Annotated in this window: 105 protein-coding genes and 1 tRNA gene (2 of these 106 running past the window's edge); 39 read left to right on the forward strand and 67 right to left on the reverse strand. The window is 69.5% G+C overall.

All coding sequences use genetic code 11. The features are described from left to right. Positions 1-272, forward strand: the end of a protein-coding gene (locus AC25Y0_RS05905) for a Mur ligase family protein (RefSeq protein WP_488122165.1). Its footprint begins 1387 nt before the window's first position; the window shows 272 of its 1659 coding nt (coding positions 1388-1659); its start codon lies off the left edge, out of view; its stop codon occupies positions 270-272. 13 nt (positions 273-285) lie between these two features. Here the strand turns inward: AC25Y0_RS05905 and dxr are convergent, their stop codons facing one another. Then, positions 286-1368, reverse strand: coding sequence for a 1-deoxy-D-xylulose-5-phosphate reductoisomerase (gene dxr, locus AC25Y0_RS05910; protein ID WP_488134368.1), 1083 nt, complete (start codon positions 1366-1368; stop codon positions 286-288). A 53-nt stretch (positions 1369-1421) separates the two neighbouring features. Further along, positions 1422-2369 (reverse strand): FKBP-type peptidyl-prolyl cis-trans isomerase, encoded by a 948-nt coding sequence (locus AC25Y0_RS05915; protein ID WP_488122163.1) that lies wholly within the window; start codon positions 2367-2369, stop codon positions 1422-1424. 110 nt (positions 2370-2479) lie between these two features. Between AC25Y0_RS05915 and AC25Y0_RS05920 the strand changes: the two genes are divergently transcribed. Beyond that, entirely contained in the window at positions 2480-3256 is a 777-nt protein-coding gene (locus AC25Y0_RS05920; protein WP_488122162.1) for a lysophospholipid acyltransferase family protein, read from the forward strand. Here the strand turns inward: AC25Y0_RS05920 and AC25Y0_RS05925 are convergent. Next, a complete protein-coding gene (locus tag AC25Y0_RS05925) occupies positions 3225-3722 on the reverse strand; it encodes an OsmC family protein (RefSeq protein ID WP_488122161.1) in 498 nt (165 codons plus the stop codon). The genes AC25Y0_RS05920 and AC25Y0_RS05925 overlap by 32 nt on opposite strands. A 51-nt stretch (positions 3723-3773) precedes the next feature. Here AC25Y0_RS05925 and AC25Y0_RS05930 point away from each other — a divergent pair, with 51 nt between their 5' ends. Then, positions 3774-4763 (forward strand): asparaginase, encoded by a 990-nt coding sequence (locus AC25Y0_RS05930; RefSeq protein WP_488122160.1) that lies wholly within the window; start codon positions 3774-3776, stop codon positions 4761-4763. Between the two features lie 55 nt (positions 4764-4818). Continuing rightward, positions 4819-5934, forward strand: coding sequence for an alanine dehydrogenase (ald, locus tag AC25Y0_RS05935; protein ID WP_488122159.1), 1116 nt, complete (start codon positions 4819-4821; stop codon positions 5932-5934). Positions 5935-5966: 32 nt separating this feature from the next. Here ald and AC25Y0_RS05940 read toward each other — a convergent pair whose 3' ends face one another. The 22 genes from AC25Y0_RS05940 to prmC form a co-directional block, all read right to left on the reverse strand. Then, positions 5967-6410, reverse strand: a complete 444-nt coding sequence (locus AC25Y0_RS05940) for an N-acetyltransferase family protein (protein WP_488122158.1) — start codon at positions 6408-6410, stop codon at positions 5967-5969. Between the two features lie 74 nt (positions 6411-6484). After that, a complete protein-coding gene (locus tag AC25Y0_RS05945) occupies positions 6485-7714 on the reverse strand; it encodes a saccharopine dehydrogenase family protein (protein WP_488122157.1) in 1230 nt (409 codons plus the stop codon). Positions 7715-7737: 23 nt separating this feature from the next. Continuing rightward, on the reverse strand, positions 7738-9303 hold the full coding sequence (locus tag AC25Y0_RS05950; protein ID WP_488122156.1) for an APC family permease: 1566 nt from the start codon (positions 9301-9303) through the stop codon (positions 7738-7740). A 32-nt stretch (positions 9304-9335) separates the two neighbouring features. Further along, the gene (locus tag AC25Y0_RS05955; protein WP_488122155.1) at positions 9336-12182 is read right to left on the reverse strand and encodes an FtsK/SpoIIIE domain-containing protein; all 2847 of its coding nucleotides are present in this window, start codon (positions 12180-12182) and stop codon (positions 9336-9338) included. A gap of 93 nt (positions 12183-12275) precedes the next feature. Next, positions 12276-13046, reverse strand: coding sequence for a PP2C family protein-serine/threonine phosphatase (locus tag AC25Y0_RS05960; protein ID WP_488122154.1), 771 nt, complete (start codon positions 13044-13046; stop codon positions 12276-12278). A gap of 58 nt (positions 13047-13104) precedes the next feature. Next, complete coding sequence (locus AC25Y0_RS05965) at positions 13105-15180, reverse strand: ABC transporter ATP-binding protein (protein ID WP_488134369.1); 2076 nt, start codon at positions 15178-15180, stop codon at positions 13105-13107. Further along, on the reverse strand, positions 15177-16910 hold the full coding sequence (locus AC25Y0_RS05970; protein ID WP_488122152.1) for an ABC transporter ATP-binding protein: 1734 nt from the start codon (positions 16908-16910) through the stop codon (positions 15177-15179). The genes AC25Y0_RS05965 and AC25Y0_RS05970 overlap by 4 nt, the downstream gene beginning before the upstream one ends. A 126-nt stretch (positions 16911-17036) precedes the next feature. Next, positions 17037-18029 (reverse strand): aldo/keto reductase, encoded by a 993-nt coding sequence (locus tag AC25Y0_RS05975; RefSeq protein ID WP_488122151.1) that lies wholly within the window; start codon positions 18027-18029, stop codon positions 17037-17039. A 129-nt stretch (positions 18030-18158) separates the two neighbouring features. Next, positions 18159-18992 (reverse strand): large exoprotein, encoded by an 834-nt coding sequence (locus tag AC25Y0_RS05980; RefSeq protein WP_488122150.1) that lies wholly within the window; start codon positions 18990-18992, stop codon positions 18159-18161. A gap of 151 nt (positions 18993-19143) precedes the next feature. Further along, a complete protein-coding gene (locus AC25Y0_RS05985; RefSeq protein ID WP_488134444.1) occupies positions 19144-19893 on the reverse strand; it encodes a YaaA family protein in 750 nt (249 codons plus the stop codon). A gap of 67 nt (positions 19894-19960) precedes the next feature. Further along, positions 19961-20221: a F0F1 ATP synthase subunit epsilon gene (locus AC25Y0_RS05990; RefSeq protein ID WP_488122149.1), complete on the reverse strand. Its 261-nt coding sequence runs from the start codon at positions 20219-20221 to the stop codon at positions 19961-19963. Positions 20222-20223: 2 nt separating this feature from the next. Next, a complete protein-coding gene (atpD, locus tag AC25Y0_RS05995) occupies positions 20224-21672 on the reverse strand; it encodes a F0F1 ATP synthase subunit beta (RefSeq protein WP_488122148.1) in 1449 nt (482 codons plus the stop codon). 22 nt (positions 21673-21694) lie between these two features. Beyond that, positions 21695-22591, reverse strand: a complete 897-nt coding sequence (locus AC25Y0_RS06000; RefSeq protein ID WP_488122147.1) for a F0F1 ATP synthase subunit gamma — start codon at positions 22589-22591, stop codon at positions 21695-21697. A 20-nt stretch (positions 22592-22611) separates the two neighbouring features. Further along, positions 22612-24252 (reverse strand): F0F1 ATP synthase subunit alpha, encoded by a 1641-nt coding sequence (gene atpA / locus AC25Y0_RS06005; RefSeq protein WP_488122146.1) that lies wholly within the window; start codon positions 24250-24252, stop codon positions 22612-22614. Positions 24253-24334: 82 nt separating this feature from the next. Next, the gene (locus tag AC25Y0_RS06010) at positions 24335-25126 is read right to left on the reverse strand and encodes a F0F1 ATP synthase subunit delta (RefSeq protein WP_488122145.1); all 792 of its coding nucleotides are present in this window, start codon (positions 25124-25126) and stop codon (positions 24335-24337) included. Further along, positions 25126-25677: a F0F1 ATP synthase subunit B gene (locus AC25Y0_RS06015; protein ID WP_488122144.1), complete on the reverse strand. Its 552-nt coding sequence runs from the start codon at positions 25675-25677 to the stop codon at positions 25126-25128. Before AC25Y0_RS06015 ends, AC25Y0_RS06010 begins: the two co-directional genes overlap by 1 nt. Before the next feature lie 29 nt (positions 25678-25706). Next, entirely contained in the window at positions 25707-25943 is a 237-nt protein-coding gene (gene atpE / locus AC25Y0_RS06020) for an ATP synthase F0 subunit C (protein ID WP_141882353.1), read from the reverse strand. A 46-nt stretch (positions 25944-25989) separates the two neighbouring features. Continuing rightward, entirely contained in the window at positions 25990-26781 is a 792-nt protein-coding gene (gene atpB / locus AC25Y0_RS06025) for a F0F1 ATP synthase subunit A (RefSeq protein WP_488122300.1), read from the reverse strand. A gap of 130 nt (positions 26782-26911) precedes the next feature. Continuing rightward, positions 26912-27439 (reverse strand): Cg1360 family ATP-synthase-associated protein, encoded by a 528-nt coding sequence (locus AC25Y0_RS06030; protein ID WP_488122143.1) that lies wholly within the window; start codon positions 27437-27439, stop codon positions 26912-26914. After that, entirely contained in the window at positions 27436-28596 is a 1161-nt protein-coding gene (locus AC25Y0_RS06035; protein ID WP_488122142.1) for an MraY family glycosyltransferase, read from the reverse strand. Before AC25Y0_RS06035 ends, AC25Y0_RS06030 begins: the two co-directional genes overlap by 4 nt. Further along, the gene (locus AC25Y0_RS06040) at positions 28593-29288 is read right to left on the reverse strand and encodes an L-threonylcarbamoyladenylate synthase (protein ID WP_488122141.1); all 696 of its coding nucleotides are present in this window, start codon (positions 29286-29288) and stop codon (positions 28593-28595) included. Before AC25Y0_RS06040 ends, AC25Y0_RS06035 begins: the two co-directional genes overlap by 4 nt. A 44-nt stretch (positions 29289-29332) precedes the next feature. After that, the gene (gene prmC / locus AC25Y0_RS06045) at positions 29333-30202 is read right to left on the reverse strand and encodes a peptide chain release factor N(5)-glutamine methyltransferase (protein WP_488134370.1); all 870 of its coding nucleotides are present in this window, start codon (positions 30200-30202) and stop codon (positions 29333-29335) included. Positions 30203-30303: 101 nt separating this feature from the next. Between prmC and cysK the strand changes: the two genes are divergently transcribed. Together cysK and epsC are read left to right on the forward strand one after the other, a co-directional pair. Then, positions 30304-31242, forward strand: coding sequence for a cysteine synthase A (gene cysK, locus AC25Y0_RS06050; RefSeq protein WP_488122299.1), 939 nt, complete (start codon positions 30304-30306; stop codon positions 31240-31242). Between the two features lies 1 nt (position 31243). After that, the gene (gene epsC / locus AC25Y0_RS06055; protein ID WP_488122139.1) at positions 31244-31813 is read left to right on the forward strand and encodes a serine O-acetyltransferase EpsC; all 570 of its coding nucleotides are present in this window, start codon (positions 31244-31246) and stop codon (positions 31811-31813) included. A 73-nt stretch (positions 31814-31886) separates the two neighbouring features. Here the strand turns inward: epsC and prfA are convergent, their stop codons facing one another. From prfA to AC25Y0_RS06100, 9 genes are all read right to left on the reverse strand, one after another. Beyond that, a complete protein-coding gene (gene prfA, locus AC25Y0_RS06060; protein ID WP_488122138.1) occupies positions 31887-32969 on the reverse strand; it encodes a peptide chain release factor 1 in 1083 nt (360 codons plus the stop codon). A 78-nt stretch (positions 32970-33047) separates the two neighbouring features. Continuing rightward, positions 33048-35120 carry a transcription termination factor Rho gene (gene rho / locus AC25Y0_RS06065; protein WP_488122137.1) on the reverse strand — a complete coding sequence of 691 codons (2073 nt, stop codon included), beginning with the start codon at positions 35118-35120 and terminating at the stop codon, positions 33048-33050. Positions 35121-35304: 184 nt separating this feature from the next. Next, entirely contained in the window at positions 35305-36243 is a 939-nt protein-coding gene (gene thrB, locus AC25Y0_RS06070; RefSeq protein WP_488122136.1) for a homoserine kinase, read from the reverse strand. Then, entirely contained in the window at positions 36240-37328 is a 1089-nt protein-coding gene (gene thrC / locus AC25Y0_RS06075) for a threonine synthase (RefSeq protein ID WP_488122135.1), read from the reverse strand. The genes thrB and thrC overlap by 4 nt, the downstream gene beginning before the upstream one ends. Position 37329: 1 nt before the next feature. Beyond that, a complete protein-coding gene (locus AC25Y0_RS06080; protein ID WP_488122134.1) occupies positions 37330-38670 on the reverse strand; it encodes a homoserine dehydrogenase in 1341 nt (446 codons plus the stop codon). Further along, positions 38667-40037, reverse strand: a complete 1371-nt coding sequence (gene lysA, locus AC25Y0_RS06085; protein WP_488122298.1) for a diaminopimelate decarboxylase — start codon at positions 40035-40037, stop codon at positions 38667-38669. Before lysA ends, AC25Y0_RS06080 begins: the two co-directional genes overlap by 4 nt. Before the next feature lie 182 nt (positions 40038-40219). Next, positions 40220-40996, reverse strand: coding sequence for an LmeA family phospholipid-binding protein (locus tag AC25Y0_RS06090; RefSeq protein WP_488134371.1), 777 nt, complete (start codon positions 40994-40996; stop codon positions 40220-40222). A gap of 4 nt (positions 40997-41000) precedes the next feature. Further along, a complete protein-coding gene (locus AC25Y0_RS06095) occupies positions 41001-42662 on the reverse strand; it encodes an arginine--tRNA ligase (RefSeq protein WP_488122132.1) in 1662 nt (553 codons plus the stop codon). 24 nt (positions 42663-42686) lie between these two features. After that, on the reverse strand, positions 42687-45209 hold the full coding sequence (locus AC25Y0_RS06100; RefSeq protein ID WP_488134372.1) for a LuxR C-terminal-related transcriptional regulator: 2523 nt from the start codon (positions 45207-45209) through the stop codon (positions 42687-42689). Between the two features lie 178 nt (positions 45210-45387). On the opposite strand from AC25Y0_RS06100, the gene AC25Y0_RS06105 reads away from it, so the two are divergent. After that, a tRNA-Arg gene (locus AC25Y0_RS06105) sits at positions 45388-45463 on the forward strand. 223 nt (positions 45464-45686) lie between these two features. Here AC25Y0_RS06105 and AC25Y0_RS06110 read toward each other — a convergent pair. The 4 genes from AC25Y0_RS06110 to AC25Y0_RS06125 form a co-directional block, all read right to left on the reverse strand. Next, positions 45687-46874, reverse strand: a complete 1188-nt coding sequence (locus tag AC25Y0_RS06110) for a metal-dependent hydrolase family protein (RefSeq protein ID WP_488122130.1) — start codon at positions 46872-46874, stop codon at positions 45687-45689. Positions 46875-46960: 86 nt separating this feature from the next. Further along, complete coding sequence (locus tag AC25Y0_RS06115) at positions 46961-47827, reverse strand: CPBP family intramembrane glutamic endopeptidase (RefSeq protein WP_488122129.1); 867 nt, start codon at positions 47825-47827, stop codon at positions 46961-46963. 5 nt (positions 47828-47832) lie between these two features. Further along, entirely contained in the window at positions 47833-48510 is a 678-nt protein-coding gene (gene trmB / locus AC25Y0_RS06120; protein WP_488122297.1) for a tRNA (guanosine(46)-N7)-methyltransferase TrmB, read from the reverse strand. A gap of 107 nt (positions 48511-48617) precedes the next feature. Beyond that, entirely contained in the window at positions 48618-49475 is an 858-nt protein-coding gene (locus tag AC25Y0_RS06125) for a DUF3097 domain-containing protein (RefSeq protein ID WP_488134445.1), read from the reverse strand. 190 nt (positions 49476-49665) lie between these two features. On the opposite strand from AC25Y0_RS06125, the gene AC25Y0_RS06130 reads away from it, so the two are divergent. The 4 genes from AC25Y0_RS06130 (at position 49666) to AC25Y0_RS06145 (ending at position 53895) form a co-directional block, all read left to right on the forward strand. Continuing rightward, entirely contained in the window at positions 49666-51657 is a 1992-nt protein-coding gene (locus AC25Y0_RS06130; RefSeq protein WP_488134373.1) for a TPM domain-containing protein, read from the forward strand. Positions 51658-51727: 70 nt separating this feature from the next. Further along, complete coding sequence (locus AC25Y0_RS06135) at positions 51728-52465, forward strand: PspA/IM30 family protein (protein ID WP_488122127.1); 738 nt, start codon at positions 51728-51730, stop codon at positions 52463-52465. A 144-nt stretch (positions 52466-52609) separates the two neighbouring features. After that, a complete protein-coding gene (locus tag AC25Y0_RS06140) occupies positions 52610-53431 on the forward strand; it encodes an arginase family protein (protein ID WP_488134374.1) in 822 nt (273 codons plus the stop codon). Beyond that, positions 53428-53895, forward strand: a complete 468-nt coding sequence (locus tag AC25Y0_RS06145; RefSeq protein ID WP_488122125.1) for a Fe-S oxidoreductase — start codon at positions 53428-53430, stop codon at positions 53893-53895. The genes AC25Y0_RS06140 and AC25Y0_RS06145 overlap by 4 nt, the downstream gene beginning before the upstream one ends. Before the next feature lie 24 nt (positions 53896-53919). Here the strand turns inward: AC25Y0_RS06145 and AC25Y0_RS06150 are convergent, their stop codons facing one another. Genes AC25Y0_RS06150 through AC25Y0_RS06160 form a run of 3 tightly spaced genes read right to left on the reverse strand, consistent with a single transcriptional unit; the run spans position 53920 to position 55670 of the window. Next, positions 53920-54402 carry an SIP domain-containing protein gene (locus tag AC25Y0_RS06150; RefSeq protein WP_488134375.1) on the reverse strand — a complete coding sequence of 161 codons (483 nt, stop codon included), beginning with the start codon at positions 54400-54402 and terminating at the stop codon, positions 53920-53922. A 54-nt stretch (positions 54403-54456) separates the two neighbouring features. Beyond that, positions 54457-55197: a tyrosine-protein phosphatase gene (locus AC25Y0_RS06155; protein ID WP_488134376.1), complete on the reverse strand. Its 741-nt coding sequence runs from the start codon at positions 55195-55197 to the stop codon at positions 54457-54459. Continuing rightward, complete coding sequence (locus AC25Y0_RS06160) at positions 55194-55670, reverse strand: carboxymuconolactone decarboxylase family protein (RefSeq protein ID WP_488122122.1); 477 nt, start codon at positions 55668-55670, stop codon at positions 55194-55196. Before AC25Y0_RS06160 ends, AC25Y0_RS06155 begins: the two co-directional genes overlap by 4 nt. A gap of 154 nt (positions 55671-55824) precedes the next feature. On the opposite strand from AC25Y0_RS06160, the gene AC25Y0_RS06165 reads away from it, so the two are divergent. From AC25Y0_RS06165 to AC25Y0_RS06195, 7 genes are read left to right on the forward strand one after another with little or no spacing between them, the layout of a single operon-like run. Continuing rightward, entirely contained in the window at positions 55825-57327 is a 1503-nt protein-coding gene (locus AC25Y0_RS06165) for an ABC transporter substrate-binding protein (RefSeq protein ID WP_488134377.1), read from the forward strand. Continuing rightward, positions 57324-58274, forward strand: coding sequence for an ABC transporter permease (locus AC25Y0_RS06170; protein WP_488122120.1), 951 nt, complete (start codon positions 57324-57326; stop codon positions 58272-58274). Before AC25Y0_RS06165 ends, AC25Y0_RS06170 begins: the two co-directional genes overlap by 4 nt. Beyond that, the gene (locus tag AC25Y0_RS06175; RefSeq protein WP_488122119.1) at positions 58271-59176 is read left to right on the forward strand and encodes an ABC transporter permease; all 906 of its coding nucleotides are present in this window, start codon (positions 58271-58273) and stop codon (positions 59174-59176) included. Before AC25Y0_RS06170 ends, AC25Y0_RS06175 begins: the two co-directional genes overlap by 4 nt. Next, positions 59173-59961: an ATP-binding cassette domain-containing protein gene (locus AC25Y0_RS06180; RefSeq protein WP_488122118.1), complete on the forward strand. Its 789-nt coding sequence runs from the start codon at positions 59173-59175 to the stop codon at positions 59959-59961. Before AC25Y0_RS06175 ends, AC25Y0_RS06180 begins: the two co-directional genes overlap by 4 nt. Before the next feature lie 26 nt (positions 59962-59987). After that, positions 59988-60773 (forward strand): ABC transporter ATP-binding protein, encoded by a 786-nt coding sequence (locus AC25Y0_RS06185; RefSeq protein WP_488134446.1) that lies wholly within the window; start codon positions 59988-59990, stop codon positions 60771-60773. 38 nt (positions 60774-60811) lie between these two features. Beyond that, entirely contained in the window at positions 60812-61876 is a 1065-nt protein-coding gene (locus AC25Y0_RS06190; protein WP_488134378.1) for a M4 family metallopeptidase, read from the forward strand. Then, the gene (locus AC25Y0_RS06195) at positions 61857-62183 is read left to right on the forward strand and encodes a protealysin inhibitor emfourin (protein ID WP_488134379.1); all 327 of its coding nucleotides are present in this window, start codon (positions 61857-61859) and stop codon (positions 62181-62183) included. Before AC25Y0_RS06190 ends, AC25Y0_RS06195 begins: the two co-directional genes overlap by 20 nt. On the opposite strand, the gene AC25Y0_RS06200 is transcribed toward AC25Y0_RS06195, so the two are convergent. Together AC25Y0_RS06200 and AC25Y0_RS06205 are read right to left on the reverse strand one after the other, a co-directional pair. After that, positions 62180-62887 carry a uracil-DNA glycosylase gene (locus AC25Y0_RS06200; RefSeq protein ID WP_488134380.1) on the reverse strand — a complete coding sequence of 236 codons (708 nt, stop codon included), beginning with the start codon at positions 62885-62887 and terminating at the stop codon, positions 62180-62182. The genes AC25Y0_RS06195 and AC25Y0_RS06200 overlap by 4 nt on opposite strands. A gap of 8 nt (positions 62888-62895) precedes the next feature. Beyond that, positions 62896-63684 (reverse strand): SDR family oxidoreductase, encoded by a 789-nt coding sequence (locus AC25Y0_RS06205; protein WP_488134381.1) that lies wholly within the window; start codon positions 63682-63684, stop codon positions 62896-62898. A 133-nt stretch (positions 63685-63817) separates the two neighbouring features. Here AC25Y0_RS06205 and AC25Y0_RS06210 point away from each other — a divergent pair, with 133 nt between their 5' ends. Together AC25Y0_RS06210 and metX are read left to right on the forward strand one after the other, a co-directional pair. Further along, entirely contained in the window at positions 63818-65140 is a 1323-nt protein-coding gene (locus tag AC25Y0_RS06210; protein ID WP_488122113.1) for a bifunctional o-acetylhomoserine/o-acetylserine sulfhydrylase, read from the forward strand. A 62-nt stretch (positions 65141-65202) separates the two neighbouring features. Then, positions 65203-66405: a homoserine O-acetyltransferase MetX gene (gene metX / locus AC25Y0_RS06215; protein ID WP_488134382.1), complete on the forward strand. Its 1203-nt coding sequence runs from the start codon at positions 65203-65205 to the stop codon at positions 66403-66405. On the opposite strand, the gene AC25Y0_RS06220 is transcribed toward metX, so the two are convergent. The 5 genes from AC25Y0_RS06220 to AC25Y0_RS06240 are packed head-to-tail and all read right to left on the reverse strand — an operon-like array spanning position 66406 to position 70842. Next, the gene (locus tag AC25Y0_RS06220) at positions 66406-67146 is read right to left on the reverse strand and encodes an NUDIX hydrolase (protein WP_488122111.1); all 741 of its coding nucleotides are present in this window, start codon (positions 67144-67146) and stop codon (positions 66406-66408) included. Between the two features lie 33 nt (positions 67147-67179). Beyond that, entirely contained in the window at positions 67180-68394 is a 1215-nt protein-coding gene (locus AC25Y0_RS06225) for an MFS transporter (RefSeq protein WP_488122110.1), read from the reverse strand. Positions 68395-68441: 47 nt separating this feature from the next. Beyond that, positions 68442-68756 carry a thiamine-binding protein gene (locus AC25Y0_RS06230; protein ID WP_488122109.1) on the reverse strand — a complete coding sequence of 105 codons (315 nt, stop codon included), beginning with the start codon at positions 68754-68756 and terminating at the stop codon, positions 68442-68444. After that, positions 68753-69985, reverse strand: a complete 1233-nt coding sequence (locus tag AC25Y0_RS06235) for a glycosyltransferase 87 family protein (protein WP_488134383.1) — start codon at positions 69983-69985, stop codon at positions 68753-68755. Before AC25Y0_RS06235 ends, AC25Y0_RS06230 begins: the two co-directional genes overlap by 4 nt. Positions 69986-70017: 32 nt before the next feature. Continuing rightward, positions 70018-70842: an ADP-dependent NAD(P)H-hydrate dehydratase gene (locus tag AC25Y0_RS06240; RefSeq protein ID WP_488134384.1), complete on the reverse strand. Its 825-nt coding sequence runs from the start codon at positions 70840-70842 to the stop codon at positions 70018-70020. A 29-nt stretch (positions 70843-70871) separates the two neighbouring features. On the opposite strand from AC25Y0_RS06240, the gene AC25Y0_RS06245 reads away from it, so the two are divergent. After that, on the forward strand, positions 70872-71945 hold the full coding sequence (locus AC25Y0_RS06245; RefSeq protein ID WP_488122106.1) for an NADH:flavin oxidoreductase/NADH oxidase: 1074 nt from the start codon (positions 70872-70874) through the stop codon (positions 71943-71945). A 27-nt stretch (positions 71946-71972) separates the two neighbouring features. Here the strand turns inward: AC25Y0_RS06245 and AC25Y0_RS06250 are convergent, their stop codons facing one another. The 3 genes from AC25Y0_RS06250 to guaB1 form a co-directional block, all read right to left on the reverse strand. After that, complete coding sequence (locus AC25Y0_RS06250; protein ID WP_488134385.1) at positions 71973-73031, reverse strand: hemolysin family protein; 1059 nt, start codon at positions 73029-73031, stop codon at positions 71973-71975. Further along, positions 73028-74359, reverse strand: a complete 1332-nt coding sequence (locus tag AC25Y0_RS06255; protein WP_488134447.1) for a hemolysin family protein — start codon at positions 74357-74359, stop codon at positions 73028-73030. Before AC25Y0_RS06255 ends, AC25Y0_RS06250 begins: the two co-directional genes overlap by 4 nt. Before the next feature lie 168 nt (positions 74360-74527). Continuing rightward, a complete protein-coding gene (gene guaB1, locus AC25Y0_RS06260; protein WP_488134386.1) occupies positions 74528-75982 on the reverse strand; it encodes a GMP reductase in 1455 nt (484 codons plus the stop codon). Between the two features lie 173 nt (positions 75983-76155). On the opposite strand from guaB1, the gene AC25Y0_RS06265 reads away from it, so the two are divergent. Further along, complete coding sequence (locus AC25Y0_RS06265; RefSeq protein WP_488134387.1) at positions 76156-79857, forward strand: multifunctional oxoglutarate decarboxylase/oxoglutarate dehydrogenase thiamine pyrophosphate-binding subunit/dihydrolipoyllysine-residue succinyltransferase subunit; 3702 nt, start codon at positions 76156-76158, stop codon at positions 79855-79857. A gap of 59 nt (positions 79858-79916) precedes the next feature. On the opposite strand, the gene AC25Y0_RS06270 is transcribed toward AC25Y0_RS06265, so the two are convergent. After that, a complete protein-coding gene (locus AC25Y0_RS06270; protein ID WP_488134388.1) occupies positions 79917-80579 on the reverse strand; it encodes a response regulator in 663 nt (220 codons plus the stop codon). Positions 80580-80826: 247 nt separating this feature from the next. On the opposite strand from AC25Y0_RS06270, the gene AC25Y0_RS06275 reads away from it, so the two are divergent. Together AC25Y0_RS06275 and AC25Y0_RS06280 are read left to right on the forward strand one after the other, a co-directional pair. Further along, positions 80827-81996 (forward strand): sensor histidine kinase, encoded by a 1170-nt coding sequence (locus tag AC25Y0_RS06275; RefSeq protein WP_488122101.1) that lies wholly within the window; start codon positions 80827-80829, stop codon positions 81994-81996. Between the two features lie 54 nt (positions 81997-82050). Next, complete coding sequence (locus AC25Y0_RS06280) at positions 82051-82722, forward strand: GOLPH3/VPS74 family protein (RefSeq protein ID WP_488134389.1); 672 nt, start codon at positions 82051-82053, stop codon at positions 82720-82722. A 16-nt stretch (positions 82723-82738) separates the two neighbouring features. Here the strand turns inward: AC25Y0_RS06280 and AC25Y0_RS06285 are convergent, their stop codons facing one another. Further along, a complete protein-coding gene (locus AC25Y0_RS06285; RefSeq protein ID WP_488122099.1) occupies positions 82739-82981 on the reverse strand; it encodes a zf-HC2 domain-containing protein in 243 nt (80 codons plus the stop codon). Next, positions 82978-83580 carry a sigma-70 family RNA polymerase sigma factor gene (locus tag AC25Y0_RS06290; RefSeq protein WP_488122293.1) on the reverse strand — a complete coding sequence of 201 codons (603 nt, stop codon included), beginning with the start codon at positions 83578-83580 and terminating at the stop codon, positions 82978-82980. The genes AC25Y0_RS06285 and AC25Y0_RS06290 overlap by 4 nt, the downstream gene beginning before the upstream one ends. 154 nt (positions 83581-83734) lie before the next feature. Here AC25Y0_RS06290 and aroA point away from each other — a divergent pair, with 154 nt between their 5' ends. The 3 genes from aroA to bcp are packed head-to-tail and all read left to right on the forward strand — an operon-like array spanning position 83735 to position 86628. Beyond that, complete coding sequence (aroA, locus tag AC25Y0_RS06295; RefSeq protein ID WP_488122098.1) at positions 83735-85105, forward strand: 3-phosphoshikimate 1-carboxyvinyltransferase; 1371 nt, start codon at positions 83735-83737, stop codon at positions 85103-85105. After that, positions 85102-86142 carry a ribosome small subunit-dependent GTPase A gene (gene rsgA, locus AC25Y0_RS06300; protein WP_488122097.1) on the forward strand — a complete coding sequence of 347 codons (1041 nt, stop codon included), beginning with the start codon at positions 85102-85104 and terminating at the stop codon, positions 86140-86142. Before aroA ends, rsgA begins: the two co-directional genes overlap by 4 nt. A 21-nt stretch (positions 86143-86163) precedes the next feature. Continuing rightward, positions 86164-86628 (forward strand): thioredoxin-dependent thiol peroxidase, encoded by a 465-nt coding sequence (gene bcp / locus AC25Y0_RS06305; protein WP_488122096.1) that lies wholly within the window; start codon positions 86164-86166, stop codon positions 86626-86628. 3 nt (positions 86629-86631) lie between these two features. On the opposite strand, the gene AC25Y0_RS06310 is transcribed toward bcp, so the two are convergent. Next, positions 86632-87042, reverse strand: a complete 411-nt coding sequence (locus tag AC25Y0_RS06310; protein ID WP_488134390.1) for a histidine kinase — start codon at positions 87040-87042, stop codon at positions 86632-86634. A 206-nt stretch (positions 87043-87248) separates the two neighbouring features. Between AC25Y0_RS06310 and AC25Y0_RS06315 the strand changes: the two genes are divergently transcribed. Beyond that, entirely contained in the window at positions 87249-87497 is a 249-nt protein-coding gene (locus AC25Y0_RS06315) for a WhiB family transcriptional regulator (RefSeq protein ID WP_194425087.1), read from the forward strand. Between the two features lie 59 nt (positions 87498-87556). Here the strand turns inward: AC25Y0_RS06315 and AC25Y0_RS06320 are convergent, their stop codons facing one another. The 3 genes from AC25Y0_RS06320 to AC25Y0_RS06330 all read right to left on the reverse strand — a co-directional run bounded on the left by AC25Y0_RS06320 (position 87557) and on the right by AC25Y0_RS06330 (position 90899). After that, on the reverse strand, positions 87557-89044 hold the full coding sequence (locus tag AC25Y0_RS06320) for a sensor histidine kinase (protein ID WP_488122094.1): 1488 nt from the start codon (positions 89042-89044) through the stop codon (positions 87557-87559). A gap of 110 nt (positions 89045-89154) precedes the next feature. Beyond that, positions 89155-90273, reverse strand: coding sequence for a CpaE/TadZ family protein (locus tag AC25Y0_RS06325; RefSeq protein WP_488134391.1), 1119 nt, complete (start codon positions 90271-90273; stop codon positions 89155-89157). Further along, positions 90270-90899, reverse strand: a complete 630-nt coding sequence (locus AC25Y0_RS06330) for a CpaB family protein (RefSeq protein WP_488122092.1) — start codon at positions 90897-90899, stop codon at positions 90270-90272. The genes AC25Y0_RS06325 and AC25Y0_RS06330 overlap by 4 nt, the downstream gene beginning before the upstream one ends. Before the next feature lie 98 nt (positions 90900-90997). Here AC25Y0_RS06330 and AC25Y0_RS06335 point away from each other — a divergent pair, with 98 nt between their 5' ends. Next, on the forward strand, positions 90998-91279 hold the full coding sequence (locus AC25Y0_RS06335; protein WP_488122091.1) for a helix-turn-helix domain-containing protein: 282 nt from the start codon (positions 90998-91000) through the stop codon (positions 91277-91279). A gap of 8 nt (positions 91280-91287) precedes the next feature. Here the strand turns inward: AC25Y0_RS06335 and AC25Y0_RS06340 are convergent, their stop codons facing one another. Continuing rightward, positions 91288-91872: a hypothetical protein gene (locus AC25Y0_RS06340; RefSeq protein ID WP_488134392.1), complete on the reverse strand. Its 585-nt coding sequence runs from the start codon at positions 91870-91872 to the stop codon at positions 91288-91290. 131 nt (positions 91873-92003) lie between these two features. On the opposite strand from AC25Y0_RS06340, the gene AC25Y0_RS06345 reads away from it, so the two are divergent. Next, the gene (locus tag AC25Y0_RS06345) at positions 92004-92444 is read left to right on the forward strand and encodes an Rv3235 family protein (RefSeq protein WP_488122089.1); all 441 of its coding nucleotides are present in this window, start codon (positions 92004-92006) and stop codon (positions 92442-92444) included. Positions 92445-92512: 68 nt separating this feature from the next. Here the strand turns inward: AC25Y0_RS06345 and AC25Y0_RS06350 are convergent, their stop codons facing one another. Both AC25Y0_RS06350 and secA read right to left on the reverse strand, forming a co-directional pair. Then, positions 92513-93736 (reverse strand): pyridoxal phosphate-dependent aminotransferase, encoded by a 1224-nt coding sequence (locus AC25Y0_RS06350; protein WP_488122088.1) that lies wholly within the window; start codon positions 93734-93736, stop codon positions 92513-92515. 76 nt (positions 93737-93812) lie between these two features. Then, entirely contained in the window at positions 93813-96623 is a 2811-nt protein-coding gene (secA, locus tag AC25Y0_RS06355; RefSeq protein ID WP_488122087.1) for a preprotein translocase subunit SecA, read from the reverse strand. A gap of 266 nt (positions 96624-96889) precedes the next feature. Here secA and AC25Y0_RS06360 point away from each other — a divergent pair, with 266 nt between their 5' ends. The 3 genes from AC25Y0_RS06360 (at position 96890) to AC25Y0_RS06370 (ending at position 100865) form a co-directional block, all read left to right on the forward strand. Beyond that, entirely contained in the window at positions 96890-97504 is a 615-nt protein-coding gene (locus AC25Y0_RS06360) for a PadR family transcriptional regulator (RefSeq protein WP_488122086.1), read from the forward strand. A 128-nt stretch (positions 97505-97632) separates the two neighbouring features. After that, positions 97633-99417, forward strand: coding sequence for a DEAD/DEAH box helicase (locus AC25Y0_RS06365; protein WP_488122085.1), 1785 nt, complete (start codon positions 97633-97635; stop codon positions 99415-99417). Positions 99418-99518: 101 nt separating this feature from the next. Continuing rightward, positions 99519-100865 (forward strand): hypothetical protein, encoded by a 1347-nt coding sequence (locus AC25Y0_RS06370; protein ID WP_488134393.1) that lies wholly within the window; start codon positions 99519-99521, stop codon positions 100863-100865. Positions 100866-100952: 87 nt separating this feature from the next. On the opposite strand, the gene hpf is transcribed toward AC25Y0_RS06370, so the two are convergent. From hpf to mtrA, 5 genes are all read right to left on the reverse strand, one after another. Further along, positions 100953-101609: a ribosome hibernation-promoting factor, HPF/YfiA family gene (gene hpf, locus AC25Y0_RS06375; RefSeq protein ID WP_488122083.1), complete on the reverse strand. Its 657-nt coding sequence runs from the start codon at positions 101607-101609 to the stop codon at positions 100953-100955. A gap of 66 nt (positions 101610-101675) precedes the next feature. Next, positions 101676-102458 (reverse strand): ComF family protein, encoded by a 783-nt coding sequence (locus AC25Y0_RS06380; protein WP_488134394.1) that lies wholly within the window; start codon positions 102456-102458, stop codon positions 101676-101678. Positions 102459-102472: 14 nt separating this feature from the next. Beyond that, the gene (locus AC25Y0_RS06385; RefSeq protein ID WP_488122081.1) at positions 102473-104149 is read right to left on the reverse strand and encodes an LpqB family beta-propeller domain-containing protein; all 1677 of its coding nucleotides are present in this window, start codon (positions 104147-104149) and stop codon (positions 102473-102475) included. Continuing rightward, on the reverse strand, positions 104146-105858 hold the full coding sequence (gene mtrB / locus AC25Y0_RS06390; RefSeq protein ID WP_488122080.1) for an MtrAB system histidine kinase MtrB: 1713 nt from the start codon (positions 105856-105858) through the stop codon (positions 104146-104148). The genes AC25Y0_RS06385 and mtrB overlap by 4 nt, the downstream gene beginning before the upstream one ends. Positions 105859-105865: 7 nt before the next feature. Next, the gene (gene mtrA / locus AC25Y0_RS06395) at positions 105866-106546 is read right to left on the reverse strand and encodes an MtrAB system response regulator MtrA (RefSeq protein WP_488122079.1); all 681 of its coding nucleotides are present in this window, start codon (positions 106544-106546) and stop codon (positions 105866-105868) included. Positions 106547-106702: 156 nt separating this feature from the next. Here mtrA and AC25Y0_RS06400 point away from each other — a divergent pair, with 156 nt between their 5' ends. The 6 genes from AC25Y0_RS06400 (at position 106703) to AC25Y0_RS06425 (ending at position 113197) form a co-directional block, all read left to right on the forward strand. Further along, positions 106703-107989, forward strand: a complete 1287-nt coding sequence (locus tag AC25Y0_RS06400; protein WP_488122078.1) for a glycerophosphoryl diester phosphodiesterase membrane domain-containing protein — start codon at positions 106703-106705, stop codon at positions 107987-107989. Beyond that, positions 107986-108660, forward strand: a complete 675-nt coding sequence (locus tag AC25Y0_RS06405) for a DUF4129 domain-containing protein (protein ID WP_488122077.1) — start codon at positions 107986-107988, stop codon at positions 108658-108660. The genes AC25Y0_RS06400 and AC25Y0_RS06405 overlap by 4 nt, the downstream gene beginning before the upstream one ends. Continuing rightward, the gene (locus AC25Y0_RS06410) at positions 108657-109826 is read left to right on the forward strand and encodes a DUF4350 domain-containing protein (protein ID WP_488122076.1); all 1170 of its coding nucleotides are present in this window, start codon (positions 108657-108659) and stop codon (positions 109824-109826) included. Before AC25Y0_RS06405 ends, AC25Y0_RS06410 begins: the two co-directional genes overlap by 4 nt. After that, positions 109823-110809, forward strand: coding sequence for an AAA family ATPase (locus AC25Y0_RS06415; RefSeq protein ID WP_488122075.1), 987 nt, complete (start codon positions 109823-109825; stop codon positions 110807-110809). The genes AC25Y0_RS06410 and AC25Y0_RS06415 overlap by 4 nt, the downstream gene beginning before the upstream one ends. Positions 110810-110811: 2 nt before the next feature. After that, positions 110812-112113 carry a DUF58 domain-containing protein gene (locus AC25Y0_RS06420; protein WP_488134395.1) on the forward strand — a complete coding sequence of 434 codons (1302 nt, stop codon included), beginning with the start codon at positions 110812-110814 and terminating at the stop codon, positions 112111-112113. Between the two features lie 265 nt (positions 112114-112378). Continuing rightward, complete coding sequence (locus AC25Y0_RS06425) at positions 112379-113197, forward strand: aquaporin (protein ID WP_488122073.1); 819 nt, start codon at positions 112379-112381, stop codon at positions 113195-113197. Positions 113198-113260: 63 nt separating this feature from the next. Here AC25Y0_RS06425 and katG read toward each other — a convergent pair whose 3' ends face one another. Beyond that, positions 113261-115343: the 3' portion of a catalase/peroxidase HPI gene (katG, locus tag AC25Y0_RS06430; RefSeq protein ID WP_488134396.1), read on the reverse strand. The gene runs 236 nt beyond the window's last position; only the last 2083 of its 2319 coding nucleotides appear in the window; its start codon lies beyond the right edge, outside the window; it ends in the stop codon at positions 113261-113263.

Genomic DNA, 115343 nt, shown 5'->3' on the forward strand with positions numbered 1-115343 from the left:
GGCCCGACGCCGAGATCCACGAGTACACGCCGCCCGAGCGGGCGATCATCGAGGCGATCTCGCTCGTGGGTGAGGGCGACGCGATCCTGTGGGCTGGGCCGGGTCATCAGGATTACCGGGACATCCGCGGCAACCGCGCACCCTACTCGGCGCGTGAGCTGGCCCGTCGCGCGCTGCGCGCCGCCGGCTGGCCGGTGCCCGACTCGCGCTGGCCTGTGCCGTACGCCGGCGACGAGACGCCGCCGTCCGACCCGCTGCGCCCAGCGTTCTGACGCGGCGACGCGGCTATGCGCTCGCCATGATGCGGTCGGCGGTGGCGCGCGCCCACGTCTCGGCCTCGGCGAGGCTTTCGCGCGTCAACTCGGTCGGCGCTTCGTGCATGTCGACGACACGCTCGATGGTCTCGACGATTCCGGGGAACGAGAGTCGTTTCTCGTGGAAGGCGTCGACGGCCTGCTCGTTGGCGGCGTTGAAGACGGCGGGGTAAGTTCCTCCGGCGCGTCCGACGCGCTTCGCGAGCGAAACAGCGGGGAACGCCTCGGCGTCGAGCGGCTCGAAGGCCCAGGATGTCGCGGCCGTCCAGTCCAGCGGCGCACCCACGCCCGCGATCCGGTGCGGCCAGTCCAGACCCAGCGAGATCGGCAGCCGCATGTCCGGCGGGGAGGCCTGCAGGATCGTAGACCCGTCGGTGAACTCCACCATCGAGTGCACGATCGACTGCGGATGCACGACCACCTCGATGTCGCCGTACGGCACCCCGAAGAGCAGGTGCGCCTCGATCACTTCGAGACCCTTGTTCACGAGTGTCGCGGAGTTCGTCGTGACGACGCGCCCCATGTCCCATGTGGGGTGGGCGAGCGCTTCGGCCGGCGTCACGGCGTCGAGCTCGTCGCGCGAGCGGCCTCGGAACGGGCCCCCGGATGCCGTGAGCACGAGGCGGCGCACTTCGTGACGCTCGCCGGCGCGCAGGGCCTGAGCGATGGCGGAGTGCTCCGAGTCGACCGGCACGATCTGACCGGGTGCGGCGATCGAGGTGACGAGCGCACCGCCGACGATGAGCGATTCCTTGTTGGCCAGGGCGAGCGTGCGTCCGGCCTCCAGCGCAGCGAGCGTCGGCCCGAGGCCCACTGAGCCCGTGATCCCGTTCAGCACGACGTCGGCGTCGATGTCGCGCACGAGCTGCTCTGCCTCGACGGCACCGAGGGCCGTGTGCTCGACGCCGAACTCGTCGGCCTGCGCCGCGAGCATGGTGCGGTTGGATCCGGCGGACAGCCCCACGACCTCGAAACGACGGGGGTTGCCGCGGATGACGTCGAGCGCCTGCGTTCCGATCGAACCGGTGGAGCCGAGGATCAGGACGCGACGCATCCCGTCAGCTTAGACGCGGGCCGGCATGGTCACCCAGCCGACCCGCGCTTGTGTCACTGAGCGGCAGGAGAGGCGGCCGCGAGGATGTCGACGACGAAGACCAGGGTCTGACCGACGAGGTCTTCCTCGTTGATCTCGCCTTCTCCGTACGCGGCCGAGGGCGGGAGAACCGCGATGACCTGCGAACCGACGGTCTCGCCGATGACGGCGTCGGCGAAGCCCTGCACGACACCACCGCTGGTCGAGAAGCTGAACGGCTGGCTGCCCCAGCTCTGGTCGAAGACCTCGCCGTCGTTCCACGAGACGCCGTGGTACTGAACGAGCACAGCGTCGCCTTCCTTGACCTCGGCGCCGTCGCCCTTCTTGAGCGTGGCCTTCTCGAACTCGGTCGGAATGTCGCCCTCGGGCAGCGTCACGGTCGGGGCACCCGACTCGTCGAGCTCGACCGTGGGGAAGCCGTCGACGGGGTCCTGCTCTTCGCCCCAGGCGACCGACTCGCTCGTGCCGAGCACGTCGAGAACCCAGATGGCGGCGGGCGAGCCCTCGGACTCGGGAAGAGCCATCGCGATGCGCGAGCCCACGGTGGCGCAGCCGAAGAACTGGTCGGGGCCGGTGCCGACCGAAACCTGCACGGGCAGCAGATCTTCGCCGTAGCCCTCGGTGCCGGTCTCCTCGCCGCTGGTCGCGTCGAAGACGGTCAGAGCGTACGTGACGAGGTCGCCGTCCGAGAGCGGGTCGCCATCGCCCTCTTCGATCACGAGGCGCTCGGCGGTCTCGACGGTCAGCGGGCCGTCGAACTCGATCGTCGCGGACTCGCCGACCTCACCGCCCACCTCGAGCGACTCGACGATCGGGCCGGAAGGCTGGGCGACCGCGCACAGGTCGCCGCCCGCGTCCGCGGTCGACGTCGGCGTCGCTGCGGGGTCGGGAGACGAGCAGCCCGCGAGAGCGAGCAGCGCGACGGCGGAGACGGATACAGCGGCGAGGGAGCGGATGCGCACGGAGGAACCTCGTGTTCGATAGGCGGAGGTTCCATCCTTCACCATTCTCCTTTGCTCCGGCTGTGAAGGACATGCCCAGCCCGGTATGCGGTCGGGAGTAATCTCGTTCGGTGACTTCTGCCGACGTACCTGAGCCCGCCGACAGCGCTGCCGGTGAGCCGGCGCGCCGCATGGGGGCGACGTACGCGCTCGGGCGCATGGTGCTCACCCCCCTCGCACGAATCATGTACCGCCCCCGTGTCATCGGCAAAGAGAACGTGCCGCGCACCGGTCCGGTCATCTTCGCGAGCAATCACCTGTCTTTCATCGACTCGATCGCGATCCCCGTGGCAGCCCCCCGCCCCGTGCACTTCCTCGCGAAGTCCAGCTACTTCGACGGCACAGGCGCCAAAGGATGGGTCTCGCGCACCTTCTTCACGGCGATCGGCGCGATTCCCGTGCAGCGCGGCGCCGGACAGGCCGCCCTCGATGCCCTCGATCAGCAGCGTCAGCTGCTCGAAGACGACCGCGCCGTCGCGCTCTATCCCGAAGGCACGCGGTCACTCGACGGGCGCCTGTACAAGGGCCGCACGGGCGTGGCCTTCCTCGCCCTGCAGACCGGCGCACCGGTCGTTCCCGTCGGCCTCATCGGCACCGACAAGGTCATGCCGGTCGGCGCCTCGGCCCCGTCGCTCAAGCACCGCATCACCGTGAAGTTCGGCGAGCCCCTCGATCTGTCGCATGCGGGGCCCGCGACGTCGGGTCGCGCCCGGCGCATCGCGACGGACGAGATCATGGCGGCGATCCACGCACTGTCGGGCCAAGAGCTCGCCAACGCCTACAACGAGCTGCCCGCGCAGAGCCCGATCGAGCGGATCAAGCAGGTCCTCCCCCACGAGCGCCTCTGACGACCTCGACCGAGGGCTCGTGGCGCACGGGGAAGTTCACCGAGTTGCCGATGAAGCACCACTGCGCCGCCTGCGTGTGGGCTGCCGTCGCGGCATCCGTCATCGACGCGTCGGCGACCGTGACCCGCGGGCGCAGCACGACCTCACGGAAGGCTCCCCCGCCGCGACCGTCGAGCTCCAAGACGCCCGTCGCCTCGTCTTCGTACGCGACGACCACGACGCCCGCCTGTACGCACGCGTGCAGGTACGCCAGCAGGTGGCACTCGCTCAGCGCGGACAGCAGCATGTCTTCAGGGTTCCAGCGCGTCGGATCCCCGCGGAAGGGCTTGTCGGCCGAGGCGAGCAGCGTGGGCTTGCCGTCGACCTCGAGCGTGACACTGCGGTCGTAGTCGCGATAGCCCGACGTGCCCGTTCCGCGGTCGCCCGTCCACGTGCTTCGTACGGAGTACCGATGCTCGCCCCACATGCGACACAGTCTGGCACGCGCATACCCCCCGCACGGCGATAGGATTTCCGGATGCCGCAGACCTTTCCACTGACGGGAGCCGTCGAGCTCGCCGTCGTCGAACGCAGCGGTTTCGTCGAATCCCGGCACGCCGGAGTCGCCATCACCCTGGCCCCCGACGGCACCGTCGTCGAAAAGCTCGGCGACGCCTCGGCACTGTTCCTCCCCCGCTCCAGCCTCAAGCCTCTGCAGGCCCTCGCATGCCTCACCGCGGGGGCGACGCTCGAGGGCGAGCAGCTCGGTCTCGCCACGGCGAGCCACTCCGGCACGGACCGACACGTCGACGTCGTGCGCGCCATGCTCTCGGCCGTCGGACTCGGCGAAGACGACCTCGGCTGCCCTGCCGCGTGGCCGATCGACCCCGCGACGCGCAATGAGCTCGTGCGCGACCTCGGGCAGCCGACATCCGTTCGCATGAGCTGCTCGGGCAAGCACGCCGCAATGCTCGCCGCGTGCGTCGCGAACGGCTGGGACACCGCCTCGTACCTCGACCTGAATCACCCGGTCCAGATGCACATCCGCGAAGTCATCGAGCGCCTGACCGGTGAGAAGATCACGGCGAGCGCGGTCGACGGCTGCGGTGCCCCGATCTATGCTCTGACCGTCTTCGGATTCGCTCGTGCCGTGCACCGCATCGGCACGGCCTCGACGACATCGCCGTTCGCCCTGCACCGCAGCGCCGGCGCGCTCGTGCAGGCGGTGCGCGCACACCCGTGGACGATCGATGGTCCCGGCCGCCCCGACACGGTCGCGATCGAGCGGCTCGGGGTCTTCGCCAAGAGCGGCGCCGAGGGTGTCATGACGATGGTCGCTCCCGATGGCACGACCACGGTCGTCAAGGTGCTCGACGGCTCGGGCCGCGCCGGCACGGCCGTCGCGCTGCGGCTGCTCGAGCGTGCCGGCGCGCTGTCGTCTCAAGACGTCGCCGACACCATGTCCAAGCTCCCGCTCGCCGTCCACGGCGGCGGCACCACCGTCGGGGCCATCCGCCCCTCGGTCTGACCGCTCTCACCCAGAGCACAAAGCGCTCCAACGGCGGAGCGGAGAGGAACACATAATGCGCATCAGCATCCCCACCGAGATCAAGAACAACGAATACCGCGTCGCCATGACGCCGGCGGGCGTCCACGACCTGGTCGCCGTGGGCCACGAGGTCTTCGTGCAGCGCGGAGCCGGCCTCGGCTCGTCGATGCCCGACGCCGAGTACGAAGCCGCCGGTGCGACGATGCTCGAAGATGCCGCCGAGGTCTGGGCACGCGCCGAACTGCTCCTCAAGGTCAAAGAGCCGATTGCGAGCGAGTACGACTACTTCCGCGATGACCTCGTGCTCTTCACCTACCTGCACCTCGCGGCGGATCGGCCCCTCACGGAGCGTCTGATCTCTGACGGTGTCACCGCGATCGCGTACGAGACGGTGCAGCTGGTCGGCGGAGGCCTGCCCCTTCTTGCGCCGATGAGCGAGGTCGCGGGCCGACTCGCGCCGACCGTCGGCGCGGCGACGCTGATGCGTTCGGCGGGCGGACTCGGGCTGCTCATGTCGGGCGTGCCGGGCACGCGCCCCGCCACCGTCACCGTGATCGGCGGTGGCGTCGCGGGAGCGAACGCCGCCGTGATCGCCGTGGGCCTCGGTGCCGACGTCACGATCTTCGACACGAATGTGCAGCGCCTGCGCTACCTCGACGATCACTTTCAGGGGCGCGTCAAGACCGCGGCATCCAACCCCTTCGACCTCGATCGCGCCGTCGTCGCGTCGGATCTGGTCATCGGATCGGTGCTCATTCCCGGTGCGAAGGCGCCCAAGCTCGTGACGAACGACATGGTCGCGCGGATGCGTCCGGGATCGGTGCTCGTGGACATCGCGGTCGACCAGGGCGGATGCTTCGCCGACACGCGTCCGACGACGCACGCCGACCCCACGTTCCCCGTGCACGGCAGCGTGTTCTACTGCGTCGCCAACATGCCCGGCGCCGTGCCGAACACCTCGACCTCGGCCCTCACGAATGCGACGCTGCCCTACATCCGGCAGATCGCACGGCACGGCTGGCGCGATGCGCTGCGTTCGGATACCGCGCTGGCGGCCGGTCTCAACACCGTCGGCGGCGCCGTCGTCAACGCGGGCGTCGCGAACGCCCACTCCCTCGACCTCGTTCCCCTGGCGGACGCGCTGGCCTGACCCGGATCCAGCCGCCTCGCTCGGCGCAGGGATCAGTCGAGCGTTATCTCGTAGTGGATCATGCCCGTCCGGGTCGCGACGCGGTCGTAGAGGGCACGGGCCGTCGCGTTCGATTCCGCGGTGAGCCAGTAGACCTTCGCCGACCCGTTGCGCTCCGCCCACGCGCGCACATGCTCGATGAGGGCTGTGCCGACGCCGCCGCCGCGCACATCGGGCGCGACGAACAGATCCTCGAGGTAGCAGTAGTCCGTCGTCGTCCATGTGGCGGCGTGTGTCAGCCAGTGCACGATCCCGACTGCCACGCCATCCTGGCGGGCGATCGCCCCGTGCATCCCGGAGCTGTCGTCGATGAGGCGGTCGAACGTCGCTGCTGTCGTGGCGTCGTCGAGAGTCGCGCCGTAGAACGAGAGGTAGCCGTTCCACAGCGTGAGCCACTCGGCGTGATCGGCGCGCTCAAGGGGTGCAGTCGAGGTCATCGGACCAGCGTAACGAGTCGTGCCTCGCTGCACCCGCCCCTCCCAGGGCCCCGGCGCCTGACGACGCGCGACGCTCAGCCGACGGGCTTTTCCTGGATGCCCCACGGGGACCCGTAGCCCTCGGGTGCGGGCGCGGCGAGCAGGTCGAGGAACGGCTTGGCATCGAACGCCTCAGGACCGAGCACACCCACCCCCGACCAGGCACCCGTCGCGAGCAGCTCGAGCGCGATGACGGGGTTGATCGCGGTCTGCCACACGACGGCCTGCGAGTTGTCCTCGCGCATCGTGACCTCGTTGTCGGCGACGTGGTACAGGTAGGTCGATCGCGCAGCGCCGTCCTTGCCTGCGCCTCTCACCCACACCCCCGCGCACGTCTTGCCCGTCATCCTGTCGCCGAGCGTGGCGGGGTCGGGCAGGCACGCCGCGACGACGTCGCGCGGCGAGACGCTGGTCCCTTTCACGTCGACCTTGTCTGTGCGGTCCAGTCCGAGCTTGTTCAGCACCTTGAGGACTTCGATGAACTCGTCGCCGAGGCCGTATTTGAACGTGACCCGCTTCGCGCCGGTCCACCGCGGCATGAGCAGCGCTTCCTCGTGCTCGACGTTGACGCACTCGACGGGGCCGATGCCCTCGGGAAAGTCGAAGACCTCCGGCTCGGAGAACGGCTCGGTCGTGTACCAGCCGCGGTCCTTCTCATAGATGACCGGCGGGTTGAGGCATTCCTCGATCGTCGTCCAGATCGAGAACGACGGAGCGAAGTCGTACCCCTCGACGACGAGGTTCGCACCGTCGCGCACGCCCAGTTCGTCGATCTCGCTGAAGAGGTGGTCTTCGGCGTAGCGCGCGAAGACGTCCGAGAGCCCCGGTTCGACGCCGATGCCGACGAGGGCGAGCCGTCCGGCATCCGCCCATTGCTGTGCTTTCGCGAACTGCTCATCGCCGAGCTTGACGCCGGTCAGATCGAACGGCCGTTCCGGATGCCGCTGCGACAGGCTCATCGCCATGTCGAGGTACGTCGCACCGGCCGCGAACGCGCCGTCGAAGATCGGCATGACGAAGCGCGGATCAACGGCGTTGAGCACGTGGGTCACGTCGTGCGCGCGGAGGAGCGCTGCGACCGAGTCCGCGTCGGACCCATCGACCTGGGCCGCGACGATCCGGTCATCGGCGAGTTCCGCCGCGAGCGCCTGCGGACGAGCGGGGTCGTAGTCGGCGATCACGAGCGTGTCGAAGAAGCTCCGCCGGATGGCGATGCGGGCTGCCGCGGAACCGACGCCGCCCGCGCCGATGATGAGGATGCGCATGCTGTCTCCTGTCACGGTCGCGGTCACGCGATTCCGCCGTCGACGGAGCGGGTGACCTCGCCCGGCGCGTCGGGCACGAGCACCGGGGTGTCGCGGTTGAGGCTCTCACGGCGGAAGAACCGCTTCGACCGCGGAAAGAGAAACCACACGAGCATGAGGATGACGCCGACGGCCAGGGCGCCCACTCCGATCACGAACGTTCCGCCGATGCCGAACAGCACCGTGTAGCCGTAGTCGACGTCCCACATGTCGATCGCCGACTGCACGAACGCATACGTGAGCATGAGTGCACCCAGCAGGGGCAGCACGAGCCGGTAGACGACGTTGCGGGCCGACGTGAACAGCTCGCGCCGGAAATACCACACGCATGCGTAGCCGGTCACGGCGTAGTAGAACGCGATCGCGAGGCCGAGCGAGAGGATCGAGTCCTGCAGGATATTGTCGCTGATGAGAGTCATGCCGATGTAGTACAGCGACGCCACGATCCCCATCACGAGCGTCGAGAACGACGGCGTCTTGTACACGGGATGCACCGCCTTGAAGCGCGCCGGCAGAGCCCGGTAGACCGCCATCGACAGCGTGCCGCGCGCCGTCGGCAGGATCGTGGTCTGCGTCGACGACACCGCCGAGATGAGCACGGCGACCACGAGCAACCAGCCGACGGGGCCGAGCAGTCCGTCTTTGACCGCGAGGAAGAAGTCGTCGGCATTGGCTTCGTTGCCGAGCCCGGTCCCCGACTCACCGAGACCGGCGTACATCATGGCCGCGATCGTGACCAGCACGTAGGTGACGAGCAGAAGGACGCACGTGAGCAGGGCGGCCAGCCCGGGGATGCGCTGGGGGTCTTTCGTCTCTTCGTTGAGGGCGAGGCACGTGTCCCAGCCCCAGTAGATGAACAGGGCGAGCAACACGGCTTCGGTGAAACCGCTCCATTCCGAGAAGGCGAACGGGTTGAACCACTGCCAGTCGAATGGCGTCGGGTTGGGCGCCGTGCCGGCGAAGAACTGCCAGAGCGCCGCGACGACGAAGATCCCGAGCGCGAGGTACTGGATGGCCAGCAGCACATTCTGGATCCGCTCGCCGATCTCGACTCCGCGCCAGCTGATCCAGGTCATGAGGGCGATGAAGATGACACCTGTCGCCGTCACGAGGGGCACGTTGTCAGAGAGGAGGGCGTTCTCGCTCGTGCCGACGATGCCGTCGACGAGTGCCCAGAAGTAGATGCCGCCGATCTGCGCGAGGTTGGCGAGCACCACCATTCCTGCCACGGCGACGCCCCAGCCTCCCATCCAGCCCACCCACGGGCCGAACGCCTTCGTCGCCCAGGTGAAGGTGGTGCCGCAGTCGGGCACCGCATTGTTCAGCTCGCGGTAGGCGAAGGCGATGAACAGCATCGGGATGAACGCGATCACGAAGGCGATCGGCGCCTGTGCACCCACCGCCAGCACGACGAAGCCGAGTGTCGCGACGAGCGAATAAGCGGGCGCGGTCGAGGCCAGTCCGATGACGGTGGATCCCCACAGGCCGAGTGTGCCGGCGGCGAGCCCTTTCCCCTCGGGTCGTTCCAGATGGATCGGGGTTGTGACCACACCCCGAACGTACGACCGCGCTCTGTGGGCGGTCAAGGAGTCGGCCCGGGACGTTCTGACCGGATGCCGCGCCCTTCAAGGACGATCCGCACGGCGTCACCGCCCTGCGAGATCAGCCAGGCGCGTCCCGCGCCGGGGACCGCGTACGGCGGCAGATCGCGGCATCCGCTCAGTACGCGGTATTCGGCGGCGCACGAGGTGTCGATGACCAGCTCGTGATCGGCCCGCACGCGGGCGAGCAGCCGCCACTCGCGCTGCCAGTCATCGGGGTCGCCGACGAGCACGACGGGGCCGTAGGCCGTCACAGAGGGGTCGGCAGCGTATTCGTCGAGCGAGAGCGAGCGCACGCCGGTGTCGGCCCACGCCTCGAGCGCCGCTCGCGCCGCCGCGCGGCGCCGTGTCACGAGTCCTGTGAGCGACGCGCGTGGGACCCAGGGGGCATCTGGAGCCCCCGACGCACGGGTACGGATGCCGTCGGGCAGCGCCACCTGCACGGCGAGGGCTCCGAGCCGGCCCCGTCCAGGCGGAGCGTCGACCGCGTAGCACGAGGGATCACCGCCGGCTGCGAGGTGCTCGGCGCGCGATGTCGTGGCGAGGACGAGGCGCCTCGGCAGCATCTCGCCGAGGCGGGCGGTGGCACCCACGAGGCGCTGCGTCGCCGCGACGACGAGGATGCCTGCCGCACCCGCACCGCGGAAGAGCATCTCGAGCCGTTCGGTCACGAGCTGTGCATGCTCTGGCGACAAGCGGGCCGGTACGGCATCGAGGTCGTCGACAATGACGACGGTGCCGGGCGGCGGTGGGTCGTCGACGAGGGCCGCGACGGCATCCCACATGGACTCGCCATCGCCCGAGATGCGGCGCACGGCGCGCGCCTGCTCGGCGATCGTGTCGAGCACCGTCGTCTTGCCCGAGCCCGGGCCGCCGACCACGAGCAGGCCGCGATCAGCAAGCCCGAGTCCGACCGCGCGCTGCCGCTGCCGCTCCGGCTCGTCCGCGACGCCGATGAGCAGATCGGCGGCGTCCGGATCTGTCACCAGGGCCTTCGTCCGCGCGAGCGAGATCATGGTCGGCAAGTCGGGCAGCCACGGCCGCCGGGGGGCCGGGCCCACCGCCCGCCGCGCGACGGCGGTGATGTCATCGCCGCCCGTCAGCGCGACGCGGACACGTTGCGGGTGCGCGTCGGCAGCCCGCCGGATCAGCGCGACGCCGCGCGACGCGACACCACCGGGGAGAACCGCGGCATCGTCGGTGCCGATGAGCGCGCGACTGTCGGCGGCATCGGTCACCCGCAGGCTGAGGCGCAGCGGGCAGTTCGTCAGCAGGCTGTCGCGGATGACGCCCGCGGCACGCTGCGTCCCGAGGATGAGATGCAGCCCGAGCGCTCGTCCGCGCGCGGCGATGTCGCCGAAGACGGCGTGCAGTTCAGGATGCTCGGCGAGCAGAGCCGCGAACTCATCGACGACCACAACGAGACGGGGTAGGTCCACACGCTCGTCGAGGATGTCGCGCGCACCGATCCGCGCGAGCTCGGCCTCCCGCCACCGGATCTCGGCCCGCAGGCTCTCGATCGCCCGCCGAGCACCGGACCCGTCGAGGTCGGTGATGACGCCGGTGACGTGCGGCAGTGCTCGCAGCGCGTCGAACGCCGTGCCGCCCTTGAAGTCCGCCAGCAGAAAGCTCACATCGCGCGTCGAACGACCCGCTGCGAGCGCGAGCACCCAGGTGATGAGCAGCTCGCTCTTGCCTGAGCCGGTGACCCCGGCCACGACCGCGTGCGGGCCGTCCGCGACGAGATCGACCGCGAACGGATGCCCGCCCGCGAGGCCGACGACGGCGTCGAGCGTGCCCCTGCCCGGGGCGGAAGGGCTACCCGCGAGGTCGGCGAAGCGCACCGGCTCGTCGCCGTGCGGCGTGAAGCCGAGCGTGCGCGCGGCACGGCCGGCCAGCTCCCCCGCGATCGCGGTCGCCTGCTCGATACCGACGGCTTCGACCGCGACCTCGCGGGTTCCCGTTCCGTCGTCGAGCATCGCGCGGTGGGGTGACGATACCGATAAGCGGCCGCGACAACCCGGTGGCGGGTCGGCTCCGGGCGTGACGACGGCGATCGTGATGTCGGCCGGCGGCGACATCGGCTCGGCCGTCACGGCGAGTGTTCGTCCGGTCGGAGCGTGGCAGTGCGGCAGCTCGCGCATCCAGGCGAGGTCGGCCGGGATCGCCCCCACGAGCCGCAGAGCGCCGGGTGCCGTCGCGAGGCACAGCTGCAGCACCAGCGCGCGGTGCACGGCCGAAGCGAGCGCCGGACCGCCCGTGATGGCGAGCCCGTCATCGGCCGCCATGAGCACGGGCGCCCCCGGCAGGCGCGTGGCTCGGGCCCGCAGCGAGGAGGCGTCTGCGTCGCCGGCGCCTCCGCTCACGCTCAGGCCACTCGGCACCTCTCCTGTGCCCACGACGAGCGCGGCCGACCGATCCGAGAGTTCGCGCCACACGTCGCCGTCGCGCGCCGCGAACCTCGCGACATCGGGATGCCGCGCCCACCGGCGTCGACGCTCGGCGTCATGCCGACGCTCGACCGACCTCGCGACACGGCCTCGCGCGAGCGCCGCCGTTTCGGCGGCCCGCTTCTTCTCACGCCGCGCGGCCCGCCGCCCGTCGACGACGCTCGCGAGTGCGATGAGTGGCCCGAGCCCCGCCAGCAGGAGCGCGAAGAGCGACCCCGTCACGAGCCACAGCACGACGGCGCCGATGACCGGCACGGCCGAGGCGATGAGCGGTAGCGGCGGACGCGCGGGTGGTGTCCACGCGTCGGGAAGAATGAGCGGCTCGGCGTCGTCGAGTTCGTCGGCCAGGGCTCGGCGGGGTGCGGTGGCGATCGTCACCGGCCCATTCCACGCCTGTCGCCGACACTCGACGGGACGCACAGAGCGAATGTGCACGACGGCGTGCGCTGCCCCGGCTGGGGAGGAACCGTCTCAGTCGGTGCTCGTCCGCACGACGTCGAGCACGATGATCGTGATGTTGTCCCGTCCGCCGTTCTCGAGCGCCGCATCGAGCATGGCTCGCGCAGCATCCGCAGGGTCGGCGTTCTCGGCGAGGAAGTGCTGGATCCCGTAGTCGGTCAGCTCTTTCGTGAGGCCGTCCGAGCAGATGACGAAGCGGTCCCCGTCCGCCACTTCGAGTCTCACGTAGTCGGGCGTCACACCGTCGCTCGGCCCCACGGCGCGGGTGATGACGTTGCCGTACGGGTGGTTCTCGGCTTCTTCAGGACTCAGCCGGCCCGCCGCGATGAGCTCCTGCACGACCGAGTGGTCGGTCGTGATCTGCGCGATCGTGCCGTCTCGCAGAAGGTAGACGCGCGAATCGCCGATGTTGAGCGTGACCCAGTGCGGCGCGACACCGGACACGTCGAGGTACAGGCCGGTCACGGTCGTGCCGGTGCCCTCGTCGGTCGCCTCGGGGTGCGCGGAGATGTCCTTCACGGCACGGGCCAGGGCCTTCTCGATCGCCTTGGGCGTGACCGACTCACCGAGCGCGCCGAGCCGGTCGACGGCACTCGCGCTCGCTATCTCGCCCCCGATGTGCCCGCCCATCCCATCGGCCACGATGAAGAGCGGGAAGTGGGTGAGGACGGCGTCCTGGTTGATCTCGCGACGGCGTCCACGATGCGTGAGCGCGGCCCACGACAGATCGATTCGACCACCGGGGACCGTGACGGCGCAGGACTGCGTCGTTGTGTCGGGCACTGGCCGTCCTCCCCGTGAACCGGTCGCCTGGTCCGCCGGAGCGGCGGGACCGGCGTGCTCATATCCTAGTGGGTTCCCCCGCGGCACCATCGGTTTCGACCTCGGTGATGATCTGCCCGGTGGACAGCGGCCCGGTCGTCGGCGAGGGCGCCGTGATCGGGGCGGTGTCTTCCGGGTCATCGATCGGAGCCTCGAATTGGGCGTTGTACAGGCGCCAGTACGCGCCTCTGGCCGCGAGCAGCTCGTCGTGCGTCCCCTGCTCGACGATCGCACCGTCCTCCATCACGAGGATGAGGTCGGCGTCGCGGATCGTCGACAGGCGGTGCGCGATGACGAAGGCCGTGCGGTCTGCGCGCAGCTTCGACATCGCCCGCTGGATCAGCAGCTCCGTGCGGGTGTCGACCGACGACGTCGCCTCGTCGAGGATGAGGACTCTCGGATCGGCGATGAACGCTCGCGCGATCGTGACGAGCTGACGCTCCCCCGCGCTGAGGTTCGTCGCCTCGTCATCGAGCACCGTGTCGTAGCCGTCGGGCATCGCGTGCACGAAGCGATCGACATAGGCGGCCTTGGCCGCCGCGATGATCTCGTCTTCGGTGGCATCCGGATACCCATACGCGATGTTCTCGCGGATGGTGCCGGCGAACAGCCATGTGTCCTGCAGCACCATGCCGGTGCGCGAGCGCAGATCGTCACGCGTCATCAGCCGGATGTCGACCGGAGTGTCACCCGACTCGGGATCCGACAGCGTGATGCGGCCCGAATCGGCGTCGTAGAACCGCATGATGAGATTGACGAGGGTCGTCTTTCCGGCGCCGGTCGGCCCGACGATCGCCACGGTCGATCCTGGTCGCGCTTCGAGCGACAGGCCTTCGATGAGCGGCTTGTCCGCCACGTAGCGGAACGACACATCCTCGAACGCGAGCCGGCTCGCCGACTCGGGCGCTGTCTCGGCGGGATCGGGATCGGGCTCCTGCTCGCTCTCGTCGAGCAGTTCGAACACGCGCTCGGCGCTCGCGACGCCCGACTGCAGGAGGTTCGCCATCGAGCCGAGTTGACTCAGCGGCTGGGTGAACTGCCGGGAGTACTGGATGAACGCCTGCACATCGCCGATCGAGAGCAGACCGGATGCCACCTGCAGGCCACCGACGACGGCGATCGCGACGTACACGAGGTTTCCGATGAACATCATCGCCGGCATGATGACGCCCGAGACGAACTGCGCACCGAAGCTCGCCCGGTACAGTTCCTCGTTCTCTGCGCGGAAGAGCTCTTCGGCTTCGCGCTGGTGACCGAACACCTTGACGATGGCGTGCCCCGAGAAGGTCTCCTCGACGCGGGCGTTGAGGATTCCGGTGTTCTTCCACTGCGCGACGAACAGCTTCTGCGAGCGCCTCGCGACGAGCACCGTGATGACGATCGTCAGCGGGATCGTGACGAGCGCGATGAGCGCGAGCAGGGGCGAGATGATGAACATCATCACGAGCACGCCGATGACGGTGAGCAGGGACACGACGACCTGCGAGAGGGTCTGCTGCATCGTCTGGCCGATGTTGTCGACGTCGTTCGTGACGCGGCTGAGAAGCTCGCCGCGTTGTACGCGGTCGAAGTACGACAGCGGCAGCCGATGGATCTTGTCCTCGACCTGCAGCCGCAGGCGGTGCATCGCGTGCTGCACGACGACGTTGAGGATGCGCGCCTGCAGCCAGCCGAAGATGGCGGCGAAGAGGTAGACCGCGAGCACGGCGGCGAGGATCCAGGCGAGGCGGCTGAAGTCGATGCCGGCGCCGGGCACGAAGTCCATCGCCCCGAGCATCTCGGCCTGCTGGGTGTCTCCCTCGGCGACGAGCCGGTCGATCACCTGCTGCTTCGTGAGGCCCTCGGGCGTCTGCATCGAGATGAAACCGGCGAAGACGACGTTCGTGCCCTCGCCGAGTATCTTCGGCCCGACGACCGAGAGCGCTACCGAGAGGACGCCGAGCACGAGCACGACGATGAGCTGCGGCAGATCGGTGCGCAGCGTCGCAAGCAGGCGCTTCGCGCTGGGACCGAAGTTCTGCGCCTTCTCACCCACACTCTGGGCGGCGCCGTGACCCATGGGTCCGCGACGCGGGCCGCCACCGGGGCCGCTCATGCCGCCTCCTCGACCGACATCTGGGATTCGACGATCTCGCGGTACGTGTCGCTGGTGCGCAGGAGTTCATCGTGCGTGCCGACCCCGACCATGCGCCCGTGATCGAGCACCACGATCTGGTCGGCGCGCTGGATCGTCGAGACGCGCTGCGCGACGATGAGCTTCGTGGTCCCGGGCAGATCCGTCAGGAGCGCCTTGCGCAGCGCAGCATCCGTTCTCAGGTCGAGGGCCGAGAACGAGTCGTCGAACACGGCGATCTCGGGACGACGGACGAGGGCCCGCGCAATCGCGAGGCGCTGACGCTGCCCGCCCGACACGTTCGTGCCGCCCTGCGCGATGGGGGCGTCGAGCCCTTCGGGAAGGGCCTCGACGAAGTCGCGGGCCTGCGCCGTCTCGAGCGCCTGCCACAGCTGCTCGTCGGTCGCGTGCTCGTCGCCGTAGCGCAGGTTGGATGCGACGGTTCCCGAGAAGAGGAAGGCTCGCTGCGGGACGAGTCCGATCCGCGCCCAGAGGTCGTCGGGGTCGTAGTCGCGGACGTCGGTTCCGTCGATCCGGACGCTGCCCGCGGTCGCGTCGAACAGGCGCGGCACCAGGCCGATCAGGGTGGACTTCCCCGACCCGGTCGAGCCGACGATCGCCGTCATCGTGCCGGGCTCGACCGTGAACGAGATGTCGCGCAGCACCGCGTCGTCGGCACCGGGGTACGCGAAGTCGACGCCATCGAACTCGATGCGGCCGGCGGCGACGGGCGGGGTGATCGCACGAGTGGGAGCGGCGACGGACGGAGTCGTGTCGAGCACGGCTCCGATGCGATCGGCGCAGACGGCTGCGCGCGGGATCATCACGAACATGAAGGTCGCCATCATGACGCCCATCAGGATCTGCATGAGATAGGTGAGGAAGGCGAAGAGGGTGCCGATCTGCACGCCGTCGTTCTGCACCTGGAACGCGCCGAACCAGATGACGGCGACGCTGGAGAGGTTCATCACGAGCATGACGGCGGGGAACATCAGCGCCATGAGGTTGCCCGCGCGCAGCGCCGTCTCCATGACGTCGGCGCTGCCCTTGGTGAACCGCGCGGCCTCTTCGCGCTCGCGGACGAACGCCCTGACGACCCGGATGCCCGTGAGCTGCTCGCGCATGATCTGGTTGATGCGGTCGATCCGGGCCTGCATGCGGGTGAAGGCGGGCACCATGCGCCAGACGATGAGCCCGACGATGATCAGGAGGACGGGGATGGCGACCGCCATGAGCCACGACAGGCCCGCGTCCTGGCTGACGGCCATGATGACGCCGCCGATCGCGAGCATGGGCGCCGACACCATGAGCGTCGCCGACACCTGCACGAGCATCTGCACCTGCTGCACGTCGTTCGTGTTGCGGGTGATGAGGGATGCCGCGCCGAAGCGCCCGATCTCGCGCTGCGAGAAGGCGACGACGCGGTGGAAGAAGTCGGCGCGCAGGTCGCGGCCGACTCCCATCGCGAGCTGTGAACCGAAGTACACCGCGATGATCGCGCACACGATCTGCACGAGGCTGACGCCGAGCATGACGGCGCCGGTCGACCAGATGAAGGGGATGTCCCCGACGACGACGCCCTTGTCGATGATGTCGGCGTTGAGCGTCGGCAGCAGGAGCGAGGCGATCGACTGCGCGAGCTGGAAGAACACGACGGCGACGATGAGCGGCCAGGCGGGGCGCAGATAGCGCGCCAGGAGCTTACCGAGCACGAAGGTCCTTTCCTACTCCCTGAGGGAGAGAGCGCAGCTCGACATACGCTACGCCTCTCCGGGGGCAAGACCAAGCCGTCCGCGCCGCCGGCTCGACACCGACGCGCTTCGTCCTGCGGGGCCGAGTCAGACGCGAGCGCCGGGATCCTCGGGCAGCGGGAACAGGGCATCGATCGCCGCGATGTCGTCGGCGGTCGGGGTCCAGGCGGTCACGGCCGCAGCATTCGCCTCGACCTGCTCGGGGCTCGTCGCGCCGGCGATGACGCTCGCAAGGCCGGGCCGCGCGAGCAGCCACCCGAACGTCGCCTGCAACATCGTGATGCCGCGCTCGTCACAGAATGCCCGATAGGCCTCGAGCGCATCCCACGGGGCATCCCGCCACACGTGCTCCCGCTGGCGCATGATCCGTGAATCGGCGGGGGCGTGTCCGCGCGAGAACTTGCCGGTGAGCAGCCCGTTGTGCAGCGGGAAGTAGGGCAGGAACCCCAGCCCGAAACGCTCGGCGGCCGGCAGGACTTCGCGCTCAGCCGCCCGTGCCAGCAGGCTGTAGTGATTTTGTGCGGACACGAACGGGATGCCGGCACGCTCCGCGGCGACGTAGTGCGCCTCTGCGATCTGCCAGCCCGCGAAGTTCGAGTGGCCGATATAGCGGACCTTTCCTTCGCGCACGAGGTCGCCGAGAGCGTCGAGGGTCTCTTCGATCGGCGTCTGGGGATCGGGTGTGTGCAGCTGGTACAGGTCGATCCAGTCCGTCTTGAGCCGTGCCAGCGACCCTTCGACGGCGCGGCGGACGTACGCCCGTGACGCCTTCGCCCCCGAGACCGGGTAGCCCATGTCGCGCGCGTGATGACCGAACTTCGTCGCCAGCACGACATGGTCGCGTCGACCCTGGAGCGCCTCGCCCATGAGACTCTCGGACAGCCCCGGGTCACGCCCGTACATGTCCGCCGTGTCGAGGAAGGTCACGCCTGCGGCGATCGCCGCGTCGAGCACGGCGCGGGTGCCCTCGAGAGTCTCGGTCCGGGTGCCTTCGCGCCCGAAGTTGTTGCAGCCGAGGCCCACCGAAGAGACGAGCAGACCAGAGGCGCCGACGCGGCGCGCAGGGATGTCGGATGTCATGCACCCGAGGCTAGCGGCGTGCGCGCCGCAGCGCCGAGAGGCGGAGCCAGCCAGTGGCCCAGCCACCTCGGGACACCGACGCCGTCGGGTCCAAAGACGATGACCCCCGCAGAGCGGGGGTCATCGATGTCAGGGGCGAGGCGAGTCAGGAGCGTCCGGCGTGACCGGGGGTTCCGGCGATGCGGGGGGCTCGGGCGAGGCGGGGGCCTCGGGCGCCGCGGGCGAGTCGGCCGAGACCGGGGCCGCGGGCGGTGCGGGCGGTGCCGGCGGTGCGGGCGGCGGCGTGTACCCCGAGGGCGGTGCGGGGGGTGAGGTGTATCCGGCAGGCGGTGCGGGCGGAGGCGCATAACCGGCGGGCGGCTGGTAGCCCGGAGGGGGCTGGTAACCGGCGTGCGGGGCCTGGTAGCCGGCGCCCGGCTGACCGTAGGCACCGCCACCGACGGGCGCACCGGGCTGAATCGGAATGCCCTGCCACACCACGTTGTCCTTGAGGAACGAGTTCACCCACGGCGCGGGACGGATGCCCGGGTTCCACGGCGACGACGTGAAGGCGAGGACCCCGAGCCAGATGAGCGGGCCGACACCCGGGATGAGCCACAGCAGCAGGAAGGGCCAGTCCTTGTCGAGCTTGAGCCCGACGCGCCACCCGACCATGATGCCGGCTGCAAGGGCGACGAGTCCGAAGACCCATCCGATGACCGGAATCTGTCCGAGCACCGACGAGGCGACGACCGCACCGAGCATGACCCACGGAGAAAAGTCACCGAGCTTGGCGAGGACCATGAGGTTGTAGACGGGCACCCAGGCGCGCCACTTGCCCTGCACGCCGGCCTTGTCGAAGATCCGCATGAGGAACCACGACGAGAGAAGGTATCCCGCGAGCGCGAAGATCAGGAGAAAGGGAAGGATCAGCAGGAGCCACGCGAAAGCCCAGGCCCCGTCGTAATCGTAGTAGTCAGACAAAGGACGGCCTCCTAGACCGCTGGTGTCGACACGCGTGTTCCCACGGCACCGGCGAGCAGAGCGCCCGCGGCGTACATGCTAGCGATACTCCGCACCGCCGGGCACGTACGACCGGCGTTTCGGGGGGATCACCCCCGTGGGCGGGCGTGGTTCAGGCGAAGAGGTGGAGCTCGCCGGCGGCGCCTTCGCTCACGCGCAGACCCGCCGTTTCGCTCCAGCGCACGAACCCGCGACGGGACTGGATCCGCGGCCGCACCGTCGCGAGGCGGCGTACGAGCAGACCCTTCGCGCGCTTGTTGAAGTGGTTCAAGGCGCGTGTGGCGCCATCGTCGCCCTCCGTGACGACCCGCACATAGGCCGACTCGACCCCCATCGGCACGGGTCCGAGCGCGACATATGCCTCGGAGCGCATGTCGAGCACGAACGACGGGGAGGTCTGCACGAACGCCGACATGACGGCATCCGCCCACTCGCGTCGCAGCGGCGCGAGCCCGGGCAGTGAGGCCCCCGCCGCGAGGCGGTAGGGCGGAATCGGATCGAGCGCTCCGACGGGTCCGAAAGGCGCCGAGTGGAGCAGCACGTGATGCCCGAGCCAGCGCCGGGCGGCGCCGTCGAGCGACTCCGCATCCAGGGCGTCGTAGAGCACGCCGGTGTAGCGGTCGACGGCCGGCATCGTCGGGGCGCGGCGCAGGGCAGCGTTCACCTCGACCTCACCCCGCTGACGGGCACTCAGCTTGAGCACGCGCGCCGCTTCGTCGGGGTTGTCCGAGAGGCGGACGAGGGCGTCCGTGACGCGCTCGCGCTGCGGCAGCAGGTCGGGCATCGCGAGCCGCGACAGGTCGAGCGGGGCGCCGGTCCCGCCCGGGCGCTTGGTTTCAGACGGCGGCAGCAGTATCAGCACGGTCACTTGGCCCCAGGAAAAGGCGAACGCCGCCCGGCGGACCGGGCGGCGTTCGAGGTATCTGTGTTCAGGAGATGAGCGCCGCGTTGCCCGCGACGATCGTCAGCTCGTCACCCGACATCGAGAGGAAGCCGGATTCGGCGTTCGCGACGATCTTCGTCCCAGCGGTCTCCGTGATGCGCACCTGGCCTTCGGCGAGGATCGCGAGCACGGGTTCGTGACCGGGCATGAACCCGATCTCGCCCAGCACGGTCTTGGCGACGACGAGCGACGCCTCTCCCGACCAGACCTCCGCGTCGGCGGAGACGAGACTCACGTTGAGCGGCATGATCAGCCGTTCTCCTTCTGGATCCGCGCCCACTGCTCTTCGACGTCGGAGATGCCGCCGACGTTGAAGAACGCCTGCTCGGCGACGTGGTCGAAGTCACCCTTGACGATGGCGTCGAACGACTCGATGGTCTCCTTGATCGGAACCGTCGAACCCTCGACACCCGTGAACTTCTTGGCCATGTAGGTGTTCTGCGAGAGGAACTGCTGGATGCGACGTGCACGCGACACGACGATCTTGTCCTCTTCGGAGAGCTCGTCGACACCGAGGATCGCGATGATCTCCTGCAGTTCCTTGTTCTTCTGGAGGATCTGCTTCACGGCGGTCGCCACACGGTAGTGGTCCTCACCGATGTAGCGGGGGTCGAGGATACGGCTCGTCGAGGACAGCGGGTCGACGGCCGGGTAAAGACCCTTCGACGCGATCTCACGCGAGAGCTCGGTCGTGGCGTCCAGGTGGGCGAACGTCGTCGCCGGTGCCGGGTCGGTGTAGTCGTCGGCGGGGACGTAGATCGCCTGGAGCGACGTGATCGAGTGACCGCGGGTCGAGGTGATGCGCTCCTGGAGCACACCCATCTCGTCGGCGAGGTTCGGCTGGTAACCGACGGCGGACGGCATGCGGCCGAGCAGCGTCGAGACCTCGGAACCGGCCTGCGTGAAGCGGAAGATGTTGTCGATGAACAACAGCACATCCTGCTTCTGAACGTCGCGGAAGTACTCCGCCATCGTCAGTGCCGACAGGGCGACGCGCAGACGCGTTCCCGGCGGCTCGTCCATCTGGCCGAAGACGAGGGCCGTCTTGTCGAAGACACCCGCCTCGTCCATCTCGGCGATGAGGTCGTTGCCCTCACGCGTGCGCTCACCGACACCGGCGAACACAGACACACCACCGTGATCCTGCGCGACGCGCTGGATCATCTCCTGGATGAGGACGGTCTTGCCGACGCCGGCACCGCCGAAGAGGCCGATCTTTCCACCCTGGACGTACGGGGTGAGCAGGTCGATGACCTTGATGCCGGTCTCGAACATCTGCGTCTTCGACTCGAGCTGGTCGAAGTTCGGCGCCTTGCGGTGGATGGGCCAGCGCTCGGTGATCTCGATCTTCTCGCCGGGCTCGGCGTTGAGGATGTCACCCGTGACGTTGAAGACCCTCCCCTTGGTGACATCGCCGACCGGAACAGTGATCTGCTCGCCCGTGTTGCGCACCTCCTGGCCGCGGACGATGCCGTCCGTGGGCTTGAGGGCGATCGCCCGGACGAGGTCGTCGCCGAGGTGCTGAGCGACCTCGAGCGTGATCTCGTTGGACTCGCCGTCGATGACGATCGTCGTCTTCAGCGCGTTGTAGATGTCGGGGATCGAATCGTGCGGGAACTCGATGTCGACGACCGGGCCGGTGACGCGCGCGACGCGGCCGACGACGGAGGTGTCCGTCTTTTCAGCGGTGAGGCTCATGGCTTCTTCTCTTTCGTGGGATCTATTTGCCGGACGAGAGCGCGTCGGCGCCGCCGACGATCTCGGCGATCTGCTGCGTGATCTCGGCCTGGCGAGCGTTGTTGCGCAGGCGCGTGTAGTCGGTGATGAGCTTGTCGGCGTTGTCGCTCGCGGACTTCATCGCCTTCTGCGTCGCAGCGTGCTTCGCCGCCGACGACTGCAGAAGAGCGTTGAAGACGCGGCTCTGGATGTACACCGGCAGCAGAGCATCGAGCACGACGGATGCGTCCGGCTCGAACTCGTAGAGCGGGTACACCTGCGCCGCGGTCGGCTCTTCGGCTTCGACGACCTCGAGCGGGAGCAGGCGGACCTGCTCGGGCGACTGGGTCATCATGCTGACGAAGCGGTTGTACACGAGGTGGATCTCGTCGACCCCGCCATCCTGCCCGCCACGGTCGTAAGAGTCCAGCAGCACGGCTGCGATCTCTTCCGCCGTCGAGAAGTGCGGCGTGTCCGTGTCGCCCGTCCACTCAGCGGCGGCATCCATCCGACGGAACTGGAAGTATCCGACGGCCTTGCGGCCCACCAGGTAGAACACCGGCTCCTTGCCCTGCTGACGCAGGAGCTCGGCCAGTTCGAGACCCTCGCGGAGGATCTGCGAGTTGAACGCGCCCGCCAGGCCCCGGTCCGACGTGAAGATCACGACGGCGGAGCGGCGGATCGTCTCGCGTTCGACGGTCAGCGGGTGATCGATGTTGGAGTGTGTCGCCACGGCGGAGACGGCCCGTGTCACGGCCCTCGCGAAGGGCGTCGACGCGCGAACACGCGCCATCGCCTTCTGGATACGCGAAGCCGCGATGAGTTCCATCGCCTTCGTGATCTTCTTGGTCGTCTGAGCAGAACTGATCTTCTGCTTGTAGACCCGCAGTTGTGCGCCCATGGTTCCTGTCCAGCCCGCGGTTAGCGGCGGCCCTTGACGATCTTCTCCTGGTTCACGTCGTCAGCCGCAGCAGCAGCGACCTCTTCGTGTCCCGGCTTCCCGATCGCCTGACCCTTGCCCGCACGGAATTCGAGGATGAACTCGTCGGTCTTCTTCTCGAGCTCGGCGGCGGTCGCGTCATCGAGCACGTTCGTCTCGCGGAGCGTGTCGAGGATCGAGGTGTTCCGGCGCAGGTAATCGAGCAGTTCGCGCTCGAAGGGCAGCACGTCTTCGACCTCGAGGGAGTCGAGCTTGCCGTTGGTTCCGGCCCAGATCGAGACGACCTGCTCCTCGACGGGGTACGGCGAGTACTGCGGCTGCTTGAGCAGCTCGGTCAGTCGCGCACCGCGCGCCAGCTGGCGACGCGATGCCGCATCCAGGTCGCTCGCGAACATCGCGAACGCCTCGAGCGAGCGGTACTGGGCCAGCTCGAGCTTGAGCGTGCCCGAGACCTTCTTGATCGACTTGACCTGAGCGTCACCGCCGACTCGCGAGACCGAGATGCCGACGTCGACAGCGGGACGCTGGTTGGCGTTGAACAGATCGGACTGCAGGAAGATCTGGCCGTCGGTGATCGAGATGACGTTGGTCGGGATGTACGCCGAGACGTCGTTGGCCTTCGTCTCGATGATCGGCAGACCCGTCATCGAACCCGCGCCGAGCTCGTCGGAGAGCTTCGCGCAACGTTCGAGCAGACGGGAGTGCAGGTAGAAGACGTCACCGGGGTAGGCCTCACGGCCCGGCGGGCGACGCAGCAGCAGCGACACGGCACGGTAGGCCTCGGCCTGCTTCGACAGGTCATCGAAGATGATCAGGACGTGCTTGCCGTCGTACATCCAGTGCTGGCCGATGGCCGAACCGGTGTACGGCGCGAGGTACTTGAAGCCTGCGGGGTCGGATGCCGGAGCCGCGACGATCGTCGTGTACTCCATGGCGCCGGCGTCTTCGAGCGCTCCCTTGACGGAGGCGATCGTCGAGCCCTTCTGACCGATCGCGACGTAGATGCAGCGCACCTGCTTCGACGGGTCGCCCGAAGCCCAGTTGGCCTTCTGGTTGATGATCGTGTCGATCGCCAGGGCGGTCTTGCCGGTCTGGCGGTCACCGATGATGAGCTGGCGCTGGCCACGGCCGACCGGGATCATGGCGTCAATCGCCTTGATGCCCGTCTGCAGGGGCTCGTGCACGCTCTTGCGCTGCATGACGCCGGGCGCCTGCAGTTCGAGCGCGCGGCGGCCGTCGATCGGCGAGATCTCGCCGAGACCGTCGATCGGGTTGCCGAGCGGGTCGACGACACGGCCGAGGAAGCCGTCGCCGACGGCGACAGACAGAACCTCGCCGGAGCGCGTGACCTGCTGACCGGCTTCGATGCCGGAGAACTCGCCGAGTACGACGACACCGATCTCGTGCTCGTCGAGGTTCTGAGCGAGGCCCAGCGTGCCGTTCGCGAACGTCACGAGCTCGTTCGCCATGACGCCGGGCAGGCCCTCGACGTGGGCGATGCCGTCGGCGGCGTCGATGACGGTGCCGACCTCGGTCGCCGCGGCCCCGGTGGGCTCGTACGCGGCGACGAAATCCTTCAGCGCGTCACGGATGACGTCCGGGCTGATTGACAGTTCTGCCATTGTCTTCCCTTTGTTTCACTACGGTGTGGGGCGTCGGCCCCGAAGTCTCCGCCGGCTCGGCTGAACCGGCGGGAAGTCTGTACTACCCCGCGAGCCGCTGCCGCAGGTCTGCCAGTCGTGACGAGACGCTCGCGTCGATCACATCGTCGGCGATCTGCACGCGCAGGCCGCCGACCACGGAGGGATCGACGACGGTGTTCAGCGCCACGGCCGCGTCATAGCGCTGCGCGAGCAGCGCGGCGAGACGAGTGGACTGCGCCTCGCTCAGCGGCACCGCCGAGAAGACCGTTGCGACTTTGCGGCCACGCTGGTCGGCGACGAGTCGCTCGGCCCACGTGAGCATCCGGCGCACGCGTCGCTCGCGCGGCTGCTGCACGAGCGAGGAGACGATGAGCGTCGTCGCCGGGTTCGCGCGTGAGCCGAGGAGCTTCTCGACGAGGGCCCCCTTCGCCGACCGATCGCCGAGACGGCTCCCGAGGGCGAGTTCGAGCTCGGGGTTCGCGGCGACCGTGCGGGAGAACCGGAACAGCTCCCCCTCGATGTCGACTCCGACGGTCGCGTTCGCTGCGACGCGCACGGCAAGCTCTTCGATGCCGTCGACGAGATCCGACGCCGACGACCAGCGCTGATCAACCGCGCTGGTCAGCAACGACACCGTCGTGGCCGACACCATCGCGCCGAAGACGTCCTCGACGACCTTGCGCCGTGCAGCGGGCGGTGCGGCGGAGTCGGCCAGCGCGCCGCTCAGCTGCGACGAGTCGCCGACAGCACGCGCCGCGGCGAACAGCTCGCGGGCGACGTCGAGATCGACTCCCGACGCGGCGTCGAGCGCCGCCATCGTCGCCGCGAGGGCCTGAGTGGTCGCGCTGCCCATTACGCCTTTGCTCCTTCGGACGCCTCGAGGTCGGCGAGGAAGCGGTCAACGACCGCCTGAGCCTTCGCGTCATCCGAGAGCGCTTCGCCGATGACTCCGCCGGCGAGGTCGAGGGCGAGTGTGCCCACCTCGCTGCGCAGCGACACCAGGGTGCTCTGACGCTCGGCTTCGATCTGTGCGTGCGCGGCTGCGGTCACGCGGGCCGCCTCGGCGGTCGCGCTCTCCTTCGCCTCGCTGACGATCTTCTTGCCATCCTCACGCGCGGCGTCACGGATCTCTCCGGCTTCCTTGCGGGCGTCGGCGAGCTGAGCCGTGTACTCGGCCAGCGCGGCCTCGGCCTTGCGCTGTGCCTCGTCGGCCTTGGCGATGTTGCCTTCGATCGCAACGGCACGCTGGTCGAGCATCGCCTTCATCTTGGGAAGGGCGACCTTCCAGAAGACGAAGAGGATGACGACGAAGCAAACCGCTGACCAGATGATGTCGTACCACGCGGGGATGAGCGGGTTGTACTCGCCCTCTTCCGCGGCGTACGTGACAAGAGCGTTCAGCATCCTGTCTCCTTAAGACTGGTGGGGGCGGATCAGTAGCCGAAGATGAAGGCGGTGGCGATGCCGATGAAGGCGAGCGCCTCGGTGAAGGCGATACCGATCCACATGAGGACCTGCAGGCGGCCGGCCAGCTCGGGCTGACGGGCGACGCCCTCGATCGTCTTGCCGACGACGATGCCCACGCCGATGGCGGGACCGATGGCGGCGAGGCCGTAGCCGACGGTCGCGATGGAACCGGAGACCTGGGCGAGAACCGTAGTTGCGTCCACGGGGGTGTTTCCTTTCGGTTGGGTGGGTAGGCGCGAGCCTGCCCGCTCAGTGCTCTTCAGCCACCGCGAGCTGGATGTAGACCGCGGTGAGGATGGCGAAGACGTATGCCTGGAGGAAGGCGACCAGCAGCTCGAAGGCTGTGAAGGCGAAGCCGAAGGCGAGGGAGCCTGCAGCCAGAGCCGACCACCACCCGCCGAGGTCCAGGAGGAAGAACTGGGTCGCTGCGAAGAACAGGACCAGCATGAGGTGACCGACCATGAGGTTCATGAGCAGTCGGAGGGTCAGCGTCACGGGCCGGATGATGAACGTCGAGATGAACTCGAGCGGCGTGACGATGATGTAGAGAACCGGCGGGACCCCCGAGGGGAAGAGCGCGTTCTTGAAGAAGTTCTTGGGGCTCTTCTTGATACCCGCGTAGATGAAGGTGAAGTAGCTCACCAGTGCGAGCAGCAGCGGCACCGCGATGATGCCCGTTCCCGGCATGTTCAAGAACGGGATGACCCCGGTCAGGTTCATGAACAGGATCATGAAGAACATGGTCGTGAGGATGGGCAGGAACCGCTGGCCGTCCTTCTTACCCAGAAGGTCCTCGGCGATGTTGACGCGGACGAAGTCCAGCCCCATCTCGACGAGGCTCTGGAAACGGCCGGGGACGAGTTTCATCCGCCGGGTGCCGATCCAGAAGACCAGGACGACCGCAATGGTCGCGAGGATCTGGACCATGTGGATTCGGTTGAACTCGAACCCGCCGATCGTGAAGATCGCTTCGGGGAAGAATTCCGTGATCGAGGGTCCGTGGAACTCGGGTCCCTCGTCCACGGTGGCGTGGGCGATCAGGGTCGCAGCTTGAGTAATCAGCGCGGGCTCCAGCTTCGGGGCACCGGTCTAGGACCGTTGCGACGATGGTCGGTGAGCGTCACTCCGCAAGCACTCGGAAACCGAGCGGGCGGGCGCGAGATTCAGCCTATCAAACCTTGGAGCCCCCTGAATCCGCTTCGGTCCCCGTGTTGGCGTCGAACCCCGTTTCGGCGGCGGGCGCGTCCTCCGGATTCGAGGTCGGCAGGGTCACATCGCTCACGTGCGGGATGCGCATGCGCAGCATCACGACGACATCGATCGCGAGCGCAGCCAGCACGCTGGCGACGACCGCGACGAAGAAGATGGTGGGTTCCATCCACGGCTGGCCGCGCAGAACGAGCAGCAGCACGATGAAGACGATGAACTTGAGGATCCAGCCGCCCATCACGATGCCGAAGAAGAGCGGCACATAGATCGGGTCGCCGTACCAGCGGTTGGCGATGAGGATGCTCGTCCCCGTGATGGCGAGGAAGATCGCTGCCAGAAGGACCCCCGCCAGCGCACTCCACAACCCGTCGGTACCGGCGACGACGAAGCCGAGGACAGCGCCGAGCACGGCGAGGACGGCCGTCAGCGCGGCGGACCACAGCAGGGTGGCGCGCAGGATCGGGGTGCTCGAAACCGGGCTGGTGTTCATCGGGCGTTCTCCTGGGGTCTGGCTGCGACCGGCGAGCGCCGGCGCGAGGGAAGGAAGGTCAACACGAGGCACACAGCGACGCCGACGACGCCGAAGGCGACCCCGAACAGGTAGTCCCCCGGCCAATCGGACTGCGTGCCGATGTACATCAGCAGGAAGCCGAGGCTCACCACGGCCGTCCACGCGTAGAAGATCAGCACGGCGTCGCGATCGGTGTGGCCCATGTCGAGCATGCGGTGGTGCAGGTGCTTGCGGTCCGGCGAGAAGGGCGACTTGCCCTTGCTGATGCGACGGATGACGGCGAGGCCGAAGTCGAGGAGGGGCAGCAGCACCACCACGATCGGCAAGAGGATCGGGATGAAGGCACCGAGCAGCTGCGAGCGGCCGAACTCGTCCGGGTCGAGCATCGACGGCTCGAGCTGACCCGTGATCGCAACCGCCGAGGTCGCCATGAGCAGCCCGAGCAGCAGTGCACCCGAGTCGCCCATGAAGAGCTTCGCGGGACTCCAGTTCATCGGCAGGAACCCGATGCAGACGCCGATCAGCACGGCGGCGATGAACGACGCGAGGTTGAAGTAGGTGCTCGCGCCGGTGTCGCGCGCGAAGAGGTAGGAGTAGGCGAAGAACACGACGTTCGCGATGAGGCACACCCCGGCGACGAGGCCGTCGAGGCCGTCGATGAAGTTGACGGCGTTCATGACGACGACGATCGCGAAGACGGTGAGGGTGAAACTCATCCAGCTCGACCACACGGTCATGCCGCCGATCGGCAGTGCGTAGATCTGCAGGCCGCCGAACCACGCGATGCAGCCCGCGGCGAGGAACTGCGCCCCGAGCTTGATCATCCAGTCGAGGTCCCAGAGATCATCGGCGACGCCGACCACGACGATCAGCAGCGTCGCCGCGAGGATCGCCCAGATGCGCTCCGGGGCTGCCCACACGAGCTCGAAGAAGGGGTTCTGCGCCGAGACGAGAAAGGCCGCCGTCACGCCGAGGAACATCGCGATACCGCCGAGGCGAGGCGTCGGCTGCTTGTGGACGTCGCGCTCCCGGATGCCCGAGTACAGCTTGTACTTCAGGCTCAATCGCCACACGCCCCACGACAGCGCGAAGGTCAGCGCCGCCGTGAAGATGATCGTGAAGATGTACTGCTTCACGCGATCTCGCCGTCGCCGTGCTCCTCGGGGTCGGGTTCGAGCAGGTCGCCCAGGACGGCGCGCAGGCGCGCTCTTCCGATGGCGCCGTCGCGCAGGACGCGCACGACGGGCTCGGTTGCACCCACGAGGCCCGTGGCGTCGATGATCGTCGAGGCGACCCCTGTCGCCGACGGCCCTCCGTCGAGATAGACCTCGACGGAGTCGCCGAGCATCTGCTGCGCCTCGTGGATGAGGACAGCGGCGGACTTGCCCGTGAGGTTCGCGCTGGACACCGCGAGCGGCCCCGTCTCGGCGAGCAGCTCGAGGGCGATGCGGTGGTCGGGCATCCGCACGGCGACGGTGCCGTGCGTCTCGCCGAGATCCCACGTGAGCGACCGCTGGGCCGGCATGACGATCGTGAGGCCGCCGGGCCAGAATTGCTCGACCAGGCGCTCGACCGGCTCGGGCACCTCGGCCACGAGGGCCCGCAGCGTGTCGACACCGGGAACGAGCACGGGCGGAGGCGACTGGCGCCCCCTTCCCTTCGCGTCGAGCAGCCGCTGCACGGCGGAAGCGGAGAACGCATCGGCGCCGACTCCGTAGACGGTGTCGGTGGGCAGCACGATCAGCCCGCCGCGCGCTATGGCGCGGCGCGCCTCGCGCATGCCGGGGAGAAGCTGCGACTCATCGCGGCAGTCGAAGAGGGAGGACATGACCCGGACAGTCTAATCAGCGCCGGCCGGTGTTCCCCTGTGCTTCAGGGCCGTATGGCCGTCGTCGCGCGATCGCGCATCGTCAGGTCGGGGTGGGTCGCGGTGGACCGCCATCCGTCGGCGGCGAGCAGCTGCCGGATCGCGGCGCCCTGCCACTCGCCGTGCTCGATCACGATCATGGCGCCCGGGTGCGCGAGCCGAAGTCCCACCGTGCTGAGCACGCGCACGACGTCGAGGCCGTCCTCTCCCCCGTAGAGCGCGGCCGGGGGGTCGTACTCGCGCACTTCGGGATCCCTCGGGATCGCGGCATCCGGCACGTACGGAGGATTGGATGCCACGACCGACACCGTGCCGTTGAGCTCGGGGAACGCCTCGGCAAGATCGGCGAAGACCAGGTGCGCGTTGCCGGCGCCGACAGCGTCGAAATTCTGCGTCGTCCAGCCGAAGGCATCGGCGGAGTTCTCGGCCGCGTGCACCTCGGCATGCGGCACTTCGGTCGCCATCGCGAGCGCGATCGCGCCGCTGCCGGTCCCGAGATCGACCGCGATCGGCGCGGGGGATGCCGCGGCGCGCAGGGCGTCGATCGCGAGCTGGGCGACGATCTCGGTCTCGGGCCGCGGCACGAAGACGCCCCGGCCGACTCTGAGCTCGAGGTGACGAAAGGGTGCCGTCCCGGTCAGGTGCTGGAGCGGCTCTCTCGTCGCGCGTCGAGCGATGAGCTCGTCGTAGCGCTCGGCATCCGCCTGCCGGATCCCGTCGCCGCGCACGATCGCGGCCTGCACGCCTCCGCGGGTGCTGCCCAGCACGTGTGCTGCGAGGAGTTCGGCATCGACGACCGGATCGGCGACGCCGGCCTGGGCAAGCGCCTCGACACCGCGACGGACGACGGCGGAGAGGGCGGAAGGTGTATCCATGAGCGGCCCAGTTTATCTGTGGCTTGGCGTCATACTCGGCCCGGGTGCCGTGCGCTCCCCTAGGCTGGATGACGGTCACGATCCTCCCCGAAAGGCCCGACATGCCCGGTATGCACTCCGACATCACGACCGCGTTCGGCAACACCCCGCTCGTTCGCCTCAATCGGGTCACCGAAGGCGCCGTAGCCGAGGTGTACGCCAAGCTCGAGTACTTCAACCCCGCGTCGAGCGTCAAAGACCGCCTCGGCATCGCGCTCATCGACGCCGCTGAGGCCTCGGGTGAGCTGACCCCCGGCGGCACGATCGTCGAGTCGACGAGTGGCAACACCGGCATCGCGCTCGCGATGGTCGGCGCCGCGCGCGGCTACCGCGTCATCCTCACGATGCCCGCGTCGATGTCCAAGGAACGCCGGATGCTGCTCAAGGCGTTCGGCGCGGAGCTCGTGCTGACCGACCCGACCAAGGGCATGGCCCTCGCGGTCGACGAGGCCAAGCGCATCGTCGAAGAGACGCCCGGCGCCGTGTGGGTGCGCCAGTTCGAGAACGAGGCGAACCCCGCGATCCACCGCGCGACGACCGCCGAAGAGATCTGGCGTGACACCGACGGCGAGGTCGACGTGTTCGTCGCCGGCATCGGCACGGGCGGCACCATCACGGGCGTCGGCCAGGTGCTCAAGGAGCGCAAGCCCGGCGTGCAGATCGTCGCCGTCGAGCCGAAGGACTCCCCCATCCTCACCGAGGGCCACCCCGGCCCCCACAAGATCCAGGGCATCGGCCCGAACTTCGTCCCGGCCATCCTCGACCGCGGCGTCATCGACGAGGTGATCGACGTCGAGTTCGAGCCGTCGCTCGCGCTCGCGCGTGACCTGGCAGCGAAGGAAGGGCTGCTCGTCGGCATGTCGGCCGGTGCCGCCGTCTGGGCCGCGCTCGAAGTCGCCAAGCGTCCCGAGAACGCCGGCAAGAAGATCGTCGTCGTGGTGCCCGACACGGGCGAGCGCTACCTCACGACGGCGCTGTTCGAAGACCTGCGCGAGGACTGACATGGGGCCACTGGCTCGCGTCCGCGAGGATATCGCCGCGGCACGCCTGCGCGACCCCGCGGCGCGGGGCGACCTCGAGATCGCCGTGCTGTACTCGGGCCTGCACGCCATCTGGGCGCACCGTGTGTGGCACGCCCTCTGGCGGCGCGGCCTGCGCTTCGTGCCGCGCGCGGGCTCGCAGATCACGCGCTGGCTCACGGGCATCGAGATCCATCCCGGTGCCACGATCGGGCGCCGTTTCTTCATCGACCACGGCATGGGCGTCGTGATCGGTGAGACCGCCGAAGTCGGCGATGACGTCATGCTGTACCACAGCGTGACGCTCGGCGGCCGTCAGCGCGAGGGCGGCAAACGCCATCCCACGCTCCACGACGGCGTCGCCGTCGGTGCGGGCGCCAAGATCCTCGGCCCCATCACGATCGGCGCCCACTCCGTCGTCGGAGCCAACGCCGTCGTCACGCAAGACGCCCCGCCTGACAGCGTGCTGGTCGGCGTGCCCGCGAAGCCGCGAGCCCGCCGCGTCGGCGAAGAGACCCGCTCGATCCTGATGGCGCCCGAATACTCGATCTGACGCCGGGTCGGGCCTGGATCCCACCGCTGCGCGCTGCGACCAGCGCGGCGTCGCCATGCCGCGCGCCGGAACGTCAGTCGGCGTCGGGGGCCAGGGCCGCCAGGCGCGCCTCTTCGTCGGCGTGGATGGCCGACTCGACGATCGGTCCGAGGGCGCCGTCCATGACCTGGTCGAGGTTGTAGGCCTTGTAACCGGTGCGGTGATCCGCGATGCGGTTCTCGGGGAAGTTGTACGTGCGGATCCGTTCGGACCGGTCCATGCCGCGGATCTGCGAGCGACGGGCGTCGGATGCCGCCGCGTCGAGCTCTTCCTGCTGCCTGGCCAGCAGCCGGGCCCGGAGCACCCGCATCCCCGCCTCGCGGTTCTGCAGCTGGGATTTCTCGTTCTGCATCGACACGACGATGCCGGTCGGCACGTGGGTGATCCGCACGGCGGAGTCGGTCGTGTTGACCGACTGCCCGCCCGGACCCGAGGAGCGGTAGACGTCGATCTTGAGATCGCTCGGATCGATCTGGATCTCTTCGGGCTCATCGACCTCGGGGAACACGAGCACCCCGGTGGTCGATGTGTGGATGCGCCCCTGCGACTCGGTGGCGGGCACCCGCTGCACGCGGTGCACGCCGCCCTCGTACTTCAAGTGCGCCCACACACCCTGCGACGGGTCCGAGGGCGAGCCCTTGATCGCGACCTGCACGTCCTTGTAGCCGCCCAGATCGGACTCATTGCGTTCGAGCAGCTCGGTCTTCCACCCCATCGAGGCGGCGTACTGCACGTACATGCGCAACAGATCGGCCGCGAACAGCGCCGATTCGGCACCGCCCTCGCCCTGCTTGATCTCCATGATGACATCGCGCGCATCGTCGGGATCGCGCGGAATCAGCAGCCGCCGCAGACGCTCCTGCGCCTGGGCGAGCTGCCCTTCCAGCGCGGGCACCTCTTCGGCGAACGCGTCGTCTTCCTTCGCGAGGTCGCGCGCGGCATCTACGTCGTCCGATGCCGCGACCCAGTCCTCGTACGCCTTCACGATGCGCGACAACTCGGCGTACCGCCGGTTGACGCGCTTCGCACGGGCAGCATCAGCGTGCACGGCCGGATCGGAGAGCTCCTCCTGGACGGCACGGTGCTCTTCGATCAGGCCCTTGACCGACTCGAACATTTCCACCCTTCGACGGGTTCGGGGAACGCGACAGGCTCAGGAACCGGTCAGCGAACCAGCGACACGCTCAGAGTGCGGTCAGCGGATGCTGTTGTCGTGGGCGTGGCCGCCGCCGTGCGCATCGCGAGCGGGAGCCGGGATCGACTTCTGCATCTGCACGAGGAATTCGACGTTGGACTGCGTCTCTTTGAGCTTGCCGAGCACGACCTCGAGGGCCTGCTGGGTGTCGAGGCCCGCGAGGGCGCGACGCAGCTTCCACGTGATCTTGACCTCGTCGGCCGAGAGCAGCATCTCTTCGCGACGCGTCGACGACGCATTGACGTCGACGGCCGGGAAGATCCGCTTGTCGGCGAGCTGGCGCGAAAGCCGCAGCTCGCTGTTTCCCGTGCCCTTGAACTCCTCGAAGATGACGTCGTCCATCTTGGACCCGGTCTCGACGAGAGCCGTGGCGAGGATCGTGAGCGATCCGCCGTTCTCGATGTTGCGCGCGGCGCCGAAGAAGCGCTTGGGCGGGTACAGCGCCGACGCGTCGACGCCACCGGACAGCACGCGGCCGGAGGTCGGCGCTGTGATGTTGTAGGCACGACCCAGGCGAGTGATCGAGTCGAGCAACACGACGACGTCGCGACCGAGCTCGACGAGACGCTTCGCACGCTCGATGGCGAGCTCGGCGACGGTCGTGTGGTCCTCGGCAGGGCGGTCGAAGGTCGAGGCGATGACCTCGCCCTTGACCGTGCGCTGCATGTCGGTGACCTCTTCCGGGCGCTCGTCGACGAGCACGACCATGAGGTGGACCTCGGGGTTGTTCGTCGCGATGGCGTCGGCGATCTGCTGCAGCACGATCGTCTTGCCGGCCTTGGGCGGTGCGACGATGAGCCCACGCTGGCCCTTGCCGACCGGCGCGACGAGATCGATGATGCGCTGCGTGAGCTTCTCGGGCGCCGTCTCGAGGCGCAGGCGCTCCTGCGGGTAGAGGGGCGTGAGCTTGCCGAACTCCACGCGGGTCGCGGCATCCTCGACCGACAGACCGTTGATCGAGTCGACCTTGACCAGCGCGTTGTACTTCTGACGGCTGGACTGCTCGCCTTCGCGCGGCTGCTTGATCGCGCCGACGATGGCGTCACCCTTGCGCAGGTTGTACTTCTTGACCTGGCCGAGCGAGACGTAGACATCGCTCGGACCGGGCAGGTAGCCCGACGTCCGCACGAAGGCGTAGTTGTCGAGCACGTCGAGAACACCCGCGATCGGGATCAGAACGTCGTCTTCACCGATCTCGGTCTCGAACTCGTCGCCCTGGCCGCCGGACTGAACGCGGCGCTTGTTGCGCTGGCGGTTGCGTCCGTTGCCCTTGTCGCCGTCGTCATCAGAATCGGATGCCTCGGCGTGAGCCTGCGGGGCGTTCTGGCCCTGCGGCGGGTTCTGGCCCTGCGGGTCCTTGCCGTTGCGGTTGCGGCTGCGGCTGCGGCTGCGGCTGCGCCCGCGCCCCGAGCCCTCGTTCTGCTGGTCGCCGTCGTCGTTCTTCTCGCCGTCGGAGTCAACCTTGTCGGCGGAGGGAGCGTCGTTCTCGGCGGAAGCAGGTGCTTCGGCCGCGGCCTTGTCGGCACCCTTGGCGGAGCGCCGGTCGGCGGCCTTCTTGGCCGGTGCCTGCTCGGACGGCTCGGCGATGGCCGGCGTCTCGTCGGCGGGGACTGCTTCGGTCTTCGGCGCGTCTGCCTCGGCCGCCTCGGCGGCGGCGGTGTCAGCGGCGGCCTTGTCGGTGTCGGCCTTGGTCGCACGCGACCGGCGCGGGGCGCGCTTGGCGGGCGCCTTCACGGCGGGCGCCTCGGCAGCTGCGTCAGCCGGCGCGTCCGCAGCCGGGGCCTCGACCGGAGTCACGGCGGCGGGCGCTGCCGTGTCGGTGGCGGGCGCCGCTTCGGCTGCCGGCGTTTCGGCCGCGGGCGGCACGTCGCTGCTCTTCGCCCGACGCGGGGCGCGCTTGCGGACGGGCTTGGTCACCGGAGCGGCCTCGGCCGCCGGTGCATCCGCTGCTGCCGCAGGCGTGCTTGCGCTCGCGGCGGCAGCGGTCTTTTCGGTCGTCGCGGCGTCCGGCGTCTGCGCGTCCGTGCGCTGGTCGGCCTGGGCGTCGGTGTGGATCTCGGAGATGGACTCCACGAGTGCTCCCTTGTGAATACGAATGGATATGCACGAACGCGCGCCGAGACATACGGCTGGTTGCCATTCCGTGTGGTCCTCAGCGGACTCGTGTGCGGATCCTGACGGAGCTGCTCGAGACGAACTCAGAGACCGATCAACGGAAGGCGTGCGGTGGTTTCGCAGAATGCGACGGAGGCCAGATTCACGTTTGCGTGGAGTCCTCCGCGTGCTCCCTCACTGTACCACCCTTGACGTCGACGGCGAGCATGAGCGCCTCCCAGGGAGTGTCGCTGGACTGCGCCGCCAGTGCGGCCGCGTCCAGCCGCGCCCCCGGGCCGTCGGCGAGCACGAGCACGCTCGGACCGGCACCCGAGACGACGGCGGCGTATCCCGCTTCACGCAGACGCCGCACGAGCCGGTCCGTCTCGGGCATGGCCTGCGCGCGGTAGTTCTGGTGCAGCCGGTCAGCCGTCGCCGCGAACAGCAGCTCGGGGCTCTGCGTGAGCGCCGCAATGAGCAGCGCCGAACGCGAGACGTTGAAGACGGCGTCTTCGCGAGGCACCTGCAGCGGCTGAAGACTGCGGGCGACCTTCGTCGACATCGTGAACTCCGGCACGAGCACGAGCGGCGCGACACCGCGGTTCACGAGCAGCTTCTTGTGCTGCGGTCCACCCTCGTCGACCCACGCGATCGTGAGTCCGCCGAACAGCGCCGGCGCGACGTTGTCGGGGTGCCCCTCGAGCTCGGTCGCGAGCCGCAGGAGCATGTCGTCGTCGAGATCGGCGACGCCCTCGAGCAGGCCTTTCGCGGCAAGCAGTCCCGACACGACGGCGGCGCCCGACGAACCGAGTCCGCGCCCGTGCGGGATGACATTGTGAGACTCGATCCGCAGCCCCGGCATCCGCTGTCCGACTGCATCGAACGCGTACGCGATCGTTGAAGCGACGAGGTTCGACGCGTCGCGCGGCACGTCGCCGGCCCCCGCGCCGTGCACGTCGATCTCGAGCTGGCCCTCAGGAAGCGCCGTCACGAGCAGTTCGTCGTACACGCTCAGCGCGAGACCGAGCGTGTCGAAGCCCGGACCGAGGTTCGCGCTCGTGGCGGGGACGCGGACGACCAGCGGCCCCTCGGGAAGTGTCACGCGGTCGCCTTGGTGCGCGACAGACCGAGAACGGATGCGACCTCCGACGTCGCCGCGTCGACAACGGTCGGCTCGACGGTCGAGCCGTCGGCGTTGCGCAACGCCCACTGCGGGTCCTTCAGTCCGTGGCCCGTGACCGTGAGCACGACGCGGGCACCCGCGGGAACCGCGCCGGCCTCGGCACGGTCGAGGAGGCCGGCGACGCTGATCGCCGAGGCGGGCTCGACGAACACACCGACCTCTCCTGCGAGGAGCTTCTGCGCCGCGAGGATGCGCTCGTCGTCGATGGCGCCGAACCAGCCGTTCGTCGCGTCCCGCGCCTCGAGAGCGAGTTCCCACGAGGCCGGGTTGCCGATGCGGATCGCGCTGGCGACCGTCTCGGGGTTCTTGACGACTTCGCCGCGCACGAGCGGGGCCGATCCCTCAGCCTGGAAGCCGAACATCCGCGGCACGCGCGTCGCGACGCCGCGTGCGGCTTCTTCGCGGTAGCCGCGGGAGTACGCCGTGTAGTTGCCGGCGTTGCCGACGGGGATGAAGTGGAAGTCGGGGGCGTCGCCGAGCTGTTCGACGACCTCGTAGGCCGCCGTCTTCTGGCCCTCGATGCGGTCGGGGTTGACCGAGTTGACCAGGTGCACGGGATACTCGTCGGCAAGCTCGCGGGCGATCTCGAGGCAGTCGTCGAAGTTTCCGCGGATCTGAATGAGCTGCCCGCCGTGCACGACGGCCTGGCTCAGCTTGCCCATCGCGATCTTGCCCTCGGGCACGAGCACGGCCGCCGTGATGCCGGCGTGCGCCGCGTATGCGGCAGCCGAGGCCGACGTGTTGCCCGTCGACGCGCAGATGACGGCTTTGGCTCCGTGCTCGACGGCGCGCGAGAGCGCCACCGTCATGCCGCGGTCCTTGAACGAGCCCGTGGGGTTCATGCCCTCGAACTTGACCCAGACGTCGGCGCCCGTGCGGCGCGACAGTGACGGGGCCGGGATGAGCGGCGTGCCGCCCTCGCCGAGGGTGACGACGGTCGAGGCGTCGGTGACGCCGAGACGGTCGGCGTATTCGCGGAGGACTCCGCGCCAGAGGTGTGCCATGTCAGTTTCCTTCCACGCGCAGGACCGAGACGACGCGCTCGACGACGCCGCTCTCGGCGAGCCGGTCGACCGTCTCGCTGAGATCCTGCTCCAGTGCCTTGTGGGTGCCGATGACGAGGCGGGCAACGCCCGGTCCGCCGTTCGGCTCACGCAGGACGGTCTGCTCGACGGTCGCGATCGACACGCGGCCCTCGCTCAGGACGCCGGCGACAGTCGCGAGCACGCCGGGACGGTCATCGACCTCGAGCGTGATCTGGTAGCGCGTCGTGACGTTGCCGATCGGCACGATGGGCAGGTTCGCCCGAGTCGACTCGCCGACACCGACACCGCCTGCGATGTGGCGCCGCGCCGCCGAGACGACATCGCCGAGCACGGCGGAGGCGGTCTGCACGCCACCGGCTCCGGCGCCGTAGAACATCAGGTTGCCGGCGGCTTCGGCCTGCACGAAGACGGCGTTGTTCGCGCCGTGCACGCTCGCCAGCGGATGCGCACGGTCAACCAGCGCCGGATAGACCCGCACCGAGATCGCATCCCGATTCGCGGCTTCGTCGCCACCGGATGACTGGGGGGACGTGATCCGCTCGCACACGGCAAGCAGCTTGATGACGTAGCCGGCGTTGCGCGCGGCATCCATCATGGACTTGTCGATCGTCGTGATGCCCTCGCGGTGCACGGCGTCCAGCGGAACGGTCGTGTGGAAGGCGAGCGACGCGAGGATCGCCGCCTTCTGCGCCGCGTCGAAGCCCTCGACGTCAGCGGTTGGATCCGCCTCGGCGTAGCCGAGCGCCTGCGCGTCAGCCAGGACGTCCGCGAACTCGGCCCCCTCGGTGTCCATGCGGTCGAGGATGTAGTTGGTCGTGCCGTTGACGATGCCCATGATGCGCTGCACCCGGTCACCGGCGAGCGAGTCGCGGAGCGGGCGGATGATCGGGATGGCCCCCGCGGCGGCGGCCTCGTAATAGACCGATGCGCCCACTTGGTCGGCCGCGTCGAAGATCTCGGGGCCGTGCGTTGCGAGGAGCGCCTTGTTGGCCGTCACGACGTCGGCGCCGGAGTTGATCGCCTGCAGGATGTACGTACGCGCCGGTTCGATACCGCCCATGAGCTCGATGACGATGTCGGCACCCAGAATCAGGGTCTCGGCGTCGGTCGTGAACAGCTCGCGGGGCAGGTCGGTCTCGCGGGGGGCGTCGAGATCGCGCACGGCGATGCCGGCGAGCTCGAGCACGGCACCGGAGCGGTCGGCGAGCTCATCTGCGTGCCGCAGCAGCAGCGCGGCGACCTGGGAGCCCACGGCTCCCGCACCCAGCAGGGCGACCCGAAGGCGGCGGTAGTCGGTCATGCGTTCCTTCCCATTGAGGTGGGCAGCCCTGCATCGCGGGCGAGCAGATCATCGATCGACTCGCCGCGCACGATGACGCGGGCGTGCCCGGAGCGCACCGCCACGACGGGCGGGCGCGGTACGTAGTTGTAGTTGCCGGCCAGCGAGTAGCAGTACGCTCCGGTCGCCGGAACGGCGAGCAGATCGCCCGCGGCGATGTCGCCCGGCAGATACTCGTGGTCGACGACGATGTCGCCGGCTTCGCAGTGCTTGCCCACGACGCGGGTCAGCACGGGGGCCGCGTCGCTGCGCCGCGAGGCAATGCGGGCGGAGTACTGCGCGCCGTAGAGCGCGGGGCGGGCGTTGTCGCTCATGCCGCCGTCGACGCTCACGTACAGGCGCGTCGCGCCGCCGTCGAGGGCGACGGGCTTGGTCGTGCCGACCTCGTACAGCGTCACTCCGGCCGGCCCCACGATCGCGCGCCCGGGCTCGAAGGCGAGATCGGGCATCGGGATGCCGCGGGTCGCGCACTCGCTCGCGACGGCTTCGACGATCCCGGCCGCGAGCTCGGCGATCGGGGTCGGATCGTCGGCAGAGGTGTAGGCGATGCCGAAACCGCCGCCGAGGTTGAGCACCGGCAGGTCGCCGTCCTCACGCAGGCGCGCGTGCAGCTCGACCAGGCGCGCAGCGGATTCGCGGAACCCCGCCGTGCCGAAGATCTGCGAGCCGATGTGGCCGTGCAGCCCGACGAGTTCGAGTCCGGGAGTCGCCCGCACACGGTCGGCGATGTCGGGGGCGCTGTCGAGGGTGAACCCGAACTTCTGGTCTTCGTGGGCCGTCGCGAGGAAGTCGTGCGTCTCGGCGTGCACACCGCTGTTCACCCGGATGAAAACGCGCTGCGTCGCGCCGCGGCGCGCGACGATGTCGGCGAGCCGGTCGATCTCGTCGATGCTGTCGAGCACGATCGAGCCGATCCCGACCTCGACGGCGCGGTCGAGCTCGGCACGGGACTTGTTGTTGCCGTGGAAGGCGAGTCGCTTCGGGTCGGCTCCCGCAGCGAGCGCCACAGCCAGTTCGCCGCCCGTGCAGACGTCGACCGAGAGCCCTTCGTCGAGAACCCACCGCACGACCTCGCTCGAGAGGAAGGCCTTGCCGGCGTAGTAGACGCGCACCGACGCACCGTGCGGGGCGGCGGCATCGCGGAAGGCCGCGAGCGCCCCCCGGGCGCGGGAGCGCACCTCGTTTTCATCGAACACGTAGAGCGGCGTGCCGAACCGGGCCGCGAGTTCGGTCATCGGCACCCCGGCGACCTGCACAACACCATCGGCGTCGCGGGTCGCGCTCTCGGGCCACACCCCTGCGGCGAGCGCATCGGCGCCGTCAGGCATGGACAGCCAGGCAGGTGCCGGCGTGCGGGAGGAGGAGGCGATGGACACGGGGGAACCAATCGGGTGGAAGCTACGGCGCGGCGCCACCGGGGATCGCCCGGAATCGGCGGCTGCCTCGAGCGGTCGACGCACACGCCGGGCAGTGCTAGCAGTCTAGAGCACGCCCTTCGACAGCCGAATCGTCAGCAGGTACCGTTCTCGCGCAGTGCCGGGTCGCTCAGCATGGCGTCGGCGATCGTGAAGCGGGCGACGAGCTCGTCGCCGTCGACCGTGACGTCCGTGAGCGTCATGCCGGCCGGGACGTACTGCGCGATGCAGACCGGCCAGTCCCGCAGCACCGAGTTCGACAGGATGCCGAACTGGCGGCGGAGCTCGTCGGCGGTGACGTCGGCGCCGGCCACCTGGATCGACGACGGCGTGAGGACGAGCTCGCCGTCTTCAGCGCTGGGGGTCAACGAGACTCCGATCGGCACCGCCGCACCGAAGAGGGACAGCTCGATCGACGCCGTCACGTCGGGGGCGTCGATGCCGAGAGCATCGACGGGGAAATCCTCGACGCTCGCCATGAGGTGACGCAGGTCGTCGGCATCGACCCGCACGACAGCCGTCGCATCGCGCATGTCACCACCGCTGATCGGCACGTCGAACGCTTCGACATCGACGTCGCCGCGGAAGGCGCCCAGCTCGACGTCATCGGAGCGGATGCCGATCTCGCTGAGCTGTCCGGCGATCAACTGCGGCAGGACGGCGCCGGGAATATCGACATCGACCACCTGGTCGGCCGGCAGCTGGAGGTTCACGATCACCTGCGTGCGGATCGTGCGCTCGACGATGCTGCGGGCGACCGCCTCACCGATGATCCATGCCCCGACGGCGAGGAGCACGACGACGACGGCCGCGATGAGCCAGCCGCGACCGCGGCGCCGGCGGCGCGCAGAAACAGCCGGATCCGAGGCCACGCCGCTACATCCGCTCGGGTGCCGAGACGCCGAGCAGTGTCAGTCCGTTGCGCAGCACCTGTCCCGTCGCGTCGTTGAGCCACAGGCGCGTGCGGTGCACGCTCTCGACCGGCGCGTCGCCGAGCGGAATGACGCGGCAGTTGTCGTACCAGCGGTGGTAGAGCCCCGCGAGCTCTTCGAGGTAGCGGGCCACGCGGTGCGGCTCACGCACGTCAGCGGCGTAAGCGACGATGCGGGGGAACTCCTGCAGCGCGCCCAGCAGCGCCGACTCGGTCTCGTGATCGAGCAGCTCGGGGGCGAACTCGGAGCGGTCGACTCCGGACGCCGCGGCGTTGCGCGCGACGTTGAACGTGCGGGCGTGGGCGTACTGCACGTAGAAGACGGGGTTGTCGTTCGTGCGCTTGCGCAGGATCTCGGGGTCGAGCGTGAGAGGCGAATCGGCAGGGTAGCGCGCGAGCGAGTAGCGCAGGGCATCGGTGCCGAGCCACTCCCGCAGGTCGTCGAGCTCGATGATGTTGCCGGCGCGCTTGGACAGGCGTGCACCGTTGATCGACACGAGCTGCCCGATGAGCACCTCGATGTCGGTCTCGGGGTCGTCTCCGGCAGCGCCGGCGAGGGCCTTGAGGCGATGCACGTAGCCGTGGTGGTCGGCTCCGAGCAGGTAGATCTTGTGCGCGAAGCCGCGGTCGCCCTTGTTCAGGTAGTAGGCGGCGTCGGCGGCGAAGTAGGTGTACTCGCCGTTGGACCGGCGGATGACGCGATCCTTGTCGTCGCCGAAGTCGGTCGTGCGCACCCAGACAGCACCGTCCTCGTCGAAGACGTGACCCTGCGCGCGCAGGCGGTCGACGGCCGTGTCGACGAGGCTCGGCCCGCCGTCGGTCGCGTGCAGCGTGCGCTCCGAGAACCACACGTCGAAGTGCACGTTGAATTGCTCGAGCGATGACTGCAGGGCGGCCAGCTGCAGCTCGTACGCGGTGTCGCGAGCGGTGGCGAGCTGCGTGGCCTCATCGAGCGAGAGCAGATCCGGATGCCGCTCCTTCACGCGCTGAGCGAGGTCGTCGATGTACGCACCCGCGTATCCGCCCTCGGGCGTCGGCTCGCCCTTCACGGCGGCGAGCACCGAGGCACCGAACCGCTCCATCTGAGCGCCGGCGTCATTGATGTAGAACTCGCGGGCGACCGTGGCTCCGCTGACGGCGAGCAGGCGGCCGATCGCATCCCCGAGGGCGGCCCAGCGGGTGTGCCCGATGTGCAGGGGGCCCGTCGGGTTGGCGCTCACGAACTCGAGGTTGATCGTGTTGCCGCGCTGAGACTCGTTCGATCCGAACGCTGCGCCCGCTTCGACGATCGTCTTGGCCAGGGCGCCGGCGGCGGCGGCATCCAATCGGATGTTGATGAAGCCCGGGCCGGCGATCTCGACGCTCGCGACCCCGTCGACCTGCTGAAGGCCCGCCGCGATCTCACCGGCGAACTCGCGCGGGTTTGCACCGACGACCTTGGCGAGCTTGAGCGCGGCGTTCGACGCCCAATCGCCGTGATCGCGGTTCTTGGGTCGCTCCAGGGGAAGGTCGGCAGCCGTCAGACCCTCGGACGAACCGGGGCGCCGCGCCTCGGCGAGCGGTTCGATGACGGCGAGCAGAGCGGCGGAGAGGGCTTCGGGATCCATAGCCCGCTTATTCTACGGGCGCACTCACACGCTGATCGCCTGGCCGAGCAGGAACGGCTTGATGTCCTGGCGGCGCTTGAGCCCGGTCTTGCGCAGCAGCCGTGACACGTGCGACTCGACGGTGCGCACCGACACGACGAGCGCCTGGGCGATGACGCGGTTCGACAGACCCGACGCGATGAGCTCGGCCACCTCGAGCTCGCGCGGTGTGAGGTCGTCGGGCGACATCGCGACGGCGACACGATCGTCGTCGTCATCGGTGCGCAGACGTTCTCGCAGACCCTCGATGGGCGCCGCGAGACTCGCCGCATCCGGCCCCTGAGCGAAGACGCCCGCCGCCAGGTCGACGCAGACGAAGGCCTCGCGTCCGCGACCCGCCTGGTCGAGCTCCTCGACGAGCCGCACGACCTCGTCGACGTCGCGGTCGACGAGCGCCACGACGAAGGCGGCCTGACGCACGAGCGCCGGAGCGGTCGCGGCGCACGCGCGCGTGCCCACCCGCTGCCAGTTGCTCTCCGTCGGCGCGTACTGCATGCCCTCGAGATAGGCCCGAGCGGCAGAGAGCACCGCGCCGCGCTGCCACATGGCATCCCCCGCATCGAAGCACGCCCGCGCGGCGGCGACGGTGCCCTCTTCGACGGCGGCGAGGCGCGCGTGCGCGAGGCCCGAGCACTGCCCGAGGAGCGGCCCGTCGCACAGGCCTGCGGCATCGATGTCGGCAAGCGACTGCTCCATGAGCGAGCGCTGCCCGCGTCGGGCGGCCATCTCGGCGGCCATCGTCTTGAGGCCGATGAATGACAGCGGCGGGTATCGCGTCGGCAGTCCCAGGAAGGACGACTCGGCGAGCAGCTGATCGGCGTCGTCGAGACGGTGGTCCAGCAGCGCCGTCAGTGTGGCGAGGAAGGCGTGGATCCGGATGCGGGGCGCATCGGCGTCGCGCTGAGCGGCAGCCAGCCCGTGCCTGGCAAGGCGGTCGGCCGTGGCGATCCGGTCGGCGGCGAGGTGCACCATGACGACGAGCGCGTCGACGATGGGATCGGGGGGCGGATCCGACGCCGTCCTCTCGGCGAGAGCCGCTTCGGCCTCGTCGCTGCGGCCGCGCGCGAGCAGCCAGAAGGCACGAGCGCGATAGACCGCGGCGCGGGCGGACGGCGACATCGGCTGCGGGTCGACGCCGATGAGCGGGTCGTCGTCGGGCACCGTGAGGAACGACGTCTCCAGTTCCGCGGCGCGCGCCAGGAGCAGGCCGCCCTCGCGCGGCAGATCAGCCGCGCGCGCACGCAGCTCGCGGACGGCGGTGGCGGTGTTGCCGTGCACGGCGTACCTCGCTGCCAGCCACTCGGCCTGTTCGCGCTCGGAGCCGTCCATGCCGCGCACCGAGCCGATCAGGGCATCCAGTTCATCGACGTCGTGGGCACCGTCGACCTCGAGTGCCGTGAGCAGCGCCGTCGCGGTCGCCAAGCCTGGGTCGGTGCGCCACGCTTCACGCGCCTGCAGCGTGCGGCGGCGCGTCTGCTCGTGCACGAGCCGCACGAAGACCGCCGAGTCTCGCGACATGTCGGGCCGCTGCGGGTCGAAGGCGGGTCCGGCTGCCAGCAGGTCGTCGAGTCGGGCGAGCATCGCCGACCGGCGGCCCGCGAGCGCATCGTGCCGGAAGTGCTCGACGAGGATCGGGGGCCTGACCGACACGACCTTGCTGCCGCCGACATCGACGACCGAGAGGAACGAGCGCGCCTCGAGCTCGCTGATCATGTCGAGTCCCACCGCCGTGGCCGCCGTCGAGATCGTGGCGGGACCGAGCACCGCGAGCACTTCGAGCGCATCGACGGCCGCCGGTTCGAGCGGATGCAGGATGACGTCGGCCATGAGCCGCAGTGACGGGCTCCACAGCGACCCCGTCGCGCGTCCGACCCCGTTCTCGACCGTGAAGCGCCCGTCTCGCCGGGCAGCGTCGACGACCGCGGCGGCCAGGCCGATATTGCCGCCGGACTTCGCGAACACGCGACTGAGCGACCCCGGCTCGATCCGGAACCCGAGGTGGGACTCCAGCGCCGTCTCGAGTTCGCCGTACGCCATGCCCGGCAACCGCATGGCGTAGGTCGTCGTGAAGGCCCCGACGGGCTTGAGGGGCGCATCCCGCGGCCGGTGGATGAGTCGGGACGAGAGCACGGGAAGGTGGGCCCGCGCCTGCACGGCCCGGATGACGCCGCCCGAGGCTTCGTCGAGCAGGTCGCCGTCATCGAGGACGATGATCGTGCGCTCGGGAACGACGGCATCCGCGAGCGCCGCGACAGACGCCGGGATGCTCGCGCCCCGGGCATCCTGAGGGCCGGCGAACCCCGCGATCGCCAGCGCGACGAGCGGAGTCTTCGCGAACGCCGTCTGACCGTCGATCTCGATGGTCCTCCACCCGAGAGCGGTGAAGTAGTCCCGGATGCGCGTGAGGAAGTGCGTGCGCCCACACCCGTGCTCACCCTCGACGTCGAGGCTGCGGCCGCTGTGCAGCACGTCGACCGCCGTCAGGAAGAGTTCGTTCCGAGTGCTCATGGACGCGCTCCTTCACGCGGTACCGCTCGGTCGTCCCACCGACGCTTCCTCGCGTCGTAGGCCAGCACGGTACACGCCCTGAGGCGATGACCCCAGGACTACAGCCCCGCGCCTTCGTCACCGGGGCCGGGTCCGGCGACACGGCCCCGGGCGCGTCGGTGATAACCTCGATCGGTGCGCCTCCGTAGCTCAGGGGATAGAGCGTTGGTTTCCGGTACCAAAAGTCGGGGGTTCGAATCCCTCCGGGGGCACCAGTGGGGACAAGGGGTCGCGGGGCATTCAGTCCTCGCGGCCCCTTTCTCTTGACCACACTTGCCGCGCGCTTCGCCTCGTCGAGCCGGGTCGCGACATGGTCAAGAGCGTCGTCGAATAGGTCCGCGTAGACGTCGAGAGTCAGCCGACTTCTGTGTTCTAGATTCCTCCGTCCCGTGAGTCGGGCTCACGGGACGCGAGGACACTCGTGTTCTGGGCCCCTGCTCAGGGGGCGAAAACGGCGCCCGCCCGCACCGTCGCGCGGCGCGCGGCGGGCTCCCACAGTGCGGCCGGCTCTTCGATGGGATCGGCGTGGAGAACCAGAGCGTCGCCGAAGGCGCCGACACCGAGGTGACCGAGCCGCGGATCGCCGATCAGCTCGGCGTTGACCTCGGTCATGGCTTTCAGCGTCGCCTCTGCCCCGCTCGCCTCGACCTGAAGCCGGACTCCGCTGAGCTGCTCGTCTTCGAGGTCTCCCATCAGGTCGCTGCCGAAGCCGACGCGCACACCGGCGGCACGTGCGAGTTGCACGGCCTCCTGTCCCTTCGAGAGCACTTCGTCGTTCTTCGCGAGCCGGACCTCGTCGAGGCCGATCTCGGCGCCGCGCTTGTCCATCGCGTAGTACGCGGCGAGCGTCGGCACAAGGAAGGCGCCGCGCTCGGCCATGCGGGCGGCGGTCGCCGAATCGATGAGGTTGCCGTGCTCGATCGAGCGCACGCCGTTGTCGATGGAGTGCATCACCGCCTCAGACGAATAGGCGTGCGCGGCTACGTAGCTTCCGCGCCTGCGCGCCTCTTCGGTCACGACACGAAGCTCCTCGGGCGAGTACTGCGGCACCCGGATGGGATCGGTCATCGTGAACACGCCGCCGGAGGTCATGACCTTGATGGCGTGCGCGCCCGTGCGCAGCCGCTCGCGCACGGCGATGCGGAGCGCGTCGACGCCGTCCACGACCTCGCACATGTGCCCATGCGAGAAGCAGACGTCGACGTCTGCGGAGCGCGGATCGCCGTGACCGCCGGTCTGGCTGAGCGCGGGGCCGGTGAAGTGGTAGCGCGGTGACGCGAAGTGGCCTGCATCGATCGCGTGCGCGAGTCCAATGTCGCCGCCCGCGACGTCGCGCACGGTCGTGAAGCCGCGCCGCAGAGCGCGCTCGAGGCGTCGAGCGCCGTTGATCGCGGCATAGCTGAGCATGCCGCGCTCGTTCTCGAATCCATCCATGCTGGTCGCGTAAGCGTGGAAGTGCGCGTCGATCAAGCCGGGGACGACCCAGGATCCACCGCCGTCGAAGACGTCGGCCCCCTCGACGGGCCGGTCGGCGACAAGTCCGTCCACGATGGCGATGTCGCGCACCTCGAAGCCGTGTCCGGTCCAGACGTTCGCGCCACGGATGGTCAAGGATTTCGCGTGCATTCGGTTCGCACCCTTCGGGTCATGCGGTGATCGGCTCTTCACAGCACGCTACCGCCAGCCAACGGTGTCGCCGGTCAGGCGAGTGTTCAGACGAGGAACAGTCCGTCGAGCATCCCCGGGTTGTGCGCGTGCACGAGCACGGCGAAGACCACGGCGTCGAAGAGCAGGTGCACCGACACGACGTACGTCAGCGAGCGCGTCTTCATGAAGATGTAGCCCATCAGGATCGCGAAGGGGATCGTGAGGATCGGGCCCCATGCCTGATAGCCGAGCTCCCACAGGAACGACACGAAGACGATCATCTGCAGTACGTTCGCCTGCCAGAATCGGAAGTGCCGGCGCAGCAGGGCGAAGCACGTGCAGATGAAGAACAGCTCGTCCCAGATGCCCACGGCGCCGACGCCCACGAACAGACGCGCGATGAGGTCGGGGGTGTCCACGACCGGCCAGTTCTGGTAGACGCCCGACGTGATGAAGTAGTACGGCAGGATCAGCCAGCCGAGAAACAGCACGATCGCGAGCCAGACCCACTGGAACGTCGTCCACCGGCCGCCCCCGCGCCACGGGAAGCGGATCGCGTGGTCGCGATACACCCAGCGGGACAGCGCGTAGGGCACGACGACGGCACCGCCCAGCGCGAGCGTAAACCGCAGCATCGCGGCGTTGTCGAGTTCGGCGTGGAGCGGAATGACGCTGACGATCAGCAGGCCCACCGCGATGAGCGACAGGTCGCGCACGAGACTCGGCGAGCGAACGGATGCTGCCTCCCCGGCACCACGACGAGACTCGAGCCATGCGCCGAGCAGTCCCGCCCCGAGCAGCAGCCAGCCCAGCCACGGAACGCGCACGACGAAGAACGCAGGGGCGGCCAGGCACGTCAGAAGCGCCGGAAGCAGCTTCCACGACCACGCGGGCAGGGTCATCGCGGGCGCGGCGGCGGAATGAGCGGGCATGGTCCTCAGTCCTCGAGCGGAAGCTCGGCGGTCCGCCGGTAGGCGAGGTCGCGGATGGCGCGCCCCGCGCGCGCACCCTTGCGCTCGAACGCCGTCAGCACGCGTCCTCCGAAGCGCGGAGCCCACTCCCCCTCGAACGATCGCTCGAACGCCGGCGCGGCATCCATCACGGAGCGCATCTGCACGGCGTAGTCCTCCCAGTCGGTCGCGAGCCGCAGGATCCCCCCGGGCCGCAGCGCACCGGCGGCGAGCGCCGCGAACTCGTCGGTGACCAGCCGGCGCTTCGTGTGCTTGTTCTTGTGCCACGGGTCGGGGAAGAACACCCACAGTTCATCGACGGATGCCGCCGGCAGCAGGTGCTGCAGCACTTCGGGCGCGTTCGCCTCGACGAGTCGCAGGTTGTCCAGCCCCGCTCGCTCGGCGTCGAGCATCGTGCGTGCGAGTCCCGCGCGGAAGACCTCGATCGCGAGGAAGTCATCCTCGGGGCGCGAGGACGCGGCGTGGATGATGGCGTGCCCCTGGCCCGAGCCGATCTCGGCGATGAGCGGCGCGCGCCGCCCCCACACCGCCTCGGGGTCGATGGCCGAACCCGGCCGCACGCTCGTGACCGCGGAATCCCGTTCGACGTCGAGGACGAGGCGGGGCGCGAGCTCTGCCCACGCACGGTCCTGCCCGTCGGTCATGCGTCCGCTGCGTCGCACGAAAGAGACAGGGCGATCACGGAAGCGCGGGGCGGCGGGGTCGGACACCGTTCCAGGCTACCGACCCGCAGCGCCGGCTCTGCGCCGACTCAGCGTCCGCCGGGCGTCTCGGGCTCGAGCGTCACGAAGTCGATGAGTTCCTCGACCCGGCCCAGGAGCGCGGGATCGAGGTCGCGGAAGGTGGTCACCGAGGCGAGGATGCGCTGCCACGCGCGGGCGAGATCCGCCTGGTCGTCGGCGGGCCAGCCGAGCGCCCGGCAGACGCCGGTCTTGTAGTCGATGCCGCGCGGCACGTCGGGCCAGCGCGGGATGCCGACGGAGGCCGGGAGCACGCACTGCCAGACATCGACATAGGGATGACCCACGATGCGCACATGCGCGCCGTGGGGTCCGCGCTCGACGGCTTGCGCGATGCGCGTCTCCTTCGAGCCGGGCACGAGGTGGTCGACGAGCACGCCGTAGCGGCGTTCGGGCGACGGCGGGTCTTCCTCCAGCACCTCGGCGAGCAGGTCGACGCCCTGCAGGTATTCCACGACGACGCCCTCGACGCGCAGATCGTGGCCCCACACCTTCTCGACGAGCTCGGCGTCGTGTCGTCCTTCGACGAGGATGCGGCTGGCCCGCGCGACGCGGGCACGACTGTCCGGCGCCGCGAACGATCCCGACGCGGTCCGCGTGCGGGACGCCGGAGCCTTACGCGTCGGAGCGACGAGCACGACGTCGGCACCGTCGATCAGGAATCCCGCGCCGAGGGGGAAAAGCCGGCGGCGGCCGCCGCGATCCTCGAGCTCGACGAGCCCGGAGGCGAGACCGACCACCGCTCCGCAGTATCCGTCGTCGGCGACCTCGACAACGAGGTCCCGCTCGGCCTCGACCCGTGGAACCGGCTTCACGGCGCGCTCGCGCCATCCGGCTGCGAGCACGTCCGTGCCATAGCGATCGTCCATCATGCGCCCTCCGAGTGCGCAAGGCTACGCGAGCCGTGACGACCGGCAGGAGCGACCCGCCGCCCACGAGAGCGTTGCCTCTCGTTCGCTGTGCGCGTGTGCGCGAGGGCGGGCTGGCCTACCGTGTCGCAGGTGGTGCTGAATAGACTCGCTGAGGGGCGTGTTCTCATCGCCCGGGGAGAGGGATCCGATGCGTTTGCGATGGACCGCCGCCCTCGCGACGGCGTTCGTTCTGGCCTTCATGGGCCCCGTGACCACCGCGTGGGCGACCGACCCGGTTCCGCTGGGTGACAGCTTCGTCTACGACGACCCCGGCGTGCTGTCGCCGGCCGAGTCCGCCACCGTGCAGCAGCGCCTCGAGCAGCTGGCCGCAGACTCGCCCGTGAGCTTGTGGGTCGTGTACGTCGACCGCTTCACCAGCCCGAGCGATGCTGAGCAGTGGGCCAATGCGACCGCGACATCCAACGGGCTGGGCCCCAACCAGTATCTGCTCGCGATCGCCGTCGAGCAGCGCAACTACTACCTCTCCGGGGATTCCTCCGGCCCCATCAGCTTCGACACGCTCAGCACGATCGAGCAGCAGCGGATCTACCCCGAACTCGTCGACGAGGACTGGGCGGGCGCCGCCATCGCGGCCGCCGACGGATTGCAGGATGCCGCGGGCGGCGGCAGCGGCGCAGCGTCATCCGGCGGCAGTTCGACGGGCGTGAACATCGTCATCGGCGTCATGGTCGTCGGCGCCATCGGTGTCATCGTGTGGCTCGTCATCCGCTCCCGTCGAAAGAAGAGCTCGCAGAGCCGCCCCGTCGAACAGATCAGCACGGAAGAGCTCGAACGACGCGCGGCGTCTACCCTCGTGCAGACGGACGATGCGATCCGCACGAGCGAGCAGGAGCTCGGATTCGCCACAGCGCAGTTCGGTGACGCCGCCGCGGCCGAGTTCGCCACGGCGCTCGCGTCGGCGAAAGAGAGCCTCACGCGCGCCTTCACCCTCAAGCAGCAGCTCGACGACGACACCCCGGACACCCCCGAGCAGACGCGCGAGTGGAACATCGAGATCATCCGGCTGTGCGACGAGGCGAACGCGAACCTCGACGCGAAGGCCGCTGCGTTCGACGAGCTGCGCAAGCTCGAGCAGAACGCGCCCGAAGCGCTCGCCCGCGTGCAGGATGAGCGCACCCAGGTCGCGGCGGCGCTCGACGACGCGACGGCGCACCTGCAGACGCTGTCGGGTTCGTACGCGCCCGAGGCGCTCGTGACCGTCGCCGACAATCCCCAGCAGGCCCGGCAGCGGATCGCGTTCGCCGATGAGCAGCTCTCGGCCGCGGCCTCCGCGATCGCGGCCGGGAACGGCGCCGAAGCTGCCGTCGGCATTCGCGCGGCGGAAGAAGCCATCGGGCAGGCCGCGCTCCTCGAGCAGGCGATCGACAAGCTCGGCGCCGATCTCGCCGAGGGCGAGACGAGCGCCGCGCGACTCGTCGCCGAACTCGAACGCGACGTCGCCGCAGCATCTGCCCTTCCCGACACCGACGGGCGGCTCGCTCCCGTGATCGCCGTCGCCCGTCAGCAGATCGAAAGCGCCCGCGGGCACCTCTCGGGCACGAACCGACGACCGCTGTTCGCCCTCGAAGGGCTCGAGGCAGCCAACGAGCAGATCGACGCGCTCGTTCAGGACATGCGGGATGCCGCAGCGAAAGCCGAACGCGCCCGTCAGATGGTGGGCCAGGTCATCATGCAGGCCCAGGCCCAGGTCTCGACCGCCGAGGACTACATCACGGCCCGCCGCGGCGCGATCGGCGCCCAGGCGCGCACACGCCTCGCAGAAGCCGGCGCTGCGCTCGTGCAGGCCCAGCAGCTGCAGCAGGCCGACCCCGATCGCGCGATGCAGTCGGCGCAGCGCGCGAACCAGCTCGCAGCGCAGGCCATCCAGTACGCGCAGAGCGACGTCGGCGGCTATGAGGGCGGCGGCATGCTCGGCGGCGGTTCGGGCGGCGCCAACATGCTCGGCGCCATGCTCGGCGGCATCGTCATCAACTCGCTCCTCAGCGGCGGCGGATCGCCGGGCCGCTCCTCCGGCGGCTTCGGCGGCGGAAGCCGCAGTCGCGGAGGAGGCGGCGGGTTCCGCACCGGCAGCTTCGGCGGGGGCGGTACACGCTCGCGCCGGGGAGGAGGACGATTCTGACCGCGCCCGTCCGACACCGGCATCCGATCTCTCTCGACTTCGAACCAACCCTTGATAGGAAGGACACCTGATGGCCAAGCAGTCCATCTTCGGTCGCATCTCGACGCTCGTCCGAGCGAACATCAACTCAATCCTCGACCAGGCCGAGGACCCGCAGAAGATGCTCGATCAGCTGGTGCGCGACTACACCAACTCGATCGCTGACGCTGAGTCGGCCATCGCCGAGACCATCGGCAACCTGCGCCTGCTCGAGCGCGACCACCAGGAAGACATCCAGGCCGCGCAGGAGTGGGGCAACAAGGCCCTCGCCGCGAGCCGCAAGGCCGACGAGCTGCGCGCGTCCGGCAACGCCGCAGATGCCGACAAGTTCGACAACCTCGCCAAGATCGCGCTGCAGCGCCAGATCAGCGAAGAGAACGAGGCGCGCGCCATCGCCCCGGCGATCGCGTCGCAGAACGAAGTCGTCGACAAGCTCAAAGACGGCCTCAACGGCATGAAGCACAAGCTCGAGCAGCTGCGGTCGAAGCGCTCCGAGCTGCTCGCGCGGTCCAAGACCGCCGAGGCGCAGAACAAGGTGCACGACGCCGTCAAGTCGATCGACGTCATGGACCCCACGAGCGAGCTCGGTCGCTTCGAAGACAAGGTGCGCCGCCAGGAGGCCCTCGCCGCCGGCAAGCAGGAGCTCGCCGCGTCGACCCTCGACGCGCAGTTCAACCAGCTCGATGACATCGGTGAGCTCACCGAGGTCGAGGCGCGGCTGGCCGCGCTCAAGGTCGGCGGTTCGCCGCAGGCCGCGCTCGAAGACTGAGACCGACCCCGCGCGTCGGTTGACGCCGAGGAAGCCCGCACTCACGCACGCCATGCGCGCGCGAGTGCGGGTTTCTTGCGTGGGGGGCGGACAGCGACGAACCCGGCACCCGGATGTGTCGCCGCAGTGGAGGATGATAGGCAGATGACGCGTTACATCGTGGTGCCGCAATGGCAGGGCAGCCCCTCTTCGCGCGCGATGCAGCTCATCGACGGCGCGCAGGCGATCGCCGCCGATCTGCCGCGTTCGGCGACGACGATCATCGACGTGCCCGCCGAAGCGGGTGAGTCCCTGGGCACCGGCGTGCGGCGTCTGAGCTCGCTGCGCCGCGTGCGCGACCAGATCGCCGCCGCGCTCGAACCGGTCACCGAACCCGTGCTGCTCGTCGGCGGAGACTGCGGGGTCGCTCCCGCCGCCATCGCGCACGCCGCGACGCACGCGCCGACGCTCGCCGTGGTCTGGTTCGATGCGCATGCCGATTTCAACACACCTGATTCGTCGCCCTCGGGCGCCTTCTCGGGCATGGTGCTGCGCTCCGTCATGGGCGACGGCGAAGAGAGCCTCGCACTCGCGGTCGGCACGGTGCCGGCCGAGCGCATCGTGCTCGCCGGGGCACGATCGTTCGACGAGACCGAAGCGATGGCGATCGACGACCTCGGCCTGCGGATGCTGCCGGTCCCGGCCCTGCGAGACCCCGCCGCGCTGGCCGACGCGGTCCGTGCCACGGGAGCGGACGCCGTCTACGTACACGTCGACGTCGACGTGCTCGACCCCGCCGAGCTGACGGGGAATGCCCAGCCCGAGCCCTTCGGTGTCACCGTCGCAGAGCTCACCGCCGCGATCGGGGCCGTGCGCGCCGCTCTGCCCCTCGGGGGCTCGTCACTCACCGGCTATGCGCCCGCTTCCGCCGAGACCGCCGACGACGACCTCGGCACCCTGCTGCGCATCATCGGGGCACTCGCGTGAGCCCGATCCCCCCGCCGCCGGCAGGCTGGGAGCAAGCCGCCGAGCGCGCCGTCGCGCGCGGGAAGACGATCGACCGCTTCATCCCCCGCATCCTGCTCGACTCCCCCATCAGCCGGCTCGGCTACCTGTACGGCACGGCCGTGGGGTGGGTGTGGGGCACGCTGTGGAGCACGGGCCGCATCGAGAAGCGCGCCGGGCTGTGGGTCTTCCGTGGGCTGCCCTGGTGGGCCTTCGCGCGCGGCGGGGTCTGCGTCGGCGGATGCTTCCTGACCGGCGACGGGCGAGTCACCGAGCGGCTGCTGCGACACGAGGTCGTGCACAAGCGGCAGTGGCAGCGGTACGGGTTCCTGATGCCCGTGCTCTACGCCCTCGCCGGACGCAACCCCCTGCGCAATCGGTTCGAGATCGAAGCCGGTCTTTCCGACGGCAACTACATCCCGGTGCGCGAGCACCGTCGCCCGTAGCGTCGAATCACGCCCGGGCGTGTGTCAGTGCGCGCGGCGGGCGTCTGCGAGCCCGTACCTGGCCCGCGTGTGGATCGCGTCGGCCGTGATGCCGTTGCGCGTCGTGAGGTGGTCGACGATGTCGGCCGTGCCGAGGTAGCCGCCCAGCAGGTGGATGCGCGTCGCATCGTCGGCGTCGCACAGCATCTCGTCGGCCCAGGCCGTGACGGCACGCGCGAGCGCCTGGCCCGCGACGCAGCCGCGCCCCGTGCCGGGGTCGCCCGAACGGCGCGAGCGGTCGAGCCAGGTGAGCGTCATACGCGCGGGAACGTGGATGTCGGCCTGCCATGAGGCATCCGGGATCTCGATGAAGACGCGACCCGTCGAGCACAGCGGAAGCGTCGCGAGAAGAGTCTCGAGCTCGGCGAGCGAGGTCTCGTCGGCGGTGATGAGGTGCTGAACGCGCGTGTGACGCGAGGCGCGGCATGCCGACGCGCTGTGCGTCGTCTCGTGTACCGGAGTGCTCATGATGCTCCGACTATACCCGAATGTAGGCTTGCCTAACCTATGTTCAGCGGACTCTCATTCGACGAGGATGCGGCGCAGCTCGACGATCTCGTCATCGCCGAGGCCGTGCGCGCGCAGATACTCCGCCGGCGATCCGTACACCTCATCGATGCGAGTGAGCGCGTCGCGCATGACGTGGGTGGGCGAGCGCGTCGCGAGCTCTTCGAGGTGCACCGCCCTCGGATACTGCGCGCGCAGCCAGGCGAGCACCTGCCGGTTGCGCCGCGCGGGCAGGAGCGTCTCGGTTCGCGCGTAGTCCCTCACGACGGCGTCGGGATCCACTCCCGCGGCAGCGAGCGTGAGAGCCACCGTCACCCCCGTGCGGTCCTTGCCCACCGTGCAGTGCACGAGCACGGGCTGATCCGTGACGATTCCGCGCACGACCTCGACGACGCCCGCGGAGGAGTCCTCGATCAGCCGCCGGTACAGCTCGGCGAGGCTGAGATCCTGTTCGAAGAACGACGCGACCGAGCCGAGGAACAGCGGCACGCGCTGCACCTCGATGCCGAGGCCGTCGATGAGGCTCGGCGCCGAGGTCACCTCGTCTTCGTCGCGCAGATCGATGACGCGCCGGATGCCGAGAGCGGAAAGCGACGTGCGGCCGGCGTCGTCGACGCGGGCGAGGTTTCCGGAACGGAAGAGCGTGCCCGACCGTGTCTGCGCCGTGCCGGCGGGCAGACCGCCGACGTCACGGAAGTTCGTCGCTCCGGACACGACGACACTCTCGCCGTCGCGGCGGGGCTCGCCCTCGATCACGCCGCGTCGCCCCCGCGGGGCGGCACGGGGTAGCGTCCGGCGATCGTCACACGGTTGAAGGCGTTGATGGTCACGAGCAGCCAGCTGAGCGCGACGTACTCCTTCTCACTGAGGATGCTCCCCACCCGGTCGTACACGTCGTCGGGGATGCCGTCCTCGTGGATGAAGGTGAACGACTCGGCCAGCTCGAGGCCCGCGCGCTCGCGCCCGCTGAACACACCGGACTCCCGCCACGTCGCGATCTGGGCGATGACGTCGGCGTCGACACCCGCCGCGACGGCGCGGTCGACGTGCACCCGCACGCAGTAGGCGCAGCCGTTCAGCTGCGACGCGTGGATCTGCACGATCTCTTTCATGCGCGCATCCAGCCCCGCGTCGGAGGCGAGGTCGCCGACGGTCTTCGCGAGCCCGTCGAGCGCGGCGTAGGCCTCGCGTGCTGATCTGGACAAGTGCACCCGCGGCTCAGGAGTCATGCGGCCAGCGTACCCACGGCCCCTCCCAGGCGTCCTGGATTGTCGCTACGGGGCCAGAGAACTCTAGGCTTGTCTCCGCACTGGTCGAAACTGCCGATCACACCCTCGAGGCCCGCATCCGCACAGCATCGGATGCCCCTCCGAAAGGAATCGCATGCACCGCCGCACAGGCTTCGCCGCCGGCCTCATCGTCACCGGAGCACTGCTCCTCAGTTCGTGCGCGAGCCCCGCTCCGGCGCCCACATCGACCGGCTCGCCCGACGCGGACGCGTCGGTCGCGATCCGGCTCGTTCTCGAGCCGGGCAACCTCGACATCCGTCAGACGGCGGGCGCCGCGCTCGACCAGATCCTGATGGACAACATCTACCAGGGGCTCGTCTCGCGCACCCCGCAGCAGGAGATCGTGCCTGCACTCGCCTCGGACTGGACGATCTCCCCCGATGGGCTCGAGTACACCTTCACCGTCCGCGAGGGCGTCGTCTTCCACGACGGCCAAGAACTGACGCCGCAGGATGTCGTGTGGTCGCTTCAGACCCGCAAAGCCACCCCCGCATGGCGGGACTCTGCGCGCCTCGCCAACGTCTCGTCGATCACGGCCGACGGCCACGAGGTCACCCTCACCCTCGACGAGCCCGACTCGAGTCTGCTGTGGAACCTCACCGGTCGCTCGGGAGTGATCCTCAAGCAGGACGACACCGTCGATTACAAGACGTCGGCCAACGGCACCGGCCCGTTCAGGTTCGCCACGTGGCGGCAGGGCGACAGCATCACGTTCGAGCGCAACGTCGACTACTGGGGCAAGGCGGCCGGTGTAGCCGAGGTCGTCTTCGACTACATCCCCGACAACCAGGCCGCTCTCAACGCCGCTCTTGCGAACGAGATCGATGTCCTGACCGGCTTCGACGCCAACCTCACCGAGCAGGTCGAGGCAGCGGGCGACTTCACCGTCGTGATCGGCCAGTCCACCGACAAGGGCACGCTCGCGATGAACCAGACGTCGGGCCCGCTCGCCGACAAGCGTGTCCGCCAGGCGATCCGCCAGGCCATCGACAACGACGCCTTCATCGAGGCTTTCCAATCGGGCACGACGCTCTACGGCCCGATCCCCGAGCTCGACCCGGGGTGGTCCGACCTCGCCGACGTCGCCCCGTACGACCCGGATGCCGCGCGCGAGCTCCTCGCCGAAGCCGGCGCCGAAGAGCTCGATCTGACCCTGACGATCCCGAACTTCTACGCCACCACCATTCCCCAGATCCTCGTGTCCAACCTGCACGAGGTCGGGATCACGCTCGAAGTCGAGTCCGTCGACTTCCCGACGTGGCAGACCGACGTCTACGAGAACAAGGACTACGAGCTCAGCTTCGTGCTGCACACCGAGGCGCGCGACTTCGAGAACTGGGCCGACCCGGACTACTACTTCACGTACGACAACCCCGAAGTGCAGGCCCTGTTCGCCGAGTCCCTCGCCGCCGTCGACGAGGCCGAGGCGTCGCGACTGCTGGCCGAGGCCGGTCGCATCGTGTCCGAGGACGCAGCTGCGGACTGGCTGTTCAACGGCGCGTCCGTCGTCGCCGTGGGCACTAACATCGCGAGTATGCCCTCGATCAACGTGAACGAGCGTCTCAATCTGGCAGAGCTGACCAAGAGCGACGGGTGATCCGGTACGCGCTGACGCGGTCCGCCCTGCTCATCGTCGGGCTGTTCGTCGCCAGCGTCCTGATCTTCCTGACGCTGCGCGTGCTTCCGGGCGACATCGCGCAGCTCATCGCGGGCATGGGCAGCTCGCCCGCGCAGGTCGCCGCCATCCGCGAGCAGCTCGGCCTGGATCGGCCCCTCACGGCGCAATACCTCGACTGGATCGGCGGAATCTTCCGCGGTGACCTGGGCACGTCGCTGCTGACCGGGTCGGGCGTCGTCGACGAGATCGTCGAGAAGTCCCAGGTGACGGTGCCCCTGGGCATCATGTCGCTCATCATCGCGCTGCTCATCAGCGTGCCGTTCGGTGTGCTGTCGGCGATGCGCCGCGGCCGCGCCGACGGCACGGCCCTGAACGTCGGCGCACAGCTGCTGGCCGCCGTCCCGGTCGTGTGGGCGGGAATGATGCTCGTCGTCGTCTTCGCCGTGTGGCTCGGCTGGCTGCCCGCGCAGGGTTTCCCGCGGTCGGGCTGGGACGACCCGTCGGCGGCGTTTCGCTCGCTCCTCCTGCCCGCGCTCACGATCGGCATCGTCGAGGGCGCCATGCTGCTGCGTTTCGTGCGCAGCGCGACACTGCAGGCCGTCGGCCAGGACTTCGTGCGCACCGCCGCCGCGAAGGGCCTCACCCGCAACGCAGCACTCATCCGGCACGGGCTCCCGGTCGTCGGGCTGTCGGTCATCACGGTGCTCGGGCTGCAGGTCGCGGGCATCATCGTCGGAGCCGTCGTGATCGAGCAGCTGTTCACCCTTCCGGGCATCGGACGGATGCTCGTGGCCGACGTCGGTGCACGCGATCTGCCCAAGGTGCAGGGCGAGCTTCTCGCGCTCACCGGCTTCGTGCTGATCGTCGGGTTCCTCGTCGACCTCGCCCACCGCGCGATCGACCCGCGCCAACGGGAGGCATCGTGACGCAGGTGGTTGCCGCACCGAGCCGCTGGGCGTGGCTCGGTCGACTCTGGCGGCTGACGACGGGGCGGTTCGGTCTGCTGGTCGTCGCGGTCATCGCCGCGACGGCGCTCGTCGCAGGGTTCTGGACGCCGTTCGATCCGCAGCAGGTCGAGATCTCGAACCGCTGGGCGGCGCCGAGCTGGCCGCACGTGCTCGGCACCGATGGATCAGGCCGCGACATCCTGAGCCTCATCATGGCGGGCTCGCGCACCGCGGTCGTCGTCGCCGTCGGTGCAGGTGTCATCGCGACCGTCATCGGCGTCTCGCTCGCCGCGCTCGGAGCCCTCACGGCACGGTGGGTGCGCGAAGCGGTCGCCGTCTTCGTCGACATCCTGATCGCCTTCCCCGTGCTCATCATCGCCATGATGATCTCGGCGGTGTGGGGCGGGGGCCTGTGGGTCGTCATCTGGGCGGTGGGGATCGGGTTCGGAGTCAACATCGCGCGGGTGACCCGGCCCGAGCTCCGTCGCGTGCTGCACAGCGACTTCGTGCTGGCGGGGCGCGCGTCGGGGCTGAACCCCGCGCAGAACCTGCTGCATCATCTGATGCCCAACGTCGCCCCCGTGTTCATCGTGCAGTTGTCGTGGGGCATGGCGGTCGCCATCCTCGCCGAGGCGGGGCTGTCCTACCTCGGGTTCGGCGCACCCGTCACCGAGCCGTCGTGGGGTGTACTGCTGCGCGATCTGCAGGCGTACATCACGGTGCATCCGCTCTCGGTCGTGTGGCCTGGACTCGCGATCACGATCACCGTGCTCGGCCTGAACCTGCTCGGCGACGGTCTGCGTGAAGCGACCGACCCGACCCTCAGCCGCCGCGCAGCCCGCCGCGCCGCTCGCGTTCCCGTACCGGAGGTGGTCGCGTGAGCCTGGAGGTCACCGATCTCGTGATCGAGATCGACGGGCGCCGCGTCGTGGACGGCGTGTCGTTCGCGGTTCCCGACGGATCGCGCGTCGGTCTCATCGGCGAATCCGGATCGGGCAAGTCCCTCACGGCATTGGCGATCCTGGGGCTCCTCCCCGACGAAGCGAGCGCAACCGGATCGATCCGGTGGAACGGCCGTGAGCTGCTCGAACTGAGCGACCGCGAACTCGCTGAGATCCGCGGCGACGAGATCGGCATCGTCTTCCAGGAACCACGCACGGCCCTCAACCCGATCCGCACGGTCGGCCGGCAGATCGCTGAATCGGTGCGGATCCACGAGGGTGCGTCGAAGAAGGAGGCCGCGGCTCGCGCCATCGCCGAGGCCGCGCGCGTCGCGCTCCCCGACCCCGCGCGCATCGTCTCGCGCTATCCCCATCAGCTGTCCGGCGGACAGCGCCAGCGCGTCGCCATCGCGATGGCGCTCGCCTGCCGCCCACGCCTGCTCATCGCCGACGAGCCGACGACGGCCCTGGACGTCACGATCCAGGCCGAGATCCTCGAACTGCTGCACTCCCTCGTGAAAGACGACGGCATGTCGCTCGTCTTCATCACGCACGACCTCGCGGTGCTGTCGCGGATCGCGACGCACGGCATCGTGCTCGAGCATGGCCGGGTGGTCGAGGACGCCCCCGTGGCACAGCTGCTGAGCGCGCCGGCATCCATCGTCACGGAAGGCCTTCTGCGCGATGCGACCGCGACGCTCTGGCGACCCGGGGGTGGCACGTGAGCCTTCACCGCGGAGAACCAGGCGTCCTGCTGCGCGGGCGCGGCCTCACCCGCCGGCACGCCGTGGCCAAGCAGACGCTGTTCGAGAGGCGCACATTCACGACGGCGCTCGATGACGCCGACATCGACGTGCGCGAGGGTTCGGCACTGGGCATCATCGGCGAGTCGGGGTCGGGCAAGTCGACGCTTGTGCGGCTGCTGCTCGCCCTCGACACCCCCACGGCGGGCACGGTCGAGTTCGACGGGCGCCCCGTCGATGCGCGGGCCTCAGCGCGGGCCCTGCACTGGCTGCGCCGCCAGACCGGGATCGTCTTCCAAGACCCATACGCGTCGCTGGACCCGCGCATGAGCATCGGCCGGATCGTCGGTGAGCCGCTGTGGGCGCTGGGCATTGAAGGAGACCGCCGCGCGCGTGTGCGCGATGTGCTCTCGCAGGTGGGGCTCGAGGCCGACATGACGGCGCGGTTCCCGCACGAGTTCTCTGGCGGCCAGCGGCAGCGGATCGCCCTCGCCCGCGCGATCGTGCACCGGCCGCGACTGCTGATCGGCGACGAACCGCTGTCGGCGCTGGATGTCACGGTGCGCGCGCAGATCCTCGCGCTCATCGCCGAGATGCGCGAACGCGACGGCCTCACCCTCGTGCTCGTCTCTCACGACATCGGCGTCGTGCAGAACCTCTGCGACGAGGTCATCGTCATGAAGGACGGCAGCATCGTCGAGGAAGGGCCGACCGAGAAGGTCCTGCTGCAGCCGCAGGTGTCGTACACGCGGCGACTGCTGGCGTCGATCCCGGTCATCGATCCCGACGCCTGAGCCGCCTCGCTGTCGGGGGCGGGCGCTACTGTCGCACCATGAGAGCCATCGTCCCCCCGTATCTGCTCGCCCGCATCGCCGCGGTGCAGGAGCCGCAGTGGGCACGCGCCGCGGCCGCCGCCCGAGCGACGCTCCTCGCGTCGCGCGACTACCGGCCCCAGCGCACGCGGCTCGAGCTCTCGATCGACGAGAACGGCTCGCTCGTGTTCGAGACGTCGCCCGGGCCGGACCGCACGATCTCCGATGCTCAGAACCGCGAGACGCTGCCCGGAGTGCGCGTGCGCGGCGAAGACGACCCCGCGTCGGGCGACGCCGCCGTCGACGAGGCGTACGACGGCCTCGGCGTCACGTTCGATTTCCTGTGGGATGCCTTCGCCCGAAACGGCATCGACGGTCTCGGCGGCGCGCTGCTCGCGACCGTGCACTACGGCACCGACTACGACAACGCATTCTGGAACGGTGAGCGCATGGTGTTCGGCGACGGCGACGGCGAGGTCTTCACAGGCTTCACGCGGTCACTGACGATCATCGCGCACGAGATCGCGCACGGCGTCGTCGAGTCGGCGGGCGGGCTCGAGTACCGCGACCAGTCCGGTGCGCTGAACGAATCCGTCGCCGACGTGTTCGGCGCCCTCGCCGAACAGCACCACCTCGAGCAGAACGCCGACGAGGCGACCTGGCTCATCGGCGAGGGCATCTTCACCGACGCCGTCCAGGGCCACGCGCTGCGCTCGCTCTCCGCGCCGGGAACGGCGTACGACGACGATGTTCTCGGTCGCGACCCGCAGCCGGCGCACATGCGCGACTTCGTCGTGACCACCGGCGACAACGGCGGCGTGCACATCAACTCCGGCATCCCCAATCATGCGTTCTACCTCGTCGCAACGGCGCTCGGCGGGCGGGCATGGGAGCGCGCGGGGCTCATCTGGTACCGGGCCCTCATCTCGGGCACCGTGGGGCCCGATGCCGATTTCACGACGTTCGCCGGCGCAACGGTGCGCGCCGCCGTCGCGGAGTACGGTGAGGAGTCAGAGGAGGTCGCCGCCGTCCGCGCCGGATGGTCGGGCGTCGGCGTCGACGCGGATGGAACACCCCCAGCCTGACCCGGCTCCGGTCGTCGAGGTCACCCGCACGGGTGGGATGGCCGGCCTGCGCCGTGCGTGGCGGGCAGAGCCCGACCCCGACGACGCACCGGTCCTCGTCGCGCTCATCGAGCAGTGCCCGTGGGACGCCGTGGCCGACGAGTGCGCTCCCCCTCGTGGAGCGGACCGTTTCGTCTGGCATATCCGCGCCCGCTGCGACGACGAGCGGGACCACACGGCCGAGCTTCCCGACGACGAGCTCACGGGCGCGTGGCGCGCACTCGTCGATGCCGTGCGCGGGTGGGGGCGCGCGCCGTCTGCGGACTAGCTCGTGGCCGTCGGCGACATCACACGCCAGTCGACAGGCTCCGCGCCCTGCTGCTCCAGCAGCGCGTTGGCGCGTGAGAACGGCCGTGACCCGAAGAAACCTCGGCGCGCCGACAGCGGCGACGGGTGCGGTGACTCGACGACGGGCGTCGCACCGAGCAGGGGGCGAAGGCCCGCGGCATCCCGCCCCCACAGGATCGCGACGAGCGGCGCATCGCGGGCGACGAGCGTGCGGATCGCGTGCTCGGTGACCCGCTCCCAGCCCCAGCCGCGGTGCGAGCCGGCCTGCCCCGGGGCGACGGTGAGCACGCGGTTGAGCAGCATGACGCCCTGGCTGCTCCATGCCGAGAGGTCGCCGTGCGGCGCGGGCGGCAGCCCCAGGTCGGCCTCGAGCTCACGATAGATGTTCACCAGGCTGCGCGGCAGCGGGCGCACATCACTCTCGACGGCGAACGAGAGCCCGATCGCATGACCGCGCGTCGGATACGGGTCCTGCCCCACGATGAGCACGCGCACGTCGGCGAGCGGGCGCTGGAAAGCGCGCAGCACCCGGTCCCCGGCCGGCAGATAGCCGCGCCCCGCCGCGACCTCGTGGCGCAGCCGCTCTCCGACCGCCGCGATGTCGTCGGCCACCGGGGCGAGTGCCTCAGCCCATCCGGCATCCATCAGACCCGCTGCCGCGAGCTCGGGCAGCGTCATCGCCACCGCGGTGCTCAGTCGTCGCGGCTCGGGCGCACCGCGAGGGTGCCGCGCGCGAGCAGGTGCTGTGCCGACTGCGCGACGGGGCGCATCGTCACGAGGTCGAGATTCACGTGACCGGGCGCCTCGAGCGCGTACGCGATGACGTCGGCGACGTCATCGGCGGTGAGCGGATCCGGCACGCCCTCGTACACGCGCTCGGCCGCGGTGCGATCGCCGCCGAGCCGGTTGACGGTGAACTCGGGTGTGAACACCATGCCCGGCGCGATCTCGATGACGCGGATCGGCTCGCCGTTCAGCTCGAGGCGCAGCGCGTGCACGAGCATCGCCTCGCCGGCCTTGGTGGCGTTGTATCCCGCACCGCCCGCATAGGCCTGCTGGGCGGCGGTCGAGGTCACGAACAGCGTGTCGGCGTGACCATCGGCTGCCGCTGCGTCCCGCAGCAGCGGCAGGATCGCCGCGACCATGCGCTGCGCAGCGAGCACGTTCACATCGAACATCCACTGCCAGTCCTCGACGCGGCCGTCTTCGACGCGGTCTGTTCCGCGCGCGCCGCCGGCCACGTGCACGAGCGCGTGCACAGGCCCCGTCTCGGCGAGCCAGTCGGCCAGCGCCGTGACATCACCGTCGCGGGTGAGATCCGCCGCGAACGCGGCCATGCCGATCTCGTCTTCGAGCCGAGCGAGCCGCTCGGCTCGGCGAGCCACCCCGACGACATCCCAGCCGCGGGAGCGCAGCGCACGCGCCGCCGCCTCGCCGATCCCCGAACTCGCACCCGTCACGACTGCACGCCTGGTAACCATGCCTCCACGCTACTCGTGGTTGTTACGTAACATTTCTCGCTCGTTGGCGTGTGCCCGCCGCCGCCATACCCTCGGATGAGATCGCGACTCGCGTCGCCCCTTCACCGGCCACACCCGAACCACAGGAGCACTCATGTCCGCACCCGAGAACTGGCGCTTCGAGACCAAGCAGATCCATTCGGGCGCTTCGCCCGACCCCACGACGAAGTCGCGCGCGACGCCGATCTACCAGACCACTGCCTACGTCTTCGACAACACCGAGCACGCCGCGAACCTGTTCGCGCTCGCCGAGTTCGGCAACATCTACACCCGCATCCAGAACCCCACCCAGGACGTCGTCGAGCAGCGTCTCGCGGCGCTCGAGGGCGGGTCGGGTGCGCTCCTGCTCGCGAGCGGCCAGTCGGCGACGACGTTCGCGATCCTCAACATCGCGCAAGCCGGCGACCACTTCGTCTCGTCGAGCTCGATCTACGGCGGCACCTACAACCTGTTCAAGTTCACGCTCGCGAAACTCGGCGTCGAGGTGACCTTCGTCGACAACCAGGACGACCCCGACGAGTGGCGCCGGGCGATCCGTCCCCACACGAAGCTGCTGTTCGCCGAGACGATCGGCAACCCAAAGATCAACGTCCTCGACATCCGCACCGTGGCCGACATCGCCCACGAGAACGGCCTGCCGCTCATCGTCGACAACACGATCGCGACGCCGTTCCTCATCAAGCCGTTCGAGCACGGCGCCGACATCATCGTGCACTCGGCGACGAAGTTCCTCGGCGGGCACGGCACGACGATGGCCGGTGTCATCGTCGACGGCGGCACCTTCGAGTGGTCCAAGAACGTCGAGAAGTTCCCGGGCCTCACCGAGCCCGATGAGAGCTACCACGGCGCGAGCTACACGGCAGCCGTCGGCGACAGCCTCGCCTACATCATCAAGGCGCGCGTGCAGCTGCTGCGCGATCTGGGTCCCGCCATCGCGCCGCAGAGCGCCTGGAACCTCATCCAGGGCATCGAGACGCTGTCGCTGCGCATCGAGCGCCACGTGCAGAACGCGCAGGAGGTCGCGGAGTGGCTCGAGGGCCTCGACGACATCGCATCCGTGAACTACTCGGGGCTTCCCACGTCACCGTGGTACGCGGCGGCGAACACCTATGCGCCCAAGGGCGTGGGCGCCGTGCTCTCGTTCGAGCTCAAGGGCGGCGTCGATGCGGGCCGCGAGTTCGTCAACTCGCTCACGCTGTTCAGCCACGTCGCGAACATCGGCGACGTGCGGTCGCTCGTCATCCACCCTGCCTCGACGACCCACTCCCAGCTCACCCCCGAGGAGCAGCTCGCCGGCGGTGTGACCCCCGGCCTCGTGCGCCTCTCGGTCGGGCTCGAGAACATCGACGACATCAAAGCCGACCTCGAGCAGGCACTCGCCGCCGCCCGCCGCGTCTCGGAGGCCGCACGCGCCTGAACGGCAGAGCGGCGGCGTAACACGCGGCGGGAGGACGTCGCAGGCGGGAGAGAATGGCAGCCATGGACTGGCAGACCTCGGAGGACACCGTCCCCTCGGCCCCCGTCACCGAGGCGGATGCGCGGCTGCTGCTCGGCAGGCCGCCCGCGACGGGTGCGTGGCGCGACGGCGACCCCGTCGGCGACCGGCAGTTCGCGGCGTTCGGCGCGTTCCGCACCGAGGGCGGCGCGCAGCTGCCCGGCTACCGACTGGCGTACGAGACGTGGGGCGAGCTGTCGCCGCAGCGCGACAACGCCGTGCTCATCCTGCACGCGCTCACGGGTGACAGCCACGTCCGCGGCGCCGCCGGTCCCGGTCATCCCACGTCGGGATGGTGGGAATCGATCGTCGGCCCCGGCTGCCCGATTGACACCGACCGGTGGTTCGTTGTGGCCCCCAACATGCTCGGCGGATGCCAGGGCTCGACCGGCCCCTCGAGCATCGCGCCCGACGGCTACGAGTGGGCGGGACGCTTTCCGTACCTGACCACTCGCGATCAGGTCGCAGCGCAGGTGCCGCTGGCCGACGCCCTCGGCATCGACCGGTGGGCCGCCGTCGTCGGCGGATCGATGGGCGGGATGCACGCTCTCGAATGGTCGATCGGCCACCCCGAGCGCGTCGAGCGCCTCGCCGTGCTGTCGGCCCCGCCCATCAACACCGCCGACCAGATCGCCCTCAACTCGGTGCAGCTCGAGGCGATCCGGATCGATCCCCGCTTCCAGAACGGCGAGTACTACGACTCAGGCGACGGCGACGGACCGCATCGCGGGCTCGCGCTCGCGCGTCGCATGGCGCTGCTGAACTACCGTTCCCCCACCGAGCTCAATCAGCGCTTCCAGCGGTCGTGGCAGTCGGTCGTCAGCCCGCTGGGCCACGGCGGCCGGTTCGCGGTGGAGTCGTACCTCGACTTCCACGGCAACAAGTTCACGCGCCGCTTCGACGCCAACACCTACCTGACCCTCGTCGAGGCGATGAACTCGCACGACATCGGGCGCGATCGCGGCGGTGTCGAAGACGCCCTCGCGCGGGTCACGGCGCGCAGCCTCGTGCTCGGCGTCGACAGCGACCGGCTGTTCCCCGCCGACGGTCAGCAGCGCATCGGGCGCGGCATCCGCACGCTCATCGAAGACGGCGTCGTCGTGCTGGCGAGCGACTTCGGGCACGACGGCTTCCTCATCGAGACCGCCGCCGTCGGAGCGCACCTGCGGCGACTGCTCGCGACCTGATCAGCCGGCGCGCGTGTAGATCCAGGGCAGCGCGCCCACCTCGAGCCGGTGGCGTGCCGTACCGGGGTCGGCGGCATCCGGGTCGAACTCGGCGTCTTGGGGCCAGAGCAGGAACGGCCCGTTCGGGCCCTTTCGCGCAACGGAGTCGAAGCGCTGCAGTCCGGCCAGGCGCGCGGCTCCGAGCATTCCCTCGACCGAGATCTCGTGTTCGAACCCGTGCAGCGTCACCCACGTCGGCGGATACAGGGTGACCTCGCCCCGCGCGTGGCGTTCGAGCATGCTGCCGGGCCGCACCCACTCCGCAGCGACGGCTTCGTGCTCGGACAGGACGAGTTCGACATCGGATGCCGCCGCGACGAAGAACCACGTGCGGATACGGAGCGGGATGCCGGGCGGCGGATCCCAGATCGACAGCGGCACGAGCGAGGCGGCGGCGAGCGCGAGCCCCGTCTCCTCCCACGTCTCGCGCACGGCGGCGCGGCGGGCGACGTCCTCGTCCGGCTCGTCGTCGCTCGTGCGGTCCGCATCGTCGAGCTTGCCGCCGGGAAAGACCCACGCTCCGCCGAACGAGCCCCGGTCGGGGCGCTGGATCATGAGCACCTCGGCGCCGTCGTCGCCGTCACGCGCGACCACCACTGTCGCGGCGACGGGGATGTCGGGGTCGGCCGCGTCACCCGGGCGTCGCGCGCGGGCTCCGTCGACAGCGTCAGAGAGCACGCGTGCAGCTCGGTCGTCGGTCACCTGGCCAGCCTACGACGCCCGCGCCGCGGCGCCTCACCGCGCGCCGACCGACGTCCGCTCGAGCGAAAGGCTCACCACGGCGAGCGCGACCCCACCGACGGCGAGCAGGACCCCCGCCCACGCGGGCGCCGCGAAGCCCCAGCCCGCCGCGATGACGACGCCGCCGACGAAGGCCCCGATGCTGTTGCCCAGGTTCAGCGAGGAGTGGTTCACTGCCGCAGCGATCGACTGGTTGTCCTCGGCGACATCCATCAGGCGCGTCTGGATCGTGGGCACGAGCACCGATGAGACGAGCCCCGTGAGGAAGACGAAGATCCCGAGCGTCCAGATCCACTGCGACGTGAGCGCGACGAGCGTCAAGACGCACGCGAGGGCGATGAGCCCGCCGAGCATGGCGCGCTTGACGTCGAGGTCGGCGAGATGACCGCCGATGATGTTGCCGACCGTCATGCCGACACCCATCAGCACGAGCACGATGGGCACGACCCACGCCGGCGATCCCGTCAGATCGGTCACCATCGGCGCGACATAGCTGTACACGGCGAAGAACCCGCCGAAGCCGACCGATCCGATCGCGAGGGCGAGCCACACCTGGCCGATCCGGAACACCTTCAGCTCGGCACGGAAGGTGCGACCCGGGTCGGCGTCGTGCCGCGGCACCGACAGGGCGATCGCGATCGTGGCGACGGCGAAGATCGCCACGACGACGAGGAACGCCGCGCGCCAGCCCGCCTGCTGCCCGAGGAACGTGCCGAGCGGCACCCCCGCGACGTTCGCGAGCGTGAGGCCCGTCAGCACGAACGCGACCCCCTTGGCACGCTTGCCGGGGCCGAGCACGTCAGCGGCGACGAGCGCGCCGATGCCGAAGTAGGCGCCGTGCGGCAGGCCCGCGACGAAGCGCGACGCGGCGACGAGCTCGAAGGTCGGCATCACGAGCGTGAGGGCGTTTCCCACAGTGAGGGCGAGGGCGAGGGCGATCATGACGCGGTGGCGCGGGTACTTCGCGACCACGCCGGCGATCGTGGGAGCACCCACGACGACGCCGAGGGCGTAGAGCGTGATGAGCCAGCCGGCCTGCGCGATCGCGTCGTCCTGACTCGCCGACCAGGTCGCCGGCAGCAGATCCTGCGCGATGTCGGGCAACAGGCCCATGACGACGAACTCGGTCATGCCGATGCCGAAGCTGCCGATGGCGAGGGAGAGGAGCGCCCACCTCGCGGCCCCCCTCCTCAGCGGAGAGGAGATCACCGCGTCATGCTAGCGGGGACGCGGCGGCCCCGGCGAATCGTTGCGACTCAGTCGGTCGCGTCCGCTTCGAGCGCGGATTCGAGGCGCTCGACCTTGGCGTCGAGCTGGCCCGTCCAGCCCGGGCGGATGTCGGCCTTCAGCACGAGCGAGACGCGCGACCCGAAGGGCATGACGGCCTCGGTCGCGCGCCGCACGACATCGAACACCTCGTCCCACTCCCCCTCGATCTCGGTGAACATCGACGTCGTGCGGTGCGGCAGACCGCTCGCGCGCACGACGCGCACGGCGGCGGCGACGGCGTCGTGCACCGAGCCGTCGGCCGAGCCGGTGCCGCTGGGAGCGACCGAGAAGGCGATGATCATGGTGTTACCTCCGGTTGAGTGGAAAGAGCAGGCGATGTCGTGCGGCGGCCTGTCACCAGATGCACCAGCCGTCCGAGCGCCCAGACGAAGAGCACGACCAGCAGCACGTTGCGCACGGTGAGGATGCCGACGGCGACCGGTACAGCCGCGAGCACCTCGCCGTACGCGAGCGGGTAGACGACCTGCGTCAGCGCGGCAAGCAGGAGGCCGAGCGCGGCCGGGCGGCGCCAGCGGTCGCGCGCGATGACGAGACCCACGGCGAGGGGCGCGATGAGCCACGTGAGGTACTGCGGCGAGCCGACCTTGTTGAAGACGATGAAGGCGAGCACGAAGGCCAGCGCAAGCGGCGGGAAGAGCGCGACGAAGGGCGTCCCCCGCCGCGCGGCGATCGCCCCGAGCACCGCGACGGCGGCGAGCACGGCGATCAGAAGCGGCGTCATGACGGCGATGACCACATCGACCTGAGGCCCCGTCACCTGGAACGTCAGGATGTCAGGGTCGTAGTAGACGGATGCACCGGGCGTTCGGGCCGCCGCGAGCCAGAGGTAGAACATGCTGACGGGTGCTTCGACCTGCAGTCCCCGCCCCGTCTGCGCCGTCACGAAGCCGAGGGCGTGCGGTGCTCCGCCGAGTACGGCGACCGTCACAAGCGCGACGGCGCTCACGACGAGGGCCCCGCCGACGACTGCCACCCGGCGCCGCGCCGCGAAGAACGCGGCGGCCAGCAGGGCGGCAGGCCACACCTTGACCCACGTCGCGACGGCGAGCAGCACCGAGGCGAGCCACGGACGCTGGATGAGCCACAGGCATCCCGCGAGCGCGAGCGGCACCGTGATCGCATCGAGACGGTACATGCCCACAGGACCGAGCAGCAGCGCGAAGGCGAGCCAGAACCATGCGGCGAGCCGGCGTCCGCGTGAGCGGGCGCGTCCGACGAGCAGAGCGAAGGCGAGCCCGTCGCACAGCGTCACGAGCAGCGCCCACGCGATCTCGTATCCCGCGATCCATTCGAGCCCCTGCGCGGCCAGAAGGGGAATCAGCGCGACCGGCGGGTAGATCCAATCCTCGGCGATGCCCGGGATTCCGCGCCCGTCGAGAGCCTGCAGCGCCCACGGCTCGTAGACGAGGTACACATCGCCCATGGGCTGGTGGGGCATGACGAAGCCGAGCCACGCGACGGTGATGTGCACGAGCGCGAACGCGACCCACAGCCCTGCCCGCCTCGACACGCTCCCATCGTAGGTGGTGACCACCGTGGCGCTCAGGAGCGCGCGAGCAGGTCGCCGATGACGCGCGGCAGCGCTGCGGCGACATCGAGCGCTGTGAGGGGTCCACCCCGCGGGCCGAGAGCGGATCCCGCGACCTGCGCGGCGCGACCGTGCAGCCACACGGCAGACGCTGCGAGGTGCGGCAGCGGCGGCGCGGAATCCGGCACCGCGTGAGCAGCAGCGACGAGGGCTCCGAGGACGCCGCCGAGCACATCGCCCGTTCCGGCCGTCGCGAGCCAGGGCGCATCGACCTCGACGGAGATCACCTCGATGCCGTCGGCGATGAGCGTCGTCGCGCCTTTGAGCAGCACGACACCCCCCAGAGCGCGCGCCGTCTCGGCGACATCTCTGCGCCGATCACCCGTGCCCTCGCCGAGGTCGAGCGAGCTGCGCAGCGCAGAGTGCTCCCGCGCGTGCGGGGTCACGATGAGGGGTGCCGTCGCACCCGGGGCGAGGTCCAGCGCGCCCGCGTCGAGCACCACGGGGTCGGTCTGCGCCAGGATTCCGCGGATCGTCGATGTCTCGGCAGGGTAGCGGGTCGCGGAGTCGGTGCCCGAGCCGATGAGCCACGCCTGCACGCGCCCCGGTGCCGTGACGGTCTCGGGGCGCCGCGCCAGCACCTGATCAGCGGCCACGCCGAAGTAGCGCACCATTCCCAGGCCCGTGCGCCATGCCGCCTCGACGCCGAGCACGGCCGCACCGGGGTACATCTCCGACCCGGTGCGCACACCCAGCACACCCCGGGAATACTTGTCATCGGAGCGCGTGGGCATGCGCACGACGCCGACGACGTCCTGCTCGGTCCACTCTCGAGCCATGCCGACACCCTATCCGCGGAGCCCTCCCCATGACCCTGTTGTTCTCTCCTCTTACGATCGGCCGCCACACGGCGCGCAACCGGCTGTGGGTGGCGTCGATGTGCCAGTACAGCGCCGTCGACGGCCTGCCGCAGGAGTGGCACCACGTCCACCTCGCTCAGTTCGCCTCGGGCGGGGCCGGCATCGTCATGGCCGAGGCGACGGCGGTGTCGCCCGAGGGGCGCATCTCACCCGACGACGCGGGGCTGTGGAACGACGAGCAGCGGGATGCCTGGGCACCGATCGCCGTCGCGATCCGCTCGCGCGGCGCACTCGCGGGCATTCAGCTCGGGCACGCGGGCAGGAAGGCCTCGACGTGGTCGCCGCTCATCGTGGGCACGCGCGGCAGTGTGAGGCCGAGCGACGGAGGATGGCGCACCGTGGCGCCGTCGGCGATCGCGTTCGACGGCTACGCCATGCCGGATGCGCTCGATGTCGCGGGGATCGACAAGGTCGTCGCCGACTTCGCCGGTGCCGCGCGACGCGCAGCCGAGGCGGGGTTCGATGTCCTCGAGATCCACAGCGCTCACGGCTACCTGCTGCACCAGTTCCTCTCGACGCTGGCCAACCGCCGCGATGACGACTACGGCGGATCCCTCGAGAACCGCGCTCGCCTGCTGCTGCGCATCGTCGACGCCGTGCGCGCCGAAACCCCCGATGTCGCACTGGTCGTGCGCCTGTCCGCGACCGACTGGTCGGCCGGCGGGTGGAGCGTCGAAGAGACGGCGACCGTCGCGGGTTGGTGCGCCGACCGCGGCGCGGATTTCTTCGACATCTCCAGCGGCGGCGCGGTGGCCGTCGAGCGCATCCCGGTGGGCCCCGGCTATCAGGTGCCGCTCGCGGCGCACGTGCGGCGCGAAGCGAGCGTGCCCGTGAGCGCGGTGGGCCTCATCTCCGACGGCGCGCAGGCCGAGGCGATCCTGCAGGCCGGCGACGCGGATGCCGTCATGGCCGCGCGCGAGTGGCTGCGCGACCCGCACTTCGCGCTGCGCGCGTCGGTCGAGCTCGGCGTCGACCTGCCGTACTGGCCCGCGCAGTACGCCCGCGCCCGCCGCACCCTCTGAGAGGCGGCGGGCGCCAGGCACCCGCTGTCAGTAGCTGCGGCGACGCGTCGCGTCCTGCACCTCGCCGATGAGCTCTTCGATGATGTCCTCGAGGAACAGCACCGCCGTCGTCGTGCCGTCGGCATCGCGCACGCGCGCGAGGTGGCGACCCGCCTGGCGCATGACGGCGAGTGCGTCTTCGAGATCGGTCGTCTCGAGCACCGGCACCATGTGGTGGATGCGCTTGGCCGGAAGCGGGCGGGCGACCTCGGTGGCGGCATCCGGTCCTTCAGCGACACGCAGGATGTCCTTAAGGTGCACATAGCCGACCGGTTCACCCGAGTCATCGACGATGACGTACCGCGAGAAGCCGTGCTTGGCGACCGCGCGCTCGATCTCGGCGGCCGTCGTGCGCTCGGGCAGGGTCACCAGGCCGTCCAGCGGCACGGCGATGTCCTTCGCCTTCTTGTCGGTGAATTCCAGTGCCGCCGAGACGGCGCCCGATGTGTCATCGAGCATGCCCTCGATGCGCGACTGGTTCACGATCGTCGCGACCTCGTCGAGTGTGAAGGTCGAGGCGGCTTCGTCCTTCGGCTCGACGCGGAACAGGCGCAGCACGTGGTTCGCGACCCAGTTGAGAGACACGATGATCGGGTAGAAGATCTTCGACACCCACACGAGCGGCGTCGCGAGCATGAGCACGGCGCGGTCGGGCACCGAGAAGGCGAGGTTCTTCGGCACCATCTCGCCGAACACGACGTGCAGGTACGACACGATGAGCAGCGCGATGATGAACGCGATGACATCGACCGTGCCCGCCGCGAGGCCCGTCAGAGCCAGCGGCTCGGCGAGCAGGTGGTGGATCGCCGGCTCGGACACGTTGAGGATCAGCAGCGAGCAGATCGTGATTCCGAGCTGACTCGTCGCGAGCATGAGCGTCGCATGCTCCATCGCGTACAGCGCGGTCTTCGCCGAGCGCGAGCCCTTCTCGGCACGCGGCTCGATCTGGGAGCGCTTGGCCGAGATGACGGCGAACTCGGCTCCGACGAAGAAGGCGTTGACGATGAGCAGCACGAACAGCCAGGCGATTCCGGCCCAATCGTTCATCGACGATCACCCCCTTCTTCCGTGGAGGGCGCAAGGGGTGTTGGCGCGGGTGTGAAGCGGATGCGGTCGACGCGGCGCCCGTCCATCCGCTGCACGTCGATCGTGCCGTCCTCGGTCTGCAGCGAGTCGCCCACGACGGGCACGCGCTCCAGAACGCTCATGACGTAGCCGCCCACGGTGTCGTACACATCTCCCTCGGGGATCCGGATGCCCGTGCGATCGAGCAGTTCGTCGGGTCGCAGTTCACCGGGGAAGATGACGCTGTCCCGCAGGCGCACGACACCGGCCCGGCGCCGGTCGTGCTCGTCGAGCACCTCGCCCACGATCTCTTCGACGAGGTCTTCGAGCGTCACGACACCCGCCGTGCCGCCGTACTCGTCGACGACGATGGCCATCTGATAGCCCCGGGCGCGCAGTTCGGACATGAGGACGTCCAGGTGCACGGCTTCGGGCACGCGCAGGGGTTCGGTCGCGAGCGCAGCGGCGGGCACGTCGCGTCGGCGCTCGCGGGGCACCCCCACGGCGGCTTTGAGGTGCACGATGCCGGTGATGTCGTCCATCGACTCGTCATAGACAGGAAAGCGGCTGTGGCCCGTGCGGCGCGCGAGCTGGATGACGTCTTCGGCGGAGTCGTCGGCGGCGAGCGCATGGACACTCGGCCGGGGCGTCATGACGTCGGACGCCGACAGCCGCGCGAAGGTCAGGGTACGGTCCAGCAGCGAGGCGGTGTCCTCTTCGAGCACGCCGGCACTCGCCGAGCGACGCACGAGGCTCGACAGCTCCTCAGCGGTGCGCGCGCCGGACAGCTCTTCCTTGGGCTCGATGCCCATGGCTCGCAGCACGCCGTTGGCGCTGCCGTTGAGCACGACGATGGCGGGGCGGAAGACCGCGGTGAACGCCGTCTGGAACGGGATCACGAGCTTGGCGGTCTGTCGCGGCACGGCGAGGGCGAAGTTCTTCGGCACAAGTTCGCCGACGATCATCGACAGCATGGTCGCGAAGACCACCGCGACGACGACCGCGAACGGGCTCGCGAACCCCTCGGGCCACCCCCACGCCGCGAAGACCGGGCGCAGCAGGTTCGAGATCGCCGGCTCCATCGTGTAACCCGTGAGCAGCGTCGTGAGCGTGATGCCCAGCTGCGCGCTGGACAGGTGCGTCGAGGTGATCTTCAGCGCGCTGATCGTCAGCGACAGGCGCGTCTCGCCGGCTGCCCGGCGCTTCTCGAGCTCAGCGCGGTCGAGGTTGACCAGCGCGAACTCGCTCGCGACGAACAGGCCGGTCCCGATCGTGAGCAGGAGCCCCACGCCCAAGAGGACATAGTCCATCACGTGTCACCCCTCTTCGAGCGGTGTACGGGAACGTGGGGCGTACGTCTACTGGGGGGGTCGTCCATCGTGCGCGCAAGTCTACGTGACAGTTGTCTCAGCCGCGCCAGTCTCGGCACCGACATTCTCGGCGCCTGGCGGTGCACGAAGCAGCAGACCTCCCGCGCCTCACCAGCTCACGGGGAGCGCCTTGCCCTCCTCGTAGCCCGCGGCGGACTGCAGCCCCACCCGAGCTCGCGTGTGGAACTCAGCGATCGTCGCCGCGCCGGCGTACGTGAGCGAGGAGCGCACGCCCGAGGTGATCATGTCGAGAAGGTCTTCGAGCCCGGGGCGGAGCGCATCGAGGTAGATCCTCGACGACGAGATGCCCTCGGCGAACAGCTCCTTGCGGGCCAGCTCGTACGGGTCGAGCCGCGCGAAGCGCGAGTGCACGGCCTTGGTCGAGGCCATCCCCCACGACTCCTTGTAGGCCCGTCCCGATTCGTCGACGAGCAGTTCGCCGGGGGCCTCGATCGTGCCGGCGAACCACGAGCCGATCATGACCGACGCCGCACCGGCGGCCAGCGCGAGCGCGACATCGCGCGGGTACCGGACTCCCCCGTCGGCCCACACCCGGGCGCCGACGACGCGGGCGGCCTCAGCGGTCTCGAGCACGGCAGAGAACTGCGGGCGCCCGACCGCCGTCATCATGCGCGTCGTGCACATCGCGCCGGGGCCCACGCCGACTTTGAGGATCGTCGCGCCCGCCGCGACGAGGTCGTACGCCCCCTCGGGAGTGACGATGTTTCCCGCCACGAGCGGCAGGCCGAGGTCGAGCTGCGCGACGGTGTGGAGCGCGCGCAGCATGGCGTCCTGGTGTCCGTGGGCGGTGTCGATGACGAGCACATCGACGCCCGCGGCGACAAGGGCCTTCGCCTTTGCGGCGACATCGCCGTTGATCCCGATGGCGGCGGCGACGATGAGCCGCCCGTCCCCGTCGACGGCGGGGCGGTAGATGGTGGAGCGCAGGGCGCTGCGCCGCGAGAGCGTGCCGACGAGGCGGCCGTGGTCGATGACGCAGACCGTCTCGGCTTCAGCGGCGACGATGAGGTCGAACGCGTGCCGGGGGTCCTGCACCGACTCCGCGTCGATGGATGCCACGCGGTGGCGGGCGAGATCGCCCAGGCGCGCGTCGGCGAGGGCCGTGGCGAGCCGGGTCGCCGGCACGACGCCCAGGATGTCGTCGACGTCGATCGACGTCGATGCGCGGGCCACGACGATGCCGTGGCCCTCCGTCGCCGGCAGCAGGCGCAACGCGTCGGCGACGGTCGCCTCGGGGGGCAGCACGAGGGGGGTGTCCCACATCACCGGCTGCGCCTTGACCCACCTGATGGCGGCATCGAGCTCTTGCAGCGGCATGTCCTGCGGCAGCACGCCGAGGCCGCCACGCCGGGCGAGGGTCGCGGCCAGTCGCGCGCCCGTGACCGAGTTCATGTTCGCCGACACCAGCGGAATCGTCGCACTCGTGCCGTCGCCGGGCGAGAGATCGACATCGAGCCGACTCGTCACCGCCGACCGGCGGGGCAGGAGGAAAACGTCCGAATACGTCAGATCGACCGCTGGCTGTTCACCGTAGAACTCCATGTGCACCGAGGGTAGTGACTGTTCCTGAGCGTGAAAGATGAGAGGTTTTTCGCGGAAGCCACGCCGTGACACCGAGTTCGGCTACTCAGACTGGGTTAGGCTTGACAGTCGTGCGCGCGATGTGTTTGGCGCCACATCTTCACCACTTCACCGATGAAAGCAGGCGATCGAGAGTGTCGACTCAGGCGACGGGCACCGGGGTTTCGAACGAAGGAGAGTTCGGGGCGAACGAGTGGCTCGTCGAGGAGCTGTACGAACAGTTCACCATCGACCCCAACTCCGTCGACAAGGCGTGGTGGCCCATTCTCCAGGACTACCGACCCGCTGGTGCGGGCGCCCCCTCGACAGCGACGGACCGCGTCGCCTCACGCCCGGCAGGTGACGAACCCGCCCCGCTCACGGCTCCGATCCCCGTCATCGGATCGCAGCCGGTGGCGAAGACGACCGCCCGGCCCGCCGCCGCGCAGCCGATCCCCGCGCAGGCGCCCAAGGTCTCGCCGGCAACGGTCGAGCCCGCTGCCGACGACTCGGAAGTCGAGGACAAGATCACGCCGCTGCGGGGTCTTCCCAAGACCCTCGCCGCCAACATGGATGAGTCGCTCACGGTCCCGACCGCGACGAGCGTGCGCACGGTGCCGGCGAAGCTCATGATCGACAACCGGATCGTGATCAACAACCACATGGCCCGCACGCGCGGCGGCAAGGTGAGCTTCACCCACCTCATCGGCTGGGCGATGATCCAGGCGCTCAAGCTGTTCCCGAGCCAGAACGTCTTCTACGCAGAGGTCGACGGCAAGCCGTCGGTCGTGGCGCCCGCGCACATCAACCTGGGCATCGCGATCGATATGCCCAAGCCCGACGGCTCACGAGCGCTGCTCGTCCCCAGCATCAAGCGCGCCGAGACGCTGACCTTCAACGAGTTCCTCGCCTCGTACGAAGACCTCGTCAAGCGCGCCCGCGCCAACAAGCTCACGGCTGCCGATTTCCAGGGCACCACGATCTCGCTCACCAACCCCGGCGGCATCGGCACGGTGCATTCCGTCCCGCGTCTGATGAAGGGCCAGGGGTGCATCGTGGGCGCTGGCGCCCTCGAGTACCCGGCCGAGTTCCAGGGTTCGAGCGAGAAGACGCTCGTGAACCTCGGCATCGGCAAGACGATCACGCTGACGAGCACCTACGACCATCGCGTCATCCAGGGTGCCGGATCGGGCGAGTTCCTCAAGATCGTGCACGAGCTGCTCACGGGCCGGCGCGACTTCTACCAGGAGATCTTCGCCGCCCTGCGCATCCCGTACGACCCGATCCACTGGGCGAACGACATCAACGTCGATCTCGCCGAGCGCGTCGACAAGACGGCACGCGTGCAGGAGCTCATCAACTCGTTCCGAGTGCGCGGTCACCTGATGGCCGACACCGATCCGCTCGAGTACGTCCAGCGGACGCATCCCGACCTCGAGATCGAGAGCCACGGGCTGACCTTCTGGGACCTCGACCGCGAGTTCGTCACGAACGGATTCGGCGGCAAGCGGCAGATGAAGCTGCGCGATGTCCTCGGCGTCCTGCGGGACTCGTACTGCCGCACGATCGGCGTCGAGTACATGCACATCCAGGACCCGACCCAGCGCGCGTGGTTCCAAGAGAACCTCGAGGTCAAGTACCAGAAGCCCGGCCACGACGAGCAGATGCGGATCCTCGACAAGCTCAACCAGGCCGAGGCGTTCGAGACCTTCCTGCAGACGAAGTACGTCGGCCAGAAGCGCTTCAGCCTCGAAGGCGGCGAATCGCTCATCCCGCTCCTCGACGAGATCCTCCAGGGTGCCGCTGCCGCGGGCCTCGAGGGCGCCGCGATCGGCATGGCCCACCGTGGCCGCCTCAACGTGCTCACCAACATCGCCGGCAAGACGTACGGCCAAGTGTTCCGTGAGTTCGAGGGCTCGGTCGCGATCGGCTCCAAGAGCGGCTCGGGTGACGTCAAGTACCACCTCGGCACCGAGGGAACCTTCGTCGCCGACGGCAAGCAGGAGCTGCCGGTCTACCTCGCCGCCAACCCGTCGCACCTCGAGACCGTCGACGGCGTGCTCGAGGGCATCGTCCGCGCGAAGCAGGACCGCAAGCCCATCGGCACGTTCGCGTGGCTGCCGATCCTCGTGCACGGCGATGCGGCTTTCGCAGGCCAGGGCGTCGTCGTCGAGACGCTGCAGATGTCGCAGCTGCGCGGCTACCGCACGGGCGGCACGATCCACGTCGTGGTGAACAACCAGGTCGGCTTCACGACGACGCCGCAGGATGCGCGCACGTCGGTGTACGCGACCGACGTCGCCAAGACGATCCAGGCCCCCGTCTTCCACGTGAACGGCGATGACCCCGAGGCCGTCACCCGGGTCGCGCAGCTCGCGTTCGCCTATCGCGAGCGGTTCCACCGCGACGTCGTCGTCGACCTCGTCTGCTACCGCCGTCGCGGTCACAACGAGGGCGATGACCCGTCGATGACGCAGCCGCTCATGACGAACCTCATCGAGGCGAAGCGCTCGGTGCGCCGCCTCTACACCGAGGCTCTCGTCGGTCGCGGTGATATCACCGAAGAGGAATACGAGAAGTCGAAGCAGGACTTCCAGCACCGCCTCGAGATCGCCTTCACCGAGACGCACGAAGCCGAGACGGGATCCAACCCGATCATCATGGATGCCGAGGCCCCGGCCCCCGTCGGCGAGCCCGAGACCACCGGGGTTTCGCGCGATGTCGTGCACCTCATCGGCGACGCCTTCGTCAACAAGCCCGAGGGCTTCACGGTCCACCCCAAGCTGCAGCAGCTTCTGGACAAGCGCCTCGACATGAGCCGCAACGGCTCGATCGACTGGGGCTTCGCCGAGCTGCTGGCGTTCGGCTCGTTGCTGCTCGAGAAGACCAACGTCCGTCTCGTCGGTCAGGACGCGCGCCGCGGCACCTTCGTCCACCGCCACGCCGTGCTGCACGACCGTGCCAACGGGCAGGAGTGGATCCCGCTCGCCAACCTGGGCGGCGACCAGGGCCGCTTCTGGGTGTACGACTCGCTGCTGAGCGAGTACGCCGCGATGGCCTTCGAATACGGCTACTCGGTCGAGCGTCCCGACGCCCTCGTGCTGTGGGAGGCCCAGTTCGGCGACTTCGCCAACGGCGCCCAGTCGGTCGTCGACGAGTACCTCTCGTCTGCAGACCAGAAGTGGGGCCAGCAGTCGAGCGTCGTGCTGCTGCTCCCCCACGGCTACGAAGGCCAAGGACCCGACCACTCGTCGGCGCGCATCGAGCGCTACCTGCAGATGTGCGCGCAAGACAACATGACGGTGGCGCGGCCCTCGACGCCCGCCTCGTACTTCCATCTGCTGCGCCGTCAGGCGTACGCCCGCCCTCGTCGGCCGCTCGTCGTCTTCACCCCGAAGGCGATGCTGCGACTGCGGGGCGCGACGAGCTCGGTCGAGGACTTCACCACCGGGCGCTTCGAGCCCGTGCTCGACGACGTGCGCGGCCTCGACAAGAGCGCCGTCACGCGGGTGCTGCTGCACTCGGGCAAGATCCACTGGGATCTGAAGGCCGAGCTCGATAAGAACCCGAACCCGTCGATCGCGCTCGTGCGCCTGGAGCAGTTCTACCCGGCCCCGATCGACGAGCTTCAGGCCGTCATCTCGACGTACCCCGACGCCGAGCTCGTCTGGGTGCAGGATGAGCCCGAGAACCAGGGCGCGTGGCCGTTCATCGCCCTCGACGTCGTGCCGCAGCTGAACGGACGCACGATCCGTCGCGTGTCCCGCCCCGCCGCCGCGTCGACCGCGACCGGCTCGCCCAAGGTGCACGCGACCGAGCAGGCCGCGCTCCTGCAGGAGGCACTCGCGAAGGACTGATCCGCAGAGATCCAAGAAGGGCCGCCCTCCGGGGCGGCCTTTCTGCGTATGGTTGCCGGTCAGTCCAACCGCACCACGCCGGCGCGCACGGCGCGGATCAGAACCTGCACGCGGTCTCGCACGTTCCACTTCGCCATGATGTTGCTGAGGTGGGACTTCACGGTTGCTTCGGACACACTCTCACGTCGCGCGATCTCGCCGTTGGACAGGCCCTGTGCGAGCAGCTCGACCATCTGAGCCTCGCGAGGGGTGAGTCGCTCTTCAGGCGAGAGAGCGGCGGCAGGGGTGGCCGAAGACGCCTCGACGATCGTCGAGACGAGGAGCGAACTCACCGCGGGCGACAGGACGCGCAGTCCCCGGTGCACCTCGCGCACCGCCGAGACGATGTCCTGCGGGTCGGAGTCCTTGAGAAGGTAGCCCGTCGCGCCGGCGACGAGCATCGGCAGCACGGTCTGCATCGTGCCGAAGGTCGTGACGGCGAGCACCTTGGTCTCGGGCACCGCGCGGGTCAGCTGCGTCGTCGCGGCCACGCCGTCGAGCTTCGGCATGTGGATGTCCATGAGCACGACATCGGGCCTCAACGTCCGGGCCTGCTCGACCGCATCGGCACCGTCGACGGCTGTTCCGATCACCTCGATGTCGTCGGCCTCGTCGAGGAACATCGTCAGCGCACGGCGGAGAAGGAACTCATCATCGGCAACGAGGACGGTGATCGAGGCCACCCGCCCATCATATGGGCGGTGAAATGTCGTCCCACCCCCTACAAAAGTCGCAGGCACCCTCGGCGTGCGTCGGATGCGGCGCGTCCGGCGGCCCGCGAGAATCACCGTAGGCCTCGAGCACCCGAGCTGAGAGGAGGAGACCCTATGTTCACCACGTCCATCTGGAGCGCGATCTGTCGTCTCATCGGCGCCTGCAGCTGACGGCTGCGCCGCGACGGGGTGCCTCCGATTTCAGGATAATGAAGCGGTGACCCGCCCCTATACAGCGCGTGCGCGCCCACTGTCTCGCACCGTGGGCGCGCAACGGCCCACGCGCGTCGAGCGCGTCGCGGTCATCGGCGTCGTGACGGCGGCCGTCGTCGCCTCTCTGCTGCTGTGGGCGTTCGACGGGTTCGACGACCCCGTGTCGTTCGTCTTCGACGTCCTTCTCACGCTCGCGTTCGTCCCGCTGCTGTGGAACGCGACGCTGACCGCACTCGCCCTGTTCGCGCTCATGGCGTTCTCGCCGTTCGTCGACGAGCAGCAGGTCGCACTCGTAGGGCTCGCCATCGGCTGCCTCGTGGTTGTGCGGTATTGCCCCGCACCCATGCAGGCGGCCTATCTCGTCCTCTTCTTCACTGCGGCCGCCGGGGTGCACCGCTTCGATCAGCGCCCGGACTCCGTTGCGATGTTCAGTGCCGTGCTCATCGTCGCCGCCGGGGCGAGCGCCGTCGGAGTCGTGCTGCGCGCCCTCGAGGCCCGCGCCGGCCGCATCGGCGATGAACTCGTGGATGCTCGGCGGATGAACGTCGAGCTCGTACGCGAGGAGCGGCAGCGCATCGCCGATGACCTGCACGATGTCGTTGCGCACGACCTCACCGTGATCGCGATGCACGCACGGCTGCTGGACCGCACCGATGATCCCGACGAGCGATCACGCTCTCAAGAGGCGATCCTCGCGTCGGCGAAGCAGGCCCTGGTCGATCTGCGCCGCGTCGTGGATCTCGAAGCAGACGCGCGCGAAGAGTCGGCGCGCTTGGCGGACCATAGCGTCGAGTCTGCGGTCGAGGCTTTCCGCTCGCAGCTCGACCAAGCGGGTTACGACGTCGCGGTCCGTGTGGACCCGGCGGCGACCGTTGAGCTCGACCTCCTGACGGTGAGCGCCATCGAGCGCATCATCCGCGAAGCCGCGACCAACGTCATGAAGCACGCGCCTGCTCCGCAGCGCGTCGAGCTGAGCGTTGCCGCGGATCCGGATGAGGGCATCCTGCTGCACGTCAAGAACACCGTCTCCGCCACGGTCAGCGCACCGAGGCTGCCCGGCAGCGGTTACGGCACGGCGCGCATGCGCGAGCGCACGGCATTGCGCGGGGGTGCCTTCTCAGCGGGCCCGCACGAGGGTGACTGGCTGCTCGAGGCCCGGTTCCCCCCGCACTGACCCCCTACTTTCGTCGCATTGTCCCCTTGAGGACGGCTTCGTACGCTCAAAGGCATGGACCGTTCGATCACGGAGCAGATCCTCCTGCTCACGGCAGACCGACGCGGATGCCTCCACCGCAGCGACGGCGCCGAGGCCCTCGTGGGCGGTGCGGTCCTCGTCGACCTCGTGCTCGACGGCGTCATCGACTTCGCCGCGACCGCATCGGACCGCACGGACGTGCGTATCGTCCCCCGAGCGGATGCCGCGGCCCTCGACGCCATCACGGACGCCCTGCCACCGGACACCCCCCTCACGCCCGGCCTCGTCTCGCAGGTGGGCAGGCGTTCGTACGACGATGCCGTGACCCGCCTCGTCTCACGAGGGCTCCTCGTGCGCGATGAGGGACGCGTGCTCGGACTCGTGCCCCGAACACGGGTGCGCCTGGCCGATGAGCGCGTCGCAGAAGATGCCCGCGACGAACTGCGCAGTGCGGCATCCGGGCACATCAACATGGACCAGCGCGTCGCGACCGTCGTCACGCTTCTGGATGGCGCAGGAGTGCTCGATCGCATCGTCGGCGGCCGCGACGCCCACGCTGCTCGCGATCGGATCGCGCAGAACACGACGGCCGAGCAGGTCGCGCGCGTGCTCTACGGCATCTCGATCGTCGCCGGAGCCGCGAGCGCGGCCGCCACAGCGGCGGCGGCAGCGACCGCACCCGCTGCTGCCGCCTGGCGCTTCTAGGGGTTGCAGACCGCCGTCAGTGGGACGCCTGCAGATCGCGCAGGCGCGCGAGCACCTGGTCGCGCAGATCTTCGGGAGCGGTCTCCTTGCAGGCGCGCGCGACGACCTCGGTCAGAGTCGTCGCGACGAGCGCTTCACTCTGGCATTCGGAACAGTTCTCGAGGTGCTCCCTGATCTCGGAATGCTGCGTCTTGCAGACCTCGTTGCGCAGGTACTCTTCGAGATCCTTGCGTGCTTTTTCACACCCGCAGTCGGTCATTGCTTTCTCCTAGCCGCGGCCTCGGTGTCGATGCCGCGTTCCTTCGCGTAGTCGGCGAGCAGGTCACGCAGTTGCCGTCTGCCACGGTGCAGACGGCTCATGACCGTGCCGATGGGGGTCTTCATGATGTCGGCGATCTCTTGGTAGGCGAAGCCCTCGACGTCGGCGAGGTAGACCGCGAGCCGGAAGTCCTCGGGGATCGACTGCAGCGCATCCTTCACGACGGATGCCGGCATGTGATCGATTGCCTCGGCTTCGGCCGAGCGCGCGCTCGTCGCGGTCGTCGACTCGGCCCCACCCAGCTGCCAGTCCTCGAGCTCGTCGATCGCACTCTGATACGGCTCGCGCTGCTTCTTGCGGTACGTGTTGATGTACGTGTTCGTCAGGATGCGGTAGAGCCAGGCCTTGAGGTTGGTCCCCTGCGTGAAGGTGTTCCACGAGGCGAACGCCTTCACGAACGTCTCCTGCACGAGGTCGGCCGCGTCCGCGGGATTGCGCGTCATGCGCATCCCCGCCGCATACAGCTGATCCATGAAGGGCAGCGCCTGCTCTTCGAACTGGGTGCGCGGATCGTGCGCCTTGTCTGCCTGCTCGGTCATCAGGCGCCAGTCTACGGGGACAGCACTCCACGCCCGCTCGAGTTCGTCGACGGATTCTGCCGTGCGGCGGTCCAGCGTGGCGTTCACTCGAGTTCCGTTCCGATCTGTCGTCTTCTCGCGGCGTGAGCGGCGAGGTTCAGTAGGGTAGAACTCGATGACTGCTGATGGGTATTCCCCTTCTTCTGTGACCTCTTCTCGCGGCCGGTGGCACGCCCCCCAGGCCGACGGCCCGTTGCGCGCCACCGTGACCGTGCCCGGCTCGAAGTCGCTCACCAACCGAGAGCTGATCCTCGCCGCGATCGCAGAATCCCCCAGTCGCCTGACCGCGCCCCTGCACTCCGAGGATTCGGCGCACATGATCAAGGCCTTGCGGGTCCTCGGCGTGGACATCGAGCACGTGCCCGGCGAGGGCCATTACGGCGACGACCTCGTCGTGACGCCGACGTGGCCGCTGCGCGGCGACACGACGATCAACTGCGGGCAGGCCGGCACCGTGATGCGCTTCATCTCGCCGCTGGCCGGCTTCGCAGCGGGAGAGATCACCCTCACCGCGGATGAGAACGCGCTGCATCGCCCCATGGGCGCCATGATCAAGGCGCTGCGCGACGTCGGAGTCGACATCGACGACGGCGGCACCTGGTCGCTGCCGTTCTCGGTGCGCGGACACGGGCGGGTGCGCGGCGGCGAGATCACGATCGACGCAAGCGGCTCGAGCCAGTTCGTCTCCGGGCTGCTGCTGGCCTCGGCGCGCTTCGATGTGGGCCTGCACCTCGTGCACGCCGGCGACCGACTGCCGAGCATGCCGCACATCGACATGACGATCGAGGCCCTCGGACATCGCGGCGTGCACGTCGAGCGCCCCGCGCCCGGAGAATGGGTCGTGCCTGCCGGGCCCCTGCGCGGCAAAGAGGTCGCGATCGAGCCCGACCTGTCCAACGCGGCGCCGTTCCTCGCAGCGGCGATGATCGCCGGGGGTTCGGTGTCCGTGACGGGGTGGCCCGCGCACTCGACGCAGCCGGGGCACCTGCTCACCGACATCCTCTCCATCATGGGCGCGCGCACGTCGCGGCGGGCGGGCACGCTCACCGTGTCAGCGGGCACCGCGATCCAGGGCGTCGACCTCGACCTGTCGGCGGCGGGCGAGCTCACCCCGACGATCTTCGCTCTCGCCGCGTTCGCCGAGGCGCCGACCACGCTGTACGGCATCGGCCACATCCGCGGGCACGAGACCGACCGCATCGCCGCACTCATCGGCAACCTTCGCGCCATCGGCGGCGAAGCGCACGAGATGGAAGACGGCATCCGGATCGTGCCGCGCGAGCTGCACGGCGGAGTGTGGCCGGCTCACCACGATCACCGGCTCGCGACGACAGGTGCCCTCATCGGGCTCGCCGTGCCCGATATCGAGGTCGATGACATCGGCACGACCGCCAAGACGATGCCCCAGTTCCCCGACATGTGGCGCCGCATGCTCGATGGCGACGATGAGGCACCGCACGACTCGCAGGCGCAGCAGGCATCGTGAGCTGGCTCGGAACAGACGAAGACGACGAGCCGGATTTCGACGAGCAGAGCTTTCGTGTCCGGCCCAATCCGAAGGCCAACCGACCCCGCACGAAGCGGCGTCCCGCGCACGAGGACGCGCGGATCGCACGCGTGCTCGGTGTCGACCGGGGTCGGTACCACGTGCTCGTGGACGAGAACGAACCCACCGAGCACATGGTGCTCGCCGTACGCGCCCGTGAGCTGCGCAAGACCCCCATCGTGACCGGCGACCGCGCGCGTGTCGTGGGCGATGCGTCGGGCGATGAAGGAACGCTCGCGCGCATCATCGGAATCCAGGAGCGCACGTCACTGCTGCGCCGCAGCGCCGATGACACCGACCAGGTCGAGCGGGTCGTCGTCGCCAACGCCGACCAGATGCTCGTCGTCGTGGCAGCCGCCGACCCCGAACCGCGTGCCCGGCTCGTCGACCGATACCTCGTCGCGGCGTTGGATGCCGGCATCCGGCCGCTGCTCGTCGTGACGAAGACCGACCTCGCCGACCCGAGCGAGTTCCTCACGCACTTCGAGGGCCTCGATCTCGAGGTCTTCACGAGCGCCCGCGACGAGATGCCGGTCGAGCGGGTCGGCGAGGCGATCGCGGGGCACGCCACCGTCTTCGTCGGGCACTCGGGCGTCGGCAAGTCCACCCTCGTCAACGCTCTCGTGCCCGACGCGAAGCGCGCGACGGGGCATGTCAACCTCGTCACGGGGCGCGGCCGTCACACATCGAGCTCGACGGTCTCCCTGCGCTACCGCGGACCGGCCGGGACGGGATGGGTCATCGACACCCCGGGCGTGCGCTCGTTCGGCCTCGGGCACGTCGACACGGCGAACATCCTGAAGGCATTCACAGACCTCGCCGTCGTCGCCGAAGAGTGCCCACGCGGGTGCACGCACCTTCCGGATGCACCGGACTGCGCAATCATCGAAGCGGTCGAGGCGGGCAGGCTCGGACCGACGGGGGCCGCGCGGCTGGATTCGCTGCAGCGCCTGCTCGAGACGTTCGCCAAGTCCTGACGCGAGTGGTTGACTGGTTTCGTGACCCGACTCGAGCCCGGCCAGACCGCCCCCGATTTCTCACTCGTCGACCAGGACAACACGACCGTCTCGCTGCGCGAGCTGCGCGGCGGCAAAGTCATCCTCTTCTTCTACCCGAAGGCCATGACGCCCGGGTGCACGACCGAGGCGTGCGATTTCCGCGACAGCATCGCACCCCTGCAGCAGGCCGGATACACGGTGCTCGGCATCTCGCGTGACGAACCCGAGGCGCTGCGCCGCTTCCGCGAACGCGACGCGCTTCCCTATGACCTCCTGAGCGATCCCGACCACTCGGTGCACGCCGCCTACGGTGCGTGGGGAGAGAAGATGAACTACGGCAAGGTCGTCGAGGGTGTCATCCGCTCGACGTTCGTGATCGACGCCGAGGGGCTCATCGAACAGGCGCTGTACAACGTCAAGGCGACGGGACACGTCGCGCGCGTGCGCTCGCTTCTCGGAGTCTGACGCTCACTCCACCGCGCCTGGCGCGGCCTCGCTCTCGGATTCCTCACGACTGGCGATGCGTGCAGCGATGACCAGCAGCACGAACACGATGACGGCGGGCACGGCGATGGCGAGGGCGACGGTGGGGCTCGCCCACGCGCCCGTGGCGACCCCGAGCGCGACGGCGAGGATGAGCAGCTGCGTCACGATGGCACCCGAGCGCCCCCACGAGCGACCCCGATAGATCGCGAGCGCGAAGGCGATGATCGCGACCGCACCGATCACGGTGAGCACGAGCAGCGCGAGTGCGCTGCTGACGGCCTCCGTGTCGCCGGCGAGGAGCGCGCCGACCTCGGCGACGGCGAGCGCGAGCACCCCGAGCCCCTCCAGACCCACGAGAACGGCCGCGATCAAGCTGATGGGATGTGTGCGCATCATTCAGGTTCTTTCGGTGGATGCAGGCTCACGCGACGTTATACAGGAAACTCGATGAGAAATGTCTTGATCATCCTCATGTGCTATGGGACGATTGCTTTAGCCGTGTGCTCCCACAGCGACGTGGGGCGAGATCACTCTCGCACCTCCACAGGGTACCCGACCCGAACGAGTACCCACGCAAAACCCCTACAAGGAGCGCAACCATGGATTGGCGCGACAAAGCCGCCTGCCTCACCGTCGACCCCGAGCTGTTCTTCCCCGTGGGGAACACCGGTCCGGCCGTAGACCAGATCGAGAAGGCCAAGGCCGTGTGTGCACGTTGCACCGTCACCGAGGTCTGTCTGCAGTACGCCCTCGAAAGCGGCCAGGACTCTGGCGTGTGGGGCGGACTCTCTGAGGACGAGCGCCGCGCGCTCAAGCGCCGCGCTGCACGCGCGCGCCGCGCCTCCTGACGCTCAGCCGCAGCTGACTTTCACCCCGCGGGTCTTTCCTGGCCCGCGGGGTCCTTCGTTCACCCGCGAGGACGGTCGATGTACCGCAGCGGGATATCGATCGTGACCTCGGTGCCCGCACCGACTGCCGTGTGCCAGTCGATCGTCCCGCCGAGCTCGCCCTGGATCAGGGTGCGCACGATCTGCGTGCCGAGGCCGCGTCCGACCTGCCCCTCGGGCAGGCCCACGCCGTCGTCGCGCACCGTGACCGCCAGGTGCTCGTCGGTACGCTCGGCGACGATCTCGACCTCGCCTTCCTTGCCCGCGAGGCCGTGTTCGACGGCGTTGGTGACGAGTTCGGTGAGCGCCAGGGCGAGAGGCGTCGCATACTCGCTCGGCAGCGTCCCGAAGCGACCCGTCGTGCGGGTGCGCGCCCGGGTGCTCGGGGCGGCGGCGACTTCGGCGATCAGCTTGAGCGCGCGCTCGAAGACATCGTCGAAGTCCACGTTCTGGGCGAGCCCTTCGGACAGCGTGTCGTGCACGACGGCGATCGCCGTGACGCGGCGCATGGCCTGCGTGAGAGCCTCGCGCGCTTCTTCCGAGTGCGAGCGCCGCGCCTGGATGCGCAGCAGCGACGCGACCGTCTGCAGGTTGTTCTTGACGCGATGGTGGATCTCACGGATCGTGGCGTCCTTCGTGATGAGCTCCTGCTCCTGGTGCCGGATCTCGGTCACGTCGCGGCACAGCACGATCGCGCCGATGCGCGTGCCGTGGTGGCGCAGCGGGATCGTGCGCAGCGACACGGTGACCCCCCGCGCTTCGAGGTCGGCGCGCCACGGTGCGCGACCGGTCACGACAACCGGGAGCGTCTCGTCGAACTGGCGCTTGGTCGGGAGGATCTGCGACACGACCTCGATGAGCGACTCGCCCTCGAGCTCGTCGTCGAATCCGAGGCGGATGAATGCGGACAGCGCGTTCGGGCTCGCGAACGTCGCGATCCCGTCGACGTCGAGGCGGATGAGTCCGTCTGACGCACGCGGAGCACCGCGCCGCGGCGCGGCAGGGGCTTCGAGATCAGGGAACTCCCCCGAGGCGATCATGCTGAACACGTCGTCGGCACAGTCGTTGAAGGTGATCTGCTGGCGACTGGGTGTGCGCGCTTCGCCGAGGTTCGTGTGCCGCGTCAGCACGCCGATCGTCTGCGGCTCCTCGCCGTTGGCCCGCCGCACGATCGGCACGGCGCGCACCCGCGTGGGTGTCTCCTCGAACCAGTCCGGTGATGCCGAGTCGACGATCTGCGCGGTCTGGAAGGCATCGCGCACCTGTGTGCGCCACTGGGGGCGCACGCGGTCGCCGACGATGTCACGGTAGAACAGCGTCGCCGCGCCGCTCGGCCGGGTGTGCCCGATGGCGACGAACGAGTCGTCGGGTGTGGGCACCCAGATGACGATGTCGGCGAAGGCGAGGTCAGCGAGCAGCTGCCCATCGCCTGCCAGGCGGTGAAGCCATTCGACGTCTGCCGCGCTGGAGCGGCCCTGGGCATAGACGAGATCGCTGAGGGTCGACACGCTCCCAGCGTAGGGCGTGCGGCCTCAGGCCGCGCGGCGACGCGAGGGCGCACGCGTCGCTTCGGGCGCGGGCGCGACCGCCTCACCGACGAAACGGCGCAGCGCAAGGGTCAGGGGCGACTTCGGGGCGACCTCGGCGATGGGTCGCGACGCCAGTAGCGCCGCATCGGCCGAACGAGGGTCCTGGGGCAGGAACCAGACATCGCGGATGCCGCCGAAGCGGTCGAGCGTGCGTCGCACCTGCCCGCGCGCGTCGATGCCGAGGGCGCCGGGGCGCAGACCGTTCGCGAGCACGGCGATGCGCGTGGCCCCGAGACACTCGCGCGCAGTTCGTCGTGAGCGCGCAGGAAGCGCGCGACGCCGACGGGATCGGCCTTGGCGACGGCGACGACGGCGTCGGCGGATTCGAGCGCGGCGAGGGTCGCGGCGTTGCGCCGGGGGCCGGCGAGGTCGCTGACGATCTCTTCGTCGCGCTCGAGCGATGCCGCGACGTCGACGACGGTGTAATCAGCCCACGCCCGGCACACCGCGAGCGCGTCGGCGACCCGGTTCGCGCTCAGTTCGGGCCATCGCGACGGACGGTTGATGCCCGTGAGGACATCGACACCCGTGCCGCCCAGCGGCAGGCTGATCCGCAGGAGTTCTCGCGGATCGAGCCCGCCGATCTCGGATTGCCGGCACGCCGCCGCGAAGCCGGGCCCCTCATCGGGCAGGCCGAGCGCGATGGCGATCGAGGGCGCGTGCGTGTCGGCGTCGACGAGCGCGACCCGGCGGCCACCGCGCGCGAGCTCGACGGCGAGCTCGATCGACACCGTCGTGCGGCCGGGTGCCCCGGCAGGCCCCCACACGGCGATCGTTCGCGAGGGCGCGGTCGGTTCGGCCGCTGCAGCAGGCACGCGGGGCGCCGCCACGACGGCAGCGAGCCGCCACGGCTCGACGTCGATCGGGTGAACGGTCTCGAATCCGAACAGCTCCGCCGTGCGCGCGGCATCCGTCGTCGACCCGACCGGAACGATACGCACGCCGGCGCGGTCGCACGCCGCGACGAGCGCCGCCGTCGCGGATGCCCGATGCGCCTCGAGCACGAGGACGTCAGCTCGAGACGCGATCCTCGTGTCCAGCGAGGGTGCGGATGCCGCGACCACGGCGACGACGTCGATGTTCTCCCGGGCGAGCCCGGCCGCAAGGCGCGACCCCTGCGGCTCGTCGACGGCCACGACGACCTTCATCGGCTGCTCCCCATCGACGGCACGACCGACACGGCGGATTGATCCGCGATCGCCGCGAGCACCGCCGCGACATCGGCGCGCGGGATCGCGAGCTCGACCGATGCGGCCCCACCGCCCATCATCGACTCGTCGCGCTCGACGTGCGCGACCGTCGCGTCGGCGACGAGGATGCGCGGAGTGTCGTAAAGGCCCCGCTCGAGGAGCGGCGCAGCCCACACTTCGACGACGGATCCCGGCCCGACGGCGGCGGGAACCTCGGCGGCGCTGCGCACGACGACGCTTGTCGTGCGCAGCGCCGAGGGGTCTCCGAGCGCCGCGCGCGGAATGAGCTCACCCCGCGGCACCGTGCGGGTCGCGACGGATCCCGGCTCGAACGCTTCCGCGGCGAGGTAGGTCGCGTCGGCCTGCCCGAGGCCGACGTCGACCATGTGCACGTCGTCGTCCGAGATCGTCTGGCCGACGACGATCGTGCGGGCAGCGGTGAGCATCACGTCCGTCTGGCGCGCGGACGTGACGACGAACCAGACGCCGCCGACCGAGGCGACGATGAGCAGGATGCCGAGAAGGAAACGGACGTCTGCCCAGGGAGCGCGACGGCGCGCGCGGGCATGTTCGACAGCGGTCATCGCTCCATGGTGAGACACCCCGCACGCACCGCCGCGTCGTTATCCACAGGCCCGCGCCGGACTCCTGGCATGGTGTGGATGCCCTCGATAATGGGGGGATGCCCCAGACTCCGGCGCCCGCGATGCGTCTGCTCGCCCTCGCGCAGGCGGCCGACATCCTCGGCGTCTCGGTTGGCGAGGTGCTCGACCTCGTGCACCGCGCCGAACTGCGCGGCGTGCGGGTCGGGGCATCCGCACAGTGGCGCATCGAACAGGCGAGCATCGCTGAGTATCTCGACGGACAGGCCGAGATCGAGCGACGGGCCGCTCTGTGGAACCAGTCGCAAGAGGCGAGTTTTCCCGAGCTGTGGGGCACGGGGCCGATCCGCCACACCGACTGAGATCGCGCTCAGAACTCGATCTGCCCCTCGAGCCGCAGCCAGACGACCGCCGAGACAGGCACGATGCGGTGTGCCGCCACGGCGTCTGCGCGACGCGGTTCGCCCGGCGCGTGCACGGCGAGGTCGAAGTGGTCGACACCGGCACGGTCGATCGTGCCGGTGAGCAGGCGTTCGCCGCTCGACCGGATCACGACGCCGGTGCGGCGCCGCGCGAGATCACGCAGCAGATACCCGAGGGTCAGGCGTTGCGCGACGCGGTCGGGAGGTGCGGCCCGAGCGCTGCGCAGCAGGTCGGCGTGCGGCATACCGATGCTGCGGATGGAGGCGAAGGGCGCAACGAGGGCTCTGCCCGGTGCGTCCGTGGCGTGGAGGGCGACCCAGTCTGCGCCGATCGCTCGCACCCTGGCCGTGAGTGCGGTGCCGTCGCAGAGGTCGAGCGCGACATCGTCGCCGTTGAGGGCGGCGAGGCGGTCGTGCAGCGACAGACGCGACCGCTCGAGCCGCTCGGTCTCGGTCGCGAGCGCGGCACGGTCAGCCTCCCAGTCCGAGGCGATCTGGTCTTCGAGATCGTCGAAGAAGCGGTCCCAGCGCATTCGGGCACAGTACCGGCACCGGTATGTGGCGGTCACGAGTTGTCCACAGTTCGCTGACCCGGTTCGTCGAGACGGTCGCCGGTGTGCTGTACTTCTCCGTGGCATCCCCCCTGGCCAAGTAAGGCACCGCCATGGCAACGTCGCCCGCGGGCACCGCCCGCGCCTTCGTCCCGCCCGCCGACGCATGGGAGCTGTCGAAGTTCTTCGCGCCGCAGCGCACATCATCCGCCGCTCTCCCCGACCCGGAGCCTCTCCTGCGCAACCTCACGCGGGGCGTGCTCGAGGTCTTCGCCGGGGTCCGCGACGTCGACCAGCTCGCGCGCTGGCTCACCGAGGACGCCTACCGCACGCTCCTCGCCCGGGCGAACCTCGCCGCGCGGGCGAGGTCGGCGCGCGGCATCCCGGCCCGCCGCCCCGTACACGCGCTCACCTCGGTGCGGCACCAGTCCCCCGCTGACGGCGTCGTCGAATCGGTCGTCATCGTGGAGGGCCCCGCGCGCACGCGCGCCGTCGCGTTACGTCTCGAAGGCAGAGACGGGCGCTGGCGCGCCACCTCTCTCGCACTGCTCTGACCGGTCGCGGTCTCGCGCGTGATCCGGGCCGGCGTCACGCCGTGGACGGATGAGAGCCGCGGAAGGTGCTACTGGCGGTACGACGAGAGGAAGTTGCCGAGGCGTTCGATGGCCTCGGCGAGAACCCGGGCCTCGGGCAGCGTGACGATCCGCAAGTGGTCGGGCGAGGCCCAGTTGAAGCCCGTCCCCTGGACGAGCAGCACATGCTCGGCGACGAGGAAGTCGTAGACGAGCTTGCCGTCGTCATGGATCTCGTGCACCTCGGGATCCAACCGGGGGAACGCATACAGGGCCCCGCGAGGCTTGACGCACGAGACGCCCGGAATCGCCTCGAGACCCTGCCACGCGGTATCCCGCTGCTCGTGCAGACGCCCAGAGGGCGCGAGCATCGCGTCGATCGACTGCACACCCGACAGAGCGGCCTGCACGGCGTGCTGCGCGGGAACGTTCGGGCACAGCCGCGTAGAGGCGAGCAGCGTCACGCCCTCGATGAACCCATGGGCGTGGTCCTTCGGGCCGGTGACGACGAGCCAGCCCGACCGGTACCCGGCGACGCGGTACGTCTTGGACAGGCCGTTGAAGGTGAGCACGAGCAGGTCGGGCGCGACCGAGGCCATCGGGATGTGCAGGGCATCGTCGAACAGGATGCGGTCATAGATCTCGTCCGAGAGCACCAGCAGCGAGTGCTCCCGCGCGATCTGCGCGATCCCCTCGAGCACTTCACGCGAGTACACGGCACCCGTCGGGTTGTTCGGGTTGATGACGACGATCGCCTTCGTGCGTGGTGTGACCTTCGCCCGGATGTCGTCGAGATCAGGCTGCCAGCCGTTCTGCTCGTCGGCGAGGTAGTGCACGGGTGTTCCACCGCCGAGGCTCGTCATCGCGGTCCACAGCGGATAGTCCGGGGCGGGGATGAGCACCTCATCGCCCTCGTCGAGCAGCGCCTGCATGACCATCGTGATGAGCTCGGACACACCGTTGCCGAGGTAGACGTCCTCGGGCCCGAACGGCGGGAACGTCGGGTCCTGCTCGTAGCGGTACACCACCGCCCGCCGCGCGGACATGATGCCCTTGCTGTCGCTGTAGCCGTGCGCCTCGGGGATCGAGTCGATCATGTCGCGCACGATCTGAAACGGCGCCTCGAACCCGAACACGGCGGGGTTGCCGGTGTTGAGCTTGAGGATCGCGTGCCCCTCGGCCTCGAGCCGGTCGGCCTCGACGAGCGCCTGCCCGCGGATCTCGTACAGGACGTCTTTCAGCTTGCGGGACTGGTCGAGGGGGCGCAGACTCATCGATTCAGACTAGCGCCCGATTCTGCGGCCCCGCCCACCCCGACCTCCTCATGACCGCGTCACGGAAAGACGCGGGCTACTTCTTCTTGTTCGCCCGACGGTCGGCGCGGTTCTGCGGAGCCGGGCCGGGAGCAGCCTCGGCTTCCGTGCGCTGCCCGAAGGCGCCGCGGGGGCCCGCGGGCTGGGCCGGCGCAGGCTGGCCGGGACCGGCGGCGGCTGCCGTCTGGCGCAGCTTCTCGGTCGCGGCGCGCTGCACCTGACCGCGCTCGTTGCGCACCTCGACCTCGCCGGCGTCGTTCGCCGCCGAGTACTGCAGGCGCTGCGCGTCGACCGATGCCTCGCCCAGGCCCTTGGCCTCGACCCCGGTGACCTCGTCACCCTGCGAACGCACCTCGACCTCGAGGTTGTAGAGGTAGCCGACGGACTCCTCCTTGATCTGTCCCATCATCGTCTGGAACATCTCGAAGCCCTCGCGCTGGTACTCGATGAGCGGGTCGCGCTGGGCCATGGCACGCAGGCCGATGCCGTCCTTGAGGTAGTCCATCTCGTAGAGGTGGTCGCGCCAGCGGCGGTCGAGCACCTGCAGAACGACGCGACGCTCGAGTTCGCGCATCGCGGGCTCACCGAGCGACTCCTCGCGCTTGCGGTACGCGATCATGGCGTCCGAGAGGATCTCCCGCTTGAGGCCCTCGGCGGTGATCCCACCCTTGCGGCCGGCACCTTCGGCGACGACCTCGTCGATCGTCACGCTCACGGGGTACAGCGTCTTGAGCTCGGTCCACAGCGCATCGAAGTCCCAGCTCTCGTTGTGACCCGAGCCGGTGTGCTCCTTGATGACCTCGTCGATCGCATCTTCGATGAAGTGCGTGATGCGGTCGGCGATGTCGTCGCCGTGCAGGATCTGGCGGCGGTCGGTGTAGATCGCCTCGCGCTGGCGGTTGAGCACGTCGTCGTACTTGAGGACGTTCTTGCGGATCTCGGCGTTGCGCGCCTCGACCTGGCTCTGTGCGCTCTTGATGGCACGGCTGACCATGTTGGACTCGATCGCGACGTCATCGGGGAAGTTCGTCCGCGACAGGATCGCCTCGGCCGCACCCGACTGGAACAGCCGCATGAGATCGTCGGTGAGCGACAGGTAGAAGCGGCTCTCGCCGGGGTCACCCTGGCGGCCAGAACGACCGCGCAGCTGGTTGTCGATGCGGCGCGATTCGTGCCGCTCGGTGCCGAGCACATAGAGCCCGCCCGCCTCGGCGACCTTCGTCGCCTCGACGGCGACGACGTCACGGGTCGCCTCGTAGACGGCATCCCACTCGGCTTCGTACTCTTCGGGCGTCTCGACGGGGTCGAGGCCCTTGGCCTTCATCTCCTGCACAGCGAGGAACTCGGCGTTTCCACCGAGCATGATGTCCGTTCCACGCCCGGCCATGTTGGTCGCGACCGTGACGGCGCCCAGGCGCCCCGCGCGGGCGACGATCTCGGCCTCACGTGCGTGGTTCTTGGCGTTGAGCACCTCGTGCTTGATGCCCTTCTTGGCGAGCAGCCGCGACAGATACTCGCTCTTCTCGACGCTGACGGTGCCGACGAGCACCGGCTGGCCCTTCGCGTGGCGCTCGGCGATGTCTTCGACGACCTGGGCGAACTTGATCTGCTCGTTCTTGTAGACGAGGTCGGACTGGTCCTTGCGGATCATGGGCTTGTTCGTCGGGATGGGGACGACGCCGAGCTTGTAGGTCGACATGAACTCGGCCGCTTCGGTCTCGGCGGTACCCGTCATGCCGGCGAGCTTGTCGTACAGGCGGAAGTAGTTCTGCAGCGTGACGGTGGCGAGGGTCTGGTTCTCGGCCTTGACCGGCACGTTCTCCTTCGCCTCGATCGCCTGGTGGATGCCTTCGTTGTAGCGTCGGCCGGCGAGGATGCGGCCCGTGTGCTCATCGACGATCATGACCTCGTCGTTGATGACGACGTAGTCGGTGTCGCGCTTGAACAGCGCGAGGGCCTTGATCGAGTTGTTCAAGAACGAGATGAGCGGGGTGTTCGCCGACTCGTACAGGTTCTCGATGCCGAGGTAGTCCTCGATCTTCTCGATGCCGGGTTCGAGCACACCGATCGTGCGCTTCTTCTCATCGACCTCGTAGTCGACGCCGGGCTCAAGGGTCTTGGCAATCTTCGCGAACTCGAGGAACCAGCGGTTGGCCTCACCCGAAGAGGGGCCCGAGATGATGAGCGGCGTACGCGCCTCGTCGATGAGGATCGAGTCGACCTCGTCGACGATCGCGAAGAAATGACCGCGCTGCACGAGGTCTTCCTTGCGCCACGCCATGTTGTCGCGCAGGTAGTCGAACCCGAACTCGTTGTTGGTGCCGTACGTGATGTCGGCGTTGTACTGCTCGCGCCGAACCTCGGGGTTCTGGCCGGCGACGATCGTTCCTGTCGTCATGCCCAGGGCGCGGTAGATGCGGCCCATGAGCTCGGCCTGGTACGACGCGAGGTAGTCGTTGACCGTGATGACGTGCACGCCCTTGCCGGCGATCGCATTCAGGTAGACGGGGAACGCACCCGTGAGCGTCTTGCCCTCACCCGTCTTCATCTCGGCGATGTTGCCGAGATGAAGCGCCGCGCCGCCCATGATCTGCACGTCGTAGGCGCGCTGGCCGAGGGTGCGCTTGCCCGCCTCGCGCACGGCGGCGAAGGCCTCGGGCATGAGCTGGTCGAGCGACTCGCCCGCTTCGTACCGCGCGCGCAGTTCGGTCGTCTCGCTGCGCAGCTCCTCGTCACTGAGGTGCTCGTAGTCCTCTTCGAGGGCGTTGACGGCCTTCACAACCTGCTGAAGTCGACGAAGGATTCGCCCTTCGCCGGCGCGGAGCAGTTTCTCGAGAGGGTTGGCCACGGGGCATCTCCATCTGTCGGGTCGGGCACCGGTCGGCACCAGTGCCGGGCGGGCGCGCACTGCGCCCGGGCATACCTGCCCATGTTACTGGGCTGTGATCTTTGCGTGGGCTGTGTGCGTGTCGCCGCTCCGGAGCATCCGGAATATGTATTCTCAGAAACTACATACAGGGTATGCATCCGCCCCGGGCGTTCACACCGGTTTCATGCCCGCTCGTCGCGGCGCGCAGGTATTGACGCGCTGCGATTCTGATGCAAGGAGTCATCATGTCCGTACGGCAGAGTCTGCTCGCGATCCTCGATCAGGGGCCGTGCTACGGCTATCAGCTGCGGGCAGAGTTCGACCGGCGCACGGGCTCGACCTGGCCGCTCAACGTCGGTCAGATCTACAACACGCTCGACCGCCTCGAGCGTGACGGCCTGGTCGCAAAGGGCGACGTGGACGAGCACGGGCACGTCTACTGGCAGATCACGGATGCCGGCGCGGCGGCCGCGCGCAACTGGCTCGACTCGCCCGTGGAACGTGGCCGGGGCACGCGCGACGAGCTCGCGATCAAGCTCGCGGTCGCCGCGACCCTGCCCGGCGTCGATGTCGCCGCGGTCATCCACGCGCAGCGACGCTCGTCACTCGCCCAACTGGACGCCCTCACGCAGGCGACATACGCGGGGCCGAACGCTGACGGACCCGAAGAGCTCGCCTGGGCGCTCGTGGTGGACTCGATGATCTTCGCCGCCGAGGCTGAGATCCGGTGGCTCGAGCACGTCGAGCAGCGACTGGCGACGCACCCCGAGCACTCCCTGGAGCTGGCACTGTCGACCGAGCGACCCAAGCGCGGGCGCCCGCTCGCGGTGCGCGACGAGGTGGCGTTGGCTGTGAGGTAGAGCCGGCCCGACGCATTCGCGGGGCCGGGCGCGGCACCTGGACGCTTCACAGCCCGACCCCGGTACCCTGAACTGTGCCAAAAGATCAAGACCAACTCCATGCCGAGGCTCCTGTCGAGCCCGCGCCGATGACTTTCGCCGACCTCGGACTGGGCGAGCCCGCCCTCAAGGCTCTGCGCGATGTCGGATATGAAACGCCGTCGGCGATTCAGGCAGCGACGATTCCCACCCTGCTCGCCGGCCGCGATGTCGTCGGACTCGCACAGACCGGAACCGGAAAGACCGCAGCGTTCGCCCTGCCGATCGTCGACCGGCTCGATCTCACTCAGAAGACGCCGCAGGCACTCGTGCTCGCCCCGACCCGCGAGCTCGCGCTGCAGGTGTGCGAGGCGTTCGAGAAGTATGCGTCGCATCTGAAGGGCGTCCACGTGCTGCCGGTCTACGGCGGGCAGGGCTACGGCGTGCAGCTTTCTGCGCTGCGCCGCGGCGTGCACATCGTCGTCGGTACCCCCGGTCGCATCATGGACCACCTCGAAAAGGGCACGCTCGACCTGTCCGAGCTGCGCTTCCTCGTGCTCGATGAAGCCGACGAGATGCTCAAGATGGGCTTCGCCGAAGATGTCGAGACGATCCTCGCCGACACCCCGGACACGAAGCAGGTCGCTCTCTTCTCGGCGACCATGCCCGCCGCGATCCGTCGGATCTCGCAGCAGTACCTGAACGATCCCGAAGAGATCACCGTCAAGTCCAAGACGACGACGTCGTCCAACACGACGCAGCGCTACCTCATCGTCTCGTTCGCGCAGAAGATGGATGCGCTCACGCGCATCCTCGAGGTCGAGAACTTCGACGGCATGATCGTCTTCGGCCGCACCAAGAGCGTCACCGAGGAGATCGCCGAGAAACTGCGTGCGCGCGGGTACTCCGCCGCCGCGATCAACGGCGACGTGGCCCAGGTGCAGCGCGAGCGCACCGTCAACCAGCTGAAGTCGGGCAAGCTCGACATCCTCGTCGCGACCGACGTGGCCGCTCGAGGCCTCGACGTCGAGCGCATCTCGCACGTGGTGAACTTCGACATCCCGACCGACACCGAGTCGTACGTGCACCGCATCGGCCGCACGGGCCGCGCCGGACGCTCGGGCGTCGCCATCAGCTTCGTCACCCCGCGCGAGCGTGGGCTGGTCCGCGCGATCGAGCGGGCCACGCGCCAGGATCTCACCGAGATGCAGCTGCCGAGCGTCGACGAGGTCAACGTCACACGGCTCTCGCGGTTCGACGACAGCATCACCGCCGCGCTCGCGGAAACCGAACGGATCGAGCGGTTCCGCGACATCGTCGCCCACTACGTGCGCCACCACGATGTGCCCGAGGTCGATGTGGCCGCCGCACTGGCCGTCGTCGCGCAGGGCGAGGTGCCCCTGCTGCTCGAGGCCGAGCCCGACAGGCCCGCCCGCAGCCGCGACGACCGCGAACGGTCCGACCGCCCCGAGCGCAGCGACCGCGGACCGCGCCGCTCGCGCGACGGCATGGCGACGTACCGCATCGCCGTCGGCAAGCGTCACCGCGTCGAGCCTCGGCAGATCGTCGGCGCCCTCGCCAACGAGGGCGGGCTGCGCCGAGACGACTTCGGCGCGATTCAGATCCGCCCGGACTTCTCGCTCGTCGAGCTTCCGGCTGATCTGCCCCGTGACACGCTGTCGCGCTTGGCCGACACCCGCATTTCGGGCCGGCTGATCGAGCTGCGCCCCGACACGGGTGGCCCCGCGCGCCGCCGTGACGACCGTGACGACCGCGGACGCCGGGATGACCGTCCCCGCGAGGGCTCGCATCGAGACGACCGCGGATCCGGTGAAGACGCGTCCGACGATCGCCCCGCCCGCAAGCCTCGCCACAAGACCGCTGACGACGTCTGAGCCGAACCGCGGCGATCCGTCGTCGCGGTTCGCCCTCGGCGGACGCTCATACGACCCCACCGCGGGGCCGACGTTCGGCGACCGCCCGTAGGATCGATGTCATGGCTGGATTCTGGGGCAAACGCAAGCGCGTCAACGAAGAACTGCAGGCCCAGGACGCCGACCTCGCCCGCAAGGCGCGCACGGCGCTCGTGGCCGCCGACGAGCGGATCCGCGTCACGAACGACGAACTGGCGTTCGCCGAGGCCGAGCTCGGCCCGGACTCGACGAAGGAGCTGCGCGAGGCGCTCGCCGCTGTGAAGGAGCACCTCGGTGAGGCCTTCCACCTACACCAGCTCAATCACGACGAGATCCCCGACACCCCCGAAGAGCTGCGCACCCGCAACGCGCGCATCATTCAGCTGTGCGAGTGGGCGGAGGACCTGCTCGATGACCGCACCGAGTCCCTCGCCCAGCGCATCGCGCGCGCGCGCCGCGCTCCCGAGATCATCGCAAAGGTGAGGTCGGATGCCGCACACCTGCGCACGCGGATTCCCGGCGCCCGCGAGACCGTTGCTCGGCTCGCCATGCGCTACGCCCCCGAGGCTCTCGCACAGGTCGCCTCGAACCCCGCAGAGGCCGATCAGCTGCTCGGGTTCGCCGAGCACAGCGCCGGCGTCGCCGAACGGCGCCGCGAAGCGGAGCAGCGGGAACAGGCGAATCTCGCGCTGGAGGCCTCGACCGAGTCGGTGCGTCGCGCAGCGACGCTGCTCGACGCCGTCGAGACATTCGAGGTCGAAGCGCTGCGCGCCGAGTCGACGCTCGCCGCGATCATCGAGGATTCCCGCGAGGACATCGTCGTCGCGCTGAAGGAGCCGCGCTCCCCCGGCGTCTCCGCCGCGATCGCCGAGCTCCAGAAGGCACTGAACTCGCTCCCCGGCGCGGGAGTCAACACCGACCCGTTCGCTCTGCTCACCCGCCTGCGTACGGCGAACGAAGGGCTCGATGCGGCGATCGCCGCGGCGCGCGAGCGTGCCGCACGACCTATCCCGCCGCTCGAGCACGTGCGCCACAGCATCGACGACTCCGACCGGCAGCTCGCCGTCGCGCGCGACGTCATCGCCGGGCACCGCGGCTGGATCGGCGCCGATGCCCGCACGCGTCTCGCCGAGGCGGAGCGGGTGCGCCTCGACCTCGACCGCTACCTGGGCGCCTCGGCGTCCATCGTCACGACGATCGACGAGGACCATCGCGAGCAGGCGATGGCGATGGCGCGTCGCGTGGCGTTCCTCGCCGGCGAGGCTCTGCAGCTCGCGCAGCGCGACATCGACGCGTCCCGCCCCCAGCAGGACCAATGGGGCGGCAACTGGGGTGGCGGTCGCCGCGGCGGCGAGGGCGGGAACGGCGTCATGGGCGGCATCCTGGGCGGTCTCGTGATCGGCAGCCTGCTCGACGGCATGTTCGACTGACGACGCTCCGGCCGCGCCGGCAACCGGCAGAACACAGACGGATGCCGCGAGCCTCGGCCCGCGGCATCCGTGTGAATCGGTGAGCGGCTACGAGGCGACGGCCTCGGGAGCGGCCATCGTCGTCAGCGAGATGACACCGTAGTCCCAGCCCTTGCGGCGGTAGACGACGCTCGGGTGATCGGTGCTCGCGTTGATGAACAGGAAGAAGTCGTGCCCGACGAGTTCCATGCGATCGACGGCATCCTCGACGGTCATCCACTCCGGAGCGAACTCCTTCGTGCGGATGACGACGGGCGTGTACTCCTCGTCGTCCTCCTGCGGGACGACAGGAACCTCACCCGTGGCGACAGCGCGCAGCACTTCGACCGAGGCCGGCTGAATGTCCACGCCCTGCAGCGATCCGGTCTCCTTGTCGAGCTTCGCGCCGCGCGGGTGCTTACGCGCGTCGATCCGCTTGTCCTTCGCACGCCGCAGCTGTTCGGTGAGCTTGTCGACCGCCAAGTCGAGTGCCGCGAACTTGTCGCCGTCGACAGCCTCTGCACGTACGACCGGGCCCTTGCCGATCACGGTGAGCTCAACGGTCTCGTCTTCGACGCGCCCGTTGTGATACGTGTGATGCGTGACCTTGACGTCGAGTCGCTGCGCTTTGGGAGCGAGGTTCTCTATGCGGACGGCCTTTTCGTCGACCACGCTGCGGAAGCGATCCGAGATGCTGACTCCCACGCCGGCGATGTTGGTTTCCATCCTTGACCTCCTTGTTCCGGTCCGCCCGGTCAAGGGCGGACCATCAGTCGCCTTGTCCTGTCCACGCTATCGGCGCGAGCCCTGCCGTGTCACCCATGCGGTTTCCCCTGTCAGCGAACGCCGTGGGGTTGCGGCGATCGTGACGGCGCCGATCACATCTGCGCCGGCCTCGCGAAGCGCCCGAGCAGCCTCGGCGAGCGTCGCCCCCGTCGTGACGACGTCGTCGAGGAGGACGATGCGAGCGGATACCGCCGGCCGGGCGACGAGGCTCCCCGCGACGTTGCGACGCCGCGCCTGCTCATCGAGTCCGCGCTGATCGGCCGGCTGCCGCACGAGCCGCAGACGGCGATCGACCCGCAGGCCCGCCCGGCGGGCCACGAGCTCGACGACGTGGTAGCCGCGGCGACGGAAGGAGGCGCGCGAGGTCGGCACCGGTACGACGAGGACTCCGGCGCCCGAGACGGCCCCCGCCGCCGCGCGAAGCGCGGGTGCAAGCGACCGTGCGAGCCCCGTGCGCCCCTCCTCTTTGAGCGCGCGCAGCACTCGCGCGGAGACACCGTCGAACGGCAGCCCGCTCCAGACCGGCAGCCCCGCAGACCCCGTGCCTCGCATCGCGTCCGAGATCACCCGCCGCTCGACGGCGGGAGCGAGCTGAGCGAGGCACGCGTCGCACAGCGCGACGTCAGGCACGCCGCATCCTGCGCAGTCGACCGGCAGCAGGAGAGTGAGGGCGTCGGCGAGCGCGCGCCGCACGGGCGATGAGGGATGCACGACGGTGAGCCTCGCAGCATCCCGTCGCCCGAACCGTCGCACGCGGGCCGTGCGGGCGTAGACCGGTACGGCCTGCACCTGGGGAGGAGCTGCTACTCGGGCATACCCTGCTGCGTCGCGAGCACGAGCACACCCGCGCCGCTCTCCTGCCAGTTCGGACCCCTGCGCGTGTAGAGGAAGCCGTCGAGACCGCGCAGCCGCGTCGAGGCGAGCGTCGCGCCCGTTGCGATCGAGACCGCCTCAGCGGGAGCGGAAGTCGTGGCACCGGGCCCGCCGACGAGCTGGGTCAGCACCGAGGCGCTCTCGCCACCGTCGATGAGCACACCGAGCGTCGTCTCATCGAGCCACGACAGCGCGCGACCCTCATCGGGGGCGATCGCGAGCACGACCGGTGCGCCGAGGCTCGTGGGCACGCCGCCGTCGCCGCGCAGGATGCCCGACACCCACACGGCGGTGCGTCCGCCGGCGGTCACCAGCCCCGCGATCCGCGCGCCGTCGCGCGACACGGCCATCGCGGCGATCTGGGTCGTCTCGGGCCATGCTTCGGCGACGGTGATGGCACTGCCGTCGGGCAGCTGCGCACGCATGGCCTGCGGGGCGCCCCGGGGGACGCTCCAGATGATCCCGAAGGGGTCGACGGACGGCGCCACGAGCTGTGGGCGGTCATCGACGAGGCTCGGCGCACCCGACGCCGGCACACGCCAGATCGAGCCGTCGGCGCGCTGCACAGCCGCGAGGTCGCGGTCCCCCGTCACCTGCACCGCGGTCGCGTCGAGCTCGGCGACGGTCGTCGACAGTCCCGGGATCGGCAGCAGTTCGTCGCCCGAGAGGAACCCGAAGCCCGCGTCGGTCTTGACGAGGGGAGGACCGGAGACGGCCGTGCGGCGCACCGGCACCGGCTCGGCACTCAGCGCCGTCGTGCCGACGACCATCTCGACCTGCGTGATGTTCGCCGTCCGCAGGCTCTCTTTGAGCTGCGTCTGCATGCGGTCGCGCGTCTCCTGATCGAGCGCGAGCGCCTCTTCTGTGAGCCCGACCGTCGCGACACCGCCCGCCGCGACGGTGACCGACGGCACAGCCGACACCCCCTCGGGGAAGGCTGTTCTGACGGATGCCGCGAGCCAATCGCTCTGCGGGCGGTTGACCAGTGCCGCCACGATCCGGGAGGCCACCCGGGACCGGGGGAACCAGCGCACATCGGGCACGAGGTAGGTCCACGTCGTGTCGAAGTAGGCGAGGGAGTAGTTGCTGAAGATCGAGGTGAACAGCGACCGGTCGAGCACGATGCCGTCGGGTGCTTCGGCGATGCGCCATTCACCGTCATCCTGCTGGACCAGCTCGAACGTCAGCGTCGTCGGACCCTCTTCGACGCGCTCGTACGAGCCCTTCTCGTCGACGCGCGCGACCTGCGAGACGAGCACCGTCACGGTGTCGTCATCGAGCAGGCGGGTCTCGCGCGCGCCGAGCACGTCGATCGTGACACCCGCGTTGGGATCCCACTCGCCGCGGAACTGCGGCGCAAGGAACTCCTGCGCGCGAGCCCAGTCATCGGCGACCCCCGACCCTGCGCGCAGGAATCCGTCGACGATCTGATCGGGGGTCGCTCCCGACTGCGGCCTGTCGGGGATGAGCGAGATGTCGGGCGGGTCGACGCTGCCCCCGCCCGCGAGCCCTTGATTGACACTGCCGCCGGTGGGCAGGCCCGCGCACGCCGAGAGGGCGACGGCGAGCACCGCGATCGCGGCGACGAGCATGCGGCGGCGTTTCATCGTCTGCCCCCTGTGTCTGCGGCATCCGTGCCCGCCGTATCGCGCAGCACCTCGATCGGCTGCGTGAGGCCGAGGTCATCGAGGGCGGTGCCGCCGTCGTCGACCGGCTCGACCGGAAGCGGCGAGGGCGCCGTCAGGCGCCCCTTCTGCCGAGGCAGGGTGAGCACGAAGTTCGTGCCCTTGCCGAGTTCGGACCACACCTCCAGCTCACCGCCGTGCAATCGCGCGTCGCCGAGCGCGATCGACAGTCCGAGGCCCGTGCCGCCGATCGTGCGCTTGCGCGACGGGTCAGCACGCCAGAACCGGTCGAACACGTGCTCGACCGACTCGGGGCTCATCCCCAGACCGTAGTCGCGCACGCTCAGCGCGACCGCTCCCCCGTCGCTGTCGACCGTGACGACGATGGGTCGACCCTCGCCGTGCTCGATCGCGTTGCCGAGCAGGTTGCGCACGATACGCCGGATGCGCCGCGGATCCATGTCGACCAGCGTGTATCCACCCGGGGCGACCAGGCGCACGTCGCTGCCGTGCTGTTCGGCGAGCTGCTCCATCGAGCCGATGACGTCTTCGGCGAGGTGCGCGAGGCTCGTCGGCTCGAGCTCGAGCTGCACCGAGCCGGCGTCGTAGCGGCTGATCTCGAGCAGGTCGATCAGCAGTAGCTCGAAGCGCTGCACCTGAGCGTTGAGCAGCTCGGCGGCGCGGGCGGTGCCCGGATCGAACTCGTCGCGATGATCGTTGATCATGTCGGCGGCGAGGCGGATCGTGGTGAGCGGAGTACGCAGCTCGTGTGAGACGTCGGAGACGAAGCGCTGCTGCACGAGCGACAGGTCGGCGAGCTCCTTGATCTGTGACTCGATGCTGTCGGCCATTGCGTTGAACGACCGCCCGAGCGTCGCGAGCTCGTCTTCGCCGCGCACGGGCAGGCGCACATCGAGGCGTCCGGCGGCGAGCTTGGCGCTGGTCTCCGCGGCTTCGCCGATGGGCGTCGTGACCGAGCGCAGCACGAACCAGGCGATGCCGCCGATGATCAGCACGAGCGCAACGCCGACGCCCCACAGGGTCGCCTGCACGAACCCGAGCGTCTGCGACGAGGGGCCGAGATCGTACGCGAGATACACGGCGTAGGGGCCGATGTCGGCGACGGGGATCGACACCTGCTGCCCGACGACGATGCCGGGCACGGCCGATCCGCCGCTCTGAGGCAGGGCGACCGACTGCCACCACTGCTGACCGGAGTCCGCCTCGACCTGCTCGGCGAGCTCGGGGGTGATGGTCTGCTCGAACGACGTGCCGACGGCGAGGTCCTGTGGCGCGATCTGGGAGGGGGCCGTGTCGATCCGCACGATCCGGATGCCGTCGCTCGCGGCCTGTGCCATGAGGTCGGTGCCCGTCGTCGAGAGCAGATTCTGCAGTTGCGCCGCGTCGCCGAGGACGGCGGAGTCGAGGGTCTCCTGCGCGGCGGTCGTCGCGCGCAGCGCGTCGGTGAGGATCTGCTCCCGGCGCGAGTCGAACAGGTCGCGCTGCACCGAGATCGCCATCCACACGCACGCCACGAGAACCGCGAGCGCCGTGAGGGCGAGAGTCACGAGCACCGTGCGGAACCGCAGAGACCGCCGCCAGAGCCGTGCGAGGTTGTCGGGCCACGCACGCCAATTGCGCCAGTCCAGCACAGGGACGTGGACGAACCCGCCGGTGTCCACCGAACTCATGGGCACCTCAGGCCAGTGCTCCGGCGCGATAGCCGACGCCGCGCACTGTCGTGACGATCTTCGGGTTGTCGGGGTCCTTCTCGACCTTCGCGCGCAGGCGCTGCACGTGCACGTTCACAAGGCGCGTGTCCGCCTTGTAGTGATAGCCCCACACCTGCTCGAGGAGCATCTCTCGCGAGAACACCTGCTGCGGCTTGGCGGCGAGCGCGACGAGCAGTTCGAACTCGAGAGGCGTGAGGGCGATGAGGTCTTCGCCGCGACGCACTTCATGCGCGGCGACATCGACCGTGAGGTCGCCGATGCGCAGCACGTCGCTCTCGGTCTGCGCGACGGGGCGCAGCCGCGTGCGGATCCGTGCGACGAGTTCTTTGGGGTTGAAGGGCTTGACGATGTAGTCGTCGGCGCCGGACTCGAGTCCCTTGACGACGTCGGCGGTGTCGGTCCGTGCCGTGAGCATGATGATCGGGATGCCGGACTCGGCCCGCACGCGCGTGCAGATCTCGATCCCGTCCATTCCCGGGAGCATGAGGTCGAGAAGGATGAGATCGGGGCGCTCGTCGCGCCACGTGTCGACGGCCTTCGCGCCGTCCGCGCAGAAGACGGTCTCGAACCCCTCGGTGCGCAGCACGATGCCGATCATCTCCGCCAAGGCGGTGTCGTCATCGACCACCAGGATGCGTGAAGTCATGACCCACTCGTCCTTTGCGTCCGCGGGGCGCTGATCGGGGAGCACCCATGCATCCCCACAGAGTAGTCGACACCGGCCGTGCAGACGCGGAGCGTCACGGCGGGGTGTGACACGATGGATCAACCCCGGCCCGCCGAGCCCTCAGGAGGACCAGCCGTGACCGCCTACCCGGCCTGGACGCCCGCATCCCGCCCGGGCATCGTTCCGCTGCATCCGCTCGGCTTCGGCACCATCCTGGGTCGATCCTTCGTCGCGCTGCGTCAGAACCCCCGCGTGCTGCTGGGCTTCGCCCTCGTCGTGCAGACCGCCGCGTTCCTCCTGATCCTCGTCGTGATCGGTCTCATCTCGTTCGCGTCGTTCTCGCGCCTGGACACCGTGCGCCCCGGAAGCGAGGAGTTCGAGGCGATCATGGCCGGGTCGATCGCGCTCACCGTCGTCGCGAGCTTCGTGCTCGGACTGGCCGCGACCGCACTGACCGTCATCGTGCAGGCGGTCGTCGTGGTCGAGGTCAGTCACGCCGTCGTCGCCGAGAAGCGCACGCTCGGTGCGCTCTGGCGCCACGTGAAGCCCGTCGTGTGGCGCGTCATCGGGTGGTCGCTCATCATCGGAACCGCCGCCCTGCTCGCCGTCGCCGTTCTGGCCGGTGTCGTCATCGCGGTCGGGTTCGTCGCGTGGCCCGTCGCGATCGTGCTCGGCATCCTGCTCGTCCTCGGTGCGGTTCCACTGTACTGGTGGCTCATGATCAAGCTGCTGCTCGTGCCGGCGGTCATCCTGATGGAGCGCGCCACGATCCGCAGCGCCGTGCGACGCTCCTGGTCTCTGACGCGCGGGCGCTTCTGGCCTGCGCTGGGCATCATCGTGCTCATCAGCGCCATCTTCGGTGTCGTCGGCCAGGTCGTGAGCCTGCCGTTCTCCTTCCTGTCCGCGGGGATCGGCGTCGTCATCTCACCCACCGGAGAGAACGAGGCGACCTACGTCATCAGCATGATCATCACGTTCGTGCTGACGTACGCCGTTGCTCTGCTCGTCCAGTCGATCGCGCTCGTCGTGCAGTCCACCGCGACAGCGCTCATCTACGTCGACTGCCGCATGCGCCGCGAAGGCCTCGACCTCGACCTTCAGGAGTACGTCGAGAGGCGTGATGCCGGCGCCGCCGGCCTGCCCGACCCCTATACCGCCCACATCGGCCGCGACATGCCGTCGCCGTACCTCGCTCCCGCATACCCGGCGTATGGGTCACAGCCCGTCTACGGCGCGCCGCAGGGCTACCCCGAGCAGCAGGGCTACGGCCCGCCGCAGGGCTACCCGGACCAGCCGGGGTATGCCGCGCCGCCGTTCCCCGCTGCGGGCCAGCCGCCCTACGCCGCACCCCCCGCACCGGCCCCGACGCAGTGGTCCGCCCCCGGTTCGCCCTCGTCCGAGGCGGGCCGAGAGGCCCCGTGACGCTCGCTGCCACGCTGACCCGGCTCGCCGACCTTCCCCTCATTCCCGACGGGGACGAGGCCCGCGAGTGGGCCGAGCGCGAACTCGCCGATCCCGCGTACCTCGAAGCAGAGCCCACCTTCTTCGACCGTGCTGCCCGCGCCGTCGCCCAGTTCCTCGAGCGCCTCTTCTCCACCCCGGTGAGCGGCGAGTGGGGTCTCGTGCTCGCGGTGATCGTGACCGTGATCATCGTCCTCCTCATCGTCGTCGCCTTCCTCGTGTGGGGCATGCCGCGCTCGACGCGACGACTGCCCGCCGCCCGAGGCGTGCTGTTCGGCGACACCGACGACCGCTCGGCCGCTGATCTGCGCAGCGCCGCCGCATCCCACGCGTCGAAGCAGGAATGGGATCCCGCGACCGTGCTGCGCATGCGCGCGCTCGCGCGCGGACTGCACGAGCGCGGCCTCGTCGAGACCCCGCCCGGCGCCACCGTGCACGCTTTCGCCCGCGCCGCGTCGGCGGTCTTCCCGGCCTCGGCCGGGCCGCTCGAGGCAGCGGCCACGGCGTTCGACGACGTGCGATACCTGCGCCGCCCCGGCACGCCCGACCTGTATGCCCGGGTGGCCGACGTCGATGAAGCGCTCCGCACCGCCCGCGCGCCCGCATCCGCCACCGTCGGAGCCGGCGCGTGACGTCGGTCGAGGTGCGCGAGGGCACGCGCCGGCGCCGGTGGGGCGCATGGATCGGCTTCGGCGTCGTCCTCCTCGTCGTCGGCGGCACCGGCGGCGGGATCGTGCAGCTGGGCGAATGGTCCGAGCGCGGCGCACTCGACCCCGAGTCCGCCGGCATGCTCGGCACGCGGGCCGTCGTTCAGCTGCTGCAGGACCAGGGCGTCGAGGTCGTCGTGTCCCGTGACCGCACCGAAGCGGCCTCAGCTCTGGCGACGGGCGATGCGACCCTCGTGCTGCCCGCGGCTCCTGCGCTCTCGGACGAGGCCGTCCAGACGCTCGGCGACGCCGCGACTGACCTCGTGCTGGTCGAACCGCGCTCGCGCGAGCTGCGGCTCTTCCTCGAAGGCTCCTCGACGGCGGGCTTCGCGGCCGACGACGCCGTCGCGCCGGCGTGCGACCTCCCCGACGCCGAGCGTGCCGGGCCCGTCGCACCGGGCCGCGTCTTCACCTCCGGTGCCGACACGACGGCGTGCTACCCGGCCGGCGAAGGTCAGGGGCTGCTCGTGAAAGCCGACGGCGAGCGCCGCATCTCGGCCGTCGACGGCGAGATGCTGTTCACGAACGAGTACCTCGCCGACGACGGAAACGCCGCCCTCGCGCTCAACCTCATGGGGCGGCATCCGCTCGTCGTCTGGTACGTGCCGGGCCTCACCGACACCGATCTCGCCGCCAGCGACCAGACGCTGGGCGACCTCACTCCCCCGTGGGTGAGCCCGGCCATCGTCGTGCTCCTCGCCGCCGGCATCGCCGCCGGGATCTGGCGCGGGCGCCGCTTCGGTCCGCTCGTCGCCGAGCGCCTCCCCGTCACCGTCCGCGCGTCCGAGACGACCGACGGGCGCGGCCGACTGTACGCCCGCGCCGGCGATGCCGGACACGCGGCAGACCAGCTTCGCATCGGCGCGCTGGGGCGGATCGGCCGCGCGCTCGCGCTCGGCCCGTCGGCATCCGCACCCGAGATCGCCGACGCCGCCGCGACGCGCATCGGAATGCCCCGCGGTGAGGCGCGGGCCCTGCTCATCGACGACGTCCCGCGCACCGACAGCGACCTGCTGCTTCTGCGCGGCCGTCTGCGTGACTTCGAAGACGCCGTGCATGCGGCCGTCCGACCGGAAAGGAACCTGCCATGACCGAGACGAGTTCGACGCCCGCACCGCACGAGGACGCGGCGCTGCGCGAGACGATGAACCGCGTGCGCCTCGAAGTCGGCAAGGCCGTCGTCGGCCAGGACGGCACCGTGACGGGCCTGCTGATCGCCCTGCTGGCGGGCGGCCATGTGTTGCTGGAGGGCGTGCCCGGTGTCGCGAAGACGCTGCTCGTGCGGGCCTTCTCGACGGCGCTCGGTCTCGACACGAAGCGCATCCAGTTCACCCCCGACCTCATGCCCGGCGACGTCTCGGGCTCACTCGTCTACGACGCGAAGTCGGGCGAGTTCGAGTTCCGGGAGGGTCCGGTCTTCACGAACGTGCTGCTCGCCGACGAGATCAACCGCACACCGCCCAAGACGCAGTCTGCGCTCCTCGAGGCGATGGAAGAGCGCCAGGTGTCCACGGACGGTGTGAGCCGCCGCCTACCCGACCCGTTCCTCGTCGCCGCGACGCAGAACCCCGTCGAGCACGAGGGCACCTACACGCTGCCCGAGGCGCAGCTCGACAGGTTCCTGCTCAAGCTGCTCGTCGATGTTCCCGGCCGCGACGCCGAGCTCGATGTCCTGCGCCGCCACGCCGAGGGCTTCAACCCCCGCGACCTCGCCGCTGCGGGAGTGCAGACGGCGGCGACGGCCGACCAGCTGCGCGCTGCACGCGAGGCCGCGGCAGCCGTCACCGTGTCCGACGATGTGCTCGGATACGTCGTGGATCTCGCGCGCGCGACCCGGCAGAGCCCGTCGGTGCAGCTGGGCGTGAGCCCCCGTGCGTCGACGGCACTGCTCGCCGCTGCGAAGGCATGGGCATGGCTCGGCGGCTACCCCGCCATCACGCCCGACCACGTGCAGACGATGCTCGTGCCGACGTGGCGTCACCGGATCCGGTTGCGCCCCGACGCCGAACTCGAGGGCGTCTCGGTCGACGCCGTGCTCGCATCGGTGATGCAGCAGACCCGGGTTCCCATCTAGACATGTATCTCACCGGCCGTCTCCCGCTCCTCGTCGCACTGGGCGTCATCCCCGTCATCGTGCTGTCCCTCGGCGGCGTCGATGCGTGGATCGCGGCGGCAGGGTGGCTGGCACTGTGCGTCATCCTGGCGATCGCGGATGCCGCAGCCGCACCGAATCCGCGCGCTCTCACCGTCGAACGCTCCGCCCCGGGGCGCACGCTGCTGGGCGAGCAGGTCGCGACGACGCTGCGCCTGCGCAACACCGGGAGGCGCGGCATCCGGGGTCGTGTGCGCGACGCGTGGCAGCCGACCGCGGGGGCCCCGCTGGAGCGCTCGGCCATCTCGATCCCTCCGGGAGAGAGCCGTACGCTGAGGATCCCGCTCCGTCCGCGGCGCCGAGGCGAGCTGCGTTCGTCATTCGTCGTCGTGCGCTCCGACGGGCCGCTGCGCCTCGCGGGCCGTCAGGGGCGTCTGGATGAGCCCGGCAGCATCCGCGTTCTGCCGCCGTTCACGTCGCGCCGACACCTTCCGTCGCGACTCGCGCGGCTGCGCGAGCTCGACGGGTCGACGAGCGTGCAGGTGCGTGGCCAGGGCACCGAGTTCGACAGCCTGCGCGAATACGTGCCCGGCGACGACGTGCGCTCGATCGACTGGCGGGCGACGGCGCGCTCGTCGACGACGATGATCCGCACGTGGCGGCCCGAGCGCGATCGACACGTCGTCATCGTGATCGACACGGGTCGCACGGCCGCCGCCCGCGTCGGCGACGGCGTACGGCTCGACGCCGCGATGGAGGCGGCGCTGCTGCTGGCCGCGCTCGCGAATCGCGCGGGCGACCACGTGCACCTGGTCATGTTCGACCGCACGATCCGGGCACGCGTGACGCGTGTCGACGGCCCGGGGCTGTTGCCCGCGCTCGTCGATGCGATGGCGCCCGTCGAGCCGCAGCTCATCGAGACCGATTGGGATGCCGCCTTCGCCCAGGTGCGTGCCATGACGTCGCGCCCCGCGCTCGTGGTCGTGCTGACCGCTCAGGACGCCGTCGACGCGTCGCGCGGGTTTCTCGGCGCGCTGCCCGCGCTCGCGCAGCGCGCGCATGTGCTGGTGGGCACGGTCGCCGACGAGCGGCCCGAACCCGTCGCGCGGCCCGACGCCGCCGACGTCTACCGCGAAGCCGCCGCCGAGCGCGCGGCGCGCGAGACCGCGCGCGTCGCGAGTGCGATGGCCCGTGCCGGGGCCGAAGCGATCACCGACACCCCCGAGGCCCTTCCGCCCCGCGTCGCCGATCGGTATCTCGCCCTCAAGGCCGCGGGGCGCCTCTGACACCTGGGCGCCGCTGAGGTGGCTTCCTGTGCCGCACTCTGCTCACTTCGGCCGGTTCCCGGACACACTGAGGCAAACGAGCTGGAACGGCCACGCGTTCATGTGCCGCAACCTGCTCCCGGTCGCCGGTTCCCAGACAATCTGAGGCAAACGAACGGCACCGAGCCACATGAGACGGATGCATCGGCTCGGCCACATGAGCGCGCCGGGGGCTGAGAAATCACTGTGCAGGGTCTACGCTCCGGATCGAGGAAAGGAGGCCGTCATGTCGGACGCTCTTGTCACACCACTCACAACGGCCAACAAACTTGTCGCCGAGGCGCTCGGCACGTTCCTGCTCGTCTTCGGTTCGATCGGCACGGCGCTGTTCGCGGCCGACTTCGGCACGGGAGCCAACGGCACCTCGCTCGGCGTCGGCTTCGTGGGCGTCGCCCTGGCCTTCGGCCTGACCCTCATGGCGGGCATCTACGCGTGGGGCAACATCTCGGGCGGGCACTTCAACCCCGCCGTCACGGTCGGTCTTGCCGCCGCGGGTCGCTTCGCGTGGAAGGACGCGCCCGGCTACATCATCGCTCAGCTCGTCGGCGGCGCCGTGGGCACGACGCTCATCGTCCTCATCGGGCTGTTCGGCCCAGCGGACTGGCTCGCCGCCCGCCAGGACAGCGGATTCGCGAGCAACGGCTACGGGGCGTTCTCACCGGGCGGGTTCGGGCTCGGTGCGGCGATCATCGCCGAGGTCATCCTCACGGCGATCTTCGTCATGGTGATCCTCGGCATCACGCACACCAAGCGGGGCGGCGGCAACGTCGCGGGGCTGTCGATCGGCCTCACGCTCACCGCCATCCACCTCATCTCGATCCCCATCGACAACACCTCGGTGAACCCGGCGCGCTCGATCGCGACCGCCATCTACGGCGGCATCGACGCGCTCGCCCAGCTGTGGGTGTTCATCGTGTTCCCGCTCATCGGCGGACTCCTCGCGGGCTGGCTGCACCGGGCGCTCTTCGAGCCGGTCAAGCTGCCCGCGCTGCAGTCCGAGGCACGCGTGCCCGACGCGAGCGGGCCCAAGCGCCGCGGACGCTGACCCGCGCAACGACGAAGCGGCCCGCACCGAGAACATCGGGACGGGCCGCTTCGCGTATGTGCGTCAGCTCAGGTCGAACCGGTCGAGCTCGGTGACCTTGCCCCACGCCTCGACGAAGTCGCGGACGAACTTCTCGTGCGCGTCATCCGAGGCGTACACCTCGGCGAGGGCGCGCAGCTCGGAGTTCGAGCCGAACAGCAGGTCGACGCGCGTGCCGCGGCCGAAGACCTCGTCCGAACCGTCGCGGCGTCCCTCGAACGCGTGCGAGCCGGGGTCAAGCGGCTTCCACGTCGTGCCGAGGTCGAGCAGGTTCACGAAGAAGTCGTTCGTGAGCACACCGACACGGTCGGTGAACACGCCGTACTCCGACTCGTCCCAGTTGGCGCCGAGCACGCGGAGACCGCCGACGAGCACTGTCATCTCGGGAGCCGTGAGCGTGAGCAGGTTCGCCTTGTCGAGCAGCAGGTACTCGGCCGGCATGCTCATCGCGGTCGTGGCCTGGTAGTTGCGGAAGCCATCGGCTGCCGGCTCGAGGAAGCGGAACGACTCGACGTCGGTCTGCTCCTGCGTGGCGTCGGTGCGCCCGGCGTGGAACGGCACCGTGGCGTCGACACCGGCATCCTTCGCGGCCTTCTCGACACCCGCGTTGCCCGCGAGCACGATGAGGTCGGCGAGCGAGACCCGCTTGCCGTCGGTGCGACCGTCGTTGAACGAGGACTGGATGCCCTCGAGCACATCGAGCACGCGCTTCAGCTGCGACGGCTTGTTGACGACCCAGTCCTTCTGCGGCGCGAGGCGGATGCGAGCGCCGTTGACGCCGCCGCGCTTGTCGCTGCCACGGAAGGTGGATGCCGCAGCCCACGTCGTCGAGACGAGCTCGGTGACCGTGAGACCCGACTCGAGGATCTGAGCCTTCAGCGCGGCCGCGTCGGCGTCGTCGATCAGCTCGTGGTCGACGGCGGGCACGGGGTCCTGCCAGATGAGCTCTTCGGTGGGCACCTCGGGGCCGAGGTAACGCGCGACGGGGCCCATGTCACGGTGCGTGAGCTTGAACCACGCACGGGCGAACGCGTCGCCGAAAGCGACGGGGTCGTCCTTGAAGCGGCGCGAGATCTTGTCGTACTCGGGGTCGGTGCGCAGGGCGATGTCGCTCGTGAGCATGCGGGGCTCACGACGTGCCGACGAGTGCGCCATGGGCACCATGTCCGCGCCGGCGCCGTTGATGGGGCGCCACTGGTGGCCTCCGCCGGGGCTGCGCATGAGCTCCCACTCGTACGCGTAGAGGATGTGGAAGAACTCGTTGTCCCAGCGCGTGGGGTGGTACGTCCACGTCACCTCGAGGCCCGACGTGATGGTGTCGTCGCCCTTGCCGGTGCCGAAGTTGTTCTTCCAGCCGAGACCCTGGCGCTCCAGGCCCGCAGCCTCGGGGTTCTCCTCGAGGTTCGTGTCGGGCGCCGCGCCGTGGGTCTTGCCGAAGGTGTGACCACCCGCGATGAGCGCGACGGTCTCTTCGTCGTTCATAGCCATCCGGCCGAAGGTCTCGCGGATGTCGCGTGCCGACGCGAGCGGGTCGGGGTTGCCGTTGGGGCCCTCGGGGTTGACGTAGATGAGACCCATCTGCACGGCGGCCAGCGGACGCTCGAGGTCACGGTCGCCCGTGTAGCGCTCGTCGCCGAGCCACGTGGTTTCGGGGCCCCAGTACACGTCGTCGTCCGGCTCCCACACGTCGGGACGTCCACCGGCGAAGCCGAAGGTGTTGAATCCCATCGACTCGAGCGCGACGTTGCCCGCGAGGATCATCAGGTCGCCCCATGAGAGGCTCTGGCCGTACTTCTTCTTGACGGGCCAGAGGAGACGGCGGGCCTTGTCGAGGTTGACGTTGTCGGGCCAGCTGTTCAGCGGCGCGAAGCGCTGCTGTCCGGTGCCGGCGCCGCCGCGACCGTCGGTGACACGGTAGGTGCCGGCGGCGTGCCACGCCATGCGGACGATGAGCGGGCCGTAGTGACCGAAGTCGGCGGGCCACCAGTCCTGGCTCGTCGTGAGCGTCTTCTCGATGTCGGCCTTGACCTGGGCCAGGTCGAGGCTCTCGAACGCCGCCTTGTAGTCGAAGTCCTCGTCGAGCGGGTTCCGCGCGGGCGGGTTCTTC

The organism is Microbacterium sp. Y547, assembly GCF_057669785.1.

Bases quoted from the DNA above. Each gene is read 5' to 3' on its own strand.
- aroA (WP_488122098.1), top strand. From the start codon at position 83,735: ATGACTGCTGATGGGTATTCCCCTTCTTCTGTGACCTCTTCTCGCGGC.
- prfA (WP_488122138.1), bottom strand. From the start codon at position 32,969: ATGTTCGAGTCGGTCAAGGGCCTGATCGAAGAGCACCGTGCCGTCCAG.
- AC25Y0_RS06385 (WP_488122081.1), bottom strand. From the start codon at position 104,149: ATGAAACGCCGCCGCATGCTCGTCGCCGCGATCGCGGTGCTCGCCGTC.
- AC25Y0_RS06420 (WP_488134395.1), top strand. From the start codon at position 110,812: ATGTATCTCACCGGCCGTCTCCCGCTCCTCGTCGCACTGGGCGTCATC.
- thrC (WP_488122135.1), bottom strand. From the start codon at position 37,328: ATGGCACACCTCTGGCGCGGAGTCCTCCGCGAATACGCCGACCGTCTC.
- ald (WP_488122159.1), top strand. From the start codon at position 4,819: ATGCGCATCAGCATCCCCACCGAGATCAAGAACAACGAATACCGCGTC.
- AC25Y0_RS05925 (WP_488122161.1), bottom strand. From the start codon at position 3,722: ATGTGGGGCGAGCATCGGTACTCCGTACGAAGCACGTGGACGGGCGAC.
- dxr (WP_488134368.1), bottom strand. From the start codon at position 1,368: ATGCGTCGCGTCCTGATCCTCGGCTCCACCGGTTCGATCGGAACGCAG.
- AC25Y0_RS06325 (WP_488134391.1), bottom strand. From the start codon at position 90,273: ATGAAGGTCGTCGTGGCCGTCGACGAGCCGCAGGGGTCGCGCCTTGCG.
- AC25Y0_RS06100 (WP_488134372.1), bottom strand. From the start codon at position 45,209: ATGAGCACTCGGAACGAACTCTTCCTGACGGCGGTCGACGTGCTGCAC.
- AC25Y0_RS06245 (WP_488122106.1), top strand. From the start codon at position 70,872: ATGACCCTGTTGTTCTCTCCTCTTACGATCGGCCGCCACACGGCGCGC.
- trmB (WP_488122297.1), bottom strand. From the start codon at position 48,510: ATGACCGACGGGCAGGACCGTGCGTGGGCAGAGCTCGCGCCCCGCCTC.
- prmC (WP_488134370.1), bottom strand. From the start codon at position 30,202: ATGGATACACCTTCCGCCCTCTCCGCCGTCGTCCGTCGCGGTGTCGAG.
- AC25Y0_RS06000 (WP_488122147.1), bottom strand. From the start codon at position 22,591: ATGGGCGCACAACTGCGGGTCTACAAGCAGAAGATCAGTTCTGCTCAG.
- AC25Y0_RS05990 (WP_488122149.1), bottom strand. From the start codon at position 20,221: ATGCCGCTCAACGTGAGTCTCGTCTCCGCCGACGCGGAGGTCTGGTCG.
- AC25Y0_RS06335 (WP_488122091.1), top strand. From the start codon at position 90,998: ATGCCCCAGACTCCGGCGCCCGCGATGCGTCTGCTCGCCCTCGCGCAG.
- AC25Y0_RS06285 (WP_488122099.1), bottom strand. From the start codon at position 82,981: ATGACCGACTGCGGGTGTGAAAAAGCACGCAAGGATCTCGAAGAGTAC.
- epsC (WP_488122139.1), top strand. From the start codon at position 31,244: ATGGGGCCACTGGCTCGCGTCCGCGAGGATATCGCCGCGGCACGCCTG.
- lysA (WP_488122298.1), bottom strand. From the start codon at position 40,037: ATGCCTGACGGCGCCGATGCGCTCGCCGCAGGGGTGTGGCCCGAGAGC.
- hpf (WP_488122083.1), bottom strand. From the start codon at position 101,609: ATGGAAACCAACATCGCCGGCGTGGGAGTCAGCATCTCGGATCGCTTC.
- mtrA (WP_488122079.1), bottom strand. From the start codon at position 106,546: ATGACTTCACGCATCCTGGTGGTCGATGACGACACCGCCTTGGCGGAG.
- atpD (WP_488122148.1), bottom strand. From the start codon at position 21,672: ATGAGCCTCACCGCTGAAAAGACGGACACCTCCGTCGTCGGCCGCGTC.
- AC25Y0_RS05965 (WP_488134369.1), bottom strand. From the start codon at position 15,180: ATGAGCGGCCCCGGTGGCGGCCCGCGTCGCGGACCCATGGGTCACGGC.
- AC25Y0_RS06040 (WP_488122141.1), bottom strand. From the start codon at position 29,288: ATGTCCTCCCTCTTCGACTGCCGCGATGAGTCGCAGCTTCTCCCCGGC.
- AC25Y0_RS06160 (WP_488122122.1), bottom strand. From the start codon at position 55,670: ATGACTCCTGAGCCGCGGGTGCACTTGTCCAGATCAGCACGCGAGGCC.
- AC25Y0_RS06135 (WP_488122127.1), top strand. From the start codon at position 51,728: ATGGCCAAGCAGTCCATCTTCGGTCGCATCTCGACGCTCGTCCGAGCG.
- AC25Y0_RS06310 (WP_488134390.1), bottom strand. From the start codon at position 87,042: ATGCGCACACATCCCATCAGCTTGATCGCGGCCGTTCTCGTGGGTCTG.
- AC25Y0_RS06140 (WP_488134374.1), top strand. From the start codon at position 52,610: ATGACGCGTTACATCGTGGTGCCGCAATGGCAGGGCAGCCCCTCTTCG.
- AC25Y0_RS06190 (WP_488134378.1), top strand. From the start codon at position 60,812: ATGAGAGCCATCGTCCCCCCGTATCTGCTCGCCCGCATCGCCGCGGTG.
- AC25Y0_RS06425 (WP_488122073.1), top strand. From the start codon at position 112,379: ATGTCGGACGCTCTTGTCACACCACTCACAACGGCCAACAAACTTGTC.
- AC25Y0_RS05930 (WP_488122160.1), top strand. From the start codon at position 3,774: ATGCCGCAGACCTTTCCACTGACGGGAGCCGTCGAGCTCGCCGTCGTC.
- AC25Y0_RS06030 (WP_488122143.1), bottom strand. From the start codon at position 27,439: ATGAACACCAGCCCGGTTTCGAGCACCCCGATCCTGCGCGCCACCCTG.
- AC25Y0_RS06315 (WP_194425087.1), top strand. From the start codon at position 87,249: ATGGATTGGCGCGACAAAGCCGCCTGCCTCACCGTCGACCCCGAGCTG.
- AC25Y0_RS06330 (WP_488122092.1), bottom strand. From the start codon at position 90,899: ATGACCGCTGTCGAACATGCCCGCGCGCGCCGTCGCGCTCCCTGGGCA.
- AC25Y0_RS05940 (WP_488122158.1), bottom strand. From the start codon at position 6,410: ATGACCTCGACTGCACCCCTTGAGCGCGCCGATCACGCCGAGTGGCTC.
- AC25Y0_RS06360 (WP_488122086.1), top strand. From the start codon at position 96,890: ATGTCCGTACGGCAGAGTCTGCTCGCGATCCTCGATCAGGGGCCGTGC.
- AC25Y0_RS06415 (WP_488122075.1), top strand. From the start codon at position 109,823: ATGACCGAGACGAGTTCGACGCCCGCACCGCACGAGGACGCGGCGCTG.
- metX (WP_488134382.1), top strand. From the start codon at position 65,203: ATGGACTGGCAGACCTCGGAGGACACCGTCCCCTCGGCCCCCGTCACC.
- AC25Y0_RS06340 (WP_488134392.1), bottom strand. From the start codon at position 91,872: ATGCGCTGGGACCGCTTCTTCGACGATCTCGAAGACCAGATCGCCTCG.
- AC25Y0_RS06130 (WP_488134373.1), top strand. From the start codon at position 49,666: ATGCGTTTGCGATGGACCGCCGCCCTCGCGACGGCGTTCGTTCTGGCC.
- AC25Y0_RS06195 (WP_488134379.1), top strand. From the start codon at position 61,857: ATGGAACACCCCCAGCCTGACCCGGCTCCGGTCGTCGAGGTCACCCGC.
- AC25Y0_RS06150 (WP_488134375.1), bottom strand. From the start codon at position 54,402: ATGAGCACTCCGGTACACGAGACGACGCACAGCGCGTCGGCATGCCGC.
- AC25Y0_RS06230 (WP_488122109.1), bottom strand. From the start codon at position 68,756: ATGATCATCGCCTTCTCGGTCGCTCCCAGCGGCACCGGCTCGGCCGAC.
- AC25Y0_RS06240 (WP_488134384.1), bottom strand. From the start codon at position 70,842: ATGGCTCGAGAGTGGACCGAGCAGGACGTCGTCGGCGTCGTGCGCATG.
- AC25Y0_RS06110 (WP_488122130.1), bottom strand. From the start codon at position 46,874: ATGCACGCGAAATCCTTGACCATCCGTGGCGCGAACGTCTGGACCGGA.
- cysK (WP_488122299.1), top strand. From the start codon at position 30,304: ATGCCCGGTATGCACTCCGACATCACGACCGCGTTCGGCAACACCCCG.
- AC25Y0_RS06345 (WP_488122089.1), top strand. From the start codon at position 92,004: ATGGCAACGTCGCCCGCGGGCACCGCCCGCGCCTTCGTCCCGCCCGCC.
- AC25Y0_RS06290 (WP_488122293.1), bottom strand. From the start codon at position 83,580: ATGACCGAGCAGGCAGACAAGGCGCACGATCCGCGCACCCAGTTCGAA.
- AC25Y0_RS06210 (WP_488122113.1), top strand. From the start codon at position 63,818: ATGTCCGCACCCGAGAACTGGCGCTTCGAGACCAAGCAGATCCATTCG.
- AC25Y0_RS06370 (WP_488134393.1), top strand. From the start codon at position 99,519: ATGGCTGGATTCTGGGGCAAACGCAAGCGCGTCAACGAAGAACTGCAG.
- AC25Y0_RS06010 (WP_488122145.1), bottom strand. From the start codon at position 25,126: ATGGGCAGCGCGACCACTCAGGCCCTCGCGGCGACGATGGCGGCGCTC.
- AC25Y0_RS06250 (WP_488134385.1), bottom strand. From the start codon at position 73,031: ATGAACGATTGGGCCGGAATCGCCTGGCTGTTCGTGCTGCTCATCGTC.
- AC25Y0_RS05975 (WP_488122151.1), bottom strand. From the start codon at position 18,029: ATGACATCCGACATCCCTGCGCGCCGCGTCGGCGCCTCTGGTCTGCTC.
- atpA (WP_488122146.1), bottom strand. From the start codon at position 24,252: ATGGCAGAACTGTCAATCAGCCCGGACGTCATCCGTGACGCGCTGAAG.
- AC25Y0_RS06350 (WP_488122088.1), bottom strand. From the start codon at position 93,736: ATGAGTCTGCGCCCCCTCGACCAGTCCCGCAAGCTGAAAGACGTCCTG.
- AC25Y0_RS06080 (WP_488122134.1), bottom strand. From the start codon at position 38,670: ATGACCGACTACCGCCGCCTTCGGGTCGCCCTGCTGGGTGCGGGAGCC.
- AC25Y0_RS06365 (WP_488122085.1), top strand. From the start codon at position 97,633: ATGACTTTCGCCGACCTCGGACTGGGCGAGCCCGCCCTCAAGGCTCTG.
- mtrB (WP_488122080.1), bottom strand. From the start codon at position 105,858: ATGAGTTCGGTGGACACCGGCGGGTTCGTCCACGTCCCTGTGCTGGAC.
- AC25Y0_RS06205 (WP_488134381.1), bottom strand. From the start codon at position 63,684: ATGGTTACCAGGCGTGCAGTCGTGACGGGTGCGAGTTCGGGGATCGGC.
- AC25Y0_RS06280 (WP_488134389.1), top strand. From the start codon at position 82,051: ATGGACCGTTCGATCACGGAGCAGATCCTCCTGCTCACGGCAGACCGA.
- AC25Y0_RS06115 (WP_488122129.1), bottom strand. From the start codon at position 47,827: ATGCCCGCTCATTCCGCCGCCGCGCCCGCGATGACCCTGCCCGCGTGG.
- AC25Y0_RS06125 (WP_488134445.1), bottom strand. From the start codon at position 49,475: ATGGACGATCGCTATGGCACGGACGTGCTCGCAGCCGGATGGCGCGAG.
- AC25Y0_RS06095 (WP_488122132.1), bottom strand. From the start codon at position 42,662: ATGGATCCCGAAGCCCTCTCCGCCGCTCTGCTCGCCGTCATCGAACCG.
- AC25Y0_RS06165 (WP_488134377.1), top strand. From the start codon at position 55,825: ATGCACCGCCGCACAGGCTTCGCCGCCGGCCTCATCGTCACCGGAGCA.
- AC25Y0_RS06015 (WP_488122144.1), bottom strand. From the start codon at position 25,677: ATGCTGAACGCTCTTGTCACGTACGCCGCGGAAGAGGGCGAGTACAAC.
- AC25Y0_RS06255 (WP_488134447.1), bottom strand. From the start codon at position 74,359: ATGGACTATGTCCTCTTGGGCGTGGGGCTCCTGCTCACGATCGGGACC.
- AC25Y0_RS05945 (WP_488122157.1), bottom strand. From the start codon at position 7,714: ATGCGCATCCTCATCATCGGCGCGGGCGGCGTCGGTTCCGCGGCAGCC.
- guaB1 (WP_488134386.1), bottom strand. From the start codon at position 75,982: ATGGAGTTCTACGGTGAACAGCCAGCGGTCGATCTGACGTATTCGGAC.